This is a genomic window from Zobellia sp. 1_MG-2023 (genome assembly GCF_030549125.1).
In the GTDB taxonomy this organism is placed as follows: domain Bacteria; phylum Bacteroidota; class Bacteroidia; order Flavobacteriales; family Flavobacteriaceae; genus Zobellia; species Zobellia russellii.
Window position 1 is genome coordinate 461,371 of the sequence record NZ_JAUOSY010000001.1, and the last position, 115,343, is coordinate 576,713.

Genomic DNA, 115,343 nt, shown 5'->3' on the forward strand with positions numbered 1-115,343 from the left:
TATAAGAATTGTATTTGTAGGTTTGTTTCCTTCAAAGACCTTGAAGGCCAATAATTTTTCGATTTCATTTTGGGCCATGCCTTTACCCTCCAGTTCTTCACGTACCTGCCCGGCAGTTTTACCGTTCATTAGCGCCTCTGTCTGGGCAAAGAAATTGGCCATTAATTTATTATGATGATCAACATCTCCGTGCAAGGATTTTTTAAACCCAATAAAATCTACTGGGATAAGTTTTGTTCCTTGATGAATTAACTGAAAGAAAGCATGCTGTGAATTGGTCCCCGGCTCACCCCATATAATGGTACCAGTTTCATAACCTACACGTTTGCCGTTACGGTCAACACTTTTACCGTTACTCTCCATAATACCTTGCTGTAAATAGGCCGAAAACCTGCTCAAATATTGCGTGTAAGGAATGATAGCCTCTGTCTCTGCTCCATAAAAGTTGTTATACCATACACTTAACAATGCCAGAACAACAGGAAGGTTGTCTTTAAAATCTGCGGTTTTAAAATGCTCGTCCATTTCATTGGCTCCCATTAACAACTCATCAAAGTTATCAAAACCAACGGCTAAAGCTATTGATAGGCCAACGGCACTCCATAAGGAAAAACGGCCACCTACCCAGTCCCACATAGGAAATACGTTTTCCGCAGCAATGCCAAACTCGGCTATGGCTTCTGTATTGGTAGATACCGCAGCAAAATGCTTAGCAATATCTTCTTGTGTACCATGCTTTAAGAACCACTTTTTTATGGTAGTTGCATTACTTAATGTTTCTTGAGTGGTAAAGGTCTTTGACACTACTACAAAAAGAGTAGTTTCCGGATTAAGTTCTTTTAAAACCTCGTTAACGTGATCACCATCTACATTGCTGACGAAGTGAAGCTTCAGGTGATTTTTATAGAATTTAAGGGCTTCCGCTACCATAGCCGGCCCTAGGTCAGAACCTCCAATACCAATATTTACAACATCGGTAAAGGCTTTACCTGTATATCCTACAGCATTCCCAGAAATGATACTTTCTGTAAATTCCTTAATATGTTCTTTAACCTGGTAAACTTCTTCAACCACATTTTCACCATCCACTAAAATTGTATCGGATTTTTTAGCTCTAAGCGCTGTATGTAATACTGCACGCCCCTCTGTTTGGTTAATTTCTTTGCCTCCAAATTGTTTTTGGATGGCATCGGCCAAATTAACTTCATCGGCTAATTGCAGAAGCAAGTTTACGGTTTCATCAGTAATTCTGTTTTTAGAGAAATCAACTAGAAAATCGTTCCATTTTAAAGTAAACTTTTCTGCCCTAGAAGCATCAGATGCAAAAAGGTTTTTTAACTGTTCTTCTTTAGTATCTTCAAAGTGCTGGGCAAGTTTTTTCCAAGCAGAAGTTTCAGTAGGGTTTGTGCTCTGTAATGACATTTTGGGTTTTTTAATGTGTTAGAAATTACTACGGCGAAAATAAGCCATATTCATTCTAAACCAAAACCTTAAGTGTCGTTATTTTTCGGCGGATGCCAAATCTTCAACTAGAATATCTTCTTCTACCGGACTTTCTGGATATACCATACAATCCAACTGATCTTTTATTGGATTGATGTAATTGAAGTAGTCTGGCTGTAAAGACTCGTCCAAAGGCTCTGCCAACGGAAGTTCTTCTTTTAAAGGATCCACTTGTCTTCCGTTCTTCCAAAAACGGTAACAAACGTGAGGACCACTGGTATTACCGGTCATTCCAATCCAACCTATTACATCTCCCTGCCTTACAAATTGCCCTCTTTTTACATTCTGATTGCTCATATGCAAGTATTGGGTAGAATAGGTTCCGTTGTGTCTAATCTTAACATATTTCCCGTTCCCGCCTCTTCTTGTTGATTCGGTTACCGTACCATCTGCAGTTGCCAAGATAGGTGTTCCTTTTGGCGCAGCATAATCCGTTCCTTTATGAGGTCTTATCTTATTTCCGTAATAACGTATTCTTCGCTTAAGGTTATATCTAGATGAAATTCTACTGAACTGAACCGGAGCTCTTAGAAACGTTCTTCTAAGGTTGTTGGCTTCTTCATCAAAATAATCGACTTTACTTTTTAGCGAATCGTTTTCATAAGCGAAAGCGTAAATTGGTCTTCCGTTGTGCTCAAAGTAAGCTGCTTCTATAGCACCTGCTCCTGCATAAATGGAATCATTAATGTACTTTTCCTTATAAATTACCTTGAACTTATCTCCTTTCTGAAGACGAAAGAAATCTATGGTCCATGCATACACTTCGGATAGGCTATTGGTAACGGTATAATCTATGCCTTGATCTAAAATAGCCTGAGACAAGGAAGTTTCAATAACTCCCGAAGCTTCACGCTCTACATAGGTAACTTCTTTCTTATTTCTATAAGCCTTAACCGTATCCCTAAGATCAACTACGGTATAATTAATGGGGTCGTTTTCATAAATGAATACTTGCGCCGCCTCTGTAGTATCTTTTGACTTTAAAATAAGATATGGTTTGCCCACACGAATCTTGCGAACATCAAAAGTATCTTTAAAATCTTGGGTTATTTTGGCAATCTTGGGGTAGTCTACTTTGTTCTGAAGCATAAGCTCACCAAAACTATCACCATTTTTCACGGTGTCTAGCTGTACGGTAAACTCATCTAAATTAAACCCGAATTGTTTCATTACAGGTTTCTCTATAGGAACTATGGCAGCCATTTGTTTGACCGGTTCTTTTAGAACTGGCTTGTCATCTTTACAGGAAAGTGATATTAAAATAACGAAAAGAAGGCCCCAATATTTATTCATTTTACTCTGCTTGTTTCTTGTCCGGGTTAAAGATATGGTCTACCCACTCTTTCCCCCAATTATTTAACTCTTGTTTTGAATAGATTTCCGGAAAGAATACAATTTTCTGAAAACTTGGAGGTAAATAGTTCTTCCAATTTGTTCCTCCTGTTGCATCTATTTCCTCTTTGTCTTTTCCTAAATACCTATGAGCAGAACCCATATGCATTAAAGGCCAGTTTACATTGGCATTCATATCCAATGTCTTTAACGCATCTATTAGCTCTTTATTATCTTTCTTATTGGCAGGTAGTTGCTGATATTTTTGGTAAATGGTATTATGCTCTACTTGCTTTGCTATTCGTATTAGGCGCGGGGTATACCTATACTCAAACTGCTTCAATGTTAACGTCTTCTCTCCGGTGGCCAAATCAGTGGCTCCTTTTTTCCAATAAATTTCCTCATACAGTTCTTCAAGACTATTTTCCGAAGAAAAGGAATCTCTCTCCGTATGATGGACCAAATTCTCCATAGGAGTGGAATAAATCTCGATCATGCGGTATTGTGCCGATTGAAAGCCACTTGCCGGGAGCAAGGCCATACGGTATTGAAGAAATTGTTCTCTCTCCATACCCTTTATCATAATACTAAAAGAAGATATCAACGCCTTAAAATAGCTATTGATCCGTCTCGCTTTTTCTATAAAGAAATCTATGTTTTGCGATTTATCATCAACCAACTGTTTTTGCTCGTGAAGAATAAGCTTAAAATACAGCTCGGTAATCTGGTGGTACATGATAAAAATTTCCTCGTCCGGAAAATAGGTGCGTGGTACCTGAAGACTTAAAAGGGTATCCAAATGAATATAATCCCAATACGTGAGGTAACGTTGATAAAGAAGCCCATCTAAATAAGAACTTAAATCCTGACCGGAGTCTTTATACTTCTCTTCTAGTTTTGAAATTTGTGAATCTATTCGCTCTTTATCTCTCATTAGGGTTTTAATCCATTATTATCTTGAACTGATGCTTAAGTCCGTTATACCCGTCAAGGTCAGCTTTGATGGACCCAACCGCCAAATCTGCCTGTATGCGTATAGGTATTCTGTTATCGTCTACCGAAACCCATAAGGAAAGACTTTCTTTTTCCTTAAAAACACGACCGGACTGTACCAAAGGTCTAAATTTATAACATTCTACCTTACCGAACTTAGTTTTAAGCACTTCTGTTCCTAAATATTTAAGTTTAAAGTTAAAAACACCGTCATCATCATACAGCATTTTCAACTTTACGGCTTCGCCTTCAACTAAATCACTTGGCTCGTAGTTGTTTCTAAGATAGTAGAATGCAGATATTAAATCCTGAATACTGTCCTGTAGCTCAAAATTATACTTTTTATTGTGTTTTTTATCGTTCAGAACAGCTTTATCCTCTTCATGATCAAAGTTTATCTCAATATCCTTGGTATAACCACCTTCGTTTATTTTTCTAATGAATTTATAAGGCTTACCATCCTTTTTATCAAAATAGCTTTCATACGTATCGTCTACCTTAAAAAACACACTGGCAAAACCCGTAGTTTTTCCACGACCCACTACATGATAAACTGGCACACCATTCACCACATCAGACTTTAGGTGCAGTGTAGCGTAACTTGCATTTAAAAAACCATAATGCATTCTAAATTTTAACCATTCGCCAGGTTCAAAGGCAGAGGTACTATTCTGGGCGGAAGAAGAGAAAATAACGAGAAGAAAAAGTAAAGTAATTGCTTTTTTCATTGCTATAGTATTACGATAAAAATACAAAATGGACCTTTACCATATTAAGGGCTTACAATTACTTAAACAAAATTTATTCCAAAGTATTGTACGCATACCTCAACCCTGTTATTTTAGAACTTAAAGTATAAATTATGCTTAACCCAGGCCAGACCCGCAGCTTAGAATATAAAACTAAAGTTAGGCTTAAAAAAAAGCCCCAACATTTCATGTCAGGGCTTTTCCTAAATAACCAACCAAACTTTAAATTATGAAAAACCAATACTTAAAGTTGTAAGGGAACCACCCCTTACGCCTACAAATTTAAGGCATAGTTTCAATCCTCAATCCGTTTTAACTTACTTTAACTATTACATTAACAGTTCTTTTTGCTAACGGCTATAAAATTGGCATTTCATTAAGATATAGGGGTCGCTTTTCACTTAAAAACACCCCTTTTTAGACCAAAAATGAGGTATACTTTCATAAATAATATACCCGCAGTTTAAAATAATAACTATTACAAGGTTCCTCTGGATTCCTGCTCTCTTTCAATTGCTTCAAAAAGCGCCTTAAAATTACCTTTACCAAATGATTTAGCTCCTTTTCTTTGAATAATTTCAATGAACATGGTTGGCCTATCCAAAATAGGTTTGGTAAAAATCTGAAGCAGATAACCCTCTTCATCTCTATCAATAAGAATTCCCAATTCACTAAGAGGAGCCAAGTCCTCATCTATTTCACCCACACGGTCCAATACATCTTCATAATAACTTGAGGGTACTGTTAAAAATTCAACGCCCCGATCTCTCAATGCCGTAACCGTTTCAATAATATTATCCGTTGCCAATGCCATATGCTGCACACCCGCTCCGTTGTAAAAATCTATATATTCTTCTATTTGCGACTTTTTTCTACCGTCTGCCGGTTCGTTTATGGGAAATTTAATTCGGCCGTTACCATTGCTCATAACCTTACTCATTAGCGCCGTGTATTCTGTTGAAATGTCTTTGTCATCAAAAGAGACCAACTGGGCAAAACCCATAACCTTGGCGTAAAATTCACACCATTTGTTCATTTCGTTCCAGCCTACGTTACCCACCATATGGTCTACGTACTTTAGTCCAACATCAGAAGGTTTGTAATATGGGTTCCAAGCTCTGTAGCCCGGCATAAAAACTCCTTTGTAATCTTTTCGCTCTACAAAAACGTGAACCGTTTCTCCATAGGTGTGAATTCCCGAAAGTACAACCTCACCATCCTTATCCTTAATTGTTTTGGGCTCCAAGTAACTTTCAGCTCCTCTTTTAGTGGTTTCCTCATAACTTTTAGAAGCGTCATCTACCCATAAGGCAATAGCTTTTACCCCATCTCCATGAGAATCTATATGCTTATTGATATCTCCTCCCGACTTTAGAGGAGAGGTGAGCACCAATCTAATCTTATCTTGCTGCAGTACGTAAGAAACCCGATCTTTAAGCCCAGTTTCCAGACCTGCATAGGCCAAAGGCTGAAACCCCCATGCCGCCATATAGTAATGGGCCGCTTGCTTTGCGTTACCTACGTAAAGCTCTATATAATCCGTTCCCAAAAGAGGTAGAAAATCTTCTGCTTCCGGGTTTTCCTTGGGTAAATTCAATGAAGTAGTATCTAAAGTTGACATATCTGTATGTTTTTAGTAATGTAAATTGTTAAAAGCTGAAAAAATAGAACTCGTGTTCAAGCGTGGAGCAAGAACTAAAAAGTGGGTATTTACCACATGGCCCTAAGATGGGCAGTAATATCAACTCTTAATTGTAGCATATGTAACAAATATCGTAAAAAAACATCACTTTAAACCTAAGCGCATTAAAACCAATACCCTAAACTAAAAAAGAAGTTATTGGTCTTCCCTTCTGGAGACCATGAGTAATGCATTTGCATAGGCCCCATAAAAGATTCCCACCCATAACCAACGCCGTAACCGGAATAACTTGGTAGGGTAAACCACTCTCCCGTTCTAAAAAGATCATCGTCTACATTGGCATAGTTTGCAGTAAGCATAAAGTGATTCTTAGGGGCAAATTCATAATCCAGCCTACCGTAGGCTTTTACAAAAGCGTTACCGGGCAAAGCCAAATAATCATACCCAAAGAAAGGCGTAAAATTGTTTAAAAGATTTGTACCGAAGCCCCCTAGAATAAAATCAAAGGAGGAAACGCTTGAAGTACCCAATTTAAAACCTCCTTCTGCCTCTACGTTTACCGAGAAATTTTTAAAAAATGGCACTGCCGTACCCAACCTAGCCTGCGCAATTGAGAACTCCTTAAAGTTTTCATTAAAATCAGATGAAAAGACATAGAAATGAAAATCACCATCAAAGTACAATCCTTTTGAAGGAAAGTACTTATCATCATAGGTGTCAAAAGTTAACTGCCCAAAAGCGCTATAATAACTACTCTTTTCAAGAAACGTTCTTTGATCAGGCGTCTTACCTGTAGGACCTACCGGTGCGTTCTGCCCTAATGTCTTGGTGCTATACTTTAAAAATTTATGTTCCAACCCCGTTCTAAACGCAAACTCTTCTCGTAAAACCGTTTGCACATAGACCTGATTGGTAAAATCCGTTACATCTATGTTTATTGAATTTAAATTTGCCCCGGCCTGAACATCAAAATTGCTTCGCACTAAATCAAAGCTAACGTCCTTTTCAAATTCATTAAAACTTGAATTAAAACCAAAACTCCAATAAAAACCCTTATCCACATAATATTGTAGTTTGTACCTGATATTATCTCCAATAATAAAGTCAAAAGAAGACACATCATCTCTGGTAATCAAACTTTTTCTTGTATAATTTAAGATGGCTGCCGTCTTGTAGAGATTATCATAGTGAGCACCTAGACGAATAAAGGATTTACTTTTATTTTCATTCAAATCTAGAATCATCTCTTGCTCGTCATTGTCTTCGTCATCCTGTATTTTATAGTGGATTGTATGAAAATTTCCAGTTGCGGCTAGATTACTGATACCCTGCTGTACTCGTGAAAAGGTGGTTGGTTTATCTGTATCAAACCTTAATTTTCCTTTAACGTAACCTCTGGAATAATTCTCACTCTCCAATATAACCAAATGACTGATACTTAACGTATCTGAAGAAACGATTCTCTCCTTGGCCTTCCTTTTTCCAATTTGTCTGGAAGCAATAGCTTTTAAAGTATCTATTCTTTTACGGGCAGCATCCTCCCCACTTTTAATAATAACATCGCCTAAATTAAAGTCTATAATGGAATAGTCCGTCATTTCGGGTTTTATATAGATATCTGTCTTTTTGGACTTTTCAGTCATATCAAGAACGGTCCTATAATTATTGATTTGCAATAAAATCTCGGTGGCGGTCAATAGAGACTCCCTATTTCTGAGTCCGTGCTGTACATCTACCCCAATTATGATATCGGCCCCCATTTTTTTTACCTCGTCTATAGGATAATTGTTGACCACACCACCGTCTATCAATACTTTTCCGTTAATGCGAGCAGGTTCAAAAAGTGACGGCAACGTTCCACTGGCCATAACGGCTTCCGGTAAATACCCCTCTCTTAAAACCACTTCATCACCCGTTTCTACATCCGTTGCAATACACACAAAAGGAATGGGCAAATCATTAAAATCCTTTATGTTTCTTACCGGATACAGGAACTTAACCAACTCATTATATACGTTCTGACCACCGGAGTATGCGGGTGGCACGGATACCTTAAAATTGTCAAAAGGCAAGGTAACGGCATATTTTTCAGAATTTTCCTTTTCGTAAAATGTTTTAGCGCTTCTGGGCAGATTGTCCTGAATAAGGTTGGTGAAATCCGTAGCCCTAAAAATTGAATCTAATTGATCACCCGTATAGCCAGCAGCATATAAAGATCCAACAATGGCCCCCATACTGGTCCCCCCTATATAATCTACTTTTATACCGGCTTCTTCCAATACTTTTATTGCTCCAATATGGGCCATTCCCTTAGCGCCACCTCCACTCAACACCAGCCCCACTTTGATGTCTTTCTTCTCAGGTTCCTGAGCAAAAGTAAACAAAGTGAAAAAGAGTAACCCAATTCCTATAACGGCTTTTTTCATTGTGCTGAGTTAGTCGTAATTTTAATGGAATGCTTCATAAATTTTTTTTGCCCTAGATAAGCCCACGGTTTCCGTTAGGTTTTCCATAGAGGCTTCTTTTATTCGTTTTACGGACTTAAATTTTTTCAAAAGTTCCTCTGCCGTTTTTTCACCAATACCTTCTATACTTTCCAACTTAGAATTAATGGCCGCCTTACTTCTTTTATTTCTGTGAAAGGTGATTCCAAAGCGGTGGGCCTCATTCCGTAATTGTTGAACAATCTTTAGACTTTCGGATTTTTTATCAAGATAAAGCGGAATAGGGTCTTCGGGAAAATAGATTTCCTCCAACCGCTTGGCTATACCAATAATGGCAATTTTACCTCTTAGACCAAGAAGGTCCAAACTTTTTAACGCAGAAGATAATTGGCCTTTTCCCCCATCAATAACAATAAGTTGAGGCAATGGCTCGGCTTCGGCCAATAGGCGTTTATACCTCCTATAGACCACTTCTTCCATAGAGGCAAAATCATCTGGACCTTCCACGGTTTTTATATTAAAATGACGATATTCCTTTTTTGAAGGTTTCCCATTCCTAAAAACCACACAAGCGGCCACCGGATTACTTCCTTGAATATTACTGTTATCAAAACATTCTATATGTCTTGGCTCTTCGGAAAGATGTAAATCTTTTTTCATCTGCGCCATGATTCGGTTGGTGTGCCTATCAGGATCAATTATCTTAATCTGCTTAAACCGCTCTTGTCTATAAAATTTGGCATTGCGCTCAGAGAGTTCTAAAATCTTTCTTTTATCGCCCAATTTTGGCACGGTAACTTTAAGGTGTGCTTCTACAGGAACTTCAAAAGGGAGGTAAAGCTCTCTAGAAAGCGATTTGAACCTTTGCCGGATCTCTATAATAGAGAGCGCCAAAAGCTCGGCATCCGTCTCATCTAACTTCTTCTTTATTTCTAAAGTGTGCGACCGAATAATAGACCCATGGGACAACTGCAGGAAATTAATATAGGCATGGCTCTCATCCGAAATTATAGAGAACACATCCACATTATTGATTTTAGGATTGACGATTGTAGATTTTACTTGATAGTTTTCCAGAACCTCTATCTTTTCCTTGATTTGTTGTGCCTCCTCAAATTTCATTTCGGATGCCAGCGTTTTCATCTGTGATCTGAAATAGCTTAAAGACGACTTAAAATCTCCCTTAATTATTTTTCTGATATCCTCTATCTGTTGATCATATTCTTCCGCAGACTGAAAACCTTCACAGGGTCCTTTACAGTTTCCCAAATGATATTCCAAACAAACCTTGTATTTACCGGAATCAATTTTTTCTTTTGACAGATCATAATTACAGGTCCGCAATGGATAAACCCCTTTTACCAAGTCCAGCAACGTCCTAACCGTTTTCATATTGGTATACGGACCAAAATACTCACTACCGTCCTTTATTAGTTTTCTAGTAGGGAAAATTCTGGGAAAACGCTCGTTTTTAATACAGATCCAAGGATATGATTTATCATCCTTCAACAAGACATTATACCTTGGCCTATATTTCTTAATAAGATTGTTTTCCAAAAGCAGCGCATCGGACTCTGTAGGGACAACTATATGTTTGATGTTCCTAATTTTTTTTACGAGAACGCGCGTTTTTCCGTACTCATGGTTTTTCGTAAAATATGAAGAAACCCGCTTTTTAAGATTTTTGGCCTTACCTACATACAATATTTTATCATCTACATCATAAAACTGGTATACACCAGGACTCTGGGGCAACGTGCTTAATTGTACTTCTATAGGTACTTGGGGCATTACAAAAACGGTTTATCAAATTAAATGGTAGAAGGCATCTATTTCTATCATGTTAAATTACTATGTTTTATTAAAAGGGCTAAGTGTTTTACTCTTTTTTAACGAATACCGGTAAGCCCGCCCCATTTGCCCAAGCAAACGAAATGAAGTCTTATGTCGCTCTTTTTTGCACATTTTTGCACGCGAAAAAGCGCAAATTTGTTAAAAAAACACTAAAAAATGTATTTCATCGATGAAAAGTTGCAGTTAAAAGTGTTTTAATAAAATTTTTTAATTAGATTTAAGAATCAAAATCAATTACCACATGGATAAATATATTATAACCCTCGGCCTGTACCTTATCTTAATGATATCATTTAAGATATATTACGCAGTGTCTGTAAAAGAATAAGCATACTAGAGTTTCCCCAATTGTACTGAGGTCATAATCAATGCTTAAAAAAGATTTAAGATCACTATACAAAAATCGAAGAGATTTAATCGACAATGAATCCCTTTCTAATTCTAGCCTGAGTATCGCTAACGGACTGCTCAAACTACCGGTATGGTCTTACGACTTTTACCATATTTTTTTACCCATTTCCGAAAACAAGGAGATTGATACTACCTACGTTCTTTCCATACTTCAAGGAAAGGATAAAAATATAGTACTCCCCAAAGTAGTTGACAAAACTACGTTAGAGCATTATTTGCTAACGGATTCTACGCGCCTTGTAAAGAATGAATGGAATATACCTGAACCGGTTGATGGTATAGAAATACCCAGCACAAAAATAGATGTAGTTTTTATACCCTTATTGGCTTTTGACGAACAAGGAAATCGTGTAGGTTATGGAAAAGGGTTTTATGACACCTTCTTGTCTCAATGTCGCCCAGATGTTATTAAAATTGGCTTATCCTTATTTTCCGCTGAAGAAGAACTCATATCTGATGTGAACAACTTGGACATGCGTTTAGATTATTGCGTGACCCCCACTAAAACCTATTCTTTCTAAAAGATTACAATGAATCAGCTTCACTAGTAGTTGGCTCATCATCTACTTTACCGAACGCTTTCTTGTTGAAAACCAAAAGAATACCTACACCGGTACTGATAGCCATATCTGCAATATTAAAAACCGGTTCAAAAAACCGAAAACTAGAGCCTCCAAAATAAGGAACCCAATCTGGCCACGTTGTATCTACCATAGGAAAATAAAGCATGTCTACTACTTTCCCGTAAAAAATGCTGCCATAAGGTTCATCTGAAAATGCCGTTGCCAATTGTTGATAGCTATCACTAAATAGTACACCGTAGAATACAGAATCTATAATGTTCCCCAAGGCTCCTGCAAAAATCAAGCAAACTGCCAAGATCAGGGTTTTAGAGGATTCCTTACGAATAGTATCGTACAGCCAGTATCCAATTCCTGCTACGGCAAACAACCTAAACACGGTTAAGACCAACTTGCCGGTTGGTTCCGATATAGGCAAGAAATCACTTAACTTGGCCCCCCATGCAGCTCCTGAATTTTCAATGAACAGTATTTTGAACCAGCTAAAAACCTCAACAGAATCTCCCAGTACAAAATGGGTCTTTATATAAATTTTGCTCAATTGGTCAATCAACAGTACTGCTATGATTATGAGCAATGATTTCTTTAAATTCATAGTATATCTACAACTTGAATTGGCAAAAATAAGTATATTATTCGGTTTTCTTTATTCGTATGTTTCCCGTTAGGGAAGACAGTGTATATTGTGCGTCTCCCATGGGAATATCGTCTTTGTTTACCGCCCCATATTTACTTACCGCATTTACATTCCCTTTGGAAGCTTCCACTAAAATATGCCCGCTTTGTGTACGTACATTTGTATCCTCATGAACGTTAAAAAGCTCGCAGTTACCGTCATTAAGAGAAACCGTAAGTTCCTTATAATCCCCTGCAACGAACACATTGCAGCTTGTACCAAAAACGGTAATAAATTTAAAACGGGGAACAATTACTTTTAGCGCAATAGACACGACTTTATGTGCGCTAAGCTTATCATTAGGATTCTTGAAATTAGGCTGAAAACCACTACTGACCATTATAGCACTACCATTCTCCTTTACGGACAACAAAAGATCTTTCTTGTACTCCCCATCAATAATAGCCTCAACGGACATTTCATCTGTATCGGCAGTTTCCAGGGTTAATCTATAGCAATTCTCAACGTCTATACCAATTGAGGTAACCGCATCATTTACCACAGATTTTTTAACCACTTTTTGCGCCGCCAAAAGATTGAAAAACAAGAAAAAAACGAGAAACCCTTTCATTTTTTACGGTGTAAAAAAAGCCTACAAGAACCAAGTTCCTGTAGGCTTTTTTAATTTAAAATCACAAAATTACTTTTGCATATTCTTTGCCTCTATACTTAATGTAGCATGAGGAACCAATTTAAGACGCTCTTTGGCAATCAACTTTCCGGTAACACGGCAAATACCGTAGGTTTTGTTCTCAATACGCAAAAGGGCATTTTTTAAGTCTCGTATAAATTTCTCTTGACGTATGGCCAACTGCGTATTTGCTTCTTTGCTCATGGTCTCAGAACCCTCTTCAAAAGCCTTAAACGTAGGAGAAGTATCATCCGTACCGTTATTACCATCGTTCATATAAGAACTCTTAAGCAATTCTAAATGACTTTTTGCTTTCTCAATTTTGTCTTCGATCAATTCTCTGAATTCGGCAAGATCCTTGTCCGAATATCTAACTTTTAAATCTTCTGCCATTCTATTAATGTTTTTCAATAAATAATTTAGTATTCACCTCATCAAAAGAAACCTCGGTTCCTCTATCCAATTTTTCCTCAAAAACAAGTTCGGCCGTTAACGTTTCAGCTTTAATATAGCTTAAGTTATTGGACACCGCCTTTTCTACAAAACCGTCTTTAAGAATTTTAATATCAATTCTATCCGTTACTTCAAAACCGGAATCTTTTCTTATATTCTGAATTCGGTTTACAAGCTCTCTAGCAATACCCTCTTCCCTAAGACCTTCGTTTATGGTAACATCCAGAGCCACTGTAATAGGGCCTGAACTTGCTACCAACCAACCTTCAATATCTTGCGAGGCTATCTCTACATCTTGCAGCTGTAATGTAATAATTTTATCGTCAATGTCAAGCGAAATTTCGCCATCTTGCTCAATTTTTTGGATATCATCTTGGTTCAACTTGGCAACAGCCTGAGCTATTTTTTTCATATCCTTTCCAAATTTAGGGCCTAAAACCTTAAAATTGGGCTTGATCTGTTTCACCAAAATTCCAGAAGCATCATCAAGTAACTCTATCTCTTTAACGTTTACCTCGGACTTGATAAGATCAGCTACCGCTTCTATTTCATGCTTCTGCTTATCATCCAAGATAGGTATCATGACTTTTTGCAATGGCTGACGCACTTTTATCTTTTCTTTCTGACGAATAGAAAGTACCAAAGACGAAATGGTCTGAGCTTTCTCCATCTTACTTTCCAAATCCTTATCTACTATTGCCTCATCATACTTTGGAAACTCGGATAAATGTACACTTTCAAAATCCTCCCTATGCGTTGTATTCGTTAAATCTTTATAAAGTCTATCCATAAAGAACGGAGCAACCGGCGCCGATAATTTGGCTACGGTTTCTAGACAGGTATACAATGTTTGGTAGGCCGATATTTTATCTTTCTCATAGCTACCTTTCCAGAAACGTCTTCTGCACAAACGCACATACCAGTTACTTAGATTTTCTTGTACATAGTCTGAAATTGCACGTGTTGCCTTTGTAGACTCATAATCTGCGTAAGCTTCGTCAACCGTTTTGATCAACGAATGAAGTTCAGATAAAATCCACCTATCAATTTCCGGTCTTTCATTTAGCGGAATCTCTTCTTCTGAATAGTCAAAAGCATCTATGTTGGCATATAGACAAAAGAAAGAGTATGTATTATAAAGTGTCCCGAAGAATTTTCGCTTCACCTCAACAATACCTTCAGTGTCAAATTTTAGATTATCCCATGGGTTGGCATTGGAAATCATGTACCAACGCGTGGCATCTGCCCCATGCTCGTTCATGGTATCAAAAGGGTCTACCGCATTGCCCAAACGTTTGGACATTTTCTTTCCTTCCTTATCAAGTACCAGTCCGTTGGAAACCACGTTTTTATACGCTACGGAATCAAAAACCATAGTAGCAATAGCATGCAAGGTATAGAACCAACCTCTGGTCTGATCCACACCTTCTGCGATAAAATCGGCCGGGTAGGTCTTGCCCTCATCAATCAATTCTTTGTTTTCAAATGGGTAGTGCCATTGTGCGTACGGCATAGAACCACTATCAAACCAAACATCAATAAGGTCACTCTCACGCTTCATGGGTTTACCCGAAGCGGAAACCAAAATAATATCATCTACAATATTCTTGTGCAGGTCTATTTTATCATAATTTTCTTCGGATAGGTCACCCACAACAAAATCATCAAAAATATCTTTCTCCATTACTCCGGAAGCCACGGCTTTTGCCATTTCCGCCTTTAACTCGGCAACCGAACCTATGATTATTTCTTCCTTACCATCTTCCGTTCTCCAAATAGGAAGCGGAATACCCCAATACCTAGATCGCGATAGGTTCCAGTCATTGGCATTGGCCAACCAGTTACCAAAACGGCCTTCGCCAGTAGATTTTGGTTTCCAGTTGATAGTCTGGTTAAGCGCGAACATACGATCTTTAACATCACTGATCTTTATGAACCAGGAATCTAATGGGTAATATAGGATAGGCTTATCCGTACGCCAGCAATTAGGGTAGCTGTGTACATACTTTTCTACTTTAAAAGCCTTGTTCTCTTCTTTAAGTTTAATGGCCAGCTCTACGTCTATTGACCTTTCCGGTGCCTCACCGGCATCATAATATTCGTTCTTGACGTATTTACCGCCAAATTCTTTCATTTCAGGGCGGAACTTTCCTTGCAAATCCACTAAAGGAACCGGGTTGTTATTTTCATCCAATACCAATAGTGGTGGTATTTCCGGCGATGCCTGTTTGGCCACCAAGGCATCGTCCGCACCAAAAGTGGGTGCCGTATGCACTATACCGGTACCATCTTCTATAGTAACGAAATCTCCTGAAATTACACGAAATGCATTTTCAGGATTTTGGTACGGCTGGGCATATGCCAACAATTGCTCATATTTTATACCCACCAAATCTTTACCAACAAACTCCTTTACTACGTAAAAAGGAATTTTCTTATCACCGGACGTATATTCCAACAATTCCGGCTTGGTTTCAACTTGTTTGAATTTTCCTGAAAACTGTTTGCTTACCAAATTTTTGGCAAGCACTACATTCATTGGTTTAAACGTATACTGATTGTAGGTTTCTACCAGCACATACTCAATCTTTGGCCCTACCGTCAATGCCGTGTTAGAAGGAAGTGTCCATGGTGTGGTCGTCCACGCCAAGAAATAAATATCACCCTCATTCTTAAGAAAGTCCGGCAAAGATTCATCTACAGCCTTAAACTGTGCCACTACCGTTGTATCCGTAACATCTTGATATGTTCCCGGCTGGTTCAATTCATGAGAACTTAGACCAGTACCCGCTTTTGGCGAGTATGGCTGAATCGTATATCCTTTATAAATTAAACCTTTATCATAAATCTGTTTCAACAACCACCAAACAGACTCCATATATTTTGGCTTGTAAGTAATGTACGGGTCGTTCATATCTACCCAGTACCCTACTTGCTCCGTCATACGGTTCCAAACATCCGTATAGCGCATAACCGCTTTTTTACAGGCTGCATTATATTCCTCAACAGAAATTTTCTTTCCAATATCCTCTTTGGTAATGCCCAACTCTTTCTCAACACCCAACTCAATAGGTAGTCCGTGGGTATCCCAACCTGCTTTTCTTTTTACCTGAAAACCCTTCATGGTCTTGTACCTAGGAAAAATATCCTTAATGGTACGTGCCATAACGTGGTGTATACCTGGCATACCGTTTGCCGATGGTGGACCCTCGTAAAATACATAACTAGGTTTACCCTCTTTAGAGGAAACACTTTTCTCAAATATTTGGTTTTGCTTCCAGTAATCAAGTATATCCTCGGCTACTTTGGGCAAGTCCAATCCTTTATATTCCGCAAACTTCATAATAAGTGGCTCTACTGCATTAATTTAAGGCTGCAAAATTAAGGATTTTTAGTCGAATTAAGTCGATTTGAAAGAATTGAGATACAGTAAAATCAACAAGCTTGTAAGAAAATGTTAAAATATAGCGTCCAAAAAGCCGTTTCATACGTATATCACAAAAACAATTAAACAAAACTTTAAACACAAAATCATGAAAAAAGTAATTTTAGGTTCCGTTTTAATGCTTGCCTTGAGTATCTCTTTTGTTTCTTGTAGAGAAGCTGCGGATAAAGCAAAGAGTGCTACGGACGAAGCTGGTGCTGCTATGGAGCAGGCTGGTGAAGACGCTAAAGAAATGGGATCTGATGCCATGGATAAAGCTAAAGAAGCCGGTAACGAAGCTATGGAAAAAGCTGAAGAAGCTGGTGAAGAAATCAAAGCTGGTGCCGAAGATGCCGCTAACGATTTAAAAGCTAAAGCTGAAGAAGCTGGCGATGATATTAAGGCTAAAGCTAACGAAGCGGCTAGCGATGTTAAAGCTAAAGCCGGTGAAGCTGCAGATAAAGCAACAGATGCTGCCAACAAAGCTGGTGACGATGCAAAAAACGCTGCTAACAGTGCAGTTGATAAAGCTAAAGCTGCTGTAAACTAGTTTACAATTTTATTATTTCTTACAACAGAGAGATCCCGGCCAATGGCCGGGATTTTTCATTTTTAACCCCCCAGAGAGAAACTAAAGCTGGTACGCCAAGCCCATAATTAAATTAATACCCGGTGCGGATATTCCTGAAGAATAGGAACGGTAACGCTGATCCGTAAAGTTTTGAAGATTCAAGGAAACTTCAAAAGCGCTTGAAATTTTATATTGCGAACGAAAATTTAAAGTATACCAAGAAGGAGAATACGGATTTCCTTCCGAGTCGGAAGCATAGATATACGCTTTACTGCGCTCGGAAGCGGCCAAATCATAAAAAGGAATCTCGCCATTATAATTCATGAACAAATCCGTCTTTAGTCTTTGGTTTTTATAAATCAAATGTAAATCTCCAAAGGTGGGAGAAACGTGCCTACCGGGAGATTCTGTACCATCATCCTCTTCTTCGACACCCTCGGTAATGGTTAAATTGGACACCACGGAAATATTATCCGTAAGAAAGGCTTCTACACCAAACTCAAAACCGTAGACAAAGGCCTTAGCTGCATTCTGTATAGCCTGCACACTACTCATCTCACCATTGTATATAATTTCTTCTTCTCCATTGAAAAGGTAATCACGGCGTACCAAAGCATCTACCAAATAGGTATAAAACGCAGTGCTTTTAAATACTACTTTATCATTAAAATTCTTCTGCACACCCAGCTCTACATTATAAGCATACTCAGGCTCCAAGTCTGGATTAGGAACGACCACAGCTCCCGGCTCCGAATCAAAAATTTTACCCACATCATCTATATTGGGTGCCCTAAAACCGGTAGAACCATTAAAAGTCACCTGCAAATCTGCCTTAGGAAACCAACTAAAACCCAAACTACCCGTAAGCGCCCCATTATTAAGATTGGCATCATCAAAAGGAAATGGGTAATAGGTCTTGTTAAATACGGCATTAATCCACACATGACTGTAACGCAAACCGGACAGTACCGTCAAATTGGGCTTGGCCTTGTATTCCCCATGAACATAACCTGCTAAGGTTTGCCAAGTTGAACCATCTGGATATCTTGATGCAGATGCCAAAATTTCATTGGTCTCTATATTTTCTTGACTACCCAAGGAACCTACCTTATTAAATATATATTCACCTCCATAGTACAGGCGAAGGTTACCAATTTTTTTATTTTCAAAGTCGATATTAGTGGAAAGGGCATCTACTTTTTCTTCCGTACTATAGCGTATAACATCTTGAAAACCCCTGTCATTTCTACTTTCCTCAAAATGCTGATAGGCCGTGGTAATCTTTAATCCATCGTAAAAAATACCTTTTCCTCTTTTGTTCATCTGCAAGTTGCCCATGAACCATTTTTGAGGACCATAATACCATTCCGCAGAACGAAGTCCGTCTCCCGCGCTATTGGGCCGGATCAAACGATCGTATCTGGCGTAATCCGAAGTCTCCGAATAATGCAGACCTAAATCATATTGCCACGTATGACTTGGTTTATAGGCTACTTTCTGCATTAGGCTAAACTGATTATAGCCCGTTGGGTTCTGTTCCTTTACAGTTTTGTTAGGCATAAGCACATCAGCTCCGTTTATGGTAGTCACATATTCTCTTCTCAGATAAGAATCAGGACCATGGGAACCCATTTTTAAATTATCAAAACTGTTGTAAGAAGCACTTGTTAAAAAAGCCCATTTCTTTTTCCCCAGATTAACATCTACATGAAACGTATTTTCCAGGTTGGCCGAAGCGAAGCGATAACTGGCATTTCCCGAAAACGAAAGACTATCCGAATTTGAGAACTCCGCTTTTTTAGTATAAAAATTCATAACCCCTCCAATAGCATCACTACCATAAATAACGGAACCAGGGCCAAAAATGATTTCTGTATTTTTTACTGAATAGGGATCTATAGAAATAACATTCTGAAGGTTACCTCCCCTAAAAATGGCATTGTTCATACGCACCCCGTCTACGGACAAGAGCAAACGGTTGGTTGCAAACCCCCTGATCATGGGACTACCGCCACCCAGCTGACTTTTCTGAACGAACACCTTACCGCTATTCTGCAATAGGTCTGCCGAAGTTTGCGGACTTGCAAAAGCGATATCCTTAGTATCTATAATGGCAATTTTGTTGGGTATGTCCTTTTTTTGCTGCTCCCATTTAGAAACGGACATGACCACCTCATCAAGCTCTTCGGCCTTCATCTCCAAAAACAAATACCCTCCGTGTCGGCTAATCTGGGCTCTTGTGCTCTTTCTTATTTGATAACTAAGATGGCGAAAAGTAATACGTTCTTCAGCCTTAAAAACGGATAGATCCACCTTACCATCAAAATCCGTGAGTGCCGTTTTAGAGTGGTCATAATTGTAAATGGCCACATTTACTATGGGCTCTCGCGTATCTACATCCAAAACTGTAACCTGTTGCGCAAGTACGGTTTGGATACACAAAAAAATAAGTAAAAACAGAACTTTGTTCATACTAGTTAAATACTTCGTTAAGGATGGCAAGGGATTTTGGTTTCCTAAACCCCTGTAAATGCAACTCATAGAACAGCACTAACGATTGCAAAAGTTCTTGACGGTTGCTTTTATTCATTTTGATATGATGTATCTCATCAAAATTTATGCCCAAGAAGGTTTTAAAATAGGTAAGATTATCTCCGTTTAAAATAGGATTCAATGAAGGCGTATCCGTAAACTCGCCTTCCAGTAAGTCAAAATAGCTTAATTCTATCTCGTTCGTATCCGGGTGAAAGCCCAAATAGCGTGTTAACCGAATTAAAAAATATATATGAAAATTAGAAATTCCGCTCTGGTTGTCCAGCCACTGCAATGAAGCCTCTATAAATTCAAAAAGTGCCTCATTGGCCTCCTCTTCGTGAATGCTGTTCGCCAACATTTCGGCCAGAAATAAAGTCATGGCATTTTTTGAAATATCGGAATGTAAGGTCTGGTACGGATAATTGACCTTTGCTTCGCGAATACTCTCTAAAGCCCCTTTATTCTTATGACTGGCCACTATCTCCAATTGCGTTAACGGTTGAAAATAAGCTGTTTTTAATTTTCCTTTTTTAGAGGCCAAAACTCCCCTAAGGAGGTAAGATTTAACACCCCCAGATTCCGTAAATGCCTTTACAATTAAACTAGTATCTCCATATTTAATGGATGTAAGAACTATGGCTTTGGTAGTTACCTGCATTTACATGGATGGCTTTGCACAAAGATAACTTTAAAAAATATGATGTAAGAATTGCGCTGAAGGGCAAAAATAAAAAGACCTGTAACATTTAGAATTACAGGTCTTTTCTTATTTATATAATACTATTCTCTAAATCACACCTTGTGCCAACATAGCATCGGCCACTTTAACAAAACCGGCAATATTAGCTCCTTTTACGTAGTTGCAATAGCCGTCTTCTTCTTTCCCGTACGCTATACAGGAATCATGAATATCTTCCATAATATCTTTAAGCCTTTCGTCTACTTCTTCCCTTGTCCAACTTATACGTAATGAATTTTGAGACATTTCAAGACCTGATGTAGCAACACCACCAGCATTGGAGGCTTTACCTGGAGCAAAAAGAATTTTGGCATCATGAAACGTATGCACAGCATCCGTATCGCAAGGCATATTGGCTCCTTCGGCAACACACATACAACCGTTATCTATCAACGTCTTGGCATCCGCAGCCAATAGTTCATTTTGAGTGGCACATGGTAAGGCTATATCACATTTTACGTCCCATGGCGTCTTTCCTTTATGGTATTCAGCACTTTTATACTTTTCAGTATATTCCAAAATTCTACCTCGCTTTTCGTTCTTAAGCTCCATGACAAAGGCAAGTTTCTCTGCATCAATTCCTTCTGCGTCATAAATATATCCACCAGAATCGGACAATGTAACTATTTTGCCTCCTAACTGAATTACCTTTTCCGCAGCGTATTGTGCCACATTACCGGAGCCTGAAATAACCACGGTTTTACCCTCAAAACTTTCATTTTTGGTTTTAAGCATACTCTGCGCAAAATATACCGTTCCGTATCCTGTTGCTTCCGGACGAATTTTTGAACCACCCCAAGAAAGACCTTTTCCTGTTAGTACTCCCGTAAACTCGTTCCTTATTTTCTTGTACATACCAAACAAGAAGCCTATTTCGCGGGCACCCACACCAATATCACCGGCAGGTACATCTGTATTTGGACCTATATGGCGACAAAGTTCCAACATAAAGGCATGACAAAAACGCATTACCTCATCATCTGACTTTCCTTTTGGATCAAAATCGGACCCACCTTTTCCACCGCCCATAGGCAAGGTGGTCAAACTATTTTTGAAAACCTGTTCAAAAGCAAGAAATTTAAGGATACTTGCATTAACCGATGGATGAAACCGCAAGCCTCCTTTATACGGTCCAATAGCGGAATTCATTTGAATTCGGTACCCTCTGTTAACGTGAATCTCTCCTTCATCATCTACCCAAGCCACTCTAAACGAGACTAACCTCTCGGGCTCCACCATGCGAAGTAAAATATTTTTGCCGTTATATATTTTATGTTTGGCGATATATGGAATTACCGTTTCGGCAACTTCCTGCACCGCTTGAATGAACTCGGGTTCATGCCCGTTTCTTGTTTTGACCTCATCCATGAAGTCTTTAATCTTTGCGTCCATAACGAGTATTTTGTTGAATTTTGATTATAACGGCAAAATTATGTTATTTATATAACTAACCTACCCTTTTTTTAAAAATACACTAAAAACTAGCTTATCGCCTGTTCCAAGTCGGCTATCAAATCATCTATATCTTCAATTCCTACGCTTAACCTGATCAAAGCATCTACCACTCCACTTTTTTCTCGTTCCTCTTTTGGGATACTGGCATGTGTCATACTAGCCGGATGCCCCGCTAGGCTCTCTACACCTCCTAGGGATTCCGCCAGTGTAAACACCTTCAACTTTTCCACGATCTTAATAGCATCTTCATAATTACTACCCTTGGTAACAAAAGAAATCATACCCCCAAAACCGGTCATTTGGCTCTTAGCGATTTCATGGTTGGGGTGGCTATCAAAACCAGGCCAGTACACTTTCTCTATTTTTGAATGGCCAGCCAGATAATTGGCAATGGCAGCACCGTTCTCGCAATGCCGTTGCATACGTACATGCAAGGTCTTTATTCCCCTTAACACCAGAAAACTATCCATAGGACCACAAACAGCACCGCTCGCATTTTGAATAAAATAAAGTTCATCTGCTATTTTTTTATCCTTGACGACCAAAGCACCAGCAACCACATCACTATGACCACCCAAGTATTTAGTTGCAGAGTGCATTACAATATCCGCCCCTAAATCCAAAGGTGTTTGGAGATAGGGAGTGGCAAACGTATTGTCTACGGCTAAAAGAACACCATGCTTTTTAGCCAACAGACCTACCCCTTTAATGTCAATAACATTCATCATCGGGTTCGTAGGGGTCTCTACCCAAATAAGTTTGGTGTTACTAGTAATTGCTGACTCAATAGCGTTGGTATCTTGCATACCCACAAAATTGAATTTGATTCCATACTTCTCAAAAACCTTTTTGAACAATCGGTAACTACCGCCATACAAATCGTTGGTTGAAACCACCTCATCACCGGGACTAAGCAGTTTAATGACCGCATCCATAGCGGCAAGGCCACTGGCAAAGGCCAAGCCGTATGTTCCGTTCTCAATACTGGCCAACGAATTTTCCAAAGCGGTACGTGTTGGATTGGCACTTCTAGAGTATTCATACCCCTTATGCCCACCGGGGGTGGTCTGCGCATAAGTAGAGGTCTGATATATAGGAGGCATGACCGCACCGTAAGCCGCATCTGGCTCTTGCCCTCCATGAATTGTTTTACTATTGAATTTTAACGTTTTTTCACCCATTTTTTATAATTATTGGTTCAAATGTATCGTTATCTTTGATGTAGGATAATCCAGATTTTTTCCGCTTACCCCAATGAAATTCCTTTATGAGAACCCAAGTTACCTATATCATTTTATTTTTAGCCCTTGTTGGATGTCAAAATGAGAACAAACTAACGTTTGAAACCTTAAAACTTGATGAGACACGTTGTTCCGAATGTCCGAGTGTGGAAATCAACATTCCAAAAGCAATCGAAAACTCCAAAATAGCTACCAACATTAACAACGCTATTAATGAAGAAATCATAGAAACCCTAAACTATGATGACGAATTAGAGGCCACTACTATTAAAGATGCCGTAGAGTCCTTTAGTAACGGGTACTGGGAACTTAAAAAACTGTATCCGGAAGAAGCTACAAGTTGGGAAGCAAAAATAGAAGGTAGCGTTTCATATGAAGACGCCGATTTTCTGACCGTTGAACTCAACTCTTATATTTTTACCGGGGGAGCTCATGGTTATAGCTCACAACATTTTCTGAATTTTGACAAAAACAAAGGGAAAGAGCTTGAAAATTGGGAGATTTTTAAAGACCGTGAGGATTTTGAAAAATTTGCCGAGGAAAAATTTAGGAACCAGGAACACATACCTCTAGATGGCCCTATTAACAGCACAGGCTTTATGTTTGAAAGAGATATGTTTTACCTCCCCGAAAATATTGGATTTACCGAGGAGGGTATAAAGCTACTTTACAACCCTTATGAGGTTGCCTCATATGCAGATGGCCCGATCGTTCTGACCCTATCATTTGCGGATGCCAAGCCCTACTTGGCCAAAAGCAAGTCCTAATCCTTATTTTCCTACTACTTTAAGCAGGGCAATAATGGCTCCCATATGCAATCCTTCATGATACAGGTTAAAGGTTAGCGCATCCTCAGCAGATGCCAATGTTACTCCTGCACTGGTAGTATACTCATTATACTCCTGAAAAAGACCAGCTTCATAATCCTCTATAATCCATTCCAAGGTAGATATTAGAAAATCTCCAATTATCATTATTTCCTCCTCAGTTGCCGTTCCATCTGGTTTTGTTCCTTTCATGAACTTTTGAACAAGTTCATCCGAAACCCGCATTTGAAGATTACTGAATTTATACACTAAAACTTGGGTAGTAATCACGGTATGGGCAATATTCCACCAGATATTGTTATTAAAACCCTCTGGAATTTCCAGCAATTGTTCCCTTGGAGTTTCGGTCAATATAATATACAAGCGTTTTCTATTCTGTAAAATAACATCAAAGAGTTTTTCCAAAGCATTCTTATTTTAAAGTGGACGTTAAAAATAGTACAATTGAACTGAATTGGGTTTCTTTGCAAAGTGATTTTATGTTAAGAAAGATGAAAAAGATTTACTACCTCAGCACCTGTGATACCTGCAAACGCATCCTTAAGGAATTGGAACCTCTAGACGGGGTTGTACTTCAGGACATTAAAACGGAAGCCATGACCGCCGAGCAAGTAGAAGAGATGCAAAAACTTGCCGGAAGCTACGAGGCACTTTTCAGTAAAAGAGCCCGTCTGTACAGACAAATGGGGCTACATGAAAAACAGCCTTCGGAAAATGAATTGAAAAATTTGATTCTAGAGCACTATACGTTCCTCAAGCGACCTGTAATTCTAATTGATGATCAAATCTTTGTAGGCAACAGCAAAAAAGTAGTGGAAGCGGCAAAAAATGCCCTACACAAGTGAGCAAACGTACCCTTGCCATATTAGCCGCAATTGGTGCAACCATTATCTATGCCTTAAACCATACCATTGCCAAAGGTGTAATGCCCAACCACGTACAACCTTTTGGCTTTATTATGTTGCGTGTTATAGGAGCCTCAATACTATTCTGGAGTGTTTCCGTTTTTGGTCCAAAGGAGAAAATAGAAAAAAAAGACTACCCTAGAATGTTCATTTGTGCACTCTTGGGTATGGGCTTTAACATGCTCGTTTTTTTTAAAGGACTGGACTTGTCCACACCTATTAACAGTGCTGTTTTAATAACCACCACACCAATTATTGTGGTATTGCTCTCCGCTGTTCTAATCAAAGAAAAAATCATTCCCAAAAAAATGGTGGGCATTCTTATTGGTCTTTTAGGTGCCTTGGGCCTTATTTTCTTTGGTAGCGAAGTTAGACAGGATGCACCTAACATACCGTTAGGGAATTTTCTGATTTTTATGAACTCGGTATTTTATGGGTCTTACCTTATTGGAGCAAAAACCCTGATAGCAAAATACCATCCGTTTACCTTTATGAAATGGTTATTTACGCTTGGTATATTCATATGTCTCCCTTTTGGCTACCAGGAGCTTATAGACATAGACTGGCCCAATCTGCCGTTTGAGGCCCTATGGAAAATTGCTTTTGTTGTCCTGGGAACTACATTTTGCACGTACCTGTTCAACATATTCGCATTAACCCAACTTAAAGCTTCTACATTAAGTGCGTTCGTTTATATTCAGCCCTTAATAGGCATTCTCTTTGCGGTTGCCACGGGTCAGGACAAACTTACTACACTTAAGATAATAGCCGGTTGCCTAGTGTTTTTGGGAGTATATTTAGCAAGCAAAAAGCCTAAACCAGATCCTTTGGAGCCCTAGCGAACTTTCTAGTATCTTCTTTGGTAAGGATTCTAAAGCCTTCGCCCTTTTCAACATCACTAAATTTTTGCATGAGATCGTTTGGTAAACCAGTGAGTTTTCTGGTCTTTAAATCCATCCAAGCACCCATCATCTCGCAATGCGCAAAATTTCGACCTTTATAATCATAAAAATTATGATGGAATTCAAAAAACTGTCCGTCTTCGCTCATCCCCATAATTTCCATAGAAACCTTTACGGGCCTACCGGGAAAGGCCTCTTTAAAATAATACATATGCTCGTAAAAAACCACCGGCCCTATCTCTTTCTCCAGCAATGCTTTATGACCAAAACCAATTTCGGTTAAATAAGTCATTCGAACGTGACTCATAAAATTCAAATAGGCAGAATTGGCCAAATGGCGGTTTGCATCAACATCGCTCCAGCGTATTTCAAAGTCTTTTAGGTACATATTTTTACGAATTATTTTATTATGCATGCATAAGAATAACAAAAATACCATAGTTTTGAAAAACAGAGGAATATATATCCTTAATTTTTTTTAGCTAATTTCAATTCTTTCTAAAACCAATGATATGAGCGCAAAACCTTCTTTTATAAACGAATTGGCATTACCCGCCATTGCTGCCCCTATGTTTTTAATATCTGGCCCCAAGCTGGTTATTGAATGTTGTAAAAACGGTATTGTTGGAACTTTTCCGGCATTGAACCAACGTACAAGTGAAGGTTTTGAAGAATGGCTCATAGAAATCAAAACAGAATTGGACGCCTTTGAAAAAGAGACCGGTAAAAAACCCGCACCTTTTGGCGTAAACCTTATAGTTCACCCTACCAACCCAAGACTTGAAGCAGATGTTAAGCTCTGCATAAAACACAAAGTGCCTATTGTAATTACCTCTTTAGGGGCCGTGTCTATGGTTGTAGATGCCATTCACAGTTATGGCGGACTCGTCTTTCACGATATCATAAAAAAACGTCATGCCGAAAAGGCCCAAGAAGCTGGAGTAGACGGATTGATACTTGTTGCCGCTGGAGCCGGAGGCCATGCAGGTACGGTAAACCCTATGACTTTGGTGGCGGAAATAAAGAAGTTCTTCCACAAGACCATAATTCTTTCCGGATGCATCAGTACAGGGCGCGATATTGCTTCTGCATTACAAATGGGGGCAGATTTGGCCTACATGGGCACACGCTTTATAAATACCGAAGAAAGCAAAGCCACACCGGAATACAAAAAAATGATTATTGATGCAGGTGCAAACGATGTGGTATATACTGCATCCATTTCGGGCGTTCATGCCAATTTCTTGGGAGCAAGTCTAAAAGCTGCTGGAATAACCGAGGAAGACCTTAAAAAAGACACAAAAATAGATTTTGGAAAAGAGCTCAATACCGAGGCAAAAGCATGGAAAACCATTTGGTCTGCAGGCCAGGGGTCTGCTTCAATTGAGAATGTGCTACCCGTTGCCGAATTAATTGCTGATCTAAAAACCGAATTTAAATCGGCCATACAGCAGCAGATTATGATTTTGGAAAAATATCCGAAGTAAGAAAGTTGATTGGGGAAATTCGTGTCGAAATAAAAAATGAATAATTAAATGCCACTACTCCGCTCCGATTATAATCCCACATTACTTTTTAAGAATGGACATCTATCTACCGTCTATTCGGGATTGTTTAGACGAATAGAAGGATTGGAACAGCAGCGGGAACGTTTAGAACTTGCAGATGGCGATTTTATTGATGTAGACTGGAGTTACTCCAAAACTCCTTCTAAAAGTGTGGTTATACTTTTACATGGCTTGGAAGGCAACGCGCAACGGCCGTACATTACGGGAAGCGCAAAAACATTTAATACGGCGGGTATTGATGCTTGCGCCGTTAATTTTAGGGGTTGTAGCGGTGAGACCAATCGCCTTTTTCGTTCCTACCATTCCGGCGCTACCGAAGATTTAGATGCGGTTGTTCAATATATTCTGAAGAAACAAAAGTATGATCATATCTATATAAAAGGGGTAAGTTTAGGTGGGAATATGGCTATGAAATATGCCGGTGAGGACCGCACGCTCCCAAAGGAAATAAAGGCGGTAATAGGTGTTTCCGTGCCCTGCAACCTTCATAGTTCCTTAAAAGAACTCATGTCCACAAAAAACTACCTGTACTCCAAGCGTTTTAAAAAACACTTGGTTCAAAAATTATGGCACAAAGTAGATTTGTTTCCGGATAAAATTTCAAAAAACGATGTGCGCGCCATTAAAACCCTAAAAGATTTTGATGATATCTACACCAGCCGGGCTCATGGTTTTAAAAATGCCATTGACTATTACACAAAATGTAGTTGCAGGCAATTTTTGCCCCATATTAAAATTCCCGCTTTGATCATCAATGCTAAAAACGATTCTTTTTTGGGCGATGAATGCTACCCGTACACCGAAGCGGAAAACAATCCAAACCTTTATTTAAAGACGCCCAATTTTGGTGGTCACGTGGGGTTTGTAGCGCCATCAAACATCTATTACTCAGAAAAAACAGCAATTAAATTTGTGCAAGTCATGGTTTAATTTTAGTGAATCGTTATATTAGCATCGCGAACAAAAAGCCCTTAACTCGGCTCGAATATTGAAATAAAGCACAAGATGAAAAAATTATTAAGCGTATTGGCACTTGGTGCCCTGCTTGCCAGCTGTGGCGAAGAGAAAAAGGAAGAAAAAAAGGGCGGTTTTGAAATGAACAGAACCAAAACAGAAACTAAAGCGGTAGAAGCCAAGTCTGAAGGCGTTCCTGTTGATATGGATAACCAAGGAGTAGGCCCATACAAGGACATTTCTTTTGATGCTGATATTGATGCTGAAATGGCTGCGGCCGGTGAGGCAAAGTTCAAAGCGGTATGTACGGCCTGTCATATGGTAGACAAACGTTTAATTGGCCCTGCATTAAAAGGTGTTTATGAAAGAAGAAGTCCATCATGGGTTATGAACATGATTGCAAACCCAGATAAAATGTTGAAAGAGGATCCAATTGCACAAGCCCTTCTTAAAGAATACAACAACGCTATTATGCTAAATCAGAATCTTTCTGAAGAAGACACAAGAGCGGTTGCAGAATACCTGCGAACACTTTAAGAGCTAAAATTTTATATTCCTATGCCGTTATCCTAATATTTTAGGGTAACGGCATATTTTTTTTGAATATATTAGTAGCTCTCAATCAACTTAAAAACACTTTACATTGAAAACGTTACGTCATTTTTTTATCGTCATCACCATTTTTTCGTGTACGAACACGATAACCGCTCAAAAAATAAAGCCAAAGAAAGTAAAGGAAAATATGCAGCGCGTTGCCGATTGGCAAATTGCCAATTTTGAAGGGTTGTACAGTGGACATAAAAAACCCCACCGCCCTCTAGATTGGACCAATGCAGCACTTTACGTAGGTATGGTAAAATGGGCAGCGATGGCAGAGGATGACCGCTATTATTCTTGGCTAAGGAATATTGGTGAAACAAACGAATGGCAACTATACAAAAGAAAATACCATGCAGATGACCATGCTGTTGGCCAGATGTACGTAGATTTATTTAGAAAATATAAAGACGAAAAAATGATTGCTCCCACCAAAGAGCAATTTAACTTCTTAATGTTCCATCCTTCCAAAAGTGCCCTAAACTGGGATACTCCGTATCATCAAGACCGCTGGAATTGGTGCGATGCCCTTTTTATGTCTCCCCCGGTCTGGGCCAAATTGTATAAAATTACAGGCGAGAAAAAATATCTGGATTTCATGATGGCAGAATTTAAGGCTTCAACTGATTTTCTGTTTGACAAAGAAGAGAACCTATATTATCGTGACGAAAGGTATTTTGATAAGTTAGATAACGGCACTAAGGTATTTTGGTCCAGGGGAAATGGCTGGGTATTTGCTGGACTCGTCAATATCATGAACGAACTTGAGCCAAACAGTGAAGAATACATGTATTTCTTGAACATCTATAAAAAAATGGCCGAAAAACTTATTACCATCCAGACACCCAAAGGCCATTGGGCCATGAGTCTGCTCGGCCAAGAATTCTATCCTACCCCAGAAACCAGTGGTTCATCTTTTTATGTATATGGTATTGCGTGGGGCATTAACAATGGTATTCTGGACAAAGAAACCTATGAGCCGGCAGTTAAAAAAGGCTGGAACGCCATGGTAAGCCATATAACCAAAGACGGCATGTTAGGTTACGTACAACCCATTGGAGCAGCACCCGGAAAGGCCTGGCCCGATAAAACCGAAGTTTACGGAACCGGGGCATTTTTAAGTGCCGGATCGGAAGTCTATAAGCTTTATGGTGGCGAGTAAAAGCAAGTTTACCGTGCCAAAAATATACTAAGCCTTTGTCTTGTCTACCGCTATCTTGTACGTAGGGTCTTCAAGCACATTAACATCTATAATGTCCTTAGCATTCTTTAAGAGGCCAAAGCTGTCCTTACTTAAGTGGCGCAAGTGAATTTTTTTACCGGCTTTGGCATAGCGCTCCGTAATTTTGTTCAAGGCTTCTATACCGGACATATCGGCAACACGGCTCTCTTTAAAGTCAATGATTACCTCATTGGGATCGTTCTGAATATCAAACTTCTCTGCAAACAGTGTAGTAGAACCAAAAAATAACGGTCCGTATATTTCGTAGTGCTTTACACCATTATCATCAATATATTTCCTTGCTCGAATTCGTTTCGCATTTTCCCAAGAATAAGCCAGTGCAGAAATTATAACACCTAACAATACCGCAACAGCCAAATTGTGGGTTATGGCTGTAATCAAGGTCACCAAAACCATAACAATTACATCGGATTTTGGCATTTTACCAAAAGTCTTGAAGCTGGCCCATTCAAATGTTCCTATGGCTACCATAAACATTAACCCAACCAGAGCGGCCATAGGTAATTGTTCAATAAGACCAGAACCGAACATAATGAACACCAAAAGCATAACAGCCGCAGTAATACCGGATAATCTTGCCCGTGCCCCTGAAGAGGTATTAATCAAACTTTGTCCAATCATAGCACAACCACCCATTCCTGATAAAAATCCGGATAGGATATTGGCAGTACCTTGAGCTACACATTCTTTATTACCGCTACCACGGGTATCCGTAATCTCGTCTATAATATTCAAGGTCAACAAACTTTCTATGAGCCCTACACCCGCAACAATAGCGGCATAAGGAAAGATAATCCCAAGCGTCTGTAACGTCATTGGCAATTGTGGAATGGATAATGGTGGAAAACCACCTTTGATGGATTCTCCCGGCCCCATAGTATCTGCAACGGTTAACGTATCTACCCCAAAACCAATAACTATGGCCGAAACCACAACAATGGCCAATAATGAAGAAGGAATAGTCTTTGTTAATTTAGGAAAGCCCCAAATAATCAACATAGTGAGCAAAGTAAGCCCCAGCATTATGTACATAGGCGAACCGGATAACAATTCTCCCGTTCCCTTCTGATAGAAATTAGGAAACTGCGCCATAAAAATAATTATGGCCAACCCATTTACAAAACCGAACATTACCGGGTGTGGTACCAAACGGATGAATTTACCCAATCTTAGCACACCGGCCAAAATCTGTAGCACACCAGCAATAATTACGGTGGCAAAGACGTAATTCAATATGGTTTCCGGTTCAATTCCCGGAAAATTGCGTTTTAATTCTAGAATCAATCCCACAAAAATAACGGCAACTGCCCCCGTAGCACCGGAAATCATGCCAGGCCTACCTCCAAAAATAGAGGTTACCAAACAAAGAATAAATGCCGCATATAATCCTGTAAGTGGAGAAAAACCCGGAATAAGGGCAAATGCAATAGCTTCAGGAACCAAGGCCAAGGCAACGGTAAGACCGGAAAGAATCTCGGTTTTGTAATCTACCTTTTGTTTAAAATCGAACAAATTCAAATACTTCTTCACGACATTGGGATTTTAAGCGGGCAAAAATACATCAAAATACCCTATAAGCCATAGACTTATGACACCAAATGCTTCTAGGACCGTTTTAACTAACACCATAGAGACCTAACTGCCTAGGTGTACAGAAACTATTTTATATGCGTGTACGGCATGTAAAAATTAGCTTATAACACCTTAACGAAGGTACTTCATACAAAAAAACCGCCCCAAGCATTGCAGCCCAGGGCGATTTCTAACTAAATAACCAACCAAAAAACGTTTATATATCTCTACTTCTTTTCACCTTCATTATGGGATTAGAAGTCTTTTTTCTCTTTTTTTCTACTGCGCCTTTTCCGGCTTTTAAGTACTCTTGATATCCTTTTCCCCTAAACTCATATACTGTTTTACTACTAGGGTGATAAAGTTCAATTGTACTCTCATTAATAACGTACAATTCAAAGTAATCATTGCTCGATGAACGGTAAGCCAGTGTTAAAGTTTTAAGCGTTTCATCGTGTTCTATGTCATACACCGAGTAATCTCCCTCAAAATCCCATTGAAGGTTTACCAAGGGTGTTCCAACCGGGTCTACAGACGACCTAAAAAAGGTAGGATTGAATTGCAAAAAGTTCTCGTTATCGAACTCATTTAATGCTCCTTCAAGACTTGTATATGTTTTTTCCCAAGCATGGTACTCCTGTAAAAAATAGTTGATATTCTCGTAAAACAACATATCATAATCAAAATTACCAACTTGGTATCCCTTTAAATAATAAGATGTATCCGAACGCCCGTCATAGAGCTCTATAGTACTCCCGTTTACGGCAAAAACATCTAAAAGCCACGGGCCATCTACATCATGATCAATTTCTACCGCTCCACGAATAGTGCTGTAATAACCTACGTCTATTCCTAAACCATTGCCGGTTCTACCAATGCCTACTATATTATTGTTGGCATACATTGTACCTCTATCAAAAGAAACGGTAAAAGCACGTTGTAAAAAAGGAACTTCGCCATTTCCTCTTGTAGCGTTTATATCTACGTACCACAAGTCGTATGATTGTAATACTTGATCTGTGTTATAAACCGGTTCTTCTATAAATTCATCTTCTACAATAACTTCGGTATAACACGAAGTCATTAAAAAAGCCGTAAAAATGGATGTTAAAAGTAGTTTTGTCTTCATAATCTTGGTATTACTATTCCCTCTATACAAAACAAGCACCGTGCCATTATTATTAACAGTCTATTAATCAGTACTTAAGGTTTCAATTTTTAATTTCCCTAGCTTTGTACAAGAGAAAAAACCAATACTTGTAACCAACCATTTAACAGGAACTAAGCCATATAATATAGAACGATGAATCAAAAATTTACAGTGTTAGGCGGTGGAAGTTGGGCTACGGCCATTGTTAAGATGCTCTGTGTAAACCAAGAAAAGGTAGGTTGGTATATGCGCAATTCGGATGCCGTAGGTTTTATCAATATTCAAAAGCACAACCCTAACTATTTAACCTCGGTTACTTTTGACACCAATCAGTTAGAACTTACTGATGACATCAATAAAGCAGTTGACAATTCCGATATTTTAATATTTGCCATACCCTCTGCCTTTGTTGAAGGAGAGCTGAAAAAAATAAACACCTCATTAAAAGATAAAATTGTTTTTTCTGCTATAAAGGGTATTGTTCCCGAATCCGGGTTGATAGTTGGCAATCATTTTCATGAGAAATATGATATTCCTTTTGAAAATATTGGGGTTATTACCGGTCCATGTCATGCCGAAGAGGTGGCTCTAGAACGCTTATCTTATTTGACCATTGCTTGTGCCGATACCGAGAAAGCCCAATACATAGCCCAAAACCTGAGTAGTCATTACATTAAGACCAAAGTTACCAATGACATTATTGGAACGGAATATGCGGCCATGCTCAAGAATATTTATGCAATTGCAGCCGGTATTGCACACGGTTTGGGCTATGGAGATAATTTTCAGAGTGTGCTTATGAGCAATGCTATTCGTGAAATGAAACGTTACACAAAACGTATTCATAAAATAGACCGTAATATTAACGAGTCTGCCTATTTAGGCGATTTATTGGTGACAGGATATTCTACTTTTAGTCGTAACCGTATGTTCGGGAATATGATAGGAAAGGGATATACCGTTAAAAGCGCACAAATGGAAATGCGTATGGTAGCCGAAGGGTACTATGCCGCTAAGAGTGCCTACGAGATAAAATCCAAGTTTAAGAAGAAAGTAAAAGTGCCTATAATAGATGCCGTTTATGCTGTACTTTATGAAAACAAAAGCGCTAAAAAAGTATTTAATACCCTGACGGACAAGTTAGATTGATAAAAAACCATTTGGTATATGAAAAAGCCGGCTCGTTTCTTTGGAAAACGGAACCGGCCTTTTACTCAACTTAACTTGATTAACTTCTTACTGTATGGTTCTACACTCTATCTAATGTAAAATTAGAATGATCATCCAGTTCTTTTTGTAGAACTTCTCTCCACGCAGAAATCTGGTTATCATCTACAGCGTAAATAGATTTAAATTCTTCCAAAATAGGTTCCATGAGAGTTCGAACGCTGTCAATATCAAAATACAACCTGCCGGTTCTTCTAATGAAGAAATCCATTGGGTTTTGTACCATTTCATAATCAATACCAAAACGAAGCTCGGCCTTGGCCATGCGTACGTATATATCGGCATCCTTTACGCCAGCATAATTCTCTAGAATCATTTCTGTCTGTTTTCCGTAGTTGGTTACCAAGAACCATGCATCATGCTTGGAAAAACCATCCTGTTTGATCCTGCCGTAAACTTCATCAATGTATTTCTCTACATGCTTGAACTTCTTGAAATCAACGTTACCGCACAAGAAAATCTTCTCGGTAAAACATTCCTTTAACTCCGTACCATCTTCCTCTTCCATCTTCTTAGCAATACGATCCACGACACGCTCCGCCATTTTACGGTACCCGGTAAGTTTTCCACCTGCAATACTGATAAGACCCGTATCCGAAGTAAAAATCTCATCTTTTCTGGATAATTCCGAAGCCGATTTTCCTTCTTCATGAATTAACGGTCGTAAACCTGCCCATGAAGAAATGATATCTTCCATTTCCAAGTTTATGCTCGGGAACATATTGTTTACCGCAGATATGAGATAAATAGCATCTGCCAAATCTGTACGTACGTTATCCTTGTCTTTGTTAAAATTAGTATCCGTAGTACCTACGTAGGTAATTTTTCCGCGCGGAATAGCGAACATCATCCTACCATCTGGAACATCAAAATATACCGATTGTTTTATTGGTAATTTCTCCTTTGGAAATACAAGGTGCACACCTTTGGTTAGATGCAACTGTTTTCCCTTTTTAGAATTATTGGTACTTCTAAGCTCATCTACCCATGGGCCAGCTGCGCTGATTACATATTTAGACTTGATACTGAAGGTTGCGCCGCTAACACCATCTTTTACTTTAACACCGGCCACTTTATCATCAACATAAACAAAGTCTTCTACAGATGCATAGTTTAAGGCTTGGGCCCCGAACAATAAACTGGATTTAATGTTCTCAATGGTCAAACGCGCATCATCCGTACGGTACTCCGCATAATACCCTGCACCCTTTACTATTTTCTTTGGAAGTAAAGGCTCTAGTTTCATTGCCTCTTTCTTCTCCAGCATCTTACGTTTGTCCTCGCCGGTAACCTGAGCTAAAATATCATAGACTTTTAACCCTATAGAGGTAAGCCATTTGCCGTACGAACCGTTTTCAATAAGTGGCAATAACATTTTTTCCGGTAGCACTAAATGTGGCGCCAGTTTGTGAACAATAGCTCGCTCCGACCCTACTTCCTTTACTAACCAAAAGTCAAATTGTTTTAAATATCGTAATCCACCGTGAATTAACTTGGTAGACTTGCTACTCGTTCCCGATGCAAAATCGCCCTTTTCTACCAAAGCAACTTTTAAACCTCTTGAAGCTGCATCCAGTGCAATTCCACCACCTGTAATACCTCCACCGATAACCACCAGGTCATAGGTATCATTGGTTAACTCCTGTATTGTTTTTGCTCTATCTAAATTAGAGAACCTTATATTTTTCATAGCTTTTTTTGTACAGTTGTAACTATCGTTTATTTGTCATCCCACCCTTTGGTGCGCTCAACGGCTTGTTTCCATTTTTTGTACAGGCGTTTCCGTTTAACACGGTCAAAGGTAGGCTTAAAGATTCTGTTCATAGGCCTATTTTGATCAACATCTTCTTGTTTCCATAGACCCACTTGAATACCTGCCAAGAACGCCGCCCCCATAGCCGTAGATTCTATTACTTCAGGCCGGTGAACCTCCGAATCCAAAATATCCGCCTGAAATTGCATTAAGTGATTATTGGCACATGCACCGCCATCTACCCGAAGGTTTTTTAATTGAATTCCAGAATCATCTTCCATGGCCTTAAGGATATCCTTGGTCTGATATGCCAATGATTCTAACGTAGCCTTGGCCAAATGAGCTTTACCCGTATCTCTGGTCAATCCAAAAATTGCGCCTCTGGCATACATATCCCAATACGGAGCGCCCAAACCGGCAAAAGCCGGAACCACATATACTGGGTTTTCTCCTTCAACTGAATCTGCTAACGCCTCGGTTTCCTTAGCGTCTTTTATCAACTCTAATCCATCACGAAGCCATTGGATTGCCGCACCCGCAATAAAAATACTGCCTTCTAGTGCGTAGTTCACTTTTCCGTCTAACCCATATGCAATGGTAGTAAGCAGTCCGTTTTTAGAAAATTGTGGCGTTTCACCCGTATTCATCAACATAAAACAACCTGTCCCGTAGGTATTCTTTGCCGTACCCTTATTAAAACATGCTTGTCCAAAAAGTGCTGCCTGCTGATCTCCCGCAATACCGGCAATTGGAATTTTCTTTCCGTCTATCTCATAATCACCAAAATGATAGGCAGAAGGCTTTACCTCAGGTAACATTAATTTAGGGATACCCAATGCTTTTAACATCTTATCGTCCCATTTTAAATTTACAATATCATAAATCATGGTTCTAGATGCGTTGGTATAATCCGTTACATGGTTTGTTCCACCCGTCATGTTCCAAACCAACCATGTATCTACCGTACCCATAAGCAAATCGCCGTTTTCAGCCTTCGCTCTAGCACCTTCAACATTATCCAATATCCATTTTACCTTGGTACCTGAAAAATAGGAATCAATGACAAGGCCGGTCGTTTGCCGTACATGCTCCGTTAAGCCACTCTTTTTTAAATGCTCACAAATATCCGCCGTGCGCTTATCTTGCCAAACAATGGCATTGTACACAGGCTCTCCTGTGGTTTTGTCCCAAACCATTGTAGTTTCCCTTTGGTTGGTAATACCAATTGCTTCAATATCCTTAACATCAACCTTTTCTTTCTTCAGCAAGTCTGCCAAAACCCCCATCTGAGTCTCTAAAATCTCTTTAGGGTCATGTTCTACCCATCCTGATTTTGGGAAAATCTGCTTAAATTCCTTTTGAACCATTCCTTGAATTTGACCCTCTTGGTCCACAAGTAATGCACGGGAACTGGTAGTGCCCTGGTCTAACGATATTATATATTTCATATGAAAAAAGTTTAAGGCCGAAACTACACAAAGTAGCATAGAGTAGCACAGCAAATGTAAATAAATATACGCAATATTCTATAGTGGAAAGAAGCAAATTTTATTCAATGGATATTATTATAACAACCTCATTGCCCGAAGCGTCCACAACCATTACTTTATGCTCGCCTTCTTTGGGCATTATGGCCATTTCATGAAAGTTCTTGGTCTGCCCCACAAACGTTTCATCTACGTACCAATACACCTCGGTTTCCGGCTTGGCATGGGCCACTTTTAGAATAACCTCATTTGTTTTTCCATCAAAACCCTTTGTTAGGTTGATACGACTTCCGTTCTTGGGATAAATAAACTCCATAGGCGAAAGACTGGTATTATTACAACCACTACGATAGGGCGGTAGCACTTTATAGGCCGGGTGTTTGGGTCGATAATAAAATTGCATTAACGGGGGCAATACAAACCAAGATTCGGGCATTGCCGAAGCCAATTGGGCACAAGAAGAATTTACCCTAAACTGTTTTGCGCTATCCAAATACACCATCTGATGGAATTTACATTCCGTAACGTAATTCTGTTTGTTAGGTATAGATATAGTCTTTACCGGGCAAATGTCAGTTGCTAAATACCCACTTTGGGCACACACCTCAACTTCTACAAATTCATCCCATGGTTTTTGAAACCATTCGCTCCTAGGAAGCACATTAAATACATCAAATAACAAAGGTGCTGCAGAGGATACTCCGGTTACATTTGGTCTTCCCTCACCATCTGCGTTCCCAACCCAGGTTCCGACCACGTAGTCTGCAGTTACACCAATAGCCCAAGCATCTTTGTTTCCAAAACTGGTTCCGGTCTTCCAAGCAATTTCTTTACTGCTATCGAAGAACTGCCAAGATTCATCGCCCTCGGGTCTATTTACCTCCTTCATAGCCTCAAAAGTGAGGTAAATGCTCCCGGCATCAAAAACGGTTTTCTCTAGCGATTTTTCTCCAAAATGGACCGTCTGGTCTGTTTTCAAAACTAAATCAGCGAACTCGTTGGTAAAATATTCACTAGAACTTTCATTAAAATGGTTAAGGGTAGAGGCCAAATTCGCGTAGGTTTTACAAAGGTCCCATAAGTTGCTTTCCGCACCGCCCAAAATCAAGGTTAACCCATAGTGGTCTGAAGATTTATTTATCCCACCCAGCTTAAAAAAATCCAGTTGATCTCTAAACTTTTCCAATCCGTATTGTTGTAACAAACGAACTGCCGGAATATTCAATGAACGGGCTAAGGCTTTTTTTGCTTCAACGGCACCGCTGTAGTTCTCATTAAAATTTTCGGGCGTATAGCCAGCTATTTGGGTAGGTACATCTGCTACGAGCATATCCGGCAATAATTCGCCTGCATCTAACATGGCCGCATAAAGTATCGGCTTTATAACGCTGCCCGTACTTCTATTGGCCTGAACCATGTCTACATCTTTTTGATGCTCTTTGGTCGTATTCGTATTTCCCACATAAGACAATACTTCTCTCGTATGAACATCAAGCACTAAAACAGCGGCATTGTGCACTTGGTTTTGCTTAAGGTTCTGATGATATTTTTCTACAATAGCATTTACGTTACGTTGTAAATTATCATCTATAGTGCTTTTGATGCGTTTTCCCTTATTTTCCTTAGCTAAGTACTGTACTAAATGTGGAGTGGCTTTTGGAAGCGGAAAGGGTTTCTCTGGAAGTGACTCCAACAAGGAAAGCTCATAAGTTGTCTGATCGATTATTTGCTTTTCAAAAAGCTTTTTTAACAGACGATTACGCTTCTTAAGAAGCTTTGTCTGGTTCTTACCCGGATAAATTAGGCTTGGTGCATTGGGCAATACCGCCAATGTAGCAGATTCTGCCCACGACAATTGATACGGTCGTAACCCAAAATAACGCCATGAGGCCACATCTATACCCACAACATTCCCTCCAAAAGGAGCATGGCTGGCGTAAAGCTTAAGTATATCTTCTTTGGATTTTTTCAGTTCAAGCCGAGTGGCCCATATCAACTCCACAAACTTTTCTAAGTAAGAACGCTTTTTTCCTTTTCTGGCCAACCGGATTACTTGTTGGGTGAGCGTACTACCACCACGAACCGTTCTTCCTGCGGCTATGTTACTTCCTATAGCCTTGCATATGGCTACGGGGTTGAAACCTGGGTGACTGTAGAAATATGCGTCCTCAAACTGAAGAATACAGGTCTCAAATTTATACGGAACACTATCCACTTCCGAAAATCGCCACTGGCCGTCATCTGCAATCCTTGCGCCCAACAAAGTGCCATTTTCACTTTCTACTACCGTTGCCGTTGGGGAATTAAATAATTTTTGGGGAAGACAGAAATAATAGGCAATCAACACGATTGCCAATGCAATCAGTTTCTTGGGATGTCTCCTACAAAATGGGCCAATTTGTTTCATTTCGTAAAATCATACTCTCGCTCTACCAAACAAATGCGCACCTTGTACCATGAATACCAATCCTTGATTCCCTTTTGCTGGGCAAAGAGATGATCCGTATTGGCTTTCCAATTGGCTATAGCATCCAAATTTTCCCAATAACTAACCGTTATTCCCAACTGCTCCCGAGCACTCTCTATACCTAGATAACCAGGCTGCTCTTTGGCCAACTTCTCCATTTCTTGGGCCATATGGGCGTACCCATTGACATCTTCTGTAAGGAGAGAGGTAAAGATGACCGCATAATATGGGGGCTTGCTTTTCATTCGATAGAAAAAAATAGATTTTACATATGTTATATATACTCTCGTTCCACAAAATACCCAACAATGGCTTCTTTCATTAAAACCGATTGCTCTCCGGCTTTTAATGTTGGTAATTCTTCTTTAACAATGTAGTGGGGCCAACCCTCTTCATCAAAAAATTCAAATTCATAATACCCGTAGGGTTCCAATAAACGACAAATAGCAATGTGCATTAAATCTAACTTGTCGTCTTTTTTATATTTTTTGTGGTACTGTCCTAATTCTTGGATTCCTACCAGATATATAATTGCATCTAGCTCCAAGGTATCGCCGCTAGCAAATTGGGCGGATAGCTTTTCTACCAACGCGTTCCATTTTTCTTTTAACTCTTCGTCTCTTGCCATTAATCTCTTTGCGTTTTTCCGCCGATTGAATATAAGTAGCAAAGGTACAAATCAAAATACTACTTTTGTGTAAAGACATTCGCCATGAGCTTCTTGGACATTATTTTAGGATTACTGCTTTTATACGGACTTTGGAAAGGTTTAAAAAACGGACTTTTCGTAGAGCTTGCCTCTCTTATTGCTCTGATTGCAGGTATTTACGGCGCTATTCATTTTTCATACTACGCAGGTGATTACCTTTCCCAAAACATGGAATGGAACGAACGGTATATTAATATTGCAGCCTTTGTAATCACATTCATTGTTATTGTTTTTGCCGTGCAATTGGCCGGACGATTTTTAACCAAAATAGCCAATTTTGCTATGCTTGGCTTACTGAACAAGATTGCAGGCGGTATTTTTGGTGTTGTGAAAGTTGCCGTAATTTTGGGCGCTTTACTTATATTCTTTGAACGCGTCAACAATTCTGCAGGTGTTGTAAAGGATGAAACCATGAAAGACTCCGTTCTTTACGAACCTATAAAGGAAATTGGCGCATTTATTTTCAACAAGGTGCTTAAGGAAGAAAAAACAAACCCAAAAGGCGAAATACAAAAAGAAACCCTCCAAGCTAGTATCTAACACCTAATATCTTCTGTTTCAAGCAAAAGGAAATATACTCGCCGTTTTTTACCGAATAAAACGCTTGTTAAGCTATAAACTTCACCCTTAAAAGTGGTAGTTGCTCTAAAACATGTACCAACATGTAATTTCTAAAATGTACCAGCGTTTTAGTACTTCACCAAATCTGATTCAAATGAAAAAACCAATTTTACTATTATTTTTGGCTGCAGGTTGCATTTTCACCTCATGTAAAAAAGACAGCTCAAGTGACGATGGTGACCTAGCAGGAACTTGGTCTCTTATTGCATATATAGATGATGAAGGCGAAGAACCCACTAACGATTGCGAAAGCATGGATTTATTGCGCTTTAAAGACGGAAACGTTTTTGATTATGAGTTTCATAGTACGGATAGTAGCAGTGGCGACTGTATAGAAGGCGTTCATGACTCCGGAACCTGGTCCTATTTATTCAACTCAAAAGTTCAACTGGATTACGGTACTGAAGGAAATTCAGATGTAACTGTTGCAAAATATAAGGTTTCCGGTGATATTCTGACTCTTACTTTTGATGAAGGCAATGGCGAATATCAAGAAAAATATAAAAAGAAATAAAAAACACTACTTACTTTTAAGACGAAAAAGACCCTGTTAACAGGGTCTTTTTTATTTAATAAATAGAATGTTTTCTACTGAACCACCTCTACCCATCTTCCGGGTGTACGCACTACATAATCATTATTATACATAGCTTCCGCTTGGATGCCGGGCAAATAGTATCTCCCTAAATACGAAGCATTCAACAATACCCTGAATGTTTTTTCTTCGTTCTTCTTCATATCAAAATAAAAGTTGCTTCGGTCATCACGAATATCGGTGTATGTTACTTGGTTATCCGCAAATTTCCCAAAATCGGTAAATCGGGTGTTCACTATCTCCCATCCACTCGGGAAAATCTCTGTAAAAGCCACATTCTTAATTGCCTTGTCCGTAGTATTCGTTAAAGTTACCTCGGCAACAAAATCCGTTCCTTGCTGCATTTGTGCTACATTAAGTATGGAGCCATCCCTGCCCTTAAACTTTAGGTTTGCCACCAGATTTTGCTGTATGGTTTTCTCTTTACCTACGGGTAAAATTCCCTGATTAACAATGGTAACGAACAATGTATTGGCCTCTGTATTTTTCAATTCTAATATATTTGTCCCGTTTTTAATGGCGAGCTCATGAGTAGCCAAAGTCTTTGCTGTTTCTACATTTTTGCCCTTACCATTTACCGTTAGCGTTGCTTTTATACCCTTACCCCCAACAAGATCAGCGAATTTGGCCATGGCAATAAGACTATAGGCCGTAGTCTGTGTGCTTAACCATCTAGGTTCGGAAATACGCCCAGCTATAGTTTTGGCCAAGTCTTGGGCTTTGCTTTTATCTTTTACCAAGACATAGGACTCCAAGGCCATGGCTCTATCCCTATCCGAAGAACCATAGGTATATTCATTAGTAGAGCTTTCAAAATTCAATGAAGCCTTACTCAAAATAGATTTGGCCACATTATCCTGACCAATTAGAGCATAACTAGCGGCCAACCTAAATTTAGCCTCATTGGACAAGCCACTTGTTTCCCGCAACCGGTTCATACTGGATACGTCTGCATTGCCCGATAATGCTAAGGTGAATAAACGGTAAGCCTGCGCCAAATCCGAACTATTACTTCCCGAACGCCATTGTTTTGAACTGTTTTGCTGATATTTTATCCAACTAGATTTAAAACCAATGGGCAGGACATACCCTTTCTTTTCGGCCTCCAGCAAAAAGTGTCCGGCGTATGAAGTACCCCAATCATTAGAATAGTTCTGACCGGGCCAATACGAGAACCCTCCGGTAGCATTTTGATAACCTCCCAAAAGTTTAATGGCACGTACTAAATTCTGCTGTATGTTCTTTTTTCTATTTCCATCTAAATCAAAAATATCCGAGAGATACAATTGCGGAAATGCGGCGGAAGTGGTCTGTTCCAAGCAACCATGAGGGTACCTAATGAGGTTCTGCATACGACCATTAAAGTTCATTGCAGGTAAAGTAGAAAACTCAATTTCTGCCGTATTGCTTCCCGTAACACCAAAAGTCTCCAAATTTATGGTCTGTGTAGAATTAGGCTCCAACATTATTTTTTGCACTTCTGATGTAACCGGATTAGGATTCACCACATCAATAGGAATTTCAAAAGAAGCGGTCTCCCCGTTACCAGAGGCTTCAACCACAACTTTTCCTACACCTTTAAAATCGGCCACTTGTAGTTTAAAATAGGCCATTTTCTCATCAGGCTGACTAAAAGTGAGTGTTTGAGTGGCATCACCGGAAATGGTGAAAGATGGGTCCGACTTTAATTTCAACGTTACATTTTTCACCTTCTTTTCCATGGCAAAGACCGTAACAGGAAGGGTTACCGTTTCTCCCGGTGTAATTTTTCTAGGCAACGAAGCCAATACCATTAACGGTTTGCGCACGGGCGTGGTTTCTTCTGCCATACCATAAGCTCCTGTTTCTGCATTACCCGCCACGACCATAGTGCGTACGGAACCAACATATTTTGGAATCTTGACCTCATGGTTCTTGGTCTCCCCTTCTTTTAGGTTAAAAGGACCTAGGTGAACTACCATGGGTTCAAAACGATTGGCTTTTTTGTTTTTTGCACCTGCTAGTTCGCCATCACCGCCAATAGCGAATACTTGATTTACCTTACCTCCAAATGCTCCGATAACCTCATCGAAAACATCCCAAGTTTTAACGCCAAGTGCTTCGTGGGCGTAAAAGGTATCCCAAGGATTTGGGGTTTTAAAACGTGTTAAATCCAACAACCCTTCATCTACAATGGCAATACTGTACGTCATTGCCTTTTTATTTTTTTCACCCACATTAACCGTTATGGTCTCTTCTGGCCGTAATACGTTAGGCATGGCAATAACGGGCGAAATTTTAGTCTCCGGATTTTCTACCGAAACAGGAACAACACCGTATAACCGTATAGGATTATCATTCAAAGTTGTGGCATGGGGTTGCAATAAAGAAATATGGACAAATACATTGGGCGCATACATTTCTTTCATGGAAAGCTCAAATTTTGTCTCGTCCTTGGCCGTATCTACCCAAAGAGTTTCCAAAACTTCCGTACCGTTCTCTACCGTGACCAAAGCACGACTTCCCAAAGAGCTAGGAAATGTAACCGTAGCGGTTTCGCCTACCTTATAGGTTTCCTTATCTGTAGAGAACACCAACATAGTTGCCGCAGAAGGGTCCGTTTTTCGGGATTTTCCGGCCCATCCTGGCCAATCTATATACATTGTTTTGGCTGCGGAGTGCCCTCCATTAGGGTCTTCTACACGTACCAAATACCTACCCCACTCAGGATACTTTAATTCAAAATCAAAATTAGCTTTACCGCTCGCATTGGTACTTATTGTTTTTTCAAAAACCTTTTCATGATACTGACTACTGCTATAATTAGACAAATTATCCGCAGAAGTATCCCACCACCACCTCCAACTGACTTTATGAATGGTTACGTTTAAATTTTTAGTAGCCATTGGGTTTCCTTTTTCGTCCACAGTAACCACATCAAAAGTATGTGGGGTATCGGTCAAAAGCATTCCCCTGTTCTTATCACCTTTAGGAATTGTGAGCCCTACATAAGTGTTATAGGGCGAATACGTTTTAGTAAAAACATCCGTACTAAAATCACCTCCGTTTTCGTAAACCTTAGTGATAAAAGCAGCCTTTAACATGCCTGGTGCCTTACTTGTAAGTTGAGGGTTCATTCTAAAATGCGCCTTTCCCTCGGCATCTATTTTTCCATCAAAAACCACTTGGTCTTCCGCCGAAAAATTACGGGTGGGGTCATCAAAAACATAACCCGGAAATTTATCGAACTCCGTAATTGATGCATTGAATTTTGCCGTAATATCCGCTTTTAAGTTTTTTGCGATAGCACCATGCAACCACTTTACCTCCATATCCCCAGAAATGGGTTGGGTGGCATTTAGAATTTCCTCATCAAACTCCGTTTTAATTTTTAACCTATTGGGTTTGATAGTTTCAATCTTAAGAGATTTAGTAAACGTAGCCCCACCAACGGAGACTTTTGCCAACCAATTTCCGGTAGGCGCATTTTCATCCGTACTTAGATTAAATTGATAAAAATTGTTGAGTCCGTTTGTTCCTATCTCACGGTGCACCACTTTATTGTAAGGGTCTAACAGTTCTAATTTTACAGGATGGTTCTCCGGTAATTCATGTGCATTGTCATTCAACATAAAAGAAAGGAAAATCTTGTCTCCCGGGCGCCAAACACCTCGTTCCCCAAAAATAAATCCTTTAAGTCCTTTTTGAAGTTGCACACCGGACACCTTAAACTTACTGACGGAAAGCGCATTACCGTCATTTAATTTTACATACGTTTTTTGACCGTTGCTTTCAACAACCGCAAAATAGGCCTGGTTTTCAGCATCAAAAACGGACATACCCTCAGCATCCGTAACCACATGCCCTAAAATTTGCTGTTGGTAATTGTAAAATGTAACCTTAGCTCCGGCTACTGGCTTGGTATTTAAAATATCGGTTACGGCAACGAAGTAACTTTTATTGATTCCCTTCTTTATGGTTACGCCTAAATCGGAAGCCAAAATATTCATCCCTACTTTTTTATCGTAATAGTAGGATTGGTCACAAGGGTTTTCCCTTTCGTTCCAATTATAGTTATAATAGTAATCGTCGTAATAATAGTTCTCTACATTGTCCCAAGAACTATTCTCATTTTCCTCATCAAAATTAGCTTCGTCCTCTATTAAAGACCCAAAATTGGAATCCTCACACTTATAGGCACTGTCTTCTGGACCAAAATCCAGTTCTACCCTATACATAGCACCGGCATCTGGTGTAATTAAACTCTTAAGATCAAGTGCATGTGCGGACCATTTTCCGCTAGAATTGGAAACATTATCCAATGTAATTTTCTTCCGGGCAATAGGTCTTGCAACGGCCAATAAATTTCCCTGTCCGCTAAGATTGTTGTTTTGCAAAAATTGCAGGATATTGTTTTCATAAATCTTGAATACCGAAACCCTTACCGATGCCAAGCTTACTGCTTCAAAATTGATTTTTAGATTACTGGAGGATGGCAAAATTGCCCCGTTGGAAAGTAACCTCACCTGTGGTTTTAACCTTTCAAAAGCAACGCGCTCCGTAAATTTGGTTTTCAACTTATTGCCGTCCGTACTTTGTATGCCCTCGTAGACTTGTAATGTAACCGTACCTTCTATATCTTTTGAAGGATATACCTTTAACGTATTCCCATCTACGGTATATTTAAGATTATCATCTTGTTCCAGCACCACCAAACCCTTAAAATTCTGTCCTTTCTTAATAGGGTCCGAAAAATTAACGGATACCAGTGCGTTTTCACCCGTTTCTACCGTGGCATCCAAAACCGTAAAATTATTTTTGCCGGGAATAGTTATATCCTCGGTGCCGTTACTTTCTATCTTAAACGGGCTTCCGTTCCATGATACTTCCAATTTAGAGTCTTCCGCAGACCTCTGGATACTATCTATTCTAAAAGAAAATTGGGTCCCCTTTTCCGTTCCGGCATCAAAATTAATTTGAACTGTCTTGCCATTGTGCGTGGCTGAAACCAATTGTTTTGCCTTCTCTAGAGGAAAAACATCGGCCATTCGTAACTGTCCCGTTATGTATTGTAACTCTTTGGAATAGGATTGAAGGGCGTTGGTGTATATGTTAAACTGCTGCTCCAGCGTTTTTACACTAAAAGTTAAGGTGTGCAGATCATTGGGCAGTTCACTTATAATATCATCTAAATGAAGGGTGAAACGGTACTCCTTATTCTGGTCAAAACCGTTTTGGGGAACAAATGCGATTGTACGATTATCTAGAGCTACTACCTTGCCTTTTACTTTGGGCGATACTTTAAAAAGATTCTCGGTTAGCTCATCTCCTGCATTCCACCCGTCTACCGGTGCGTTCAAAACTACTCTTACACTGCTCTGAGCAGAGATAATTCCGTGCGAGACCTGACCTACGTAATCCTGAAAACGATTCAAGTTATCCGCTCGCTTGGCCGCACTCTCTCCTTTAGAATTACATGCCGATAAAAAAGCAAAAAGCAACAGAATACGAAAAAATGAACTGACCTTCATAGAAAGATTGTTTTACACAAAAATAGCAGTTAAAAAACACAATACATCACGGTTTTCATTGAATCACGGTATTCTTAAAAACCCTGTTTACAGTAGAAACGAAATAGATTTGTTATTGTTGGATGCGAGCACTAAAATAGATACGCAAAGGCAACGTGCGGTTTGACTTACAATAACTTATTAGAAAGGTGTATTTCATCGAAAAGTGAAAATTATAGAGGAAACTAATCATATTATTTTAGATATTCGCCTCAGAACATATCCCCCTTATCGTTCTATAGAACACGAGAACACCCCACTCTTCTCTCCTACTTTTTAAAGAACGCGCCTACTTACAAATAGAACTTTGTATGAAAATGAGAATGCACTATGTGGCCCTCGTTTTATTTGTATGTACTTTGGCCTCTTGTAGTAAAGAGTCCGTGGAATCCACAAATATTATCGAGACCGAGAACGCCGAAACTGTAGAAAAAGAACTTCTTGAAGCCGTTAACGGACACCGGCTTTCTATTGGAAGAAACTCACTGGAATTTAGCTCTGTGGCATACGAACATGCCAATAAACACACAGACTATATGATTGCCAAAGGAGGCCTGAACCATGACAATTTTAGTTCACGTGCTTCTGAGATATCTTCAGAAGAGGCTGCGGAATACGTTGCCGAGAACGTTGCCAAAGATTACACCACGGCCTCCGAAGCGCTAAAAGGGTGGTTAAACAGTTCTAGCCATAAAAAAACTATGGAGGATGAATTTACGCACACCGCAGTGAGCGTTAAGAAGGATGCCAATGGAAAACTATATTTTACCCAAATATTTTTCCGTTAATTTTTTAAACGTTAAAGTCCACTATCTACATCTACGTACTAGTAATACAGCATACTTTTTCATAAATTTGAGATGAAAAGGCCGCTCCTTTTGCGCGTGTAAAAACACGGGCAAAAGGATTTGGCTGTAAATGTCAAAAAAATGTCCGTAAAAGCTCCTTTTAATCTAAACCGTTGGATAGAAGAAAATAGGCACACCCTTAAACCTCCCGTAGGTAACAAAAACCTCTACAAAGATGCCGGAGACTACATAGTTATGGTGGTTGCAGGCCCAAACGCCAGAAAAGATTACCATTACAATGAAACCGAAGAACTTTTCTATCAACTAGAAGGGAATATAGAAGTTCATATACAAGAGGAGGGAAAAAAGAAAACAATGACGCTAGGACCGGGCGATATGTATCTGCATCCTGCCAAAATACCACACTCCCCTGTTAGGCATGAAGGCAGTATAGGACTGGTTATTGAACGAAAAAGGGCAGACATGAACGTTGATGACGGCTTACTATGGTTTTGCGATAATTGCAATCATAAACTTTACGAAGCTTACTTTACCTTAAATGATATTGAAATAGATTTTTTAAAGCATTTCAAATATTTTTATGGTTCGGAAGATTTACGTACATGCGACAATTGCGGTACGGTTATGCCTGTTGATACCAGATTTGTTAGCAACAGTTAAAAAATAATTCCTATATAAAACGAAAAATTACCGTTCTTTGGAAGTATCACCGGCATAGCCAGTTTTTTTTAGGAGTCCCCACACCAACCTCTTATGACCAAATCACAGATTCTAAAATACTTGGCAATACTGCTAACAGGAATTAGTTTATCCCTGTTCATTTTCTTTTCCATTAACAACAGATACCTGCTAAGAAATAAGGCAGCTATAGATAACGCAGTCACCAAATCAGTAATAAAATTAGAGGACGAACTTAATAAGGTCAACTTAGTAGTTGAGTCAATGGCCTTTTTCTATGAGAACAAAAGTTTTATACCCCAGCATCTTTTTGAACGTTTTACAAATCCGTTTTTAAAAGAACTTAATGGGATAAAAGCACTTGCTTGGTCCCCTAAAATTACAGACTCCGAGAAGAGCACGTTTGAGAAATTCACTAAAATAAATGAGGTTGACCTGGAAAGCAACCTAGTTCCTTCCAAGACACGAGACGTCTATTACCCCGTTAGAGTACTCAATCCCTTAGCCCCATTTAAAAAAGTACTGGGTTACAATCTTTATGCGGACAGCACTAAACGAGATGCCGTTTTAAGATCCATCAAAAGCAATAAACCTGCAATCTCAGGCCCTATAACCCTAATTGCAGATAGTGATTACGACAAGGGTATCCTAGCATTAAAAGCGGTTAATGACCGTAAAACGGGAGAAAACAAAGGCGTTGTCCTTGGAGCCTACCGTATGGACAAGCTTATTTCCGAAACCCTAAAATCCGAAGTTAAGGTATTGAACATGTGCATTCATGAGTATACGGGCAATGCACTTTTATTCAATAATGTAGACGAAAGTGACTTTAACTACAAAACTGCCATTGAAAAAACCATAAGGGCCGTAGATAGCAAATGGCGAGTACATTTTGTACCAAAAGAAGAGTATCTGTCCTTTCCCCATATTTTTGAATCCTATGTGGTATTACTTTTAGGGTTGGCCACCACATTTTTGTTAACCCACCTAGCCCGCAGAAGAGACAATCATAATGACCGTTTAGAGGCCCGTGTCCTTTTACGAACGGCAGAACTAGAGGAATCTAACAAACAGAAGGAAAATTTGCTCAGGGAAATCCATCACCGGGTAAAGAACAACCTTCAAATTACGTCTAGCCTCATCAACATGCAAAAGCGAAAATTGGTCAGTAAAGAAGCTATTACTGCATTGCAGGACAGTCAGGCCAGAATATCCGCCATTGCCCTTACCCATCAAAAAATCTATCAGGACAAAGACTCAAAAGCAGTAAACCTACATGAATATCTAAAGGATTTAATGGAGTATCAGAACAAGATATCCCCAACTTTCACCTATAAAATAAACTGCCCGGAAATATCCATAGATCTTGATAGGGCGGTACCACTTGCCCTAATTATATCGGAATTGGTAACCAACGCAGTAAAGCATGCCTATCCCGATACGACTAAATACAATGAGCTTATCATAGATGTAGATATATTGGATAACGGCATGGCCGCATTCTCAATTAAGGACAACGGCAAGGGGCTTCCAGAAGATTTTTCCGTTGAAAATGCAGAAGGGATAGGTTTTGATATCATAAAGGCCCTATGCCGCCAAATTTCCGCGGAATTTAGTTATGATTCCAGCGACAGCGGAACCCATTTTACCGTAACTTTCGGTAATCAAGTGTAATTCCTCCAATTGAGGAGGCTACAAACATTAATAGTACTCCTATGGCACAAAAAATAATAATTGGTTTTATTGCTCTTCTCCATTTGTACTTTCTTTATTTTGAAATGTTCGCTTGGACCACAAAAGGTAGAAAAGTATTCAGGAAATTCCCTGCCGAACTGTTTGAGCCAACAAAACCCATGGCCGCTAACCAAGGCTTGTACAATGGCTTCTTAGCGGCAGGCCTTATTTGGTCACTCCTCATTACGGATACTACATGGCAAACAAACATTGCACTGTTCTTTCTTGGCTGTGTTTCTATTGCAGGACTATATGGCGCCTTCTCGGTAGAAAAGAAAATTTTCTATATCCAGGCCTTGCCGGCATTAACTGCAATAGCTCTTATTTTATTTGGCTAAGCTAGTTTAAAGTCAAGTTTACAAAGAAGCTAAAAAACTACCCTTAAAGCATTTTGATAAAATTTATTTTTCTGACTTAGATAAAGTATCTTTATCAAAAATATAACAATACATACTTAAAAAGTTATAAAATGTCAAAAATAGCATCGCAATTCGGTATAGATAAAGCCCTTAAAGAATTAGGTATTCAGGATATAAATAATGGAACCTCTACAGGATCTTCAAATTTTGGTTCGGGCGAAATTATTTCATCATACTCACCCGTTGATGGGGCGTTAATTGCGAAAGTAAATACGACTACAAAAGAAGATTATGAAAAGGTTATGGAAGCTGCCACGGCATCTTTCAAAACTTGGCGAACCAAGCCCGCACCGTTACGTGGTGAAATTGTTCGTCAATTTGGAGAAAAGTTACGTGAGAAAAAGGAAGCTCTAGGAAAGCTTGTATCTTATGAAATGGGCAAAAGCTATCAAGAGGGATTAGGCGAGGTCCAAGAAATGATAGATATCTGTGATTTTGCCGTTGGTCTCTCCAGACAATTGCACGGCCTTACAATGCACTCGGAAAGACCAGGGCACCGCATGTACGAACAATATCACTCTTTAGGCGTAGTGGGTATCATATCCGCATTTAACTTCCCTGTTGCCGTTTGGGCATGGAATACGGCCTTAGCTTGGATTTGTGGTGATGTATGTGTTTGGAAATCATCAGAAAAAACACCACTATGTGGTGTTGCCTGCCAAAACATTGCTGCTGAAGTTTTTAAAGCCAATAATTTACCCGAAGGCATCTCTTGCTTGATCAATGGCGATTATAAAGTTGGAGAAATGATGACCAATGATACCCGAATTCCTTTAGTATCTGCCACTGGCTCTACACGAATGGGAAAAAATGTAGCACAGACGGTAGCTGCCAGATTGGGCAAATCCTTGTTGGAACTTGGGGGTAACAACGCCATTATCGTAACACCGGATGCAGATATAAAAATGACGGTTATAGGCGCTGTTTTTGGTGCTGTTGGAACAGCTGGCCAACGTTGTACTTCCACACGAAGATTAATCATTCATGATAGCATTTATGATAAAGTTAAAACAGCTATCGTTGATGCCTACAAGCAACTAAGAATTGGCAATCCTTTGGACGAGAACAACCATGTAGGCCCATTAATAGATACGGATGCCGTGGCCTTGTACAACGCAGCACTTGAAAAAGTGGTAGACGAAGGTGGAAAAATTATTATTGAAGGTGGTGTACTGGAAGGTGACGGCTACGAAAGCGGTTGCTATGTAAAGCCGGCCATAGCGGAAGCAAAACCTGATTTTAAAATTGTACAGCACGAAACTTTTGCCCCAGTGCTTTACCTTTTAAGATATTCTGGATCTATAGAAAATGCTATAGAGACACAAAATGGTGTAGCACAAGGGTTGTCATCTGCTATAATGACCAATAACCTAAGAGAAGCGGAACATTTTCTATCCGTGGCGGGTAGTGATTGCGGTATTGCCAATGTAAACATAGGAACTTCAGGAGCAGAAATTGGCGGGGCTTTTGGCGGTGAAAAAGAAACTGGCGGTGGTCGCGAATCCGGTTCCGATGCTTGGAAAGTTTATATGAGAAGACAGACCAACACTATTAATTACACGACTGAGCTTCCCTTGGCCCAGGGAATAAAATTTGACCTTTAAGATTTAAGTGTTTTTTAAATGTGAAAACCCGCCGTTAATCATTTGCCCTTCCCCCGAATAGACAAACGAAAAATTAGCGGGTTTTTAAAACACTAACTCAAATAACTATTTAAAATTTTCTCTTGACCACTATATCTTATTTCGGTCATTTCTTAACGTGTCAATCTCTTGTACCTTCCAACTTCCATGCATGAGTGCTTGTAACCCCAAGACCACGAACATGCAAATAAAGGTTGCTGCCTTTACTACTTCATCTTTCATAACTAGTGTCATTTAGTGTCCCTGTTTCTTCGCCCTATAAATGTATCTATCTTAGGTCAACTCAAAAAATGATTATGTGTGAGCCTATGGAATACCCCTATAACTTGTTCGTTTTCTTGTATAATCGGTACTGCTTAAAAAAAATACCCTGAATCCAATAATCAGAAAACATTCATAGTATTGGATGGTAGATTCACTTTCTCCATCAACCTAATCAATTTACAAACCGCTTATTTACACTGATTTATACCCTTTCTAGTATTTTGAGATAAAACGACAAAAAGAGCATCAAATATGATAGAGTTTGTTACCAATATAATGCATATTGAAATTTTTGTAGTACTTTACCTATTAATTTAATAGATTTAGAAATAGTTCTATTTTTTTTAATACATTGTACACTAAACACTTATAACCCATTAACTATGAAAAACACCACTCTTTACCTACTTGGTATTATCATTACCATTATAGTAGGTACCTATTTCTATTTTTCGTGTTGCAGCTATTGCGGAGCAATCGCCTCACAAAAAGAAGAACCTGAAAAACAAGTGACTCCAGCTCCAGTTGCCCCAAAAGCAACTTCCTACCCCTTTGCTTTGAGCGATGGCGATTTTGCCTATTCTACGGAAGATAATTTCAATTTTAACACATCTTCGCCTAACTATTTGGAACCTGTTTCAGAAAATGTGAGAAACGGAATCTTACCTGGGCTTAAAAACTTTATGACCGATAATGACACTAAAATTTTGAACATTACCGGCTACTATACTAGTGACGAAAAAAATAACTCAGCTTTTCCAAATCTAGGTCTCGCCCGAGCAAATTCTGTAAAGAACTACTTTGTTTCACAAGAAATTCCATCTTCACAAATTAACACCAACGGCAAATTAATGGATGAAATGGTTGCGGACAATGATATCTACGGCGGACCTGTAGGCTACGTTATTGAAGAGGTCTCAGCAGATGCGGAAGACGAAATAAAAGCCCTGTATGATAAAATCACGGCCAACCCACTAATCCTGTATTTTGATACTGCCGAAGCCTCTATCAATCCATCGGAAGAGCAACGACAGAAAATAGCCGACATTACACACTATCTTGATAAGGTTGAAAATGCCAAGTGTCAGATTATTGGTTACACGGATAGTCAAGGTAGTCGTAAAACAAATATGAGACTTGGTCAAGATAGAGCGGATTTTACCAAAGCTTATCTTATGAAAAACGGGATTTTGGATAACAGGATACAAACCGACTCAAAAGGCCCAAAAGACCCAATTGCCAGCAACGACACTGAAGAGGGTAGGGCAAAAAACAGACGAACCGTAATTACTATTAAATAATCAACAACTAAAATTGAACTAAAATGGAATCAGGAAATATAAATATTTGGTGCTGGCTAATCCCTCTTCTTGTAGGTGTAATTTGTGGTATTCTAGGATATCTGATCGGCAAAGGAAATACCAAAGTAATAGACAATTCTGAAGAGCTAAAACGCTGCCATGATAAGAATGCGAAATTAAAGGCCGATCTTGAAGCGTGCAACCAAAAACTATTGACCATGCCGGACAAACCTGATGTTTCCTCTTCCTTGGGAGCAACGGCGGCAGCGGCCCCTGCTGCCATGGCGCCAAAACCCGTACTCGTTCCTTTTGATGCTGCAGCTGCAAAAGCCGCCATTGGCAAGACCGTTAAGGAAAACGATTTAAAGGTAGTTGAAGGAATAGGCCCCAAAATTGAAGGGCTATTTCAGGCCGAAGGCATTAAAACATGGAAAGCCTTATCCGAAACTTCAGTGGCCAGATGCCAAGAGGTTCTTAAAGGTGGCGGAGACCGTTATAAAATTCATGACCCCGCATCATGGCCTATGCAAGCCAAAATGTGCTATGAAGGCAAATGGGCGGAATTGGCCAGATGGCAAGACGAGCATGACCACGGAAAATTATAATCTCAATTTTTACTAGTATTTCAACCCTCCCTCAACGGAGGGTTTTTTTATTGGAAATAGGCCGTTCATCGGTAAAACTGTACTCATTATATTTTTCACAACACTATACACAACGTTTACAACAATAATTTATACAGTAGAGAAAACTGCCTTAGTTTTACAGTGTAATTAAGTGATAGTATTGACCCCAAATCTACTCTAGAACTTAACCGAAACAAGTAACAATCCCAAATTGGAACTTGACCTACAAAACAAAATATACCTACTTAAGCAAAAAAAATCCGGTTCAATAATGAACCGGATTTTTTTATCCCTAAAGAAGGCTTTGCTAAATCATACCATTAGCATCTACCCACTTAAACTTATACTGGTCTTCAGGAAATTTCATTCTTTCGGCTATACGCTCCAATCTTGCTGGTAATTTGATTAAATAGTCTCGGGCCTTTTCCGCTTCGTCAGAAAGACTTCTAACATTATCAAGCTCCCAATATGCATTTAACTTTCTAAGGATATCTACATAGTCTTGCGCCGTATATACCCCTAAACGTTGTGCGCAGTTAGAAAAGTTCTCGAACGCCGTACCTACCGTACCACCGGACTCCCGTAAAAAATGGGCCGGCATAACAATTTTCTTCTTCATCATATCCGCAAAAGCCAGCATCATACCTGATGGGTCTTCACCAAAAATGGTTTTCACGAATTCTCTATATGCTAAATGGTGGCGCATTTCATCTCCTGCAATAATGGTACACATCTTGCCCAAAAGTGCATTGCCCTTTTTCTTGGCCATTTGACCTACCCTTTTGTGAGAAATATTGGTAGCCAATTCTTGAAAAGATGTATAAACAAAGTTCTTATATGGATCTCTATCCGTACCAATATCAAAACCATCGGAAATTAAATGTTGTGTGGTAATCTCTATTTCGCGCATATTGACCCTTCCTGACAAGTACAAATACTTGTTAAGAACATCTCCATGACGATTTTCTTCGGCCGTCCAGGCCCTAACCCACTTAGACCAACCATTTTTCTTATTTGGCCCATGTTGGTCTATACCTTCAACATCCATAAGCCAAGACTCGTAAGTTGGTAGGGCTTCTTCCGTAATGGTATCTGCTACCATGGTTACCCAAAAGTCATAACCTAACTCTTTGGATTCACCCCTAAGTTCTTTAACTGCCTCTAAAAAACCGTCATTTTCTGAATCGGGCAAAAAATCACTCGGTTGCCAAATGTCCTCTGGCTTTATGAGAAAAGACTCCATAAATCCATCCACCTGCGGCTCAATGGCCTGCATTACCTCTAATCTTATGTTCTTTTCGGACATATTCCTGTTTTTTGTAAAGATCGTTAATTATCTAGTGAAATTATAAAAATTACCCAGCTATTTTAATTTCTACCCGGTTCGTTGGGATATAAGGTATGCAAAGGTTCACTTTGCCAAACTTCCTTGGTATCAACATCTAACATTGATAGTGCCCCTTTAAATGCCGCTCCGGTATCTACATTCCATATATTGGCCGCCTGTCTTGGTTCCGCAGGTCCAGTTTTGGAAATAGGTGTATGCCCAATAAAAACCTCCTTGTACTGCGCCAATCGTTTTGGGTAATGTGCATCTGTTTTTTCAAGATTAGGGTTCAATGATCTTGCCAACTCCCACAGCGTGCGGTCCCAATAAAAAGTCTGTTTAAAATACTCATGCTCAACCCCCTTTAAGTTAGTGAATCCGGCATGTAAAAACAACCTGTTCTTAGCATCCAAATAGTAATTTTCAAGGCTCTGGTAGAAAAGAATATGGCTTTTTTTGGTTGCTTTATCCGCCTTTCCATAAGAAGCCAATGTAGCCCCTCCTCCGTGCTGTAACCAAAGGGGGTTGTCCTTACCGTCCCTCAACCACTCCAGACAAAGCTCATCATGATTGCCCCGTATAAATGTGCAATTATGTGTATTACGCAAACCGATCAGAAAATTAACCGTATCAACGGCTTGGCTCCAACCATCTACATAATCGCCTAAAAAAATAAGTTTGTCCTTTGGGGTTACTTTTCCCCTCTCAAGTAATTGTTTCAACCCTTTTAAGCCAGAGTGAATATCACCTATTACCAATGTTCTCATTGTGCAAAAATCGTAATTATCGTAATTATGGCAAGGACAAAAAGTATCAAAAAGAATATTTTCCAAAAAGAGTAGGGTCTTGTGCCACTTAATTCCCCGGTTTGCCCGTTGATATAAAAATTATATTCTTTATTGTTATAGCGATAAGAGCTAATATAGACGGGGAGTAAAACGTGTTTAAACGTTTCGTTGGCCAGCTTTATATCTGCATGAGAAATTCTTTGAGTATCACCCCCAATATCTTTATGAATCCATGTATTGGCTATTTGTTTTGCTTTTTGAAAGGATGAGTGATGGCCTTCTTTTAAGGAAACGGTATATTTTTCCGTTACAAAGCCTGATAAATATTTTGAATTGAACGGCACCAATTCCTTTACATTCCAAAATGCAATCTTAGCGGGGATATCCCTTCTTTTCTTTTCCGATGCATTAATGAGTATATCATCAACAAAACCCTGTACTACACCCGATGCAGATGACCACCTTGTTTTTCTAACTTGACGGGTTTGCGTTCCATTTTTGGTCTTCACCCGCTGTGTTTCGTAATAATAATCACCTCTTTGCCCTTGGTACTTGGCATGTAGATCAGCATCAAAAGTCCAATATGGCAAATACAGGCCATGCAACCCTTCCGGATCAAGTGCGGCCCGTTTTAACTTATTGGGTGCAAACCAAATTTTACCCACCCAAGTCTTAAAGATAGATTTGGCCCTTTTTGCATCAATCTGAAAAGGAACAAGCGCACCGGGTACGATCCACCCCTCTTTTTCAATATCCTCAAGAATCAAAGGTTCACTACAATAGATACATTTAAGAGACTTGTAGTTTTCTTCAACATGTTGGTTGGCCCCGCAATTCTTACAATGTAAGACATCAATAGTTTCTGTATAGGCATTCTCGCCTACCACCTTAAGGTAGTGCTCTAGCTCTAGCTCTTCAAAACTGCTTTTGGCTCGTTCTATGAACTCCTCATACCCACAATATTCACATTTTAATTGATGTGAACCTGGTTTAAACTTCAATTCGGCACCACAATTGGCACATGGCTTTTTATGTTCCGATTGTTTTATTTCTTCTTCCATTAATCAGTTCCTCTATTTTGGAAAGATGGCATCCAACAGGAGACAAAAATCATTTAACTATTAGTTGGTAGCGGTGGAGGCGTATTCCCCCCTAAAAACGATTTTAATTCTTCCACCTCTTTTAGGGCTGTCCAGTTTTGCATGCCCTGCTTCCACACCAATGAATCTCTATTTATGGTCCTACTGGCAAAAAGCTCCTTTAATTTGTCAAAAGGAACAGGTCCGTTCTGCTGGCCGTTGGCGGCATAATAATATTGAACCTGAACCGGCATTGGCGGTGGAACCGAAGCGGATGGTGCCGGTCCTCCAAAAGGCTGCTGGGTAGCTTGCGGGTTCATCATATTGCCCATTTGTTGCGCAAGCACAAAACCCATTCCCATTCCCATGCCTGCCCCAGCGGTACCGCCCTCATTCTTGGCCGCTGCCTCCATTGCTTTGGCCGCTTTAAATTGTGAAAGCTTTACCATATCCAACTTATCCAGTCTGCTGTACTCAAAAATCTCCTTTTTAAGCTCTTCCGGCATTGACACGTTTTCAATATAGAAACGCTCCAATTCTATACCTACTCTTCCAAATTCCGGTTGCATTACCTCTTGGCAGGTTTCCGAAAGTTCAGTAGTATTAGCGGCATAAAGTTCTATGGGTAAATTGGCTTCCCCTACCGTATCCGTAAAACGGGTAACGATTAAACTTTTAAGATGTTCATTTACTTCGTAATTGGTAAAATTACCATCGGTTCCTACTACATCTACTACAAATTTACCTGGGTCACTGATCCTAAAACTATACGTTCCAAAAGCCCGTATTTCAACCAGACCGAAGCGTTCGTCACTTAACATTACCGGGTTCTTGGTGCCCCATTTTTCATCGGTAAACAAATGGGTGTTCACAAAATAAACCTCAGCTTTAAACGGACTATCAAAACCATATTTCCATCCTTTCAACGTGGTTAGAATGGGTAAGTTTTGCGTATTAAGTGTATATGTCCCGGGCTTAAAAACATCGGCCAATTGACCTTCATTAATAAAAACAGCGGTCTGCCCCTCCCGTACTATAAGTTTAGCGTTGTTCTTAATTTCATTTTGATAACGTTCAAAACGATGAACAATGGTGTCATTGGTATTGTCTAGCCACTCTATAATATCTATAAACTCGTGACTAAGCTTCTTTTTTATTTCGTTGAACAAATCCATTTCTCTAGTTATTAAAAATTTGTAATAAGGTAGTGGATTTCTTTAAAAGGGACAAAGAAGGGGTGGGCAATTTAACAGAGAGTTTGTAGGACTGGATTAGTTAATTAAGAGTTGTGTCGTCATTCAACCAACCTACCTAAGCCTAAATTGTCACAATGACAATTGAATTATGCAAATTTTTGCAAAGTCTGAAATTTTTTGCATAATTTTTTCATAAATCTTAGGATTTTAACTACGTTTATGACCTTGATACTCAATTAACCTTTCACAACAAAAAACTTCTCAACATGAAAAACAAAGAGGAACTACTATTCTCTGCGGTTAATTCTTTGGTCAGGGGACCAAAGAAAATATTAGCCACGGCCATTTGCCTACTAACACTTTTAAACGCAAATGCAGAAATTACAGAAAATGAAAATCCCCTACAACAACCAACCATTTCAGGAACCGTTTATGACGACTTAGGAGAACCTCTGCCTGGTGCTAGTATTGTCTTAAAAGGAACCACGGTAGGCACAACGTCTGATTTTGACGGTAACTTTACTTTACAAGCAGAAGGTGATCAACATATTTTGAGCATCTCTTACATTGGTTATAAAACCAAGGAAATAGATTTTACGGATAAAACTTCTGTAGAAGTAACAATGGAGACCGATGCGGCCGCCCTTGATGAAATTGTAGTAGTAGGTTACAGCAGCCAAAAAAGAGCTACGGTTACTGGGGCCATTAGCACGCTGAAAGGTGCTGAAATTGCCGAAGTACCTGCTGCGAATATTTCACAATCGCTTGCGGGCAGAATGGCCGGGGTAAGCATGCGACCTAATGGAGGTACACCCGGTAACGACAACCCTGACATCCATATTAGAGGTATTGTAACTACAGGAAACAATAAACCTTTGGTTGTAGTAGACGGTATTAGAAGAGATAACATTGGTCAAATTGACCCCAGCGTTATTGAGACTATAACTGTTCTAAAAGATGCCGCAGCCGTGGCACCATTTGGTATTGGTGGCTCTAACGGGGTAATATTAATAACCACGAAAAAAGGAAAATCGGGAAAGCCCGTTGTTAGCATTAACACTTCGTATGCTTTTCAAAAACCTACTTACCTTCCTGAAATGCTGAACGCACAAGACTATATGGCGCTGCAGAACGAAGGTTATTTTAACTTAAACCCTGATGGAACTACTCCTCCAAATGATCCGGATTTAATTGCTAATTACCCTTCCTTACATAAACAAGATCCTTACCGGTATCCCGATGCAAATTTTCCAGAAATATTCAAGAAAAATTCAGGTATTCAAATTACCAATGCTGAAATAAGCGGAGGAACAGAAAATATTCAATATCATGCCGGCTTAGGCTATTATGACCAAAGCGGTATTTTTGAACCATTAGGATACAAGAGATACTCGTACAATCTTAATATAGATGCAAATTTAAGCGCCAATACTAAAGTAGGTATGTCACTACTTGGCACAATTGAAAACACGGATGGAATTGATGCCGATGAAACACCAACTCACCTCATGCGGAGTTTTTACAAATTTGTCCCTACCCAAACCTTACTTTACCCGGAAGGAGACAAGTGGGGAGAATCTTCTGCGAACACTCCAGTTGGAGTGTTAAGATCAGATGGTTACAATAGAGAAGAAGATAATACTCTACTTAGTTCCGTATACCTAGAACAACAATTACCCTTTATAGAAGGGCTTAGTGTTAAGGGTGTTTTTAGTTTTGATAATGAACAAGGAAACGACAAACTTTGGCACGTTCCTTATAAATACCATAATATAGACCTAACACAACAACCTTACACATATACAGAAGCCATTTCTTTACAAGAAGGCAACGGCGCTCCATACACTTGGCTTCAGTTAAAAAATGAAAGACTAAAGAAGTTCACCTACCAAGGATATATAAATTATAATAGAACAATAGGTGATCATGCCATATCAGGATTGTTCGTAGCAGAAGCTAGAGAAACCAAAGGCGACTACTTTAACACAAGAAGGAACAATTTTGCCATTGAGATAGACGAGTTAAGTTTGGGTAGTTCAGACAAGTTGGATTATGATAATGAAGGATCTTCTAATACCGCTTCTGAGCTTGGTTATGTATACCGCTTAGGATATACGTATAAAAACAAGTATATTTTTGAGGCCTCAGGTAGGTATGACGGACACTATTCTTTTGCTCCCGGAAACAGATGGGGCTATTTTCCCGCCTTTTCCGGTGCATGGCGTATCTCAGAAGAGAAATTCATGCAAAACGTAAACAACGTAAACAACTTAAAGTTAAGAGGTTCTTGGGGTAAATCAGGAAACCTTCCTTATATTGATGACGAGCTTGCGGACTTTCAATACCTCGCCGGATATGATTTACGAGGGAATGCCTATGCCTATGGCAACGGTGTTTTAGTTCAGGGATCTAAAATTGAAAATGAACCAAACCCTAATATTACTTGGGAAATCTCCACAAAATTAGATATTGGTTTTGACCTTACCATGTACAATGGACTACTTAACGTAGAATTCGATTATTTTCATGAAGACCGAACAGGTATGCTTTTAACGCCTCAGGTGACTTTGCCTGTTGAATACGGCCTAGCCCTATCTCAAGAAAACAAAGGAGAAATGAACAATGACGGTTTTGAGTTTAGTATTGGAACGCAAAAACAATGGGATAATGGCCTGCAACTTTCCATAAATGCGAACATGAGCTATTCTGAAAACAATATGATAGAAGTTTTCCAAAGTGATGCCGAACGTGACAATCCTAACAGAACTAAAGTTGGAAGACCATTTGGCACTCCCTATGGCTATAAATCTTTAGGTTTATTTTCTACTGCGGACGACATTAATAACGATGGTATTATAAACGCAACAGACGGATATAATGTTGAGCAATTTGGAGACTTACACCCAGGAGATGTAAGGTATGCAGATTTGAGTGGCCCAGACGGTGTTCCTGATGGAAAAATAGATTCTAATGACCAAACCGTTATTGGAAAACCCGTTTACCCTTCTACAACGTACGGACTAAACTCTTCCGTAAGCTATAAAGGTTTTGACCTGTCTTTGTTCTTTCAAGGAACTGCAGGTTCTGACATAAATATTCAGACATTCTTGACTTCCCCATTTGCAAATAACGGAAGTAATACTTCCTACGAATACTTTAACAATAGATGGACTCCAGATAACCAAGGCGCCAGATACCCAAGAGCTACCCCATCTCCTTATTCCAATAACACCCAAGATTCGGATTTTTGGATTGTAGACACAAGCTACCTTCGTTTAAAAACGGCCTCTCTAGGGTATTCACTGCCTCAAACCATAACTGAAAAGCTGAATGTTTCCTCAATTGGTTTTACACTTACTGCTCAAAATCTATTTACCATAAGCAAGTTAGATTTTATTGACCCTGAACTGGGATATGATGATCGCGAAAATTCCTACCCAATAATGAAATCATTGGCATTCGGAATGAATATTTCCTTCTAATCAAAAACTTATAGAAATCATGAAATACTTATATAATATAAATTATTTTAAGGCAGCCTGTCTACTGCTTATAACACTATCTTTTTCGTGCGATTCCGAAGAATTTTTGGAAAACGAAAACAAGTCCAAACTTACGGATCAAACCCAATGGCAGACCGAAGGTAACGCCGATATCTTTGTCAATGATGTGTATAGTGAAATACCTCGCATATGTACCCTTGCCGAACAACTGGACTATTATACGGACGATTATAACATCAGTCACTATTACACAGCATCTAACTGGAGGCAAGGCATTTGCCAAGCTCCGGGCTCAAGTAATGATAGCCCATGGGGAGGAACTTATGGGCCTACCAACGGATATACATGGGAGAAATTTTTTGAAAAGGTCAGAAAAAGCAATACAGGGTTAAAAGAACTGGAAGCCAACAAAGAAAATTTTACACCAGAATATTACAATCAACGTATAGATGAGTTACGGTTTCTAAGAGCATATTTCTACAGCGAATTTTTTATGCATATAGGCGGTCTTCCAATTCTAACCGAACCATTGGACAGAAATACAATGACGGAAGAAGAACTACTCATCCCTAGAGCCACTTTTGAAGAAACCTTCAACTTTATAGTCAATGAGTTGGGTAGTATAGTTGATAATGGCCATTTGGAAATAAAATATAACAACGGAGATCCAAATGCCGGTAGAGCAACTTTAGGTGCCGCATTGGCTTTAAAAGGGTGGATTGAGCTATTTGGCGCCAGCCCCTTATTCAATAGTGGCTCTAGCTATTTACCGGATACAGAAAATTTTGTTCACTTTGCAACCGCAGACCCCAACAGATGGGCGACCGCCGCTGCCACCAATAAAAAATTCATAGATGAATACGGTGGTATTTACGATTTGTTCGATGACCTTCCCAATTTATGGAGAGCATCTAATGAATACAATTCAGAAGTAATTTGGGACAGACAAATCGTTGCGAACATTAGCGGCATGGGGTCCAATTATGAAAGGCGTGGGGGTCCCACCTATGTATTGGGCCAATATATGACTTGGGGAAACTACAACCCTACCCAGGAGATTGTAGACCAATTTGCCATGGCAAACGGAAAACCGATAACCGACCCCACTTCTGGGTATGATCCTCAAAACCCATATGAAAACAGGGAAAAAAGATTCTACGATTTCATTGTTTATGATGGTGCTCCTTACAAATTGGATTGGATGCCAGAAGAAGATATAATCTATACCCGTATTGATGAAACTGATATCAACCTTAACCAAATAGACCTTGCGGGTTCAAACGATGTGGGTGATTCAGGATACTATCAAAAAAAGCGTTTAAATCCTGATGCAGCACCCGGTAACGACGCCAGCGGTCAGAACGATCTTTTTTATAGATATGCGGAAATTCTACTGAATTATGCCGAGGCTCAAAACGAAGCCGTTGGTCCGGACCAAACTGTGTACGACGCTATAAATAAAATTAGGAACCGTTCTGATCTTCCTGATCTTCCCTCAGGGCTAAGCCAAGACGAAATGAGGGATGCCATACATACCGAACGCAGAGTTGAGCTTTGTTTTGAAAACAAACGCTATTATGACAACAAGCGCCTAATGCAACAAGAAGAAACAATGGGTGTTGCCAGGCATAACATGGTTATTAGAAACACAGTTCCTTCAGATAATTCAGGAGTTTGGACATACAGTGTTGAGCCAGAAGTAAAGTTTACACCTAAATTTGAACCTCGTCAATACATGAGCCCTATTCCACAGAATGTAATAGACCAAAACCCAAATATTTCCCAAAATCCCGGTTACTAATCTATTACACCAATAACAACTACAAAGCCACTTATTAAATTAAGTGGTTTTTTTTGTTTAGCACAAACATTTATATAATGGTCTTCCAAATAATTTATAACATAGAAACAAAATATTTAATTTTGATTTTGTTACCTTTCTTAAACAAGAGGAAGCGCCTCATGAAATTTACTAACTTTTTACTTAGAGAGTTAATTTAAGACTGAACCAGCATATTGTAAAGTGTAGTAATTGCATTTGTAAGCGCCAGTTTAATCAATCCATCGGAACCAATGAAAACCATATACTGCATAGGAGAGTTACTTATAGATTTTGTAGCCATAAAGCAAGGAAATGACCTTTCCAAAGCGAAAGAATTCACCAAAAAAGCTGGAGGTGCACCTGCGAACGTAGCCTGCGCCATTTCTAAACTAGGAGGTAAAGGTCAATTTATAGGTGCAGTGGGCAATGACCCTTTTGGAACATTCCTCTTGAATGTGCTCAAAGAAAACAGGGTTGACATTTCGCTCGCGCAACGCTCCAAAACCTTTACGACTATGGCTTTTGTTTCTTTAGCCGAAGATGGTGAACGCGACTTTGTTTTTAGCCGGGGCGCGGACAAAAAGCTAAAGTATGACTCCTCCTTAAAAAAGCAGCTAAAAGGTAATATTGCTCACTTTGGTGCGGCAACGGGGTTCTTAGGCGGTGGTCTTGAGGAATCCTATGACCGCTATTTATTTGATGCCATAACGCAAAATGCATTTATCAGTTTTGACCCTAATTTTAGGGAAGACCTTTGGAAAGGGGAAGAAGAAGCGTTTATCAAAAAATGTATGAGGTTCATTGAAAAATCCCATCTGTGTAAATTCAGTGAGGAAGAGGCTCAATTAATTTCAGGGGAGTCGGACTTGGAACGTGCCTGCAACGCTATACATGAAATAGGATGCCCTACCATATGTGTTACCTTGGGCGGAAAAGGCACTTTAGTAAGTTCAGTAGACAAAAAAACTACGGTAGAAAGCATAAGTGTGTCGCCTGTTGACACTACCGGGGCCGGCGATGCTTTTATTGGTTGTCTCTTATACCAAATTGCCAATATAGGGGACCCTCACCTTATCCTATCGGATTATGATCAACTGGTAGAGATGGTATCAATTGCCAACAGGGCCGGTGCAATTACTACAACAGGTTATGGTGCTATTCCTTCTTTACCTGATTATGACACCGTATTCAAGAATTAAACATTTTTTTTAATTATACCTAACCTTTCTTAAGATTCTAAGAGCCTCTTTTATACCAAGATAGACCTTAGGGTAATTTTTTTTCAATAATCTACGGGCCACCTCCATTTGCTCTTTGGCCTCTTCAAAACCGTTTAAATAACAGATGAGATAGCTATCTGGCAGATGTTTTAAATCTATTTTTTCAGAAGGTTTTAGCTCTATATTTTTCTGAATTTTACCCAGAAGGGCGTTATTGGCGTTCCAGATGTGGAATAGGTTTTTCTTATTGTACTTTGGAGGTTCAAAAATTAGGTCGCTTTCAATCTTATAAGTTCCATTATCAAAAAAATGGATCACCACTTTTTCCAATTGAAAATACCTCTGTTTGGCACCCAACCCAAGCTGAACATACTCTATCATAGTAAACGAGTCATCGTCATAGGCAATACTAATTTCATCTAATGCCGAATAAAAAAGTTTTACCTGCTCGTTGATCAATTCAATATCTACCCGAGAAAAATAGACGTTATTTTTGACCGTTTTCTTATTTCCCGCCCAACAGACTACAAATTGCTCTTTAAAAACTTTATAGTCACTATTCAGGTTTTTATGGCGGTTATTAATAAAATCTATCACCCCGTCTAGTGTCAATTCAATATTGTTCCTTGCATGCTGCTCTATGGTTGCAACCGTGCTAGAATTTATATCTTGGAGCACTACACCGTATGCTTTTGGCATACTAATACTCCCTTCACGAAAGAAAACCATTCCGCCGTAGTATTTCCAAATATTTTTGCGCAAGGCACACACCTTTCCGTTAGAACGTATGGTAACCAGACCTACAACTTTACCTTCTCGCAAATTTGGAAAAGGAATATTCTCATAGGAAATTAACGGTGGGTTATCCAGATAAGCATTTACCAGGTTCTGAATCTTACTATCATCAAAAAAATCTACCCCAACAATTTTATTATCCTCGTCCTCTACTCCAATAACTATAAACGAATTGTTTTTAGGGTTGCTGTTCGCCAAGGCACAAACATGTTTTAAGAATTTTGCCTTACCCTCTTTCTCCCCAATGGAGATAAAACGCTTCTTGTCATAAAAACTGTTCTCGTCATTATGAGCCAGCAGATTTTTTACAAGGAGGCGTTTATTGATCATAACGACCTGTTCAATATAGTAGCCGATGCTTGCGCAGTGGGCATTACAATTAAATCTGCAATATTTACGTGATAAGGTCTAGTAATTACAAAGTGAATAATTTCTGCAATATCCGCTGCTTTTAGTGGATCAAACCCATCGTAGACCGAATCTGCCTTAGCATCATCTCCTTTAAAGCGCACATTACTGAATTCCGTTTCTACGGCTCCCGGATTAACAACCCCAACCTTAATCCCGTATGGATTAAGATCCATTCTCATTCCCTTGGTGAGCGCATCTACAGCATGTTTACTTGCACAATACACATTGCCTTTAGGATACACTTCCTTACCCGCAGTTGACCCGATATTTATAATGTGACCAGACCTCTTATTTACCATTTGGGGAATGACAGCTTTGGAGACGTACAACAACCCCTTAACATTAATATCAAGCATAGCATCCCAGTCTTCAATATTTCCTTCATCAATAGGATCTAGACCATGCGCATTGCCCGCATTATTAATTAACACATCAATATTGGAAAATTTTTCCGGCAACGAAGCTATACGTTCAAGTACGGTATCTTTATTGCGTACGTCAAAATTAAGTGTTGCCACTTCACAGTTTTTACTCAACTCAAATTCAAGAGCATCCAAACGTTCCTGTCTTCTTCCACAAAGCACCAACTTAAACCCCTGAACGGCAAGAAGAATTGCCGTTGCACGGCCAATACCACTAGTGGCTCCTGTTATTAATACGGTCTTTTTCATAACATCTATTTTTAAGGAACTTCATAACCATTGGCGGCTTCCAAAAGAATAAACCAATCGGTTTTATCCATTTCAATCTTTGTTGCTTCTAAAGCTGCTGATAGTCTAGATTTGGTAGCTGTACCCACAACCGGGAATACGTTAGAAGGGTGCCTCATTACCCAGGCCAAAAGCAATTGGTCTTCTGTAGCCTCATACTTCTCCAACATAGGAATCATGGCCTTTTTTATCCGTTTAGAAACCTCATCATCTTTTCTAAAATAAGAACCCAAAGGACTGTAGGACATGGCCATTCTCTTATTGGCCAAAGCATCATCTAAGGTACCGTCATACATTACTTTGTTCTCTGTTAAGGAAAACTCTACTTGATTACCTTCTATAGGGATGACTGATTCTATGAGTGCAATTTGGGAAGGAAAGAAATTAGAAACCCCAAAACTTTTTACCTTACCTTGTTCCTTAAGTTTGGAAATTGCTTTGGCTATGGCCTCAGGATGCATTAACGGGCTAGGCCTGTGCACCAAAAGCATGTCTAAATATTCGGTATTTAGTTTTTTAAGTGATTGTTCTGCGGACCAAATGATGTATTCCGTATCGTAATTGTAATGTTTTACATGGTTTTTTCGGGCCTCTGCATCCAATTGAATACCACATTTAGAAATAAATTGCACCTTTTCTCGATCAATACCAGCCTCTTTGAATGCATTTCCAAAATCCTCTTCGGTAGTGTAACCCCCATATATATCGGCATGATCAAAGGTTGTTATCCCATTTTCAACGCAGTGTGTCATTACATCGATCATACTGGATTTAGAAAAACCTTTGCCCCAACTGCCCCAAGTCATAGTTCCTGCTATAACTTTGGAATAAAAATTGTTCTTTTGCATAGAGCGGTTAAATTAAAAAGAAATCCCTTAAAAACTTCATAAAAATAGGGCTTCTCTATTTTTTTTAACCAATCGTTAACAGCCTAGCAGCTAATTAATTTTCAATTTGCATGCCTGTTTAATAACAACCGGCCCGAACCAAAATTTGTAACGAAATATGGAAGAAAATACTACGGTAGATATTAATGCGGTAAACGAAAAAATTGCACAGGAGAGTGCATTTATCGACCTATTAATATTAGAAATGAACAAAGTGATCGTTGGCCAAAAACACATGGTCGAAAGATTGCTTATTGGTTTACTAGGCAAAGGCCACATCTTGTTGGAAGGTGTTCCGGGTCTAGCAAAAACCTTGGCTATTAATACGCTCTCCAAAGCCGTTAAAGGTAGTTTTAGCAGAATTCAGTTTACGCCGGACCTTTTACCTGCTGATGTAACGGGTACGCTTATCTATAACATGAAGGAGAATGATTTTTCTATTAAGAAAGGTCCGATTTTCGCAAATTTTGTCCTCGCGGATGAAATTAACCGTGCTCCCGCCAAAGTGCAATCCGCGCTTTTGGAGGCCATGCAGGAAAAACAAGTTACCATTGGGGATGAGACTTTTACTCTAGACAAACCGTTTTTGGTTATGGCAACACAAAACCCGGTAGAACAAGAAGGAACTTACCCTTTACCGGAAGCGCAGGTTGACCGTTTTATGCTAAAGACCGTTATTGACTACCCCAAACTGAACGAGGAGCAGATGATTATGCGCCAAAATCTACTGGGGGCTTATGACAAAGTAAACCCTGTAGTAAGCATAGAACAAATTCTAAGTGCCCAAAATGCCGTTCGTGAGGTGTATATGGACGAAAAAATAGAGAAATATATCCTTGATATAGTTTTTGCCACTAGGTACCCTGAAAAATATAACCTTGAAGATTTAAAACCATTAATTAGTTTTGGTGCTTCACCAAGGGGTAGTATAAATTTGGGCACCGCGGCAAAATGTTACGCGTTCATTAAAAGAAGGGGCTATGTAGTTCCTGAAGACGTTAGAGCTGTTGTTCACGATGTATTGCGCCACAGAATAGGTATTACTTATGAGGCGGAGGCAGAGAATATTACTTCCGAAGAAATCATCAACAAGATTGTTAACGAGATCGAAGTACCTTAAAAGGTGGGCGGTTGGCAGATGTTGTCGGTAGTAATTGACGTCTTGTCGCTACCACTGAAAACTGCTTGCTGAAAACTGTTTGCTGAGAAATGGATACTAAAGAGTTACTAAAAAAAGTACGGAAGATCGAGATTAAGACGCGCCGTCTGTCCGATCATATATTTGGCGGGGAATACCACTCTACGTTTAAAGGGCGCGGTATGACCTTTAGTGAGGTACGCCAGTACCAATTTGGCGATGATGTCCGTAATATTGACTGGAACGTTACCGCTCGCTACAATGAACCTTACATTAAAGTTTTTGAGGAAGAACGGGAGCTCACCATGATGCTCATGGTAGATGTAAGTGGGTCCGAACTTTTTGGAACAAGCAACCAATTCAAGAAAGACGTCATTACAGAAATATCAGCCACCCTGGCGTTTTCCGCAATGCAGAACAATGACAAGGCCGGTCTTATTCTTTTTTCCGATCAGATAGAACTTTACATTCCACCTAAAAAAGGAAAGAGTCACGTACTACGTATTATTCGGGAGCTATTGGAATTCAAGCCCAAAAGCAATAAGACCAATGTTGCCGAAGCCCTTAAGTTTCTCAGTAGCGTAATGAAGAAAAAAGCCATAGTTTTTGTACTATCGGATTTTATAGCGGAGGATTATGAGAAGACCCTGAAAATATCGGGCAATAAGCATGATCTTACAGGTATACGGGTCTACGACGAGCACGAAGAAAGCATCCCCAATTTAGGTATGGTGCAGATGCAAGATGCGGAAACGGGAAAAATAAGCCTAGTGAACACACAGTCTAAAAGTGTGCGAAGGGCTTATGGGGCTTACTACCAGCAACGGGTAGATTATTTTCAGGAAACGTTTACCAAATCTGGCTGTGGTGTCCTAAGCTGTAGGGTAGATGAAAGTTATGTGAAAAAATTATTGGGTTATTTTAAGCGAAGAGGTTAATGCTAAAAAAATACTTTATAAACTCTAAAAACAATACTACATCGCTTTTAAAACGATGCTTTTTACTATGCGTTCTATGCATAGGTTTTTCTGCTTTTTCACAAACTAAACCCAAGGTTCACACCACTGTTGATACTACCTCTATTAAAATTGGTGAGCAGATAAAATTTACGGTTACAGTTGAAGCGGATACCACTGCACAGGTTATCTTTCCGGAAGGGCAAACCTTTTCCCCTTTAGAAACGGTAGAGGCGTTTGCCACGGATACCACACGTAAGAACGACCGTATGACATTGCAGAAAATCTACGCTCTTACTCAGTTTGATTCCGGCTCGTACAAAGTACCTGCACAGCGCATAGAAATTAACGGAGAAGGTTTCTTGACCGATTCTACCCAAGTGATAAACGTAGCCAACGTAGCCGTAGACACCTTAGCGCAAAAGATGTACGACATTAAACCGCTAATGGAGGTCGAAAAAAGCAACTCGCACCTGTGGAAAATCTTTTTAAGCATACTTCTTGTTCTATTGGTTATAGGAGCTTTGGTCTATTGGTTTTTCTTTAGAAAAAAACCGTTAACGGAGGAAGAAAAAGTAGCACTTCTACCCCCTTATGACCGGGCCATATTAGAGCTTAAAAACTTAGAAAAGTCTAAGTACCTTATTCAAGATGAGTATAAGGCCTATTACTCCGAACTAACGGATATTGTCCGCTCCTATCTAGAAGAAGATGTACATGTTTCTGCCTTGGAGAGTACCACAGACGAACTTATTACCAAACTGGAACTGTTAAGGGACGCTGGAGAGCTAAAAATAGACAACGATACACTTCAACAGTTCAAGCGCATTCTTCAGACTGCTGATTTAGTAAAGTTTGCCAAATCAAAACCGGATACCTCAGTAGCGGAACAACACCGCCAATCCATTGAGCAAATAGTTCATAAAACACACGAGGCCCTTCCCGAACCTACGGTTGAAGAATTAATGGAGCAGGAAGAATACAAAGAAGAACTCGAAAAGAAAAAGCAAAAGAAAAAGATTGTCTACGCCAGTTTAGCTATTGTTGGGGCACTTTTAATTGCAGGGATAGCAGCTACTGCCTATTATGGATTCACATATGTAAAAGACACCGTTTTGGGCCATCCTACAAAAGAATTACTGGAAGGGGATTGGGTATCCAGTTCCTACGGTTATCCTCCCATTAGCCTAGAAACACCCCAAGTTCTTAAAAGACAGGAGACCAAGCTTACACCAGATATGAAGGCCAACATAAAAGACCTTCAAATGTTCATGTATAGAAATGATGAAGGATTTTTTACAGTGGGTACCACATCTACGACACTAACACAGGAAGTGGAACCTGAATTCAACAAATCCATTGAAGCTTTTATTCAGAACTTAGAAAAACAAGGGGCAAAAAACATCATAACCAAGCAAGAAGAATTTACCACGGTTACAGGTGTAAAGGGCATAAAGGTTTTTGGTAGCGGTAAGTTTCCTGTTCCGGAATCCAAGGAGTTGGTAGACGGAGAGTATAGCATTTTGCTTTTTGGAGGCAAGGGTTTTCAACAGCAAATTATTATAAACTGGCTAGAAGGCGACACTTACGCCCAAGAAATAGTAGATAGAATTTTAGGCTCGGTAGAAGTAAAAACAGAATTATAGATGTTGGACAATATATCATTCGCAAATCCGGAATTTTTTTGGTTGCTATTACTGCTTCCACTGGCCGTGCTATGGTATTTTTACAAGCGTAAGGAACAGGTAGCCTCATTAAAAATACCTACGATAAAGGGCTTTGCGAATACCGGTTTTCTCCCAAAATTAAAGCCTTTGTTGTTTTTACTTCGGTTATTGGCCTTAACGGCTATAATCGTAGCGATGGCGAGACCGCAAACCGAGGATATATCAACGCGAACAAAAACTACCAAGGGTATAGATATTGTTATGGCCATAGATGTCTCGTCCAGTATGTTGGCAAGGGATCTTAAGCCCAATCGCTTGGCCGCCCTAAAAGATGTTGCGGCAGAATTTATTAAGGAACGACCCAATGACCGTATTGGTTTGGTTGCCTACGCAGGAGAAGGTTACACCAAAACACCCATAACAAGCGACAAATCTATTGTTCTAAGGGCACTGCGTGAAATCACGTACGGCCAACTAAACGATGGTACCGCTATAGGTATGGGTCTGGCTACCTCGGTAAATCGCCTAAAAGAAAGCAAAGCATCCAGTAAGATCATTATTTTATTGACGGATGGGGTAAACAATTCCGGTTTTATTGAGCCGCAGACCGCTGCAGACCTTGCTATTGAATTTGGCATTAAAACCTACACCATTGGTTTGGGCACAAACGGCAATGCCCTTTCTCCTGTAGCTTATAACAGCGACGGTTCCTTTAGATATGGCATGCGGCAGGTTGAAATTGACGAAGACCTCTTAAAAGATATTGCAAAAGTAACCGGAGGAAAGTATTTTAGAGCCACCGATAACGAAAAACTGGAGGCTATTTACGACGAAATAAACAAACTTGAAAAAACAGAAATAGAGGAGTTTAAATATTACAAATACGAAGAAAAATTTAGACCGTGGGTGCTTTTGGCAGGCGCGTTACTTCTATTGGAATGGCTCCTAAGAAATACGCTTTTCAGAAGTTTTATTTAAGAAATTTTTAGCGCAGTATTTCATAAACTTGTATTAGCTTCAAACCAGGAACAAAGCAGAATGATTCAATTAGACGAAAAAATATATTTCTATTTATTGGCCATAATACCGGTCATCATCGTCTTGTTTGTGCTTTTGCAACTTTGGAAAAAGCGCACGCAAAAGAAATTTGCCGAAACCCAACTGTTAAAACGCCTATCTCCGGACAAGTCCAATTTTAAATCCGGCTTAAAACTCTTGTTCTTTTTGTTAGGCCTGGCCTTTCTTACTTTAGGATTGGTGAATCCTAAAATTGGCACGAAATTAGAAACCGTAAAAAGAGAAGGGGTAGATGTGGTATTTGCGGTAGATGTCTCTAAAAGTATGCTGGCCGAGGATATTGCGCCTAACCGTTTGGAAAAAGCAAAACGTTTGGTTTCGGAAATCATCAATCAATTGGCAAGTGACCGTATAGGTATTATAGCCTATGCTGGGCAAGCGTTTCCACAATTGCCGATTACAACGGATTATGGCGCTGCTAAAATGTTCCTCCAAAGCATGAATACGGATATGCTTACCTCACAAGGAACCGCTATCAACGAGGCTATTAATCTGGCCACAACGTATTATAATGATGAAGAACAGACCAACCGGGTGCTTTTTATACTATCGGATGGTGAAGACCACTCGGAAGGCGATGCAAAAGATGCCGTGGAAAAAGCGGTAGAAGAGGGTATTCGTATTTTCACGATAGGAGTGGGCAAGACCAAGGGCGCTCCCATTCCCATAAAGAGAAACGGGGTTGTAGAAAGTTTGAAAAAAGATTCACAGGGCGAGGTGGTAATTACAAAATTGAACGAAGACGTTCTCATAGACATTGCGGAAGAAGGCAATGGTGAATATATTAACGGTGCCAATACAGAGGAAGCGGTAGAATACATAAAGGACCAGCTTCTTCAAATGGACAAGAAAGAGTTTGAAGCCAAGCAGTTTGCTGAATTTAAAGACCAATTTCAATGGTTTTTGGGTATTGGGCTGTTGTTTTTGTTATTGGATATATTTGTTCTGAATAAGCGCACTAAGTGGTTTAAAAAACTAAATCTATTCAACGAAAAAGAAATAGAATAAATGAGAAATATAATTTTCATATTGTTTTTTATCGGTTTCGTTTCTTTTGCGCAGGAAGAAGAAAAAGAACGCGAAAAGGCGCTTAATGAATCTAGGAATTTAACCTGGGAGGCAAACAAAGAGCTTTCCGAGGATAATTTTATAGATGCCGAAATAGATTACAGAAAGGCAATTGCCAAAAGTGACGAAAACTCAGCTGCTCCATACAATTTGGCTAATGCCTACTACAAAAAAGAGACGTATAGTGAAGCCTTTGGCCGCTATAAACAAGCAGGCGAACTGGCAACCAATAAGGCAGATAAACACCGTGCTTATCACAACATGGGCAATGTGTTCATGAAAAGAAAAGAATATCAAAAAGCGGTAGAAGCGTATAAAGAAGCCCTTCGCAACGACCCTAAAGATGAAGAAACGCGCTACAATCTAGCTTTGGCAAAAAAGATGCTCGAAAAGGAACAAGAGCAGAATGACCAAAACCAAGATAACAAAGACGACCAGGACAAGAACGAAGACCAAAAAGACGAAAACGAGGACAAGAAGGACGGCGACAATAAAGAAGAGAACCAAGACCAAGATAAAAAGGACGAAGGAGACGAAGGCGATAAGAACGAGGAAGAAAAAGACGAGAACAAAGAGGGCGAAGGCGATGAAAAGGAAGAAGAGAAAAAACAGCCTGACCAAGGCGATAAACCTCAAGAACAGCAACAACAACCTCGTCCTAACCAATTAAGCAAACAGCAAATCCAGAATCTTCTGGAAGCCATGCAGAACGAAGAGAAAAAAGTACAAGAAAAAATAGACGCCCAGAAAGTAAAAGGCGTTAAGGTTAAAAACGAAAAAGATTGGTAAAGACCAGTATACATAAAATCCTTTTGGCATTATTCTCTATAATGCTTGTTGTTTTTTCGGTAAGCGCGCAGGATGATGCGGCCATAACCTTTGAGATGAAACTTAGCAAAGAGAAGCTGGGTATAAATGAAAGGTTACGGATAGATTTTACCATGAACAAAGATGGTGATAACTTTAATCCGCCGGATTTTCAAGGTTTCAGGGTGTTGATGGGGCCATCTCAATCCATAAGCTCCTCTTGGATCAATGGTGTTCGTAGCTATTCCAAAACCTATTCTTACACCTTGGCACCAACGACCAGAGGTACCATGACCATTAAGCAGGCTACCATCGTTATTGATGGCAAAACTTATAAATCCTTACCAAAGGATGTTGAAGTTACAGCTGCCGTAGATAAGCCTAGCGATCAAATGACGGTAGATGACGTAGCAGACGAAAGCCTTCACTTAGTGGCAGAGGTTTCCAAAACGGACCCTTACCTAAACGAAGGTTTGAGCGTGGTTTACAAACTCTATGTGAGTCCGTCTATAAGTGTTTCCAATTACCAACCGCTAGACAACCCCAAGTACAATAACTTTTGGAGTCAAGATATTCCCGTTTCCAGACCGGTAGCCGAAAACGGCACCTATAAAGGAAAACCGTATAGATACGTCATACTAAAACGTGTGGTGCTCTATCCTCAGAAATCGGGCAAACTAGAAATAGAACCCCTGTCTCTAGATGTTACGGTAGATGTACCTTCCAACAAAAGAGATTTCTTTGGAGGCCGGATCTATTCACAGACCAACAAAACGGTTTCGGCCGGTAAACGCACCATTAATGTAAAGCCATTACCGGAGAAAGGAAAACCTGTAAACTTTAGTGGAGCCGTTGGTAATTTTGATTTTTCGGTGAGCACAAGCAAAACAGTTTTAAACGCTTCCGAATCTTTGCAGGCAAAAGTTGAGGTTAGCGGCAAAGGAAACCTAAAACTCTTTCAATTGCCGGAGCCAAATCTACCAGGTTCACTTGAGGTGTACGAGCCGGAATTTAATGAGAACGTACGCACTACCCTATCGGGTTCACAGGGTAAGGTAAGCAACAGTTATACCATTGTACCTTCATTTAAAGGTAAATACCCTATTCCCGGTATATCGTTCACATATTTTGACCCAAATGCAAAATCCTATAAAACCATTACATCGGACGAAATCGTAATCAATGTAAAAGAAGGTCCTACAAACTCTAGTATTGGTAGCTCACCTACGAACGGAACCAGTAACAAACAGGCAGTAGCCGTAGGAAATCAATTCAACTTCTTAAAACTGAGTTCTAATTTAACTCCTATTGGCTCTAGCACCTTTTTTGGCACAAGAAATTACTATCTGTGGTTGTTATTACCATTATTACTCATACCCTTAGCCATACTACTTGGCAAAAAACGGGACGCAATTGCGAGTGATGTGGTGGGCAATAAAGTGAGAAAAGCCAATAGATTAGCAAGAAAGTATCTTTCTAAAGCCAAAAAGGAACTGGGCAACAAAGAAGGTTTTTATATTGCCTTGGAAAAAGCGTTGCACAATTATTTAAAAGCAAAACTAAAAATAGAAACTTCGGAATTCAGCAAGGATAAAATAGCATCCCTCTTGAATGACAAACAGGTTGATAGTACTACCAACGAAGGATTTATTTCTTTGCTTAAAAATTGTGAAATGGCACGCTACAGTCCTTTTTCGGAAGTACAAATGCAACAGGATTATGACAAAGCCAGTGAAGTAATATCATATTTGGACAAGCAACTTTAAAAAAAAATACTAATTCAATTTGAAAATCACGAAGTGAAAAATATACTCTTCATACTTGTTTCCTTTCTTACCCTAACGGTTTCCGGCCAGAACAACGCTTTGTTCGATAAGGCCACGGAAGCTTATAATGTAGGGGAATACCAAAAGGCAGTAGACAGCTATTTAGAGATTTTGGAAAACGGTGAACATTCCGCAGAGCTATATTACAACTTAGGCAATGCTTACTACAAGCTTAACCAAGTTGCCCCAAGTATCTATTATTATGAAAAGGCACTTTTGCTGAAACCGAACGATAGCGAAATAAAGAACAATTTGGGGTATGCCCAAAACATGACTTTAGATGCCATTGATGAAATGCCTACAACGGGACTTTCTAAAATTTACGACAGTATTATTGGCACCTTAAGCTATGACCAATGGGCCTATATATCCATTGTGTTCATGATTCTTTTTGTGCTGTTGTATATTGCCTTCTATTATTATAACTATTCATCCAAAAAGCGACTTGCATTTATTTTTAGTATAATCTCGCTTTTGGTTATGGTAACTTCCGTAATCTTTGCTTTTCTTCAGCATAACAAATTTAAAGCAGACCAACCTGCTATAGTTTTTGCCAAAGAAGCTAGTGTTAAAGCGGAACCCAACAAAAGAGGACTTGAAACTTTTGCCCTCCATGAAGGCACAAAAGTTAATGTTTTAGAAGAACTGAACGATTGGAAAAAAATTCGCATTTCCGATGGCACTACAGGGTGGATTTCTGCGGATGACATAAAAATTCTCAAAGATTTTTAATATTTTCTTAACGAGGATTTAAATGGTTGGTGTTATATTTGCATTTGTTACAAACTTTTATGAGAATTTTCGCTCGTTTTCTTTTACTTTCTTTATGGCTATTTGCCATAATGGCTCCGAGTGTCATAACTTTAATGGATGTTGACAACCCCATTATTATAACAAACCTTAATGAAGAGGAGCAACAAGAAACGGTCAAAAAATCTCCCTTAGAGGAAAAATTCGTAAACGACAGTCACTTTGACTTCTCATTAATAGCGCTGTCAGAACAAGCTACTATGGGCCATTATTATACGATGGACTATATAGATTTTACACTTGAAATCCTCCTCCCTCCACCTGAACGTATAGGATAATATTTTTTCAGACATTGTATTCTATTATCTAAAAACTTGTCCTTAATTCGTATTAGGGACTCAACTATTTTATTGTATGTTCAAAAATTTGAAGAACGACCTTCCTGCAAGTGTCGTAGTATTTTTTGTAGCCTTACCTCTATGTTTAGGTATTGCCCTTGCCAGTGGCGCGCCATTATTTTCAGGCTTAATAGCCGGTATAATTGGAGGTGTAGTAGTTGGTGCCCTTAGTGGTTCCAACATTGGAGTAAGTGGCCCCGCAGCAGGATTGGCGGCCATAGTTTTAACCGCTATTGGAACATTGGGCGGTTTTGAAAATTTCTTAGTTGCAGTGGTTCTTGGAGGAATCATCCAAGTAGTATTTGGTGTTTTAAAGGCAGGTATTATTGGGTATTACTTTCCGTCCTCTGTAATAAAAGGCATGCTTACCGGTATTGGTATCATCATTATACTAAAACAGATTCCTCATTTCTTTGGATACGACCCAGATCCGGAAGGAGATTGGGCCTTTTTTCAAGTAGATGGTGAGAACACCTTCTCCGAGATTTTCAACACGGTCAACAATATTAGTCCAGGAGCAACACTTGTTGCCATAATTGGTCTTTCAATTTTACTTCTATGGGATAAAGTACTTTCAAAAAAAGGGAAAATATTTCAGTTGGTACAAGGGCCTTTGGTTGCCGTTGCAATAGGGATAATTTTCTTTATCGTAACTCAGAACAGTGAAGTTTTGGCTATTTCTTCGGACCACTTGGTAAGCGTACCAATTCCGGAAGATGCTGCCTCGTTCTTGGGCCAATTCAGTTTTCCTAATTTTGCTGCCATTACAAATCCTCAAGTTTGGATTACCGCATTTACCATTGCATTGGTAGCCAGTCTAGAAACCTTATTGTGCGTTGAAGCTACGGATAAGTTGGACCCGCAGAAAAATGTAACCCCTACAAACAGAGAGTTGCTTGCACAAGGTACGGGTAACATTCTTTCCGGTTTGATCGGTGGTCTTCCTATTACCCAGGTAATTGTTCGTAGTTCTGCCAATATCCAATCTGGAGGAAAATCAAAACTATCTGCAATTATACATGGTTTCCTTTTATTGATTTCCGTGATTCTTATACCAAGACTATTGAACATGATTCCTTTGTCCGTTTTGGCAGCCATCCTCTTTATTGTAGGTTACAAGCTGGCAAAGCCGGCCTTATTTGCCAAAATGTACAAATTGGGTTGGAAACAATTTGTTCCCTTTACGGTTACGGTAGCAGGAATTGTTTTTACAGATTTACTTATAGGTATTAGTTTAGGTTTGGCTGTTGGTATTGTAGTTATCTTGATCAAAAGCTACCAAAACTCGCATTTTCTTCACATTGAAGATGTAAGCAACGGAAAACACAAAATAAAAATGACGCTTGCCGAAGAAGTTACCTTTTTTAACAAAGGTGCCATTCTAAAAGAATTGGACAGTTTACCTAGAGACACCTATCTGGAACTAAACTTACTCCAAACAAGATATCTAGATTTGGATATCATTGAAATTTTGGACGATTTTTCCATAAAGGCCAAAGAGCGTAACATAGACATTCAACTCGTTTCAAAACGAGGTGTAGTAGAAAACCCGGATAGTTTTACTGAGTTTTTTAAAACAAGACCTAAATCAAAATTAAGTCTAAGCTAAATGTCATGGAAAAGGACAAAAACAGGATAGTTCTATTTTCCTCTTTGGGAAATAGTCTGCATAATCTTTTGAAGAGCTCCGTTAGCCTGGCAAAAATGGTTGATGGAGAGCTAGAGGTTTTCCATGTAAGGAAACCTATTGATATTATTAGAAAGGATAATCAATTATCGGCAATGCGGACCATAAACCGCGAATATATTTTAACCGATAAGCGAATGAAACGTATAGTATCACCTATTTCAGAGGATTATGGAGTTCCTATCAGTTATTCCAGTGCCTTTGGCAACGTTAAGACTGAAATTGCCCGGTATTTAGCAAACAACAATCCGGACATTATTGTCCTTGGCAGGAGAAAAGCAAGGCTTTTCAGAGCTGTTGATGATAGAATAGCTAATTTTGTTCTAACTATTTTTAAAGGGTCCGTAATGATCGTCTCCGAAGAAAATGGTCTAGAACCAGATATGAAAATTGGTATTGGAACATTAAACTGTTCCTCAGAATCATCTAGCTCTTCTTTTCTAGAAACGCTGTTTGCCTTTACGGATAGACCGTTAAAGTCTTTTAATATTGTAGAAGGCTCCAACATTAGACCAAAACCACAGGAGTTTTTAGGACAAAAAACCGTAGAGTACGTATTTGACTATAATGAAAATACGCTGAAACAACTTCCAACTTACTTATCCAATAGTAACATAAACCTGTTATTTGTTGAGAGAAAAAAGAAGGAATCAAAAGCTACAGCTTCAGCATTGAACATGTACAATAAGGTAAAGAAACTAGGAATTACCCTTATGATTGCCGGCGAGAAACGTCTGCACATTAAACATCAAAGTAATTTAAGAATAGCATAATTAAAATATAAAATATGAAAGCACATACTAAGGAAACACAAGCAACAATGACCCCGCAAAAAGCAGTACAGTTCCTTAAAGAAGGCAACCAACGCTTCCAAAATAATTTAAAGGCCAATAGAAACCTTTTGGAGCAAGTAAATGATACTAGCGAAGGACAATTTCCGTTTGCAACCATTTTGAGCTGTATAGATTCTAGGGTTTCGGCAGAATTGGTTTTTGATCAAGGTCTTGGCGATATTTTTAGTATTCGTATAGCAGGTAACTTCTCCAATGAAGACATTCTTGGAAGTATGGAATTTGCTTGTAAACTAGCCGGCACCAAATTAATTGTTGTATTGGGCCATACTAGTTGTGGTGCCATCAAAGGTGCTTGCGATCATGCTAGATTGGGCAACCTAACCAAACTGATCAATAAGATAGAACCAGCTGTAGACGAGGTTAAAGAACCAGCAGATGAAAGCCAGAGAAACTCCAAAAACCTTGAATTTGTTGATAAGGTTTCAGAAAAAAATGTGCTTTTAACTATTGAAAATATACGTAAAGAAAGTCCTGTTCTTGCAGAAATGGAAGACAAAGGAGAAATTAAGATAGTTGGGGCCATGTACGACATATCCAACGGCGAAGTAACTTTCTACTAGTATATTGAATTTTAGACAGGTTAAAAGGCCAATAACGGTGTTGGCCTTTTAACTATATTTCTGTAGAATTCTCCTTACTTTACCAAAAAAATATAATGGATTTAGACACTGTTTTTGAGAATAACGAAAAGTGGATTGCTGAGAAACTAGAGACTAATTCAGATTATTTTAAGGAACTGGCCGTAGGGCAAAATCCAGAACTGCTTTATATAGGCTGTTCGGACAGTAGGGTTACAGCAGAAGAAGTTATGGGTGCCAAACCTGGAGAGGTTTTCGTACATCGTAACATTGCGAACATGGTAATCAGTATTGATTTAAATGTTCTATCTGTAGTAAAATATGCCGTAGACTATTTAAAAGTAAAACACATTATAGTCTGTGGGCATTATGCATGTGGAGGGGTAAAAGCCGCCATGCAATCTGCAGATTTAGGGGTTTTAAACCCATGGTTGCGTAATATACGCGACGTATATCGTCTTCATAAGGAAGAACTTAACGCAATTGAGGACGAAACAAAGAAATATGACAGGTTAGTTGAACTTAATGTAAAGGAACAATGTGTAAACCTGATTAAAACCGCGGTGGTGCAAAAAGCATATCGCGACCACGGATTGAAAGTTCACGGATGGATATTTGATGTCCACACCGGAAAGCTAATAGACCTTAAGATAGATTTTGAAGGCTATCTTAGAAACATAATGGAAATCTATCATTTAGATTGATCAAAACCATTCTGTTACTCCTTAAACTAACATATTACCATTAATCTTGACTCTATGAAAAATCTTTTCTCAAACTTTAAAGGAGATCTATTTGGAGGGATAACAGCAGGTATTGTTGCTCTTCCCTTGGCATTAGCTTTTGGTGTTAGCTCAGGCCTTGGGCCAAGCGCCGGTCTCTATGGAGCTATATTCATCAGTTTTTTCGCGGCTCTTTTTGGTGGTACCAACACCCAGATTTCCGGCCCAACAGCGCCAATGACCGCGGTAAGTATGGTTGTTATAGCAGGTATAATAGCAATCAATGATGGAAGTTTGGAAAAAGCGCTACCTGCAATCTTGGTTGTTTTTCTATTGGCCGGTCTTATGCAGATAGGCTTGGGGTTATTGGGTATTGGTAAATACATCCGCTATATTCCATATCCCGTTGTTTCCGGATTTATGACCGCAATCGGAGTTATTATTTTGGTAACCCAAATACTTCCCGCAATTGGCTATTACCCTAAAGAAGACGAGGCTTTTGTAGAGCAATACAAACCTATGGCCGAAGAAATTATCTTGGACAATATTTTAAAGGAAGAGGCAGGAGAAGGCATTCTTGTTCTGGAAAACTTTGAGGAGACCATTAAACGAGCGGAAGGAATTACCGAGGAAGATATGCTAAAAGAAGCACGTACTTTGGCAAAATCCGAAGCTTCTGGAGTATTGGGAGCCATTAAGGTAATGCCAAGAGCACTTCAAAATATTAACTGGTTAGAGTTTGTTCTGGCACTAACCACCATTGCCATTATCTATGGTTTTAAAAGAATAACTACGGCTATCCCAAGTGCATTGGTGGCCTTGATCGTGGTATCGGGCGTGGCTTATGGTTTTGGTTTAGATTACAGGCCTATTGAGGAAATTCCAAGCGGATTTCCGGTTCCAAACTTGGGTATATTTACCAGTTTTGAGCTAAGTTCCGTAACGCCATACATTTTTACCGCATTAACATTGGCGTTGTTAGGAGCCATTGACTCCCTCTTGACCTCTGTAGTTGCGGATAATATGACAAAAACAAAACATCAACCTAACAAAGAGTTGGTGGGCCAAGGAATAGGAAATAGTATTGCCGCCATTTTTGGTGGAATTCCCGGCGCAGGTGCCACCATCCGTACTGTGGTAAATATTAATGCCGGTGGAAAAACCAAATTGTCCGGTATGGTTGCCGGAGTTCTGCTGCTCGTTGTTCTCTTAGCTCTTGGACCGGTTGCTTCACAGATTCCCGCTGCCGTATTGGCCGGAATTTTAGTAACGGTAGGCATAGGTGTTATGGATTACAAAGGATTGAAAGCTATACCCAGTCTTCCTAAAGACATGAGTTTAGGGCCTATAAAATTCAGTTCAGAAGTTATTATAATGCTGGTTGTACTGGTACTTTCTTCTGTTTGGAACTTGGTCTATGCAGTTGGTGTTGGTCTGGTAATTGCCTCCTTAATGTTCATGAAAAAGATGGGCGACCTTACTGCGGAGCGGTCTGATGTAAAGTCTTTGGAAAAAGAACAAGGATGGGCAGATGAGAAAAGTTTCCCCAAAAACTTAAAAGAAACGGTCTTTATCAAACACCTAAAAGGACCTTTGTTCTTTGGTTCTACCAGTGAATTTCAGATTTTAGCAGACCAAATTCCTAGATCGGCGTCTACGGTAATCATTAGAATGGACCGCATGCAATATATGGATCAATCCGGTCTTTATACCTTGGAAGACGTGCTTATAGATTTACACAACTCCAATATAGAGGTTCTGTTCGTAGATGTACTTCCACAACCGCGCTACATGATGGAACGTGTAGAACTCATTCCTGATTTAATTCCTGCAGAACATATTTTTGACACCTTTAATGAATGCCTGCAGTACTTGACACACAAGACATCCGAGCAAAATATTGAGGCCTCAGCATAGAATTTAGACCAATTTATGATGAATTATGTATTCGGTAATGCCGCAAATGTCCTAAATTTGCGGCTTTAGCCGAACATCATGATCGATACCATAAAAAAGCACATTACTGAGGTAGAAAAGTTTACCGCTACCACTAAAGAGGAACTGGAAAGCTTCCGTATAAAATACTTAGGTAAAAAGGGACTTTTGAACGATTTCTTCGCTGAATTCAAAAATGTACCCAATGAGCAAAAAAAGGAATTCGGCCAAACCATAAATCAGCTTAAGCAGACCGCAAACGAAAAGCTGAATACCTTACGAGATGCCCTTGAAAGCAAAACCGAAGAAAAAGGCATATATGGCGATTTAACCCGCCCAGGGGAACCTTTAGAACTTGGTGCCAGACACCCCATCTCTATTGTAAAGAACCAAATTATAGATATTTTTTCCAGAATAGGTTTTAATGTTTCAGAGGGACCGGAAATTGAAGATGACTGGCACAACTTTACCGCCTTGAACCTACCGGAATATCACCCTGCAAGAGATATGCAGGACACTTTTTTCGTTCAAACAGATCCGGATATCCTATTGCGTACGCACACTTCGTCCGTACAGGTTAGGTATATGGAAAACAATAAACCACCAATACGTACCATTTCTCCGGGAAGAGTATATCGTAACGAAGCTATTTCGGCCCGTTCACATTGCTTTTTCCATCAAGTAGAAGGTCTTTATATTGATAAGGACGTTTCTTTTGCAGATTTAAAGCAAACCCTTCAGTTCTTTACAACGGAACTTTTTGGTAAATCAAAAATTAGACTACGCCCTTCATATTTCCCTTTTACAGAGCCTAGTGCCGAAGTAGATGTGTATTGGGGACTTGAAACCGAAACCGATTACAAAATGACAAAAGGTACCGGATGGCTAGAGATTATGGGCTGTGGTATGGTAGACCCTAATGTACTGGACAACTGTGGTATTGACTCCAAGGAGTACTCTGGTTTTGCATTTGGTATGGGAATAGACAGAATTGCCCTGTTGCTTCACCAAATCTCCGATATTCGCTTATTAAGCGAAAATGATGTGCGTTTCTTAGAACAATTTAAAAGCGCACTTTAACCCAGCGTTGTGAAGAAAGATATTGAAATACCTATTGCCAAAGATGTTCACGTTGCCATAATCCGTGAGTGGAACGACGATTTTCTTTCAAAAGACTGGAACGCGTACATTATAAATAATAGAACGGACCAGATTGAATTAACGATTGTGGTCTCCAAAGGATTTGATGCAGAGCGAAAAACATCTACTATGCGCCATGGCATTGGTACCATTCTACCCAAATCTTTTAAAAAAGTAGAAATGCTCCTTGAAGATGTGCTAGCATTGGACAATGAGTTTTTTGTTACTTTCTTCGCCGAGGGCAAACTTTTTGAAAAACGCTTCTTATTTCCCAAGAATACTATCTCCGAGAAAGACCTAGGGCCCATCCCCATCATTGAAAAGGAAGGCATATTAGCTCCTTAAATTCTTTCGCTAACAAAATTTTAACGCCTTTTAGGAATATTTAAGTTCTTTTGGTTTGTTTGTTTCCGAACTAATACTACCTTTGCCCCTTCAATATTTTGATTATGAACAGAGAAGAAAGCAAAAAGTTATTAATTGAGGACCTAGGGATTCATTTTGAGAATGAATATTCCCTTCCTCCATTAGCTGCAAGAATTTTTGCTAACCTCGTTATTACAGAGGAAGACGGACTCACTTTTGAGGATTGTCTTACTAAACGTGGTGCCAGTAAAAGTTCTATCTCTACATCGCTAAACCTCCTTTTACAAATGGACTTTGTAAAGTACTTTACAAAGTCAGGAGACAGAAAACGATACTTTAAAGTTGCTGAAAAAGACGCCTTTTTTATAAACAAGCTCAATACAGTCCTTAAAAAACTTGAAAACGAGTCTGAAATGATTGAAAAAGTTGCAGCTTACAATGAGGCCTTTAATCCTGAGAAACATGAAGCTAATAAGGCAAGAAAAGATATCTATCTCAAATGTGTAGAACAAGCTAAAGAAATTTACAGAAAGACAATTATAGACCTTAAAAACTCTAACAACTAATTTTTTTGAACAAATGGTTCGTTTTTTACCGAACATTCAGAATTAACAAAACCTTAACAACATTCAATCAACAATTCAATACAAGTAAAACTCCATCTAAAATGAAAAAGTTATCAATTATAGGATTATTAAGCGCCGCACTCCTTTTGAGTTCGTGTTTTGGAACAACTCCAACTTCTCCCGCTGGTGCCGCTGCTCCACCTCCACCAAGTTTAAAGGTTGGTGAACTAAAGTCACAGGACATTACAGTTTATAATGAATTTTCTACTACTCTAGAGGGAAAGCAAAATGTAGAAATATGGCCAAAAGTATCTGGTTTTGTTCAGGAGGTTTATGTAGAAGAAGGTCAGAAAATAAAAAAGGGCCAACTGCTTTTTAAATTGGAAACACAAACCTTGAACCAAGATGCAAATGCTGCCAAAGCATCAGTAAACGTTGCACAGGTAGAAGTAAACAAGCTAAAACCTTTGGTAGAAAAAGGTATTATTAGCGAGGTTCAATTAGAAACTGCAAAAGCACAACTTGCTCAAGCTCAAGCTAATTACCAGAGCGTTACCTCAAACATTGGCTACTCGCGTATTACGAGCCCGGTTGACGGTTACATTGGTGAAATTCCCTTTAAAATAGGCGCTCTTGTAAGTTCAAACATGAGCAAACCATTAACTACGGTTTCAGATGTCAGCCAAGTACGGGCTTATTTTTCAATGAACGAAAAAGAGTTGCTGAAGTTAAAAGAGTCTATGCCTAAAAATGATAAGAACCTTATGGATGTTGATAAAGCACCAGAAGTTACACTTGTCATGATAAACGGAGAAGAATATCCTGAGCCCGGTAAAATTGCCATGATCAACAGTATTATAAACGGTACTACCGGTAGTGTTACCGCACGTGCAGATTTTGACAATAAAAATAACTTGCTAAGTAGTGGTAGTACTGGGAAAATTAAAATTCCAACTGTTTATAAGGACGCTTATGAAATTCCACAAACGGCTACTATTGACCTTCAGGGGAAAAAGCTGGTCTATGTAGTAAAAGAAGACAACACTGTAACCACAATGCCTTTAGATATCGTAACCACCACTCAAAAAGGTTTTGTTGTGGAAAACGGCATAGATAAAGGAACTACCATTGTTCTAGAAGGTGTAACTAAAATAAAAGACGGTATGGCCATTAGTCCGGTCAAATAAGAAACCGCAATTCAACAAAACACATAAATAGAGAACAATGTTTCAGAAATTTATAGATCGTCCCGTACTGTCTACGGTTATATCGATTATTATAGTTATTCTAGGTATACTAGGTTTAACGACCCTACCTATTGAAGAGTATCCGGAAATTGCGCCACCTACCGTGCAAGTAACAAGTACCTACACCGGAGCAAATGCAGAAACGGTACTTAAGAGTGTTGTTATACCGTTAGAGGAGCAAATAAACGGTGTGGAGGATATGTTGTACATGACCTCCAGTGCCAGTAACGACGGTGCCGCTACCATTAACGTCTTTTTTAAGTTAGGTACGGATCCGGATATTGCCGCGGTAAACGTTCAGAACAGGGTGGCTAGGGCCAATAGTGTTTTACCACAGGCCGTAGTACAAACGGGTGTTATTACTCAAAAGTCGCAAACCAGTGCATTGTTGTTCTTTTCTTTATTCTCGGATAATGATGATTATGACGCAACCTTTGTAGAAAACTACGCCAGAATTAACATTGTACCCAAATTACAACGTATAGAAGGTGTTGGTAACGTTACCGTTTTTGGTTCTAAGGATTACTCTATGCGTATCTGGTTGAACCCAGAAAAGATGGCGGCCTACAAGCTTATGCCTTCGGATATTCAAAATGCCCTTAGAGAGCAGAACCTTGAGGCTGCAACTGGTAAAATTGGTGAAAATGCCGATGGAGTTTACGAATACGTTTTAAAGTATAAAGGACGTCTTTCGGAAGAAGCCGAGTATGAGAATATCATTATAAAAGCACAAGAAAACGGACAGTTTTTAAGACTTAAAGATGTTGCCGAAGTAGAATTGGGTGCATTTAACTATGGAACAAAAAACGAAGGTATGGGCAAGCCCGGTACTGCCGTTGGTATTTTCCAAACATCGGGCTCTAACGCGAACGCTATTATTGATGAAATTCAAACCATATTGGATGAAAGCAGCCAAGATTTTCCTAAAGGTCTGGATTACGTAATTCCTTATAACACTAAAGATTTCTTAAGCGCATCTATAGAACACGTAGTACAGACTTTAATAGAAGCCTTTCTATTAGTGTTCTTAGTGGTTTTCATATTCCTACAAGATTTTAGATCTACGTTAATACCTGCTATTGCCGTTCCGGTTGCGATTATTGGTACGTTTTTCTTCCTATCGCTCTTTGGGTTCTCAATTAACATGTTAACCTTATTTGCAATGATTCTGGCCATTGGTATTGTGGTGGATGATGCCATTGTGGTGGTCGAAGCCGTCCATGCCAAAATGGAGGAAGGCGCAACCAACGCCAAAACGGCTACCAAATCTGCAATGTCCGAGATTTCAGGTGCAATTATCTCTATCACCTTGGTTATGTCCGCTGTGTTTATTCCGGTATCGTTCATTAGTGGATCATCGGGTGTGTTCTATCAGCAATTTGGTATAACATTGGCTATTGCCATTCTAATTTCGGCAGTAAACGCCTTAACGTTGAGCCCTGCATTGGCCGCGTTGTTGCTAAAACCGCACAATCCGTCCGAGGAACATAAAAAAGGAATTTCAAAACGTTTCTTTTCGGCCTTTAACACCGGTTTTAATGCGATTACCGATAAATATGTTGGTTCCGTAAAATTCATTGCCAAAAGAAAATGGGCCACTTGGGGGTCTATTGCAGTGTTTGGGGTTATAGCGTATATGCTATTCCAATCCACACCTACAGGGTTTATTCCAAATGAAGATAAAGCTATTGTTTTTGCCGATGTTACTATGCCTCCGGGAACAACATTGGAACAAACACAGAAAACCGTTAAAAAATTAGATTCTATTTATGCTTCAATGGACTTGATCAAGGCCAGAATGAACATCACAGGATTTAGTATCCTTAACAGTGTTAACGGTGGTTCTTACGGTTTCTCCGTACTTAGACTAAAAGATTGGGGAGAACGAGAAAGTGATAATGAATCCGTACAAGCGGTCGTAGGGCAATTGTTCGCAAAAACGGCAGGCATCAAAGACGCCAAAATATTCTTCTTTACGCCACCTAGTGTACGTGGTTTTGGTAACTCTACCGGTTTTGAGATGAACTTACAGAGTAAAGATGCAGACGATTGGCAAACCGTAAACAAAGTTACCAATGAATTTTTGGCAGCTATAAATGCAAGACCGGAAGTTCAATACGCCATTACCAACTTCAATGCTAATTTCCCTCAATACGAGTTGGAGGTAGATGTTGAGAAGACTAAAATGGCCGGTTTGGCCGTAACGGATGTATTTAGCGCTATGCAAGGCTACTATGGTGGGCTTTATACCACGGACTTTAACAAATTTGGTAAGCAGTACCGTGTTATGATCCAAGCCAAACCTGAAGATAGGGCAGATGAAAATTCATTGAACCACATTTTCGTTACGAACGCCAATGGAGAGTCGGTTGCCGTATCTCAATTTGTATCGTTAAAGAAAATTTACGGTCCTGAGGTAGTGAGCAGGTTTAACCTATTGAGTTCGGTTAAGATTAACGGAGCCATGAATCCTGGGTATTCTACTGGTGATGCTATTAAGGCTATTGAAGAGGTTACGGCACAAGTATTGCCAAATAACTACACCTACGAATACTCTGGACTTACCAAGGAAGAGAATAGCGCAGGTAGCCAAACGGTTCTAATCTTTATTTTGAGCTTGGTTTTCGTATACTTCTTGTTAAGTGCTCAATACGAATCCTATATCCTACCATTATCCATATTACTGTCCTTACCAATTGGTATTGCAGGAGCAATAGGTTTTGTAAGCGTAGCTGGTTTGGAGAACAATATCTATTTCCAAATTGCCCTGATCATGTTAATCGGTCTTCTCTCTAAAAATGCCATTCTTATCGTAGAATTCGCATTGCAGCGTAGAAAACACGGTATGTCTATTATTGATTCTGCCATAGATGGTGCCAAAGCACGTTTAAGGCCAATTTTAATGACATCCTTCGCCTTTATCCTTGGTTTAATGCCATTGGCGCTGTCATCAGGTATAGGTGCCGTAGGTAACCGATCCATTGGTATGAGTGCAGTTGGAGGTATGTTGATAGGTACCATATTTGGTGTATTTGTAATACCGGCGCTATATGTCATTTTCCAGACCATCCAAGAGCGTATTACCGGTGCGCCACAAGAAACTATTGAAGAAATAAAGAACTAGAGAAATCATGAAGAAATTAGTAATGAATAAATTCTTATTGGTGGCCCTGCTCCCGCTCTTGCTACAATCTTGTTTTGTAGCCAAAAACTATGAGCAACCAGAGGTCCAAACAGAAAACCTATATAGAACGGATAACCTGCCACAGGACAGTGTATCCTTCGCATCGGTTTCTTATAAAGACCTTTTTACGGACCCTTATTTAAAGACCTATATTCAAAAGGGACTTGACAATAATTTGGACATTCGTATAGCCCTGCAGAATATTGCAGCGGCTGAGGCTTACGTAAAACAAGGAAAAGCGGGTTATTTGCCTACATTAAACGGTGCTGCAAGTGCCACTAGAACGGCAAGAACAAGTGAGAACGGACAATTTGGAAGTTTCTTTACGCAACCTTTTAATCAATATGAAACTTCGGGTACGGTTTCCTGGGAGGCCGATATTTGGGGTAAAATTAGAAGCACAAAGCGAGCTAGTGATGCCAGTTACTTGCAGACTGTTGCCGCTCATCAAGCGGTAAAAACAAGTTTAGTGGCGCAGATAGCAACAACGTACTATCAAATGTTGGCATTGGACGAACAAATTTCCGTTACAGAGGAGACCATTGAAAACCGTGTAAAAAGTTTGGAAACCATTACGGCTCTTAAAGAAGCCGGGCAAACCAATCAAGTGGGTGTGGACCAAACCGCAGCACAACTTTACAGTGCTCAAAGTCAATTGTTAGACCTTAAGAACTCACTATTCAAAACGGAAACAACATTAAGCATTTTATTGGGCGAGCAACCTCAAACATACGAACGAGGTACACTTGCCGATCAAACTATAACTGGCGATATGTCTTTAGGTGTTCCTGCATTATTGCTTAGAAATAGGCCGGATATCATGCAAGCCGAATATAGCTTGGTAAATAACTTTGAATTGACCAATGTAGCAAGAAGCAACTTCTACCCGTCCATTACGTTATCGGCGCAAGGTGGTTTTCAAAGTTTGGAGTTGGACAATTGGATAGATAGCAGTTCTATCTTTGCCAATCTTATTGGAGGTCTAACCCAACCTATTTTTAACGGAAGAAAAGTAAGAACAGCCTATGAGGTGGCACAAGCGCAACAAGAGCAAGCCTTATTAACCTTTAAAAAGGCTTTGCTTACTGCTGGAAAAGAAGTTTCGGATGCGCTTTACGATTATAACACAGCCGTAGAAAAAGAAGCTTATGTTACCAAGCAAGTGGTTGCTTTAAAACGCGCAGAGACCAATTCAGAAGAATTATTGAACAGTGGTTACTTAACCTATTTAGACCTATTGACCGCCAGGGAGAACTGGCTGAATGCAGAACTAAGCTTGATAAATAACAAGTTTGGTCAGTTATCGGCAACAGTAGACCTGTACCGTTCCCTTGGTGGCGGATGGCATTAATCACTTGTAAGGCACATGATCAACAAAGACCTGTTTTTAGAATTTGCCCTTTCTAAATTTGTCCAGTTCGGTAGTAAACGATTTACTTTGGATGAGCTTGCGAATGAAATGGGTATGTCAAAAAAAACGATATACGAGAATTTCGCCAGCAAAGAAGTTATAATCCAAGAAAGTCTTGATCTATTTCTGAACAAGACCAGGTCTAAAATGGATCAATGTGTCAAAAGAGAAAAATCCAATCCTATTTTGGCTGTAATAGCAGTGTACAAAATAGGACTGGATTCTCTTAAAAATTTTAGTCCGGCTTTTTTATATGGATTACGAAAATATTATCCTAAGGTTGATAGCTATTTCAATCACTTTAGGGCAGACTATATTCACACTACAGTACGTGATCTTCTATTGCGAGCACAAGAACTGGGTCATATTAAAAAAGACATCAATGTAAATGCAATTTGTCTTCTTTACTTAGAGCGGTTGCCCCTCCTGATTTTTACGGAAGAGAATTTGTTTGAAAAGTTTTCGGTCGAAGAAATTCTAAAAACCTTTATAGTCCACAACATAAGGGGAATAGCCACCCTAAGTTACTTGGAAAAGAACGACCACCTACTCTAATCCTTTACCTCCCAATCTTTAAAAGGGTGTTTACTCAACTGGGAATTATAATATTTGGTAACACCGGAGACCTCTTCACCCAACCATTCCGGCGTTTCAAAGTTTTCATTTTCTGAGGATAGTTCTACCTCTGCTACCGTAAGTCCTTCATTATCCCCAAAGAACTCATCTACTTCAAAGGTATGTGTCCCAATTTTTACTTCATACCTAATTTTATCTATGCAACCGGGTTCGGCCAGTTTTAATAGGGCTTCGGCCTCAACAACCTCAATTTCTTTTTCCCATTCAAAGCGGGAAACACCTGTATCGTTGCCCTTTCCCTTAACGGTTAAAAAACCTTCATCTCCCTTGATCCGCACCCGTACGGTACGCTCGGGGTCCGTGTTCAAAAACCCTTGAACAATTCGTTTTTTAGATATAGCCTGACTTTGGTACGCCGTAGACGTAACCAAAAATTTACGCTCAATTTCAATCACTTTCTGTTGCTATTTTTTTAATCTTGTCAGATTCTATTATACGTTCCTCATATCCTGAATTTGCCACAGTCAACATAGCTTCCGCAATAGCTTCCGGCTTAATGGAGCGGTATTTCTCCAACGGACCCGCCAAAACAAGATTCACTACTTTCATAAGCTGCTTGAACAAAAATTCTCCCATTCGCTTTTCTTCTCGTTTGCCACCAATTAAGGAAGGTCTAAAGATATAAGTGTTCATAATTCCTTGGGCTAAAACAGCATCTTCCATTTCACCCTTTACCCGATTATAAAAAACACTGCTTTTTGCATTCGCCCCCATTGCGGAAACTACTAAAAAAGTGAGGATTCCATTGGAACGGCAAAGTTTTACGGCGGTTGTAGGAATTCCGTAATCAATATCCTTATACACCGTTTTATTGGGTGTCTTGGATTTGGTAGTACCGATGCAGCAGAAAACCTCGTCTCCGGTAAAATGCGATTTAAACTGCTTCAGCTGCATTAAATCGCCCAAGTGCTCTTCCAATTTATCATGGGAAACGCCCACGGTGGAACGGGAAAACAGTTTTACCTTTTCGTAACGGTCATCTGCTAATAAAAGCTGAAGCAAAATGCCTCCGGTAAGACCGGTTGCCCCTAGTACTATTGCTGTTTTTCTTTGTGTTTCCATCCAACTAAATATAACTTAATTTTGCAGTATGCCAAACGATTTTCCATTGCGAAAAATTATTCATGTAGACATGGATGCCTTTTATGCATCCGTGGAGCAATTGGACAATCCAGACCTACGCGGGAAGCCCATTGCCGTTGGCGGTAGCTCTAAAAGGGGCGTGGTTGCAGCTGCTAGCTATGAAGCCAGAAAATTTGGGGTTCGTAGTGCCATGAGCAGTGTAGTGGCCCAGCGTAATTGCCCTGAACTTATATTTGTAAAGGCCCGTTTTGACAGGTACAAAGAAATATCAAAAATAATACGTGGCATTTTTCATGAGTATACAGACCTGGTAGAACCGCTTTCCTTGGATGAAGCCTATCTTGATGTTACAGTGAACAAAAAAGGAAATCCGTCGGCAACAATGATGGCCAAGGAAATCCGGCAACGAATTTTTGAGACTACCGGCCTCAATGCTTCCGCAGGAATTTCCATCAATAAATTCATTGCCAAGGTTGCCAGTGATATTAACAAACCCAACGGACAAAAAACGGTTAACCCAGAAGAAGTATTGGAGTTTTTGGAAGAACTGGAAATCCGAAAATTCTATGGTGTAGGAAAGGTTACGGCCGAAAAAATGTATAAACTGGGCATTTTTACCGGTAAAGACCTAAAACAAAAGCCAATAGAATTTTTAGAAGACAATTTTGGAAAAAGCGGAAGTTACTATTACAATGTGGTGCGTGGTATTCATACAAGCGAGGTTAAACCCCACCGTATTCCAAAATCTGTTGGTGCGGAGCGTACTTTTAACGAAAACCTGAGTAGTGAAGTGTTCATGCTTGAACGTTTGGAGCATATTGCAGAAGAACTGGAAAAACGCTTAAAGAAGGCCAACATTGCGGGAAAGACCGTGACCTTAAAAATCAAATACAGCGATTTTACACTAAACACGCGAAGCAAGACCCTCAACTATTTTATTTCCGCCAAGAGCCTTATCCTAGAAACGGCAAAGGAACTTTTGTATCAAGAGAAATTACAAAATTCCGTACGACTGCTGGGTATTTCTCTAGCCAACCTCAACACAGAAAAAGAAAAAAAGAATTCTGCAAAGGAGTCCGTGTCCGTACAACTTAAATTTGAATTTTAAGAAACACACCTTTTAAGTCTAAATATTTTAACATTACTTTAAATATTTACATCAAAGTGCTACAAATTAAACACTTTGTGTTAGAATTTACGATCATCCCAAAGCAGTGAATACCTGTTCTATCTATTATCTTTATACTTAGCTTGAACAACAAGACCTATACTCCTGATTTCTGTGTAGATTACACAGATCATGAGCAAAAACGTCTTGTTAAAAATCAGTCCATTTGATACGTACCAAAATTAAAACCTATACCAAAATCTCTGCTTTGGCAGATATTAAGATCGAGCCCTTTGATGTTAATAAGCGCTACACCAAACCGCACCGCCATAACAAGTATATGGAGTTGGTTTATTTTAGTGCAGGTAGTGGAATGCACTATATGGACGAGACCGGGTACGCCATAGAGCCGCCAGTAATATTTATCATTAAAAAGGATGAAGTACACCACTGGGAAATAGATACCGTTCCTGAAGGCTTCGTGATTATAATTAAGGAAGGGTTTTTAGAGAAGACCTTGGACAAGCATATCAATCTACAACTAAAACAGCTGGGTAACAAAAGGGTAATCAACCCATCTTATGATGCCAGTATTCAATCACTTTTTGAAATCGCATCCAAAGAAATCAAGGAAAATTGTGCCAGCAGGGATATTCTGGTAGAAGGGGTTCTCAAAGCTTTATTCTCTAAAATATTGACGTATGTAGAACTAGATGAAACCGTATCTACCAACAATCTGGAAGAGCGTTTTGATGAGTTGCTGCAAACCAAACTTAAAAACGATGTGGCCTACTATGCCCAAAAGCTGAACACCACGGCACAAAACCTAAATGCCCTCTGCAAAAGAAAGCATGAGAAGACCGCTTCTGCCGTAATTGCAGACCATATTTTAAAAGAAACCAAGCGCTTGTTGCTTTACACCGATCTCTCAGTTACTGAAATTGCCTATGCGTTTGACTTTACGGATGTTTCCCACTTTGTAAAATACTTTAAACGACATGATGGACAAACACCGCTACAGTTTAAAAAAGTAGCAATCGTACCTTAACTTTTTCAAACAGACCATAATTCAATAGGGGTTAAGCGTAATTTCGACACCTAATTAATACCAAACCTATTGAACATGAAGTCTTTTCATCTATTTGTAATTCTAATCACTATAATTCCCCTTTCGGTATCGGCGCAAATAACCGGTAAAATTACGGACGGGGATAATGATTATCCGTTAGAATACGCCACCGCTGCCGTCTTTAACCAGGATAACGGAGAATTGGTTACCGGGGTCATTACGGACCTAAACGGTTTCTTCTCCATAGACAATATTAAAAACGGAACTTACTACCTAGAAGCTTCTTTTATTGGTTTTGAAACCAAGACCATAAAAGATATTACCGTACAGAACCGAAAAGGTGTTGACCTAGGAACCATAACCTTAAGTATTGGCGGCACCCAACTAGAAGAAGTGGTCGTTAAAGGGGAACGAGCAACCGTTATCAACAAAATAGACCGACAGGTTTTTGATACCAAAAAGTTCCAGAACAGCCTTGGAGGAAGTGCCACGGATGTGGTTAGGAATATACCCTCGGTAAGTGTGAACGGACAGGGTGAAATAAGTGTTCGTGGGAGTACCGGTTTTGTAGTATTGCTCAACGGAAACCCCGTGCAAGGAAATGCTTCCAATTTATTGAACCAACTTCCGGCCAATGCCATTGAGCGGGTTGAAGTAATTACCGCCCCCTCGGCCAAATATGACCCTGAAGGTAAAGCGGGTATTATGAACATCATCACCAAAAAAGGTGCCGCGGACGGCACTTTTGCCCAGATCAATATTAAAGGTGGTCTCCCTTCTATTGAAACGTATGGCAATGATAAGGTACACCAACGTTACGGCGCAGATGCCACGTATAACATTCGTAAAGGCGATTGGAATATCTCTATGGGTGCCAGCTACCAACGTAACGATCTTGGCGGTAGACGTGAAGGTGATGTTTTTACCATCATAAATGACACCCTTACCCAATTTCCTTCTAGTGGAGAGCGCAGTTTTGATGAAATTAATTACAGTGGAAGGTTTACCGTAGACTATGTGCCAGATGATAAAAACACCTATTCACTAGGTTTTTACGGGGGGAAAAGAAAAAAGGATCGTCTAGCCGATATCGTATATTTTGACAACCACGGGATTACGCCTGCTGCTGGGGGAGAACGTTTTTATACCTTTCAGTATTATAACCACAACCTTAGAACCCGAAAAAGTGACTTTGTCTTGGGAAGCTTTGACTATTCCCATATTTTTGAAAATACTTCAAAATTATCTACTTCCTTTTTATACGAATACACCCTGTTAGGAGGACCTACCGAAAGTGACAACTTGGGCCAACCCGATAGGAACATTATATACCAACAGGAATACAACACCAATGACAACCCGCTTAACGGTATTCGTCTATCATTAGACTATGCCTGGAAACCATTTACCATTGGCCAACTAGAAACCGGTTACCAATACCGAAACTTGGACCATACAGGTGATTTCGTATACGAAAGAAAGGATGATACTACTGGTGGCGTTTTTGAGCTAGTTCCCGAATTTTCCAGCGAAGTTGACCTTCAAAGGAGCATCCATTCCGGTTATGCGCAATTAACAGGTGCCAAGGATAAATGGGAGTATGCTGCAGGTGTGCGTATTGAGGCCATGGATCGCGAACTTGATCTTCGCGACAAACAAGGTCTTATTGACACTACCTATACCTATGATTATGTAAAACCGTTTCCATCAGCATCGGTTCAATATACATTTGAGAACAATCTAAAATTGAAGGCCGCTTATAGCAAAAGGGTAGAACGTACCGCCACTTTTAAAATGAACCCTTTTCCGGAACGTGAGCACTCAGAAACCTTGGAACAGGGAGACCCAACCCTAAAACCGGAATTTATAGACCTGTTGGAAGTGGGTATCAGCAAAAACTTTGAGGGCGGAAATTCAGTCTTTGCTACGGCCTATTACCGCGACACCAAAAATTTGGTGAACAGAGTAAATACCATCTATAACGATACAATCCTAAACCGCATCTATTCAAACGTTGGAAAGGCAAAGTCTCTTGGACTTGAATTGGGCACGCAGCTAAAGCCTACCAAAAACTGGTCTAACTTTATTGGAGCCAACCTTTACAATTATACCATTGATGGCGAATATGATGGTAGAAATATAGACAGCAGTTCTTTTGTGTACTCCATAAACGCAAACAGCACCTACAACTTTACGGAAACCGCTTCGTTGCAATTCACCTTTAACTACCTCTCCGAACGGATTACGGCACAGGGCGAAGATTCCCGTTTTTATTCGCCCAACCTAACCTTTAAAAAGTCGTTCTTAAATGACCGATTGACGGCTACGCTACAATGGCAAAATATAGATTTGGGACTATTGGATACGAACGAACAACGTATTACCACTTATCGTGAAGGTGAGTTCTATACCACCACAAACTATGTATATGAAGTAGATATGGTACTGCTTAACCTATCCTACAATTTCAATAAGAACAAGAATAAATCCAAATTCATTGACAGTGAATTTGGTAAGCAAGAGTTTTAATTATAGTTGATGTTTAGTTGAGTAGTGGGTTTTAAATTCCACAGAAAAAGCCCCAATGAGTTTTAATCCATTTGGGGCTTTCCTCTATTTGTCTTCTTTTGGGCGTTCTTCTTTTTATGCTTCAACCGTTTTTCAATGGAAGATCGTGACGGCTTTGTTTTCCGGCGTTTCTTCTTAACTTTTAAAGCGTCTTCAATGAGGCTTAAAAAACGGGTAATGGCCAATTCTTTGTTTCTATGCTGACTACGGGTTTCATCGCATTGCATTTGCAACACCCCTTCTTTGGTTAGCCTATGGCCTATTTTCTTATAGAGACGTTCTTTCTCAATAGCGGTAAGACCGTTAGATTCCTCAACCGAAAAACTAAGGTCTATTTTAGTAGAAACCTTGTTTACATGCTGCCCTCCGGCACCACTGCTTCTTACAGCTTTGAAAGTTAATTCTTGAATCAGTTGGGCCTTGTTCATAGTTTAAGAATCGGCCATACGCTGGTTTATGGTTTCCAAAGAAATATTCAGAAAAATTACTTTTCCCACCTCTAAAGGCTTGTCATGGTTAAAATAGATATCCTCACCTTCATAAATCCCCACGATCATATAATGACCTCCCATGTAATAAGCTCCTTTTACCACACATTCTAAACCGGATTTACCGGAAACCTTAAATTCATGGGCATATACAATAATGCGCCTTTTGGTATCCGCATAGGATTTTACAATGTTTATGGGAATTTTATTGGCTTCGCCGAACAAGGAGGCTACATACAGGTCCTTAGGGTGCTCATATAGGTTTTTAGGACTGTCCTTAGCCACAATGAACCTATCTTTGAGCACAACCACCCTATCTGCAAACGGAAGCATATCCATATGGTCATGCGTAGCGGTAAGTACAGTTATTTTTTGACGTCGTAAATAGCCAAAAAGGTTACGCCTTAAACTGTTCTTCCTAAAATTATCAATATTACTAAACGGCTCGTCCAACAACAGTACTTTAGGCTCTTGGGCCAAAACTCTAGCCAGTGCTACACGCTGCTGTTGACCACGACTTAATAGTTTTACCTTGGTTTGGGCAAACTTGGTCATTTCAATCATTTCCAAAAGCTCAAACGTACGCTCTTGAAGCTCCTCAGGTTCAAAAACAGATAAGAACTGACTAATATTTTCCTCTACCGTAGTGAAAGGCATCAAATCAAAATCCTGTGATAAATACTTCATGTACGGTTCGCCCGGCACAAGATTATGCTGTGGGCCTAAAACTTGGGTTTCGTTCCAATACACCTCTCCCACTTCAATATGAAGCAATCCGTAAATGATTTTTAAGAGGGTACTTTTTCCACAACCGCTCTCTCCTATAATGGAAACATGTTCGCCTTTGGCCACCTTTAGGTTGATATTTTCCAAAACGGAAGTACCATCGTCATAACTAAAGGAAACATGATCTACTTGTAACATACATTCGTGTTCTGTATACCTAGGCACTCTTTTGTCAAGAAAAGTCCAAACGGTATTTAATTCTTGAAATAGGCAATTTATTTATACGGAAGTGCCTCAAAACCCATATTATACAGGGTAAATGCAAAAATATCGGCATATTGCTCAATAGTTTTGCTTACCGGCGTACCTGCTCCGTGACCGGCATTGGTCTCTATACGAATTAAGGTAGGGTTTTTTCCCGATTGTTTGGCTTGTAGTTCCGCAGCAAATTTAAAACTATGCGCCGGAACTACACGATCATCATGGTCTCCGGTAGTAACCAATGTGGCAGGATAATCTACTCCTTCTTTAATAGTATGAACGGGGGAATATCCTTTTAAGTATTCAAACATTTCTTTACTCTCCTCAGACGTGCCATAATCATACGCCCAGCCAGCACCAGCAGTAAACGTATGGTACCGTAACATATCCAAAACCCCAACAGCAGGCAAAGCTACTTTCATAAGATCTGGTCTTTGGGTCATGGTAGCACCTACTAAAAGTCCGCCGTTGCTTCCACCGCGAACGGCCAGATAGTCCGAAGAAGTATACTTATTTTCAATCAAATACTCTCCTGCAGCAATAAAGTCATCAAAAACATTCTGTTTGTTCATTTTCGTACCCGCGTCGTGCCATTTTTTTCCATATTCGCCACCACCCCTTAAGTTAGGTACCGCATATATGCCTCCCTGCTCCAACCAAACTGCATTGGCAATACTAAAAGCAGGTGTCAGGCTGATGTTAAAACCACCGTAACCATATAAAATGGTGGGGTTCTTACCATTCAACTTCAATCCCTTTTTATGGGTAATGATCATAGGAACCTTAGTGCCGTCCTTAGAGGTATAAAACACCTGGTTGGATTCATAATCCTCTGAATTAAAATCGATGTCCGGTGTCCAATAAGAAGTATATGCACCAGTTTCTACATTGTACTTAAAGGAAGAACCGGGAATAATATAGTTGGTAAATGAAAAGTAAAACTCTTTGTTTTCTTTCTTACCACCAAACCCCGAAGCACTCCCAACCCCGGGAAGCTTCACTTCACGGATCAATTTGCCATCGTAATCATATTGAAAAACTTTACTAATAGCATCTACCATATATTCCGCAAAGAAATAACCACCGCCCGTACCAGCAGTCAGTACATTCTCGGTTTCCGGGATAAAATCAACCCAATTCTCTTCTCCTGGATTTTCAGCATCTACCGTAACAATTCTCTTGTTGGGTGCTTTTCTATTGGTAACGATATATAGTTTTGACCCTTCATTTTCAATGACATAATTATCCGAGTCCGTATCCTCAACTATGGGCACTAATGGACTATTTTCCTGTGAAAGGTCCTTAATGAACAACTTGTTACCCGACGTTGAAACAGCAGCGGAAATTAACAGATATTGCTCATCCTCCGATACTGAGGCCCCTATATACCTATGCTTCTCGGCTTCCGTTCCTCCATATACCAATTGATCTTCTTTTTGAGAAGTCCCTAGTTTATGGTAATAAACTTTGTGCTGATCCGTCTTTGCAGAAAGTTCGCTTCCTTCCGGCTTATCATAACTAGAGTAATAGAACCCATCATTTCCTTTCCATGAAATTCCGCTGAACTTAATATCCGTAAGAGTATCTTCAACTACTTCCATGGTCTGGGCATTAATGACAATGGCCTTTCTCCAATCGCTACCACCTTCCGAAATTAAATAGGCCGCAAGCGAACCGTCTTTTGTAAAGCTTAGACCAGCTAAAGATGTAGTCCCGTCTTCAGAAAAGGTATTCGGGTCCAAGAAAACTTCTTCCTTACCCTCCCCTTGTTTTCTGTATAGCACATACTGGTTCTGCAAACCATTATTTTTATAGAAGTACGTATAATTCCCTTCCTTAAAAGGAGAACCTAATTTCTCATAGTTCCAAAGCTTCTCCAACCGTTGTTTCAATGCTTCCCGAAACGGAATTTTTTCCAAATAATTAAAAGTAACCTCATTTTGGGCTTTTACCCAAGCACCGGTCTCATCACTCATATCATCTTCCAACCAACGGTAAGGGTCGGCTACGGAAGTACCAAAATAAGTGTCTACAGTTTCCGATTTACGGGTCTTTGGATATTTCACCATATGATTCTCGTTTTTAGGCAATGTTTGGCCGGCCAAAGTAGCCGAAGCCAAAGAAAAAAGTACTACGAATTTCTGCATGATTTGACTATTGAAATTCGTTAAAAGTACCATAAAAAAACCTATGCCGGCATTTCACAGCATAGGTTTTAACTAAAAATTTAGAAAATATATATATTTTATACCAAACGGTTTTCTAACAAATACTCAGCAATTTGCACCGCATTTGTTGCAGCACCCTTACGCAAGTTATCAGCAACAATCCACATATTTAATGTATTGCGTTGCGACTCATCCCTACGGATACGGCCAACAAAAACTTCATCCTTATCATGCGCATAAATAGGCATAGGATAGGTGTTGGTATCCGGATTATCCTGTACAGTAACACCGGGAGTATCATTTAACAGTTTACGAACATCGTTCAAATCAAAGTCGTTTTCAAACTCAACGTTTACTGATTCCGAATGTCCTCCAGCAGTAGGAATACGAACGGCCGTAGCACTGATGGAGAAACTACGGTCATCCAATATTTTTTGTGGCTCACGGGCCAACTTCATTTCTTCTTTAGTATACCCGTTTTCTAAGAAAACATCACAATGAGGCAATGCATTTCTGTTGATAGGGTAAGGATAGGCCATTTCGCCTTGAATGCCCGTCATTTCGTTCTCTAACTGACGTACGGCTTTAACACCTGTTCCTGATACCGATTGGTATGTTGAAATGACCACACGCTTCATTTTGTATTTCTTGTGCAACGGAGACAAAGCCATAACCAGCTGAATAGTAGAACAGTTAGGATTAGCAATAATCTTGTCTTCTTTGGTTAATTCACCCGCATTGATTTCAGGAACCACCAATTTCTTGGTCGGGTCCATTCTCCAAGCCGAAGAATTATCCACAACTGTAGTGCCGGCCTCAGCAAATTTAGGAGCCCATTCCAAAGAGGTATCTCCTCCTGCTGAAAATATGGCAATGTCCGGCTTTGCCGCTACGGCATCCGCCAAACCAATTATGGTATATTCTTTATCCTTATAAGAGAGTTTTTTACCTACAGAGCGCTCAGAAGCGACCAATAGCAATTCCGTAATTGGAAAATTACGTTCGCTCAACACCTTGAGCATCACCTCGCCAACCATACCAGTGGCACCTACAACGGCTACTTTCATCTTTAATTAATTTTAGAGGGACAAATGTAGTGCAACCCTATTGACCTCACAAGCATTTTAAATCCGTATCAACATTATTTAACAAATTGTTTTAAATATAACAATTGTGTAAAAAAGAACCGCTAGAAAAGTTGCGAGCTTCAATGACGGTTTTAATGTTAAACTGCAGTGCAGCGGTGGTCTACCCAAATGAGCAACCTATATTCTTATTGCTTTTTAAGCAAATCTCTGATTTCTCCTAATAAATCTTCTTGAGAAGGACCTGTTGGAGCTGGTTCTGGAGCAGGACCTTTAGCTTTGGCATATGCCTTAACAATCATAAACATTACAAAACCTACAATCAATAAGTTTACAATGGTATTGATCCAAGCACCGTAACGAATAGCGTTTTCAGCAACGTAACCCGCTTCTCCTTCTACACCTGATGCAGGGGTAAGTACATGCTTTAAGTTAGCGAAATCTACACCTCCGGTAAATTCACCAACAATTGGCATAACAATGTCATTTACAAATCCGTTTACTACTAGACCTACGGCTCCGGCCATTATAACTGCAACGGCAAATTCGATGACATTGCCAGTCATAATAAAATTCTTAAAATCTTTTAACATGATTTAGTGTTTTTAATGGTTAATTAATTTATAGCGCAATTCAATGCACTGCAAATTAACAAAAAAAGACTTACTCTAAAATAATGCTTGTAAATATTAATTATCCACAATGATTCGCGTAACACGCTGCGAAATGCCCGTAAGTATTTCGTATGAGATTGTTTTGGCACCACTTGCAAACTGTTCAGCAGTTGGGTTTGCACCAAAAACAACCACCTCATCACCCTCATTACAATCTATTCCGGTTACGTTTACCATTATCATATCCATACACACGTTGCCAACAATGGGTGCTTTTTTTCCATTGATGGTTACATAAGCTTTTCCATTGCCGTATTGTCTTCCTATACCGTCTGCATGACCTACGGGCAAAGTAGCAGTAATAACAGCTTCATCTGCTTTGTATGCCCGGTTGTAACCAATACTCTGTCCTTTTTCTATAGTATGAATTTGAGATATAACCGTTTTTAACGTGGCCACCGGTTTAAGTTGTTTGTCTATAGCCGCTTCGTTTCCAAATCCATAAAGGCCAATGCCACTACGAACCATATCAAATTGTGCACTAGCATAATTTATAATGCCCGAAGTATTCAACAAATGCAACATGGGTACTTTTCCTAATTTAGGAATAAGCGTATTGGTAATATTTCTGAAGGTTGTAATTTGATTTTCCGTAAACTCACGCTCGCTCAAATCCTCCGATGCCGCCAAATGTGAAAATACCGAGACCACTTCAACTTCATCTTGGTCGTTCAATACATCACATAACTCATTAATCTGATGCTCCGTAAAACCAAGTCTATTGAGTCCGGTATTAAATTTTAGGTGTATTGGATATTGCTTTAACCCCTCGCTTTTGGCAACCTCTAGAAAATTGGCCAATATTTTAGGAGAATATATATTGGGTTCCAAGTTATAAGAAATCAGGTTCTCAAAACTAACAGGTAACGGGTGCAATACCAATATAGGAATCTTTATTCCGGCTTCACGTAAAGCCACACCCTCGCTAACATAAGCCACAGCAAGATAATCTGCCCCAATGGTTTCTAATTTTCGGGCAATGGCCACAGAATCGCTTCCGTACGCAAATGCCTTTACGACACCTAAAAACTTTGTGTTGGAATCTATTTTAGATTTTAAAAACCTGTAGTTGTGCTCTAAAGCCAAAAGGTCTATCTCCAGAACGGTCTCACCTGCTTTCGCCATCGGCTTTCTTATCATTATCGTTGCTTTTTATCTCTTCGCTCTTCACCTCTAAATGCTTGACCTTCTCCTTTAATCTCGCCTTGTAATAAGCCGCACGGCTCAAAGGTTCGTACTCTTCCGTTTCACCTAATAAAACCAAGTTGTCATTGCTAGATTTTCTATAGCTGTAGTTCGCCAGATTACCCGTACGCGTGCATATAGCGTGTACTTTGGTTACATATTCTGCGGTAGCCATTAACGCGGGCATTGGGCCAAAAGGATTGCCTTTAAAATCCATATCCAGACCGGCCACCACCACACGCACCCCTTTGTTTGCCAAATCATTACAGACCGTAACAATTTCATCATCAAAAAATTGGGCCTCGTCAATACCTATTACATCGCAGGTATCGCCTAGAATGCGAATATTGGCTGCTGCAGGTACAGGTGTGGAGCGAATTTCGTTCGCATCATGAGAAACAACCATGTTCTCGTCATAACGAACATCTACCATCGGCTTAAAAATTTCAACCTTTTGCTTGGCGAACTGAGCCCGTTTTAATCTTCGGATCAGCTCTTCGGTCTTACCCGAGAACATTGAACCGCAGATGACCTCTATCCACCCGAATTGTTCTTTGTGATTAACAGTATTTTCGAGAAACATTTTGTATTTTTAGACGAAAATATGGGGATTTTCGTTCTTAATATTATAGAACTTTAGTTGAGCCGTTATTTTAACCAAAATAACATTTCCTTAGAGTTCAGAATTTAAAGTTAGCAAAGATAGAGATACCTTTTTTACCCAAACCCGGTAGAATTAGAAAAAATTGACCGATGAAGAACAAATTGAAGGAAGAACTGCGAAAATTATCTACTGATATTATCACTTCTCGTGATATGGAAATTAGCGACATGTACGATGCCGCCAAGAATCTGTATGAAAAATTGGCCGTTCTTAAATATATAGAGGAGAAATTAAACGACATAGAAATAGACGTATCAAAAAATGTTATTGCAGCCAAATTTGAGAAGATGGCCAATGCGGTCCTGAGAGAAAATGCCTCTGTACCAGAGAGCAATCCGCATGAAGAAGACATTATTACCCCGGGCATGGACACTATTAAAGGTTTTATTTCGGAAATGCCCAGCCATGAAGACCATGTAGATGAGGTTTTGAAGGAATTTTTGGCCAAGCCGGATTATATGAAAAACGATCAGGAACTTTTTGAACCGCAAAAGCCTGTGGCCCCTAAACCAAACGGTGTAGCCCCTAAAAAAGAGGTGCATACTAAGTCTTTGAACGATAAAGTTTCAAACAAAGAACTTAAAATAGACCTTAACAACAGATTGGCCTTTGTTAAGCATCTTTTTAATGACAGCATGGAAGACTACAACAGAGTCCTATCTCAATTGAATACTATAGATAGCGAGGAGCGTTCTATCTCATTTATAGAAAATATGGTGAAACCGGACTATAATAACTGGTCGGGCAAGGAAGAATATGCGGAGCGCTTTATGCAGTTTATTGAGCGTAAATTCTCCTAGTTTTACCTTTTACCCCCATAAAAACACAGGCCCTTTGTTAAAACAAAGGGTTTTTTTTGACCAAAATTTGACCTAGTGTTAATGCTAATCATTATTTTAGAGTAAAAATTGCCCCCCAATGAAAACTTTAAAACTCATTTACTGGTCGGCCCTAGGGGTTTTGACCGCGATTATGTTGTTCTCTATCTACAATTATTTCACCAACTATGAAATGATTGCAGGTTTCTTTGAGCACCTAGGTTACCCTACCTATCTAATTTACCCTTTGGCCATTGCTAAAATACTCGGCTTAATAGCCATATGGGGTAATTTCTCCGTATGGCTTAGAGAATGGGCCTATGCAGGTTTCTTTTTTGATACACTTTTAGCGTTCTTTGCACATTATATAACCGATGGCCAGGACTACCTGATTGCCTTTATAGCGGCTATAGCAACGCTAGTTGCCTATTTTGTAGGGAACGAGCTACGACAATAATTTTTATGGGAAAATTGTATTTGGTACCGACACCTATTGGCAATCTTGAGGATATGACCTTGCGGGCCATTCGTGTATTAAAAGAAGTAGATTGTATACTTGCGGAAGATACCCGTACCAGTGGAAAACTACTTCAGCATTTTGAGATTACCACGCAGATGCAGAGTCACCATATGCATAATGAACACAAAACGGTTGATGCTTTGGTAAAGCGTTTACAAGCTGGTGAAACCATTGCTTTAATTTCCGATGCAGGAACTCCTGCCATATCAGACCCCGGTTTTTTATTGACCCGGGCCTGTGTTGAAAAAAACATAGAAGTAGACTGTCTTCCCGGAGCTACGGCATTTGTGCCTGCCCTAGTGAACAGCGGGCTTCCAAATGATAAATTTGTTTTTGAAGGGTTTCTTCCTCCAAAAAAAGGACGCCAGACCCGACTAAAATTATTAGCGGAAGAAACCCGCACTATAGTTTTCTACGAATCTCCTTATAAGTTGATTAAGACCTTAGGCCAATTTGCCGAATATTTTGGCGCGGACAGGCAAGTTTCCGTTTCACGGGAGCTTACCAAGCTCTACGAAGAAACCATAAGGGGAACGGCAGAAGAGCTCGTAGACCACTTTACCCAAAAACCTCCTAAAGGCGAAATAGTAATAATTGTTGCCGGAAAAAAATAATACTAATGACCTTAGATACATTCCTAAAAAAACTAAAATCCACTCCTGAAACCATAGCGTTTTCAGAAACCATGTCAGTAATTGACGCCAATTACGACTTTACTCCCACAGCCTTTACCAACGGTACCTTAGAAAATGCCGAAGGACAGAATTCCGGTTCTTGCAAACTTTTTGCTTTTGCCAAAGCACAAGAGCTTAGTAAAGATGAGACCCTAGCTTGTTTTGGCGATTTTTATTTTGCCGATGTTCTCAAAGATGCACGAGGTACAGGACACCAGAACATTCGTAATTTTATGAAAACCGGATTTGAAGGTCTAAATTTTGAAAAACACCCATTGAAAAGAAAATAACCTTATGCAGAAACTGCTTTCCGAAATACGCGCATGCGAGGTTTGCAGCGAGCATTTGCCTTTAGGCCCAAGACCTATTGTGGCCGGCTCCCAGAAATCAAAAATTATTTTGGTCAGTCAGGCGCCGGGAAAAAAAGCTCATGACCATAACAAAGCATGGGATGATCCAAGTGGCAGAAAACTTAGGGAATGGTTAGGTGTTACCGATGAACAATTCTACAATCCGGATAATTTTGCGGTTTTACCCATGGGGTTTTGCTTTCCTGGAAAAGGAAAAACAGGTGATTTACCGCCACGTAAGGAATGTGCACCGCTATGGCATGATCATTTTTGGAAGGAGTTAGAAGAAGTGAAACTAATTCTGGTCATTGGAAAATTTGCCCAAGATCGTTATTTAAAAGATCAATCTAAGCGCAACCTTACAGAGAACGTAGCTAACCACCATGAGTTTTTGCCTAAGTTTTTTCCACTGCCGCACCCTTCTCCGGTAAATAGATTTTGGATGTCCAAAAATCCTTGGTTTGAGATAGATGTGGTTCCCACATTACAAACCCAAGTCGCAAAGATTCTTTCGGACTAATCTTTAATTTGTAAGGTGCATTTTTTACGGAACAAAGCCCAAAACAAATCTTCGGATGGATAAGAAAAATTTACTTTTTCAGGAATCATATTTAACATAAAATTCTTCCCTATCTTATATTCAAGCAGCGATTTTATATGTCTTCCAGATATTTTTTTTGAGGGTCTTCCATGAGAAACCCGTTCAAATCCAAAGTTTTTCAAGAAAATTGTCAGCCCTTCTAAAGAGTACCAATGTAAAACACTTGGGGGTGCATATTCATGCCAGCTTTTCCCAAAGACTCTAGCGGAAATACTTTGCCTATTCCATGATTCTATGAGCAAAAAACCATCATCCTTTAACACCTTGGAAGCATTCATAAATGCTTTTTGTTGTTCATAAAAGTGAGGAACAACCTGTATCATAGAGACAAGGTCAAACCTTTCATGAGGCCTGAAGCTTTCAAAAGCACCTTGTTCAATTTGCAAGTTATATTGTTTACGACCGTATTGCGCCATTTGATGATTAGGTTCTATTCCAACACCGTTCCAACCTTCGTCTACATACCCCTTTAAAATACATCCTGCCGCTGCCCCTACATCTAAAACCCTTCCCTTTTTGCCAATAATCTGTTCCATTTTTTTCGCATACCTCTTACCGCGTTCGTATAGTAAATCAGATTCTAATAAATAATCCGAATAACCAGCACCTCCATCATTAAAATAAGAATCATCATATGTGTTATCTACATGCTTTTCATCAGTTTTTATATTGGCAAACCGATGATTACAAGACACACAGTCATGAATATCAAAACCATTGATTTTAAATTTAAATTTTGATTCCGAAGCACAAAGGGGACAATCCATAACCAAATTTTTATACTTACATCACTAATTATCTTAAGACCTAATCCGTGCTTTGTCTATGGCGCCATACTAGGACCGCACGTTATTTTTGGGGGGAAATTACGACTTATTGGTTTTCCTTCTTTTCAAAAGACAAGGTGGAATACAAGCTTAAAATCTATCAATTAATCGTATTTTTGACTCTTACAAGAAACATAAAAATTATGGCTACTACAAATCATATTACAACTAAATGGCTAGGTAACATGCAGTTCGAAAGCACCAACCCATCTGGCCTAACGTTGAACATAGACGCCGGACCAGACGACGGTGGCGAAGGAAAAGGATTGCGCCCCAAAGCTTTAATGCTATCGGGTTTAGCTGGCTGCTCCGGTCTAGATGTAGCTTCGCTCATTAAAAAAATGAAGTTGGAAGTTGACGATTTTCACATTGAAACCATAGCCAACCTAACGGATGAACACCCTAAGTTTTATGATGCTGTTACTATCGAGTACCATTTCCATGGAAAAAATCTGGCAGAGAAAAAGCTGCAAAGAGCTGTAGACCTTTCAGTTGAGAAATACTGCGGTGTAATGGAAATGTTCCGAAAATTTGCAACATTGGAAATCAAGACTATTTTTCATAAAGACTAAGTTTAAAGCATCAACTATTAAATTTTCACCCTTCTCATTCTATGCGCTGGACCATTAAACCGAAACCTGAACAAAATGCTATTGACCAATTGGCCAGTACGCTTAAGGTAGATGATTTGGTGGCTCAATTGCTGTTACAACGTGGCATAACTACCTATGACGAGGCCAAAAGGTTTTTCCGTCCAGAGCTGTCCCATCTGCACGACCCTTTTTTAATGAAGGATATGCATTTGGCGGTTGAGCGCATAGAAAGGGCTATTTTCAATAACGAAAATATTTTGGTGTATGGCGATTATGATGTGGACGGCACTACGTCTGTCGCTTTGGTTTCTTCCTATTTGCTGAGTTTTTATCCCAATGTTGCTACCTACATTCCCGACAGATATACCGAAGGGTATGGTGTGTCTTTCCAAGGAATAGATTTTGCGGAAGACAACGGTTTTTCGCTGATAATTGCCTTGGACTGTGGGGTAAAGGCTATTGACAAAGTTGCCTATGCCAAGAAAAAAGGAATAGATTTTATTATCTGTGATCACCACCGGCCTGGCAATTCGCTTCCGGATGCGGTAGCTGTTCTTGACCCTAAACGGGATGATTGCAACTATCCATACGATGAGCTTTGTGGCTGCGGTGTTGGCTTTAAACTAATTCAGGCCTTGGGTTCCAAAAAGGGAGAAACCGTTCACGACCTTGTTCCCTACCTTGACTTGGTGGCTACGGCCATTGGTGCAGATATTGTCCCCATGACAGGAGAAAACCGTGTGTTGGCGTATTTTGGTCTTCAGGTTATCAATACCGCTCCACGAACCGGATTTAAGGCCATTATCAATCAGATAAAAAAATCCGTTCTTACGATTACGGATGTGGTGTTTATTATCGCTCCGCGGATAAACGCTGCAGGACGTATGAAACACGGACAACATGCCGTAAACCTGCTCACGGAAACCGATATAACACAAGCCGAAGCCTTTGCCGCCCAAATTGAAAAATTCAATCAGGACCGGCGTGGGTTGGATAAGGAAATCACGATTGAAGCCCTAGACCAGATTCAGAAGAACAAGGAAGAAGAACGTTTTACCTCTGTGGTTTATAAAGACTCATGGCATAAAGGTGTCATTGGCATCGTTGCTTCCCGACTTACCGAAACCTATTACCGTCCTACACTTGTGTTCACCAAAAGTGGTGATAAATTAGCTGCTTCGGCACGCTCCGTAAAAGGTTTTGATGTGTATAATGCACTACAAGGTTGTTCCGATTGTATTGAGCAGTTTGGCGGGCACAAGTATGCAGCCGGACTCACTTTGCTGGAAGAACAGTTTGAGAACTTTAAATCTCAATTTGAAAAAGTAGTTGCAGAGACCATAGACCCAAATCTTCTAATTCCTGAAATTTCCATTGATGCCCAAATCGACTTTAAGGATATTTCACCCAAACTCATGCGAATCATAAAACAGTTCGCCCCGTTTGGACCAGGGAATATGACCCCGGTATTTATGTCCGAAAATCTACAGGATACGGGTTACGCAAAAGGAGTAGGTGAAGATGCGGCCCACTTGAAACTTGCTGCTACCCAAAACGGAATTGGCCCCATTGGCGGCATTGGTTTTAATATGGGCGATAAATTACCCCTTGTCACCAACAAAAAACCATTTAGCGCTGTGTTTTCTCTGGATGAAAATGAATGGCAGGGAAATGTGAGTTTACAGATGAAACTAAAAGATATACAATGAAGATAGAGCACCTAGCCATATGGGTATCCGACCTAGAAGGTACGCGAAAGTTTTACGAACATTATTTTGGTGCAGTTTGCGGAGAACGCTATCATAACCCAAACAAAAACTTTACTTCTCACTTTCTAAGTTTTGATGAAGGATCTCGACTAGAGCTCATGCACAAACCTGAAATTACAAAGGCATCAAATTCTACCGAGGAGCATTTAGGTTTCATTCATTTTGCACTCTCCGTAGGTTCAAAAGAAAAGGTAGACTCCTTAACGGAACAACTAAGAACTGACGGATTTCAGATTTCCGGTGAACCCCGAACTACAGGAGATGGCTATTACGAAAGTGTAATCCTAGACCCGGAAGGAAACCGAATCGAAATTACCATTTAACGGATTTCTTGATGCAACTTAACCTGCGAATCGCACCAAGCAAATACACCTCTCAAGATTTTCGTTCGTTTGCTCTAAAGCAACCTACAAACCACTGAGTCGGTTTTATATTTCTTTCATTTCTATAGCGATATTTTCTTTACTTTTCCCATGTAAAAAAGAGCCGTTTATCGACAAAACCCTTCCCTACCGTCAATTCAAGGCTTCAACAAACCGACTAGCTAGTCAGTTTTAGAAAATAGCACTTGAAAACAAATTTAGGCTCAGCAGTATACCTTTCATCGGTTTATAGTAATATCTTTGCCGCTTATTTCTTTTGAAAAAGCGTTTCTATGGATCCATATGCTGCTTTACGTTTTAAAGAATTCAATATCTTTTTGCTGGTTCGTTTTGCCATGGTATTTGCATGGTCTATGCAGTTCATAGTTATAGAGTGGCAAGTATACTCCATGACAAAAGACCCTCTTTCTTTGGGCATAATAGGCCTTATGGAAGTGATTCCGGCCGTATCAATGGCGCTCTTTGCCGGCCATATTGTAGACCAGAAAGAAAAGCGCAATCTTTTGGTAAAATGCATCTTCGGGTTTTCCGTAATCAGTTTTGGGCTGTTTATGCTCAGCTGGCCTTCCATGGAAGATAAACTGGAGACCAAGACCATTTTATACTGCATCTATTTCTTGGTATTCCTAGGTGGCATTGTGCGTTCGTTTTTAGGGCCTACCATATTTTCCCTTATCGCTTTGATTGTTCCTAAAAAAATATACCCCAACGCTGCCACCTGGAGCAGTACCACATGGCAATTGGCTTCTGTATTAGGCCCTGCCTTAGCAGGATTTTCCATTAGTTGGATCGGGGTACATTGGTCTATGTGCCTCATTTTCGGATTCTCCATAATGGCGCTCATCTCTCTGTCCCAAATCAAACGAAAACCGATACTCAATCCTAAAATTGGCGAACCCGTCTTTGAAAGTCTGCGCGAAGGACTCCGTTTTGTGTTCAATACAAAAGCTGTTTTTGGGGCTTTAACGTTAGATATGATAGCGGTACTTTTTGGTGGAGCGGTAGCGCTGCTTCCCATTTTTGCCCAGGATATTCTTCATGTAGGTTCCGAAGGTTTTGGGGTTTTACGGGCTGCTCCTGCGGTTGGCGCAGCACTTACTATGTTGGGCTCTACTCGTTTTCCATTGCATAAAAATGCAGGTAAGAAGTTACTTTTTGCCGTATTTGGGTTTGGTATCTGTATGATTGTTTTTGGACTTTCTACCTACTTCTGGCTTTCGGTAATTGCATTGTTCGTGAGCGGAGCCGTAGATGGTGTTTCCATGATTATCCGTCAAACCATATTACAATTAAAAACCCCGGACAATATGCGAGGTCGCGTAGCATCTGTAAACTCTATGTTCGTAGGCTCCTCTAACGAGCTGGGAGCTTTTGAGAGCGGATTGACGGCAAAACTGATGGGAACGGTAACTGCGGTAGTTTTTGGTGGCGCCATGACCTTATTGACGGTAGGGGCCACAGCCATTGTTTCGCCTACATTTAGAAAACTGGACCTGCAGAAAGATATTGACGAACACGAGGCTAATGAGTAGGCTCGTATTTCTCCAAACTTAGTTTTTCCCCATCAAAAACGGCATAGGTGTAGTAATGAATCCAATCGCCTAGATTGGTGTATTTTGAGTTTTCGCCCACTTCTATTTCCATAGGAAGGTGTCGGTGACCAAAAATAAAATGGTCATAATGCTGTGTTTCCAACTTTCGCTTGGCATACTGCACCAACCACTCTTTGTCTTCGCCCAAGAACTTGGCATCGTCATCACCGGAGATCAGTTTGTTCTTCACTGATAAATGTTGCGCCAAACGCACGCCTATATCCGGATGCAGCCATCTAAACAACCATTTGGCAAAAGGATTGGTAAACACCTTTTTCATCCGCTTGTACCCAATATCATCGGGACCCAGACCATCGCCGTGACCAACAAAAAAAGAAACTCCGTTTATACTATACTGCTGCGGTTTATGAAATACCGGGATATTCAACTCTTCCTCAAAATAGCCGTTCATCCACAAATCGTGATTTCCTACAAAGAAATAAATAGGAATACCGGCATCGGATATTTCGGCCAATTTGCCCAATGTACGGGTAAAACCTTTGGGAACAACGGTTTTGTACTCCATCCAAAAATCGAAAAGGTCGCCCATCAGAAAAATAGCGGCAGCATCTTCCTTAATAGCATCTAACCATGCCACGAATTTTTTTTCGCGAGGAAGGCTATCTGCCATAGTAGGTGCTCCAAGATGGTTATCACTGGAAAAATATACTTTTTTGCCTTGAGGAACGGTAATGGTTTTCATCTGATGTCAAATATAACGAATACCCTTTTTAGAAAGGCGTTACTGATTATCGGATGCGTACCACTCTGCAAAAGAAGTATCGGTTTCCTGCAATCGTAAAGAATGTAAGCTGATGTTCTCCGGCAGTCTGGCCTTTATCTTTTTAGAAAAATCTATAACCATGTTCTCACTGGTAGGTTGGTAATCCGCAAGAATTACATTATGCCCCCTATCCGTTAATTCTTTGGCCAGATCCACGTGTGGCGTATTTTTATTGAATACCGTGGCGTGATCAAACTGGTCTACGATTTCTTCTTTTACGATTTTCTTTAAATCGCCAAAATCTATGACCATTCCTAATTTTACATGAGAGGTATCCGTAATAGGGCTACCGATTACCGTTACCGATAATTTATAGCTGTGGCCATGCACGTTTCTACACTTTCCGTCATAGCCGTATAGCGCGTGACCGGTCTCAAAATTGAACTGTTTGGTGATTCTAATTTTACTCATGAAATAGGATTGTGGTGCAAAGGTATTCATTTTGTAAAACCAATTGCTTTATAGATTACATTTGCCGGCTTTTAAATTTTGATCTAAGTGGAAGAACTGTATGACCAACTAGACTTTGCGGTGAATTCGCAATATGAAAAGATAATCTCCGATATCTTGGAAAACGGCTATAGCATTGTTGACGACCTTCTTTCCCAAGAAACGGTAAACGCCCTACGTACGGACCTTTTGGAAAAATATGAAGATGACCTATTTAAAAAAGCGGCCATTGGAAACCGATTAAACGAAGTTGTACAAACCGGAATACGTGGTGATTTTATTCTTTGGATGGATGAAAATATCATTAACGCCAGCCAC

At 39.6% G+C, this 115,343-nt stretch carries 101 protein-coding genes (2 of these 101 only partly in view); 56 read left to right on the top strand and 45 right to left on the bottom strand.

Features of this window, described 5'->3' with window-relative positions; all coding sequences use genetic code 11:
• The 7 genes from pgi to uvrC all read right to left on the bottom strand — a co-directional run.
• Positions 1-1,422, bottom strand: the 5' portion of a protein-coding gene (gene pgi, locus Q4597_RS01835) for a glucose-6-phosphate isomerase (RefSeq protein ID WP_303404541.1). It extends 216 nt beyond the left edge of the window; only the first 1,422 of its 1,638 coding nucleotides appear in the window; the start codon lies at positions 1,420-1,422; its stop codon lies off the left edge, out of view.
• 78 nt (positions 1,423-1,500) lie between these two features.
• A complete protein-coding gene (locus Q4597_RS01840) occupies positions 1,501-2,796 on the bottom strand; it encodes a peptidoglycan DD-metalloendopeptidase family protein (RefSeq protein WP_303404542.1) in 1,296 nt (431 codons plus the stop codon).
• Between the two features lies 1 nt (position 2,797).
• Positions 2,798-3,769 (bottom strand): tryptophan 2,3-dioxygenase family protein, encoded by a 972-nt coding sequence (locus Q4597_RS01845; RefSeq protein ID WP_215437331.1) that lies wholly within the window; start codon positions 3,767-3,769, stop codon positions 2,798-2,800.
• 7 nt (positions 3,770-3,776) lie between these two features.
• Positions 3,777-4,556, bottom strand: a complete 780-nt coding sequence (locus Q4597_RS01850) for a DUF3108 domain-containing protein (RefSeq protein ID WP_303404543.1) — start codon at positions 4,554-4,556, stop codon at positions 3,777-3,779.
• 499 nt (positions 4,557-5,055) lie between these two features.
• The gene (hppD, locus tag Q4597_RS01855) at positions 5,056-6,198 is read right to left on the bottom strand and encodes a 4-hydroxyphenylpyruvate dioxygenase (RefSeq protein ID WP_215437327.1); all 1,143 of its coding nucleotides are present in this window, start codon (positions 6,196-6,198) and stop codon (positions 5,056-5,058) included.
• Between the two features lie 185 nt (positions 6,199-6,383).
• Entirely contained in the window at positions 6,384-8,645 is a 2,262-nt protein-coding gene (locus tag Q4597_RS01860; RefSeq protein WP_303404544.1) for a patatin-like phospholipase family protein, read from the bottom strand.
• Positions 8,646-8,666: 21 nt separating this feature from the next.
• Positions 8,667-10,454, bottom strand: coding sequence for an excinuclease ABC subunit UvrC (gene uvrC, locus Q4597_RS01865; RefSeq protein WP_303404545.1), 1,788 nt, complete (start codon positions 10,452-10,454; stop codon positions 8,667-8,669).
• Positions 10,455-10,885: 431 nt separating this feature from the next.
• On the opposite strand from uvrC, the gene Q4597_RS01870 reads away from it, so the two are divergent.
• The gene (locus Q4597_RS01870; protein WP_303404546.1) at positions 10,886-11,449 is read left to right on the top strand and encodes a 5-formyltetrahydrofolate cyclo-ligase; all 564 of its coding nucleotides are present in this window, start codon (positions 10,886-10,888) and stop codon (positions 11,447-11,449) included.
• Positions 11,450-11,453: 4 nt separating this feature from the next.
• On the opposite strand, the gene Q4597_RS01875 is transcribed toward Q4597_RS01870, so the two are convergent.
• From Q4597_RS01875 to ileS, 4 genes are all read right to left on the bottom strand, one after another.
• Positions 11,454-12,104: a lipoprotein signal peptidase gene (locus Q4597_RS01875; RefSeq protein ID WP_215437314.1), complete on the bottom strand. Its 651-nt coding sequence runs from the start codon at positions 12,102-12,104 to the stop codon at positions 11,454-11,456.
• A gap of 37 nt (positions 12,105-12,141) precedes the next feature.
• Positions 12,142-12,756, bottom strand: coding sequence for a hypothetical protein (locus tag Q4597_RS01880; RefSeq protein WP_303404547.1), 615 nt, complete (start codon positions 12,754-12,756; stop codon positions 12,142-12,144).
• A 69-nt stretch (positions 12,757-12,825) separates the two neighbouring features.
• Positions 12,826-13,209: a TraR/DksA C4-type zinc finger protein gene (locus tag Q4597_RS01885; protein WP_013992813.1), complete on the bottom strand. Its 384-nt coding sequence runs from the start codon at positions 13,207-13,209 to the stop codon at positions 12,826-12,828.
• Between the two features lie 4 nt (positions 13,210-13,213).
• On the bottom strand, positions 13,214-16,612 hold the full coding sequence (gene ileS / locus Q4597_RS01890; protein WP_303404548.1) for an isoleucine--tRNA ligase: 3,399 nt from the start codon (positions 16,610-16,612) through the stop codon (positions 13,214-13,216).
• Positions 16,613-16,802: 190 nt separating this feature from the next.
• Between ileS and Q4597_RS01895 the strand changes: the two genes are divergently transcribed.
• Positions 16,803-17,243, top strand: coding sequence for a hypothetical protein (locus tag Q4597_RS01895; RefSeq protein WP_215913642.1), 441 nt, complete (start codon positions 16,803-16,805; stop codon positions 17,241-17,243).
• 81 nt (positions 17,244-17,324) lie between these two features.
• Here Q4597_RS01895 and Q4597_RS01900 read toward each other — a convergent pair whose 3' ends face one another.
• The 4 genes from Q4597_RS01900 to Q4597_RS01915 form a co-directional block, all read right to left on the bottom strand.
• Complete coding sequence (locus Q4597_RS01900) at positions 17,325-19,736, bottom strand: TonB-dependent siderophore receptor (protein WP_303404549.1); 2,412 nt, start codon at positions 19,734-19,736, stop codon at positions 17,325-17,327.
• Between the two features lies 1 nt (position 19,737).
• Entirely contained in the window at positions 19,738-20,457 is a 720-nt protein-coding gene (recO, locus tag Q4597_RS01905; protein WP_303404550.1) for a DNA repair protein RecO, read from the bottom strand.
• A gap of 129 nt (positions 20,458-20,586) precedes the next feature.
• A complete protein-coding gene (gene gdhA, locus Q4597_RS01910) occupies positions 20,587-21,930 on the bottom strand; it encodes an NADP-specific glutamate dehydrogenase (protein WP_303404551.1) in 1,344 nt (447 codons plus the stop codon).
• Positions 21,931-22,019: 89 nt separating this feature from the next.
• Positions 22,020-23,174 carry a cystathionine gamma-synthase gene (locus Q4597_RS01915; RefSeq protein WP_215913638.1) on the bottom strand — a complete coding sequence of 385 codons (1,155 nt, stop codon included), beginning with the start codon at positions 23,172-23,174 and terminating at the stop codon, positions 22,020-22,022.
• An 86-nt stretch (positions 23,175-23,260) separates the two neighbouring features.
• Here Q4597_RS01915 and Q4597_RS01920 point away from each other — a divergent pair, with 86 nt between their 5' ends.
• Positions 23,261-24,001 carry a DUF3298 and DUF4163 domain-containing protein gene (locus Q4597_RS01920; RefSeq protein ID WP_215913637.1) on the top strand — a complete coding sequence of 247 codons (741 nt, stop codon included), beginning with the start codon at positions 23,261-23,263 and terminating at the stop codon, positions 23,999-24,001.
• Between the two features lie 3 nt (positions 24,002-24,004).
• On the opposite strand, the gene Q4597_RS01925 is transcribed toward Q4597_RS01920, so the two are convergent.
• Positions 24,005-24,466: a DinB family protein gene (locus Q4597_RS01925; protein WP_303404552.1), complete on the bottom strand. Its 462-nt coding sequence runs from the start codon at positions 24,464-24,466 to the stop codon at positions 24,005-24,007.
• Positions 24,467-24,552: 86 nt separating this feature from the next.
• On the opposite strand from Q4597_RS01925, the gene Q4597_RS01930 reads away from it, so the two are divergent.
• Both Q4597_RS01930 and Q4597_RS01935 read left to right on the top strand, forming a co-directional pair.
• Entirely contained in the window at positions 24,553-24,906 is a 354-nt protein-coding gene (locus Q4597_RS01930; protein ID WP_303404553.1) for an arsenate reductase family protein, read from the top strand.
• Positions 24,903-25,805, top strand: a complete 903-nt coding sequence (locus Q4597_RS01935) for a DMT family transporter (RefSeq protein WP_215437287.1) — start codon at positions 24,903-24,905, stop codon at positions 25,803-25,805. The genes Q4597_RS01930 and Q4597_RS01935 overlap by 4 nt, the downstream gene beginning before the upstream one ends.
• Here Q4597_RS01935 and Q4597_RS01940 read toward each other — a convergent pair.
• On the bottom strand, positions 25,780-26,256 hold the full coding sequence (locus Q4597_RS01940) for a thioesterase family protein (protein WP_215437285.1): 477 nt from the start codon (positions 26,254-26,256) through the stop codon (positions 25,780-25,782). The genes Q4597_RS01935 and Q4597_RS01940 overlap by 26 nt on opposite strands.
• A 124-nt stretch (positions 26,257-26,380) precedes the next feature.
• Between Q4597_RS01940 and Q4597_RS01945 the strand changes: the two genes are divergently transcribed.
• The 4 genes from Q4597_RS01945 to Q4597_RS01960 all read left to right on the top strand — a co-directional run bounded on the left by Q4597_RS01945 (position 26,381) and on the right by Q4597_RS01960 (position 30,149).
• On the top strand, positions 26,381-27,355 hold the full coding sequence (locus Q4597_RS01945) for a nitronate monooxygenase family protein (protein WP_215437282.1): 975 nt from the start codon (positions 26,381-26,383) through the stop codon (positions 27,353-27,355).
• 48 nt (positions 27,356-27,403) lie between these two features.
• Positions 27,404-28,366 carry a YheT family hydrolase gene (locus Q4597_RS01950; RefSeq protein WP_303404554.1) on the top strand — a complete coding sequence of 321 codons (963 nt, stop codon included), beginning with the start codon at positions 27,404-27,406 and terminating at the stop codon, positions 28,364-28,366.
• Between the two features lie 75 nt (positions 28,367-28,441).
• Complete coding sequence (locus tag Q4597_RS01955) at positions 28,442-28,927, top strand: cytochrome c family protein (RefSeq protein ID WP_215437278.1); 486 nt, start codon at positions 28,442-28,444, stop codon at positions 28,925-28,927.
• A gap of 106 nt (positions 28,928-29,033) precedes the next feature.
• Positions 29,034-30,149 carry a glycoside hydrolase family 105 protein gene (locus Q4597_RS01960; protein WP_303404555.1) on the top strand — a complete coding sequence of 372 codons (1,116 nt, stop codon included), beginning with the start codon at positions 29,034-29,036 and terminating at the stop codon, positions 30,147-30,149.
• 27 nt (positions 30,150-30,176) lie between these two features.
• Here Q4597_RS01960 and Q4597_RS01965 read toward each other — a convergent pair whose 3' ends face one another.
• Entirely contained in the window at positions 30,177-31,760 is a 1,584-nt protein-coding gene (locus tag Q4597_RS01965) for a SulP family inorganic anion transporter (protein WP_303404556.1), read from the bottom strand.
• A gap of 259 nt (positions 31,761-32,019) precedes the next feature.
• The gene (locus Q4597_RS01970) at positions 32,020-32,931 is read right to left on the bottom strand and encodes a nicotinic acid mononucleotide adenyltransferase (RefSeq protein ID WP_303404557.1); all 912 of its coding nucleotides are present in this window, start codon (positions 32,929-32,931) and stop codon (positions 32,020-32,022) included.
• Positions 32,932-33,105: 174 nt separating this feature from the next.
• Here Q4597_RS01970 and Q4597_RS01975 point away from each other — a divergent pair, with 174 nt between their 5' ends.
• The gene (locus Q4597_RS01975; protein WP_289037440.1) at positions 33,106-34,101 is read left to right on the top strand and encodes an NAD(P)H-dependent glycerol-3-phosphate dehydrogenase; all 996 of its coding nucleotides are present in this window, start codon (positions 33,106-33,108) and stop codon (positions 34,099-34,101) included.
• A gap of 100 nt (positions 34,102-34,201) precedes the next feature.
• Here Q4597_RS01975 and Q4597_RS01980 read toward each other — a convergent pair whose 3' ends face one another.
• From Q4597_RS01980 to Q4597_RS02000, 5 genes are all read right to left on the bottom strand, one after another.
• Positions 34,202-35,869, bottom strand: a complete 1,668-nt coding sequence (locus Q4597_RS01980) for a glycerol-3-phosphate dehydrogenase/oxidase (RefSeq protein ID WP_303404558.1) — start codon at positions 35,867-35,869, stop codon at positions 34,202-34,204.
• 29 nt (positions 35,870-35,898) lie between these two features.
• The gene (gene glpK / locus Q4597_RS01985) at positions 35,899-37,380 is read right to left on the bottom strand and encodes a glycerol kinase GlpK (protein ID WP_303404559.1); all 1,482 of its coding nucleotides are present in this window, start codon (positions 37,378-37,380) and stop codon (positions 35,899-35,901) included.
• Between the two features lie 100 nt (positions 37,381-37,480).
• Complete coding sequence (gene pbpC / locus Q4597_RS01990; RefSeq protein WP_303404560.1) at positions 37,481-39,826, bottom strand: penicillin-binding protein 1C; 2,346 nt, start codon at positions 39,824-39,826, stop codon at positions 37,481-37,483.
• On the bottom strand, positions 39,823-40,131 hold the full coding sequence (locus tag Q4597_RS01995) for an antibiotic biosynthesis monooxygenase (RefSeq protein ID WP_303404561.1): 309 nt from the start codon (positions 40,129-40,131) through the stop codon (positions 39,823-39,825). Before Q4597_RS01995 ends, pbpC begins: the two co-directional genes overlap by 4 nt.
• A gap of 29 nt (positions 40,132-40,160) precedes the next feature.
• Entirely contained in the window at positions 40,161-40,514 is a 354-nt protein-coding gene (locus Q4597_RS02000; RefSeq protein ID WP_215437253.1) for a hypothetical protein, read from the bottom strand.
• A gap of 84 nt (positions 40,515-40,598) precedes the next feature.
• Here Q4597_RS02000 and Q4597_RS02005 point away from each other — a divergent pair, with 84 nt between their 5' ends.
• Together Q4597_RS02005 and Q4597_RS02010 are read left to right on the top strand one after the other, a co-directional pair.
• Entirely contained in the window at positions 40,599-41,135 is a 537-nt protein-coding gene (locus tag Q4597_RS02005) for a CvpA family protein (RefSeq protein ID WP_215437251.1), read from the top strand.
• Between the two features lie 175 nt (positions 41,136-41,310).
• Positions 41,311-41,730, top strand: a complete 420-nt coding sequence (locus Q4597_RS02010) for a lipocalin family protein (RefSeq protein WP_303404562.1) — start codon at positions 41,311-41,313, stop codon at positions 41,728-41,730.
• Between the two features lie 74 nt (positions 41,731-41,804).
• Here the strand turns inward: Q4597_RS02010 and Q4597_RS02015 are convergent, their stop codons facing one another.
• Positions 41,805-47,321, bottom strand: a complete 5,517-nt coding sequence (locus tag Q4597_RS02015) for an alpha-2-macroglobulin (protein ID WP_303404563.1) — start codon at positions 47,319-47,321, stop codon at positions 41,805-41,807.
• A gap of 350 nt (positions 47,322-47,671) precedes the next feature.
• On the opposite strand from Q4597_RS02015, the gene Q4597_RS02020 reads away from it, so the two are divergent.
• From Q4597_RS02020 to Q4597_RS02040, 5 genes are all read left to right on the top strand, one after another.
• Entirely contained in the window at positions 47,672-48,148 is a 477-nt protein-coding gene (locus Q4597_RS02020) for a CAP domain-containing protein (protein WP_289037450.1), read from the top strand.
• Positions 48,149-48,289: 141 nt separating this feature from the next.
• Positions 48,290-48,829: a 3-hydroxyanthranilate 3,4-dioxygenase gene (locus tag Q4597_RS02025; RefSeq protein ID WP_303404564.1), complete on the top strand. Its 540-nt coding sequence runs from the start codon at positions 48,290-48,292 to the stop codon at positions 48,827-48,829.
• Between the two features lie 93 nt (positions 48,830-48,922).
• The gene (locus tag Q4597_RS02030) at positions 48,923-50,521 is read left to right on the top strand and encodes a CHASE domain-containing protein (RefSeq protein ID WP_303404565.1); all 1,599 of its coding nucleotides are present in this window, start codon (positions 48,923-48,925) and stop codon (positions 50,519-50,521) included.
• A 41-nt stretch (positions 50,522-50,562) separates the two neighbouring features.
• Positions 50,563-50,919 (top strand): DUF1304 domain-containing protein, encoded by a 357-nt coding sequence (locus Q4597_RS02035; RefSeq protein ID WP_215437233.1) that lies wholly within the window; start codon positions 50,563-50,565, stop codon positions 50,917-50,919.
• 131 nt (positions 50,920-51,050) lie between these two features.
• Positions 51,051-52,604 (top strand): aldehyde dehydrogenase family protein, encoded by a 1,554-nt coding sequence (locus tag Q4597_RS02040; RefSeq protein WP_303404566.1) that lies wholly within the window; start codon positions 51,051-51,053, stop codon positions 52,602-52,604.
• Between the two features lie 129 nt (positions 52,605-52,733).
• On the opposite strand, the gene Q4597_RS02045 is transcribed toward Q4597_RS02040, so the two are convergent.
• Complete coding sequence (locus Q4597_RS02045) at positions 52,734-52,865, bottom strand: hypothetical protein (protein ID WP_303404567.1); 132 nt, start codon at positions 52,863-52,865, stop codon at positions 52,734-52,736.
• Positions 52,866-53,290: 425 nt separating this feature from the next.
• Between Q4597_RS02045 and Q4597_RS02050 the strand changes: the two genes are divergently transcribed.
• Positions 53,291-54,208 (top strand): OmpA family protein, encoded by a 918-nt coding sequence (locus Q4597_RS02050; protein ID WP_303404568.1) that lies wholly within the window; start codon positions 53,291-53,293, stop codon positions 54,206-54,208.
• A 23-nt stretch (positions 54,209-54,231) separates the two neighbouring features.
• Positions 54,232-54,813: a hypothetical protein gene (locus Q4597_RS02055; protein ID WP_303404569.1), complete on the top strand. Its 582-nt coding sequence runs from the start codon at positions 54,232-54,234 to the stop codon at positions 54,811-54,813.
• 328 nt (positions 54,814-55,141) lie between these two features.
• On the opposite strand, the gene Q4597_RS02060 is transcribed toward Q4597_RS02055, so the two are convergent.
• The 4 genes from Q4597_RS02060 to Q4597_RS02075 form a co-directional block, all read right to left on the bottom strand.
• Positions 55,142-56,140, bottom strand: coding sequence for an acyl-ACP desaturase (locus Q4597_RS02060; RefSeq protein WP_215437225.1), 999 nt, complete (start codon positions 56,138-56,140; stop codon positions 55,142-55,144).
• 62 nt (positions 56,141-56,202) lie between these two features.
• Positions 56,203-56,928, bottom strand: a complete 726-nt coding sequence (locus tag Q4597_RS02065; RefSeq protein WP_303404570.1) for a metallophosphoesterase — start codon at positions 56,926-56,928, stop codon at positions 56,203-56,205.
• Complete coding sequence (locus tag Q4597_RS02070) at positions 56,925-58,010, bottom strand: DNA helicase PriA (RefSeq protein WP_303404571.1); 1,086 nt, start codon at positions 58,008-58,010, stop codon at positions 56,925-56,927. The genes Q4597_RS02065 and Q4597_RS02070 overlap by 4 nt, the downstream gene beginning before the upstream one ends.
• Before the next feature lie 53 nt (positions 58,011-58,063).
• Positions 58,064-59,203 (bottom strand): SPFH domain-containing protein, encoded by a 1,140-nt coding sequence (locus tag Q4597_RS02075; RefSeq protein ID WP_289060530.1) that lies wholly within the window; start codon positions 59,201-59,203, stop codon positions 58,064-58,066.
• 287 nt (positions 59,204-59,490) lie between these two features.
• On the opposite strand from Q4597_RS02075, the gene Q4597_RS02080 reads away from it, so the two are divergent.
• The 3 genes from Q4597_RS02080 (at position 59,491) to Q4597_RS02090 (ending at position 65,748) form a co-directional block, all read left to right on the top strand.
• Positions 59,491-62,706, top strand: a complete 3,216-nt coding sequence (locus Q4597_RS02080; RefSeq protein WP_215913613.1) for a TonB-dependent receptor — start codon at positions 59,491-59,493, stop codon at positions 62,704-62,706.
• Between the two features lie 19 nt (positions 62,707-62,725).
• Positions 62,726-64,528, top strand: a complete 1,803-nt coding sequence (locus Q4597_RS02085; RefSeq protein ID WP_303404572.1) for a RagB/SusD family nutrient uptake outer membrane protein — start codon at positions 62,726-62,728, stop codon at positions 64,526-64,528.
• A 272-nt stretch (positions 64,529-64,800) separates the two neighbouring features.
• Complete coding sequence (locus tag Q4597_RS02090) at positions 64,801-65,748, top strand: carbohydrate kinase (protein ID WP_289060528.1); 948 nt, start codon at positions 64,801-64,803, stop codon at positions 65,746-65,748.
• A 9-nt stretch (positions 65,749-65,757) separates the two neighbouring features.
• Here Q4597_RS02090 and Q4597_RS02095 read toward each other — a convergent pair whose 3' ends face one another.
• Genes Q4597_RS02095 through Q4597_RS02105 form a run of 3 tightly spaced genes read right to left on the bottom strand, consistent with a single transcriptional unit; the run spans position 65,758 to position 68,533 of the window.
• A complete protein-coding gene (locus tag Q4597_RS02095; protein WP_289060527.1) occupies positions 65,758-66,894 on the bottom strand; it encodes an ATP-binding protein in 1,137 nt (378 codons plus the stop codon).
• Positions 66,891-67,646 carry an SDR family NAD(P)-dependent oxidoreductase gene (locus tag Q4597_RS02100; RefSeq protein WP_303404573.1) on the bottom strand — a complete coding sequence of 252 codons (756 nt, stop codon included), beginning with the start codon at positions 67,644-67,646 and terminating at the stop codon, positions 66,891-66,893. Before Q4597_RS02100 ends, Q4597_RS02095 begins: the two co-directional genes overlap by 4 nt.
• An 11-nt stretch (positions 67,647-67,657) precedes the next feature.
• Positions 67,658-68,533 (bottom strand): aldo/keto reductase family oxidoreductase, encoded by an 876-nt coding sequence (locus tag Q4597_RS02105; RefSeq protein ID WP_303404574.1) that lies wholly within the window; start codon positions 68,531-68,533, stop codon positions 67,658-67,660.
• 157 nt (positions 68,534-68,690) lie between these two features.
• Here Q4597_RS02105 and Q4597_RS02110 point away from each other — a divergent pair, with 157 nt between their 5' ends.
• The 21 genes from Q4597_RS02110 (at position 68,691) to Q4597_RS02210 (ending at position 92,504) form a co-directional block, all read left to right on the top strand.
• Positions 68,691-69,692: a MoxR family ATPase gene (locus tag Q4597_RS02110; RefSeq protein WP_215437203.1), complete on the top strand. Its 1,002-nt coding sequence runs from the start codon at positions 68,691-68,693 to the stop codon at positions 69,690-69,692.
• An 89-nt stretch (positions 69,693-69,781) separates the two neighbouring features.
• Complete coding sequence (locus Q4597_RS02115) at positions 69,782-70,648, top strand: DUF58 domain-containing protein (protein ID WP_215437200.1); 867 nt, start codon at positions 69,782-69,784, stop codon at positions 70,646-70,648.
• Complete coding sequence (locus Q4597_RS02120; RefSeq protein ID WP_303404575.1) at positions 70,648-72,312, top strand: hypothetical protein; 1,665 nt, start codon at positions 70,648-70,650, stop codon at positions 72,310-72,312. The genes Q4597_RS02115 and Q4597_RS02120 overlap by 1 nt, the downstream gene beginning before the upstream one ends.
• Positions 72,313-73,311 carry a VWA domain-containing protein gene (locus Q4597_RS02125; protein WP_215913606.1) on the top strand — a complete coding sequence of 333 codons (999 nt, stop codon included), beginning with the start codon at positions 72,313-72,315 and terminating at the stop codon, positions 73,309-73,311. It begins immediately after the preceding gene.
• A gap of 60 nt (positions 73,312-73,371) precedes the next feature.
• Positions 73,372-74,418 carry a VWA domain-containing protein gene (locus Q4597_RS02130; protein ID WP_303404576.1) on the top strand — a complete coding sequence of 349 codons (1,047 nt, stop codon included), beginning with the start codon at positions 73,372-73,374 and terminating at the stop codon, positions 74,416-74,418.
• The gene (locus Q4597_RS02135; RefSeq protein WP_303404577.1) at positions 74,419-75,267 is read left to right on the top strand and encodes a tetratricopeptide repeat protein; all 849 of its coding nucleotides are present in this window, start codon (positions 74,419-74,421) and stop codon (positions 75,265-75,267) included.
• A gap of 41 nt (positions 75,268-75,308) precedes the next feature.
• On the top strand, positions 75,309-77,051 hold the full coding sequence (locus Q4597_RS02140) for a BatD family protein (protein WP_303404807.1): 1,743 nt from the start codon (positions 75,309-75,311) through the stop codon (positions 77,049-77,051).
• 33 nt (positions 77,052-77,084) lie between these two features.
• Positions 77,085-77,843, top strand: a complete 759-nt coding sequence (locus Q4597_RS02145; protein ID WP_303404578.1) for a tetratricopeptide repeat protein — start codon at positions 77,085-77,087, stop codon at positions 77,841-77,843.
• A gap of 59 nt (positions 77,844-77,902) precedes the next feature.
• Positions 77,903-78,199, top strand: coding sequence for a hypothetical protein (locus Q4597_RS02150; protein WP_303404579.1), 297 nt, complete (start codon positions 77,903-77,905; stop codon positions 78,197-78,199).
• Between the two features lie 76 nt (positions 78,200-78,275).
• Complete coding sequence (locus Q4597_RS02155) at positions 78,276-79,868, top strand: SulP family inorganic anion transporter (protein ID WP_303404580.1); 1,593 nt, start codon at positions 78,276-78,278, stop codon at positions 79,866-79,868.
• Positions 79,869-79,873: 5 nt separating this feature from the next.
• Positions 79,874-80,719: a universal stress protein gene (locus Q4597_RS02160; RefSeq protein ID WP_215437185.1), complete on the top strand. Its 846-nt coding sequence runs from the start codon at positions 79,874-79,876 to the stop codon at positions 80,717-80,719.
• A 14-nt stretch (positions 80,720-80,733) separates the two neighbouring features.
• Positions 80,734-81,360: a carbonic anhydrase family protein gene (locus Q4597_RS02165; RefSeq protein WP_215437183.1), complete on the top strand. Its 627-nt coding sequence runs from the start codon at positions 80,734-80,736 to the stop codon at positions 81,358-81,360.
• Between the two features lie 95 nt (positions 81,361-81,455).
• On the top strand, positions 81,456-82,082 hold the full coding sequence (locus Q4597_RS02170) for a carbonic anhydrase (RefSeq protein ID WP_215913599.1): 627 nt from the start codon (positions 81,456-81,458) through the stop codon (positions 82,080-82,082).
• A 54-nt stretch (positions 82,083-82,136) separates the two neighbouring features.
• Positions 82,137-84,017 (top strand): SulP family inorganic anion transporter, encoded by a 1,881-nt coding sequence (locus tag Q4597_RS02175; RefSeq protein WP_303404581.1) that lies wholly within the window; start codon positions 82,137-82,139, stop codon positions 84,015-84,017.
• Between the two features lie 78 nt (positions 84,018-84,095).
• The gene (pheS, locus tag Q4597_RS02180; RefSeq protein WP_215913598.1) at positions 84,096-85,115 is read left to right on the top strand and encodes a phenylalanine--tRNA ligase subunit alpha; all 1,020 of its coding nucleotides are present in this window, start codon (positions 84,096-84,098) and stop codon (positions 85,113-85,115) included.
• A gap of 9 nt (positions 85,116-85,124) precedes the next feature.
• A complete protein-coding gene (locus Q4597_RS02185; protein WP_215437175.1) occupies positions 85,125-85,520 on the top strand; it encodes a hypothetical protein in 396 nt (131 codons plus the stop codon).
• 104 nt (positions 85,521-85,624) lie between these two features.
• Entirely contained in the window at positions 85,625-86,107 is a 483-nt protein-coding gene (locus Q4597_RS02190) for a GbsR/MarR family transcriptional regulator (RefSeq protein ID WP_303404582.1), read from the top strand.
• 101 nt (positions 86,108-86,208) lie between these two features.
• Positions 86,209-87,294: an efflux RND transporter periplasmic adaptor subunit gene (locus Q4597_RS02195; protein ID WP_303404583.1), complete on the top strand. Its 1,086-nt coding sequence runs from the start codon at positions 86,209-86,211 to the stop codon at positions 87,292-87,294.
• A gap of 37 nt (positions 87,295-87,331) precedes the next feature.
• Positions 87,332-90,478, top strand: coding sequence for an efflux RND transporter permease subunit (locus Q4597_RS02200; protein ID WP_215913595.1), 3,147 nt, complete (start codon positions 87,332-87,334; stop codon positions 90,476-90,478).
• 7 nt (positions 90,479-90,485) lie between these two features.
• Positions 90,486-91,889, top strand: coding sequence for a TolC family protein (locus tag Q4597_RS02205; RefSeq protein WP_215913594.1), 1,404 nt, complete (start codon positions 90,486-90,488; stop codon positions 91,887-91,889).
• Positions 91,890-91,904: 15 nt separating this feature from the next.
• Entirely contained in the window at positions 91,905-92,504 is a 600-nt protein-coding gene (locus tag Q4597_RS02210; protein WP_303404584.1) for a TetR/AcrR family transcriptional regulator, read from the top strand.
• On the opposite strand, the gene Q4597_RS02215 is transcribed toward Q4597_RS02210, so the two are convergent.
• Positions 92,501-92,980, bottom strand: a complete 480-nt coding sequence (locus tag Q4597_RS02215; protein ID WP_215913592.1) for a CYTH domain-containing protein — start codon at positions 92,978-92,980, stop codon at positions 92,501-92,503. The genes Q4597_RS02210 and Q4597_RS02215 overlap by 4 nt on opposite strands.
• The gene (locus Q4597_RS02220; protein WP_215913591.1) at positions 92,973-93,647 is read right to left on the bottom strand and encodes an NAD(P)H-binding protein; all 675 of its coding nucleotides are present in this window, start codon (positions 93,645-93,647) and stop codon (positions 92,973-92,975) included. The genes Q4597_RS02215 and Q4597_RS02220 overlap by 8 nt, the downstream gene beginning before the upstream one ends.
• Positions 93,648-93,675: 28 nt before the next feature.
• On the opposite strand from Q4597_RS02220, the gene dinB reads away from it, so the two are divergent.
• The 3 genes from dinB to Q4597_RS02235 all read left to right on the top strand — a co-directional run bounded on the left by dinB (position 93,676) and on the right by Q4597_RS02235 (position 98,374).
• Positions 93,676-94,776, top strand: a complete 1,101-nt coding sequence (dinB, locus tag Q4597_RS02225; RefSeq protein ID WP_303404585.1) for a DNA polymerase IV — start codon at positions 93,676-93,678, stop codon at positions 94,774-94,776.
• A 226-nt stretch (positions 94,777-95,002) separates the two neighbouring features.
• Entirely contained in the window at positions 95,003-95,824 is an 822-nt protein-coding gene (locus Q4597_RS02230) for a helix-turn-helix domain-containing protein (protein ID WP_246560221.1), read from the top strand.
• Between the two features lie 75 nt (positions 95,825-95,899).
• Positions 95,900-98,374, top strand: a complete 2,475-nt coding sequence (locus Q4597_RS02235) for a TonB-dependent receptor domain-containing protein (RefSeq protein ID WP_303404586.1) — start codon at positions 95,900-95,902, stop codon at positions 98,372-98,374.
• Positions 98,375-98,436: 62 nt separating this feature from the next.
• Here the strand turns inward: Q4597_RS02235 and arfB are convergent, their stop codons facing one another.
• The 7 genes from arfB to Q4597_RS02270 form a co-directional block, all read right to left on the bottom strand.
• A complete protein-coding gene (gene arfB / locus Q4597_RS02240; RefSeq protein WP_215437151.1) occupies positions 98,437-98,841 on the bottom strand; it encodes an alternative ribosome rescue aminoacyl-tRNA hydrolase ArfB in 405 nt (134 codons plus the stop codon).
• A 3-nt stretch (positions 98,842-98,844) separates the two neighbouring features.
• Positions 98,845-99,825, bottom strand: coding sequence for an ABC transporter ATP-binding protein (locus Q4597_RS02245; RefSeq protein WP_215437149.1), 981 nt, complete (start codon positions 99,823-99,825; stop codon positions 98,845-98,847).
• Positions 99,826-99,902: 77 nt separating this feature from the next.
• Entirely contained in the window at positions 99,903-102,035 is a 2,133-nt protein-coding gene (locus tag Q4597_RS02250) for a prolyl oligopeptidase family protein (protein ID WP_303404587.1), read from the bottom strand.
• Positions 102,036-102,133: 98 nt separating this feature from the next.
• A complete protein-coding gene (locus Q4597_RS02255) occupies positions 102,134-103,123 on the bottom strand; it encodes an aspartate-semialdehyde dehydrogenase (protein WP_303404588.1) in 990 nt (329 codons plus the stop codon).
• A 206-nt stretch (positions 103,124-103,329) separates the two neighbouring features.
• The gene (mscL, locus tag Q4597_RS02260; RefSeq protein ID WP_215437142.1) at positions 103,330-103,734 is read right to left on the bottom strand and encodes a large conductance mechanosensitive channel protein MscL; all 405 of its coding nucleotides are present in this window, start codon (positions 103,732-103,734) and stop codon (positions 103,330-103,332) included.
• Positions 103,735-103,830: 96 nt separating this feature from the next.
• Positions 103,831-104,940, bottom strand: a complete 1,110-nt coding sequence (gene alr, locus Q4597_RS02265; RefSeq protein WP_303404808.1) for an alanine racemase — start codon at positions 104,938-104,940, stop codon at positions 103,831-103,833.
• Positions 104,924-105,583: a thymidine kinase gene (locus Q4597_RS02270; protein WP_215437138.1), complete on the bottom strand. Its 660-nt coding sequence runs from the start codon at positions 105,581-105,583 to the stop codon at positions 104,924-104,926. The genes alr and Q4597_RS02270 overlap by 17 nt, the downstream gene beginning before the upstream one ends.
• Positions 105,584-105,753: 170 nt before the next feature.
• Here Q4597_RS02270 and Q4597_RS02275 point away from each other — a divergent pair, with 170 nt between their 5' ends.
• The 5 genes from Q4597_RS02275 (at position 105,754) to Q4597_RS02295 (ending at position 108,546) form a co-directional block, all read left to right on the top strand.
• Positions 105,754-106,464 carry a hypothetical protein gene (locus tag Q4597_RS02275; protein ID WP_215437136.1) on the top strand — a complete coding sequence of 237 codons (711 nt, stop codon included), beginning with the start codon at positions 105,754-105,756 and terminating at the stop codon, positions 106,462-106,464.
• 118 nt (positions 106,465-106,582) lie between these two features.
• Positions 106,583-106,939 (top strand): DoxX family protein, encoded by a 357-nt coding sequence (locus Q4597_RS02280; protein ID WP_215437133.1) that lies wholly within the window; start codon positions 106,583-106,585, stop codon positions 106,937-106,939.
• Positions 106,940-106,944: 5 nt separating this feature from the next.
• The gene (gene rsmI / locus Q4597_RS02285) at positions 106,945-107,616 is read left to right on the top strand and encodes a 16S rRNA (cytidine(1402)-2'-O)-methyltransferase (protein ID WP_303404589.1); all 672 of its coding nucleotides are present in this window, start codon (positions 106,945-106,947) and stop codon (positions 107,614-107,616) included.
• A gap of 5 nt (positions 107,617-107,621) precedes the next feature.
• Complete coding sequence (locus tag Q4597_RS02290) at positions 107,622-107,966, top strand: HopJ type III effector protein (protein WP_303404590.1); 345 nt, start codon at positions 107,622-107,624, stop codon at positions 107,964-107,966.
• Positions 107,967-107,970: 4 nt separating this feature from the next.
• Positions 107,971-108,546: a uracil-DNA glycosylase family protein gene (locus tag Q4597_RS02295; protein WP_303404591.1), complete on the top strand. Its 576-nt coding sequence runs from the start codon at positions 107,971-107,973 to the stop codon at positions 108,544-108,546.
• Here Q4597_RS02295 and Q4597_RS02300 read toward each other — a convergent pair.
• Positions 108,543-109,394, bottom strand: a complete 852-nt coding sequence (locus tag Q4597_RS02300; protein ID WP_303404592.1) for a bifunctional 2-polyprenyl-6-hydroxyphenol methylase/3-demethylubiquinol 3-O-methyltransferase UbiG — start codon at positions 109,392-109,394, stop codon at positions 108,543-108,545. The genes Q4597_RS02295 and Q4597_RS02300 overlap by 4 nt on opposite strands.
• Before the next feature lie 203 nt (positions 109,395-109,597).
• Between Q4597_RS02300 and Q4597_RS02305 the strand changes: the two genes are divergently transcribed.
• The 4 genes from Q4597_RS02305 to Q4597_RS02320 all read left to right on the top strand — a co-directional run bounded on the left by Q4597_RS02305 (position 109,598) and on the right by Q4597_RS02320 (position 113,731).
• Complete coding sequence (locus Q4597_RS02305) at positions 109,598-110,026, top strand: OsmC family protein (RefSeq protein WP_215437125.1); 429 nt, start codon at positions 109,598-109,600, stop codon at positions 110,024-110,026.
• 41 nt (positions 110,027-110,067) lie between these two features.
• Complete coding sequence (recJ, locus tag Q4597_RS02310; protein WP_303404593.1) at positions 110,068-111,756, top strand: single-stranded-DNA-specific exonuclease RecJ; 1,689 nt, start codon at positions 110,068-110,070, stop codon at positions 111,754-111,756.
• The gene (locus Q4597_RS02315) at positions 111,753-112,139 is read left to right on the top strand and encodes a VOC family protein (protein ID WP_215913577.1); all 387 of its coding nucleotides are present in this window, start codon (positions 111,753-111,755) and stop codon (positions 112,137-112,139) included. The genes recJ and Q4597_RS02315 overlap by 4 nt, the downstream gene beginning before the upstream one ends.
• Positions 112,140-112,471: 332 nt before the next feature.
• On the top strand, positions 112,472-113,731 hold the full coding sequence (locus Q4597_RS02320; protein ID WP_215913576.1) for an MFS transporter: 1,260 nt from the start codon (positions 112,472-112,474) through the stop codon (positions 113,729-113,731).
• Here Q4597_RS02320 and Q4597_RS02325 read toward each other — a convergent pair.
• On the bottom strand, positions 113,721-114,494 hold the full coding sequence (locus Q4597_RS02325; protein ID WP_303404594.1) for a UDP-2,3-diacylglucosamine diphosphatase: 774 nt from the start codon (positions 114,492-114,494) through the stop codon (positions 113,721-113,723). The two genes, Q4597_RS02320 and Q4597_RS02325, sit on opposite strands and share 11 nt — an antisense overlap.
• Before the next feature lie 39 nt (positions 114,495-114,533).
• Positions 114,534-114,986 carry a 6-carboxytetrahydropterin synthase gene (locus Q4597_RS02330; RefSeq protein ID WP_215437113.1) on the bottom strand — a complete coding sequence of 151 codons (453 nt, stop codon included), beginning with the start codon at positions 114,984-114,986 and terminating at the stop codon, positions 114,534-114,536.
• 87 nt (positions 114,987-115,073) lie between these two features.
• Here Q4597_RS02330 and Q4597_RS02335 point away from each other — a divergent pair, with 87 nt between their 5' ends.
• On the top strand, positions 115,074-115,343 hold the start of the coding sequence (locus tag Q4597_RS02335) for a 2OG-Fe(II) oxygenase (RefSeq protein WP_215437110.1). Its footprint extends 372 nt past the window's final position; the window shows 270 of its 642 coding nt (coding positions 1-270); the start codon lies at positions 115,074-115,076; the stop codon falls past the right edge of the window.

Bases quoted from the DNA above. Each gene is read 5' to 3' on its own strand.
- Q4597_RS01840 (WP_303404542.1), bottom strand. From the start codon at position 2,796: ATGAATAAATATTGGGGCCTTCTTTTCGTTATTTTAATATCACTTTCC.
- Q4597_RS01845 (WP_215437331.1), bottom strand. From the start codon at position 3,769: ATGAGAGATAAAGAGCGAATAGATTCACAAATTTCAAAACTAGAAGAG.
- Q4597_RS01850 (WP_303404543.1), bottom strand. From the start codon at position 4,556: ATGAAAAAAGCAATTACTTTACTTTTTCTTCTCGTTATTTTCTCTTCT.
- hppD (WP_215437327.1), bottom strand. From the start codon at position 6,198: ATGTCAACTTTAGATACTACTTCATTGAATTTACCCAAGGAAAACCCG.
- Q4597_RS01860 (WP_303404544.1), bottom strand. From the start codon at position 8,645: ATGAAAAAAGCCGTTATAGGAATTGGGTTACTCTTTTTCACTTTGTTT.
- uvrC (WP_303404545.1), bottom strand. From the start codon at position 10,454: ATGCCCCAAGTACCTATAGAAGTACAATTAAGCACGTTGCCCCAGAGT.
- Q4597_RS01870 (WP_303404546.1), top strand. From the start codon at position 10,886: ATGCTTAAAAAAGATTTAAGATCACTATACAAAAATCGAAGAGATTTA.
- Q4597_RS01875 (WP_215437314.1), bottom strand. From the start codon at position 12,104: ATGAATTTAAAGAAATCATTGCTCATAATCATAGCAGTACTGTTGATT.
- Q4597_RS01880 (WP_303404547.1), bottom strand. From the start codon at position 12,756: ATGAAAGGGTTTCTCGTTTTTTTCTTGTTTTTCAATCTTTTGGCGGCG.
- Q4597_RS01885 (WP_013992813.1), bottom strand. From the start codon at position 13,209: ATGGCAGAAGATTTAAAAGTTAGATATTCGGACAAGGATCTTGCCGAA.
- ileS (WP_303404548.1), bottom strand. From the start codon at position 16,612: ATGAAGTTTGCGGAATATAAAGGATTGGACTTGCCCAAAGTAGCCGAG.
- Q4597_RS01895 (WP_215913642.1), top strand. From the start codon at position 16,803: ATGAAAAAAGTAATTTTAGGTTCCGTTTTAATGCTTGCCTTGAGTATC.
- Q4597_RS01900 (WP_303404549.1), bottom strand. From the start codon at position 19,736: ATGAACAAAGTTCTGTTTTTACTTATTTTTTTGTGTATCCAAACCGTA.
- recO (WP_303404550.1), bottom strand. From the start codon at position 20,457: ATGCAGGTAACTACCAAAGCCATAGTTCTTACATCCATTAAATATGGA.
- gdhA (WP_303404551.1), bottom strand. From the start codon at position 21,930: ATGGACGCAAAGATTAAAGACTTCATGGATGAGGTCAAAACAAGAAAC.
- Q4597_RS01915 (WP_215913638.1), bottom strand. From the start codon at position 23,174: ATGGGTGAAAAAACGTTAAAATTCAATAGTAAAACAATTCATGGAGGG.
- Q4597_RS01920 (WP_215913637.1), top strand. From the start codon at position 23,261: ATGAGAACCCAAGTTACCTATATCATTTTATTTTTAGCCCTTGTTGGA.
- Q4597_RS01930 (WP_303404553.1), top strand. From the start codon at position 24,553: ATGAAAAAGATTTACTACCTCAGCACCTGTGATACCTGCAAACGCATC.
- Q4597_RS01940 (WP_215437285.1), bottom strand. From the start codon at position 26,256: ATGTACCTAAAAGACTTTGAAATACGCTGGAGCGATGTTGATGCAAAC.
- Q4597_RS01945 (WP_215437282.1), top strand. From the start codon at position 26,381: ATGAGCGCAAAACCTTCTTTTATAAACGAATTGGCATTACCCGCCATT.
- Q4597_RS01950 (WP_303404554.1), top strand. From the start codon at position 27,404: ATGCCACTACTCCGCTCCGATTATAATCCCACATTACTTTTTAAGAAT.
- Q4597_RS01955 (WP_215437278.1), top strand. From the start codon at position 28,442: ATGAAAAAATTATTAAGCGTATTGGCACTTGGTGCCCTGCTTGCCAGC.
- Q4597_RS01970 (WP_303404557.1), bottom strand. From the start codon at position 32,931: ATGAAGACAAAACTACTTTTAACATCCATTTTTACGGCTTTTTTAATG.
- Q4597_RS01975 (WP_289037440.1), top strand. From the start codon at position 33,106: ATGAATCAAAAATTTACAGTGTTAGGCGGTGGAAGTTGGGCTACGGCC.
- Q4597_RS01980 (WP_303404558.1), bottom strand. From the start codon at position 35,869: ATGAAAAATATAAGGTTCTCTAATTTAGATAGAGCAAAAACAATACAG.
- glpK (WP_303404559.1), bottom strand. From the start codon at position 37,380: ATGAAATATATAATATCGTTAGACCAGGGCACTACCAGTTCCCGTGCA.
- pbpC (WP_303404560.1), bottom strand. From the start codon at position 39,826: ATGAAACAAATTGGCCCATTTTGTAGGAGACATCCCAAGAAACTGATT.
- Q4597_RS01995 (WP_303404561.1), bottom strand. From the start codon at position 40,131: ATGAAAAGCAAGCCCCCATATTATGCGGTCATCTTTACCTCTCTCCTT.
- Q4597_RS02000 (WP_215437253.1), bottom strand. From the start codon at position 40,514: ATGGCAAGAGACGAAGAGTTAAAAGAAAAATGGAACGCGTTGGTAGAA.
- Q4597_RS02005 (WP_215437251.1), top strand. From the start codon at position 40,599: ATGAGCTTCTTGGACATTATTTTAGGATTACTGCTTTTATACGGACTT.
- Q4597_RS02010 (WP_303404562.1), top strand. From the start codon at position 41,311: ATGAAAAAACCAATTTTACTATTATTTTTGGCTGCAGGTTGCATTTTC.
- Q4597_RS02015 (WP_303404563.1), bottom strand. From the start codon at position 47,321: ATGAAGGTCAGTTCATTTTTTCGTATTCTGTTGCTTTTTGCTTTTTTA.
- Q4597_RS02020 (WP_289037450.1), top strand. From the start codon at position 47,672: ATGAAAATGAGAATGCACTATGTGGCCCTCGTTTTATTTGTATGTACT.
- Q4597_RS02025 (WP_303404564.1), top strand. From the start codon at position 48,290: ATGTCCGTAAAAGCTCCTTTTAATCTAAACCGTTGGATAGAAGAAAAT.
- Q4597_RS02030 (WP_303404565.1), top strand. From the start codon at position 48,923: ATGACCAAATCACAGATTCTAAAATACTTGGCAATACTGCTAACAGGA.
- Q4597_RS02035 (WP_215437233.1), top strand. From the start codon at position 50,563: ATGGCACAAAAAATAATAATTGGTTTTATTGCTCTTCTCCATTTGTAC.
- Q4597_RS02040 (WP_303404566.1), top strand. From the start codon at position 51,051: ATGTCAAAAATAGCATCGCAATTCGGTATAGATAAAGCCCTTAAAGAA.
- Q4597_RS02045 (WP_303404567.1), bottom strand. From the start codon at position 52,865: ATGAAAGATGAAGTAGTAAAGGCAGCAACCTTTATTTGCATGTTCGTG.
- Q4597_RS02050 (WP_303404568.1), top strand. From the start codon at position 53,291: ATGAAAAACACCACTCTTTACCTACTTGGTATTATCATTACCATTATA.
- Q4597_RS02055 (WP_303404569.1), top strand. From the start codon at position 54,232: ATGGAATCAGGAAATATAAATATTTGGTGCTGGCTAATCCCTCTTCTT.
- Q4597_RS02060 (WP_215437225.1), bottom strand. From the start codon at position 56,140: ATGTCCGAAAAGAACATAAGATTAGAGGTAATGCAGGCCATTGAGCCG.
- Q4597_RS02065 (WP_303404570.1), bottom strand. From the start codon at position 56,928: ATGAGAACATTGGTAATAGGTGATATTCACTCTGGCTTAAAAGGGTTG.
- Q4597_RS02070 (WP_303404571.1), bottom strand. From the start codon at position 58,010: ATGGAAGAAGAAATAAAACAATCGGAACATAAAAAGCCATGTGCCAAT.
- Q4597_RS02075 (WP_289060530.1), bottom strand. From the start codon at position 59,203: ATGGATTTGTTCAACGAAATAAAAAAGAAGCTTAGTCACGAGTTTATA.
- Q4597_RS02080 (WP_215913613.1), top strand. From the start codon at position 59,491: ATGAAAAACAAAGAGGAACTACTATTCTCTGCGGTTAATTCTTTGGTC.
- Q4597_RS02085 (WP_303404572.1), top strand. From the start codon at position 62,726: ATGAAATACTTATATAATATAAATTATTTTAAGGCAGCCTGTCTACTG.
- Q4597_RS02090 (WP_289060528.1), top strand. From the start codon at position 64,801: ATGAAAACCATATACTGCATAGGAGAGTTACTTATAGATTTTGTAGCC.
- Q4597_RS02095 (WP_289060527.1), bottom strand. From the start codon at position 66,894: ATGATCAATAAACGCCTCCTTGTAAAAAATCTGCTGGCTCATAATGAC.
- Q4597_RS02100 (WP_303404573.1), bottom strand. From the start codon at position 67,646: ATGAAAAAGACCGTATTAATAACAGGAGCCACTAGTGGTATTGGCCGT.
- Q4597_RS02105 (WP_303404574.1), bottom strand. From the start codon at position 68,533: ATGCAAAAGAACAATTTTTATTCCAAAGTTATAGCAGGAACTATGACT.
- Q4597_RS02110 (WP_215437203.1), top strand. From the start codon at position 68,691: ATGGAAGAAAATACTACGGTAGATATTAATGCGGTAAACGAAAAAATT.
- Q4597_RS02115 (WP_215437200.1), top strand. From the start codon at position 69,782: ATGGATACTAAAGAGTTACTAAAAAAAGTACGGAAGATCGAGATTAAG.
- Q4597_RS02120 (WP_303404575.1), top strand. From the start codon at position 70,648: ATGCTAAAAAAATACTTTATAAACTCTAAAAACAATACTACATCGCTT.
- Q4597_RS02125 (WP_215913606.1), top strand. From the start codon at position 72,313: ATGTTGGACAATATATCATTCGCAAATCCGGAATTTTTTTGGTTGCTA.
- Q4597_RS02130 (WP_303404576.1), top strand. From the start codon at position 73,372: ATGATTCAATTAGACGAAAAAATATATTTCTATTTATTGGCCATAATA.
- Q4597_RS02135 (WP_303404577.1), top strand. From the start codon at position 74,419: ATGAGAAATATAATTTTCATATTGTTTTTTATCGGTTTCGTTTCTTTT.
- Q4597_RS02140 (WP_303404807.1), top strand. From the start codon at position 75,309: ATGCTTGTTGTTTTTTCGGTAAGCGCGCAGGATGATGCGGCCATAACC.
- Q4597_RS02150 (WP_303404579.1), top strand. From the start codon at position 77,903: ATGAGAATTTTCGCTCGTTTTCTTTTACTTTCTTTATGGCTATTTGCC.
- Q4597_RS02155 (WP_303404580.1), top strand. From the start codon at position 78,276: ATGTTCAAAAATTTGAAGAACGACCTTCCTGCAAGTGTCGTAGTATTT.
- Q4597_RS02160 (WP_215437185.1), top strand. From the start codon at position 79,874: ATGGAAAAGGACAAAAACAGGATAGTTCTATTTTCCTCTTTGGGAAAT.
- Q4597_RS02165 (WP_215437183.1), top strand. From the start codon at position 80,734: ATGAAAGCACATACTAAGGAAACACAAGCAACAATGACCCCGCAAAAA.
- Q4597_RS02170 (WP_215913599.1), top strand. From the start codon at position 81,456: ATGGATTTAGACACTGTTTTTGAGAATAACGAAAAGTGGATTGCTGAG.
- Q4597_RS02175 (WP_303404581.1), top strand. From the start codon at position 82,137: ATGAAAAATCTTTTCTCAAACTTTAAAGGAGATCTATTTGGAGGGATA.
- pheS (WP_215913598.1), top strand. From the start codon at position 84,096: ATGATCGATACCATAAAAAAGCACATTACTGAGGTAGAAAAGTTTACC.
- Q4597_RS02190 (WP_303404582.1), top strand. From the start codon at position 85,625: ATGAACAGAGAAGAAAGCAAAAAGTTATTAATTGAGGACCTAGGGATT.
- Q4597_RS02195 (WP_303404583.1), top strand. From the start codon at position 86,209: ATGAAAAAGTTATCAATTATAGGATTATTAAGCGCCGCACTCCTTTTG.
- Q4597_RS02200 (WP_215913595.1), top strand. From the start codon at position 87,332: ATGTTTCAGAAATTTATAGATCGTCCCGTACTGTCTACGGTTATATCG.
- Q4597_RS02205 (WP_215913594.1), top strand. From the start codon at position 90,486: ATGAAGAAATTAGTAATGAATAAATTCTTATTGGTGGCCCTGCTCCCG.
- Q4597_RS02210 (WP_303404584.1), top strand. From the start codon at position 91,905: ATGATCAACAAAGACCTGTTTTTAGAATTTGCCCTTTCTAAATTTGTC.
- Q4597_RS02220 (WP_215913591.1), bottom strand. From the start codon at position 93,647: ATGGAAACACAAAGAAAAACAGCAATAGTACTAGGGGCAACCGGTCTT.
- dinB (WP_303404585.1), top strand. From the start codon at position 93,676: ATGCCAAACGATTTTCCATTGCGAAAAATTATTCATGTAGACATGGAT.
- Q4597_RS02235 (WP_303404586.1), top strand. From the start codon at position 95,900: ATGAAGTCTTTTCATCTATTTGTAATTCTAATCACTATAATTCCCCTT.
- arfB (WP_215437151.1), bottom strand. From the start codon at position 98,841: ATGAACAAGGCCCAACTGATTCAAGAATTAACTTTCAAAGCTGTAAGA.
- Q4597_RS02245 (WP_215437149.1), bottom strand. From the start codon at position 99,825: ATGTTACAAGTAGATCATGTTTCCTTTAGTTATGACGATGGTACTTCC.
- Q4597_RS02250 (WP_303404587.1), bottom strand. From the start codon at position 102,035: ATGCAGAAATTCGTAGTACTTTTTTCTTTGGCTTCGGCTACTTTGGCC.
- Q4597_RS02255 (WP_303404588.1), bottom strand. From the start codon at position 103,123: ATGAAAGTAGCCGTTGTAGGTGCCACTGGTATGGTTGGCGAGGTGATG.
- mscL (WP_215437142.1), bottom strand. From the start codon at position 103,734: ATGTTAAAAGATTTTAAGAATTTTATTATGACTGGCAATGTCATCGAA.
- alr (WP_303404808.1), bottom strand. From the start codon at position 104,940: ATGGCGAAAGCAGGTGAGACCGTTCTGGAGATAGACCTTTTGGCTTTA.
- Q4597_RS02270 (WP_215437138.1), bottom strand. From the start codon at position 105,583: ATGTTTCTCGAAAATACTGTTAATCACAAAGAACAATTCGGGTGGATA.
- Q4597_RS02275 (WP_215437136.1), top strand. From the start codon at position 105,754: ATGAAGAACAAATTGAAGGAAGAACTGCGAAAATTATCTACTGATATT.
- Q4597_RS02280 (WP_215437133.1), top strand. From the start codon at position 106,583: ATGAAAACTTTAAAACTCATTTACTGGTCGGCCCTAGGGGTTTTGACC.
- rsmI (WP_303404589.1), top strand. From the start codon at position 106,945: ATGGGAAAATTGTATTTGGTACCGACACCTATTGGCAATCTTGAGGAT.
- Q4597_RS02290 (WP_303404590.1), top strand. From the start codon at position 107,622: ATGACCTTAGATACATTCCTAAAAAAACTAAAATCCACTCCTGAAACC.
- Q4597_RS02295 (WP_303404591.1), top strand. From the start codon at position 107,971: ATGCAGAAACTGCTTTCCGAAATACGCGCATGCGAGGTTTGCAGCGAG.
- Q4597_RS02300 (WP_303404592.1), bottom strand. From the start codon at position 109,394: ATGGATTGTCCCCTTTGTGCTTCGGAATCAAAATTTAAATTTAAAATC.
- Q4597_RS02305 (WP_215437125.1), top strand. From the start codon at position 109,598: ATGGCTACTACAAATCATATTACAACTAAATGGCTAGGTAACATGCAG.
- recJ (WP_303404593.1), top strand. From the start codon at position 110,068: ATGCGCTGGACCATTAAACCGAAACCTGAACAAAATGCTATTGACCAA.
- Q4597_RS02315 (WP_215913577.1), top strand. From the start codon at position 111,753: ATGAAGATAGAGCACCTAGCCATATGGGTATCCGACCTAGAAGGTACG.
- Q4597_RS02320 (WP_215913576.1), top strand. From the start codon at position 112,472: ATGGATCCATATGCTGCTTTACGTTTTAAAGAATTCAATATCTTTTTG.
- Q4597_RS02325 (WP_303404594.1), bottom strand. From the start codon at position 114,494: ATGAAAACCATTACCGTTCCTCAAGGCAAAAAAGTATATTTTTCCAGT.
- Q4597_RS02330 (WP_215437113.1), bottom strand. From the start codon at position 114,986: ATGAGTAAAATTAGAATCACCAAACAGTTCAATTTTGAGACCGGTCAC.